The organism is Microvirga sp. Mcv34 (assembly GCF_024519725.1).
GTDB lineage: Bacteria > Pseudomonadota > Alphaproteobacteria > Rhizobiales > Beijerinckiaceae > Microvirga.
The window spans coordinates 1-114,319 of the sequence record NZ_JALJRK010000009.1 but is presented as its reverse complement, the minus strand read 5'-3'; the positions used below and the strand labels follow the sequence as shown (position 1 = coordinate 114,319).

100 protein-coding genes and 1 tRNA gene (1 of these 101 cut by a window edge) are annotated in these 114,319 nt (G+C 65.7%); 63 read left to right on the top strand and 38 right to left on the bottom strand.

Annotation, left to right across the window (positions count from 1 at the left end; translation table 11 throughout):
- Both OC446_RS08005 and zapE read left to right on the top strand, forming a co-directional pair.
- Window positions 1-148, top strand: the 3' end of a protein-coding gene (locus OC446_RS08005) for an AprI/Inh family metalloprotease inhibitor (RefSeq protein WP_315986485.1). The gene continues 449 nt to the left of window position 1, outside the view; only the last 148 of its 597 coding nucleotides appear in the window; its start codon lies off the left edge, out of view; its stop codon occupies window positions 146-148.
- Window positions 149-385: 237 nt separating this feature from the next.
- A complete protein-coding gene (gene zapE, locus OC446_RS08000) occupies window positions 386-1,573 on the top strand; it encodes a cell division protein ZapE (RefSeq protein ID WP_262028511.1) in 1,188 nt (395 codons plus the stop codon).
- Window positions 1,574-1,580: 7 nt separating this feature from the next.
- Here zapE and OC446_RS07995 read toward each other — a convergent pair whose 3' ends face one another.
- The gene (locus OC446_RS07995) at window positions 1,581-2,822 is read right to left on the bottom strand and encodes an NRAMP family divalent metal transporter (protein ID WP_262028510.1); all 1,242 of its coding nucleotides are present in this window, start codon (window positions 2,820-2,822) and stop codon (window positions 1,581-1,583) included.
- Window positions 2,823-3,013: 191 nt separating this feature from the next.
- On the opposite strand from OC446_RS07995, the gene OC446_RS07990 reads away from it, so the two are divergent.
- The 9 genes from OC446_RS07990 (at window position 3,014) to OC446_RS07950 (ending at window position 13,790) form a co-directional block, all read left to right on the top strand.
- Window positions 3,014-3,622, top strand: coding sequence for a TetR/AcrR family transcriptional regulator (locus OC446_RS07990; protein ID WP_262028509.1), 609 nt, complete (start codon window positions 3,014-3,016; stop codon window positions 3,620-3,622).
- A 240-nt stretch (window positions 3,623-3,862) separates the two neighbouring features.
- Window positions 3,863-4,825 (top strand): malate dehydrogenase, encoded by a 963-nt coding sequence (gene mdh / locus OC446_RS07985; protein ID WP_181050668.1) that lies wholly within the window; start codon window positions 3,863-3,865, stop codon window positions 4,823-4,825.
- A 69-nt stretch (window positions 4,826-4,894) separates the two neighbouring features.
- Complete coding sequence (sucC, locus tag OC446_RS07980; RefSeq protein WP_262028508.1) at window positions 4,895-6,091, top strand: ADP-forming succinate--CoA ligase subunit beta; 1,197 nt, start codon at window positions 4,895-4,897, stop codon at window positions 6,089-6,091.
- 21 nt (window positions 6,092-6,112) lie between these two features.
- Complete coding sequence (locus OC446_RS07975) at window positions 6,113-6,439, top strand: hypothetical protein (protein ID WP_262028507.1); 327 nt, start codon at window positions 6,113-6,115, stop codon at window positions 6,437-6,439.
- Complete coding sequence (gene sucD / locus OC446_RS07970; protein WP_262028506.1) at window positions 6,423-7,310, top strand: succinate--CoA ligase subunit alpha; 888 nt, start codon at window positions 6,423-6,425, stop codon at window positions 7,308-7,310. Before OC446_RS07975 ends, sucD begins: the two co-directional genes overlap by 17 nt.
- Window positions 7,311-7,367: 57 nt before the next feature.
- Window positions 7,368-10,328, top strand: a complete 2,961-nt coding sequence (locus OC446_RS07965; RefSeq protein ID WP_262028505.1) for a 2-oxoglutarate dehydrogenase E1 component — start codon at window positions 7,368-7,370, stop codon at window positions 10,326-10,328.
- A 68-nt stretch (window positions 10,329-10,396) separates the two neighbouring features.
- Window positions 10,397-11,635, top strand: a complete 1,239-nt coding sequence (odhB, locus tag OC446_RS07960) for a 2-oxoglutarate dehydrogenase complex dihydrolipoyllysine-residue succinyltransferase (RefSeq protein ID WP_262028504.1) — start codon at window positions 10,397-10,399, stop codon at window positions 11,633-11,635.
- A gap of 121 nt (window positions 11,636-11,756) precedes the next feature.
- The gene (gene lpdA, locus OC446_RS07955) at window positions 11,757-13,157 is read left to right on the top strand and encodes a dihydrolipoyl dehydrogenase (protein WP_262028503.1); all 1,401 of its coding nucleotides are present in this window, start codon (window positions 11,757-11,759) and stop codon (window positions 13,155-13,157) included.
- Window positions 13,158-13,166: 9 nt separating this feature from the next.
- Entirely contained in the window at window positions 13,167-13,790 is a 624-nt protein-coding gene (locus OC446_RS07950) for a thymidine kinase (RefSeq protein ID WP_262028502.1), read from the top strand.
- Window positions 13,791-13,904: 114 nt separating this feature from the next.
- Here the strand turns inward: OC446_RS07950 and OC446_RS07945 are convergent, their stop codons facing one another.
- Complete coding sequence (locus OC446_RS07945) at window positions 13,905-14,891, bottom strand: tyrosine recombinase XerC (protein ID WP_410055032.1); 987 nt, start codon at window positions 14,889-14,891, stop codon at window positions 13,905-13,907.
- Window positions 14,892-14,937: 46 nt separating this feature from the next.
- On the opposite strand from OC446_RS07945, the gene OC446_RS07940 reads away from it, so the two are divergent.
- From OC446_RS07940 to OC446_RS07900, 9 genes are all read left to right on the top strand, one after another.
- Window positions 14,938-17,100 carry a primosomal protein N' gene (locus tag OC446_RS07940; RefSeq protein ID WP_262028501.1) on the top strand — a complete coding sequence of 721 codons (2,163 nt, stop codon included), beginning with the start codon at window positions 14,938-14,940 and terminating at the stop codon, window positions 17,098-17,100.
- A 32-nt stretch (window positions 17,101-17,132) separates the two neighbouring features.
- Entirely contained in the window at window positions 17,133-17,693 is a 561-nt protein-coding gene (locus OC446_RS07935; protein WP_262028500.1) for a histidine phosphatase family protein, read from the top strand.
- Window positions 17,694-17,982: 289 nt separating this feature from the next.
- A complete protein-coding gene (locus OC446_RS07930) occupies window positions 17,983-18,555 on the top strand; it encodes a F0F1 ATP synthase subunit delta (RefSeq protein ID WP_262028499.1) in 573 nt (190 codons plus the stop codon).
- Window positions 18,555-20,084: a F0F1 ATP synthase subunit alpha gene (atpA, locus tag OC446_RS07925; RefSeq protein ID WP_009493464.1), complete on the top strand. Its 1,530-nt coding sequence runs from the start codon at window positions 18,555-18,557 to the stop codon at window positions 20,082-20,084. The genes OC446_RS07930 and atpA overlap by 1 nt, the downstream gene beginning before the upstream one ends.
- A 55-nt stretch (window positions 20,085-20,139) precedes the next feature.
- Window positions 20,140-21,012, top strand: a complete 873-nt coding sequence (locus tag OC446_RS07920) for a F0F1 ATP synthase subunit gamma (protein ID WP_262028498.1) — start codon at window positions 20,140-20,142, stop codon at window positions 21,010-21,012.
- A 21-nt stretch (window positions 21,013-21,033) separates the two neighbouring features.
- Window positions 21,034-22,488 carry a F0F1 ATP synthase subunit beta gene (gene atpD, locus OC446_RS07915; RefSeq protein ID WP_262028497.1) on the top strand — a complete coding sequence of 485 codons (1,455 nt, stop codon included), beginning with the start codon at window positions 21,034-21,036 and terminating at the stop codon, window positions 22,486-22,488.
- 130 nt (window positions 22,489-22,618) lie between these two features.
- Window positions 22,619-23,020, top strand: coding sequence for a F0F1 ATP synthase subunit epsilon (locus OC446_RS07910; RefSeq protein ID WP_262028496.1), 402 nt, complete (start codon window positions 22,619-22,621; stop codon window positions 23,018-23,020).
- A gap of 91 nt (window positions 23,021-23,111) precedes the next feature.
- Complete coding sequence (locus OC446_RS07905) at window positions 23,112-23,663, top strand: 2'-5' RNA ligase family protein (RefSeq protein ID WP_262028523.1); 552 nt, start codon at window positions 23,112-23,114, stop codon at window positions 23,661-23,663.
- Between the two features lie 10 nt (window positions 23,664-23,673).
- Window positions 23,674-24,708 carry a DUF2971 domain-containing protein gene (locus OC446_RS07900; protein WP_262028495.1) on the top strand — a complete coding sequence of 345 codons (1,035 nt, stop codon included), beginning with the start codon at window positions 23,674-23,676 and terminating at the stop codon, window positions 24,706-24,708.
- A gap of 3 nt (window positions 24,709-24,711) precedes the next feature.
- Here OC446_RS07900 and putA read toward each other — a convergent pair whose 3' ends face one another.
- Window positions 24,712-27,810 (bottom strand): bifunctional proline dehydrogenase/L-glutamate gamma-semialdehyde dehydrogenase PutA, encoded by a 3,099-nt coding sequence (putA, locus tag OC446_RS07895; RefSeq protein WP_262028494.1) that lies wholly within the window; start codon window positions 27,808-27,810, stop codon window positions 24,712-24,714.
- Between the two features lie 114 nt (window positions 27,811-27,924).
- On the opposite strand from putA, the gene OC446_RS07890 reads away from it, so the two are divergent.
- Window positions 27,925-28,386, top strand: a complete 462-nt coding sequence (locus OC446_RS07890; protein ID WP_114943421.1) for an Lrp/AsnC ligand binding domain-containing protein — start codon at window positions 27,925-27,927, stop codon at window positions 28,384-28,386.
- A 122-nt stretch (window positions 28,387-28,508) separates the two neighbouring features.
- Here the strand turns inward: OC446_RS07890 and OC446_RS07885 are convergent, their stop codons facing one another.
- Window positions 28,509-29,516 carry a TerC family protein gene (locus OC446_RS07885; RefSeq protein WP_262028493.1) on the bottom strand — a complete coding sequence of 336 codons (1,008 nt, stop codon included), beginning with the start codon at window positions 29,514-29,516 and terminating at the stop codon, window positions 28,509-28,511.
- 301 nt (window positions 29,517-29,817) lie between these two features.
- Between OC446_RS07885 and OC446_RS07880 the strand changes: the two genes are divergently transcribed.
- From OC446_RS07880 to OC446_RS07870, 3 genes are read left to right on the top strand one after another with little or no spacing between them, the layout of a single operon-like run.
- Window positions 29,818-30,855 (top strand): ABC transporter substrate-binding protein, encoded by a 1,038-nt coding sequence (locus OC446_RS07880; RefSeq protein ID WP_262028492.1) that lies wholly within the window; start codon window positions 29,818-29,820, stop codon window positions 30,853-30,855.
- Window positions 30,856-30,914: 59 nt separating this feature from the next.
- On the top strand, window positions 30,915-31,706 hold the full coding sequence (locus OC446_RS07875; RefSeq protein WP_262028491.1) for an ABC transporter ATP-binding protein: 792 nt from the start codon (window positions 30,915-30,917) through the stop codon (window positions 31,704-31,706).
- Window positions 31,707-31,711: 5 nt separating this feature from the next.
- The gene (locus tag OC446_RS07870; RefSeq protein ID WP_262028490.1) at window positions 31,712-32,479 is read left to right on the top strand and encodes an ABC transporter permease; all 768 of its coding nucleotides are present in this window, start codon (window positions 31,712-31,714) and stop codon (window positions 32,477-32,479) included.
- 13 nt (window positions 32,480-32,492) lie between these two features.
- On the opposite strand, the gene OC446_RS07865 is transcribed toward OC446_RS07870, so the two are convergent.
- The 4 genes from OC446_RS07865 to OC446_RS07850 form a co-directional block, all read right to left on the bottom strand.
- Window positions 32,493-33,485, bottom strand: a complete 993-nt coding sequence (locus OC446_RS07865) for a hypothetical protein (protein ID WP_262028489.1) — start codon at window positions 33,483-33,485, stop codon at window positions 32,493-32,495.
- Window positions 33,486-33,560: 75 nt separating this feature from the next.
- Entirely contained in the window at window positions 33,561-34,709 is a 1,149-nt protein-coding gene (locus OC446_RS07860; RefSeq protein ID WP_262028488.1) for a CobW family GTP-binding protein, read from the bottom strand.
- A gap of 52 nt (window positions 34,710-34,761) precedes the next feature.
- Window positions 34,762-35,712, bottom strand: a complete 951-nt coding sequence (locus OC446_RS07855) for a DMT family transporter (protein ID WP_262028487.1) — start codon at window positions 35,710-35,712, stop codon at window positions 34,762-34,764.
- 118 nt (window positions 35,713-35,830) lie between these two features.
- The gene (locus tag OC446_RS07850) at window positions 35,831-37,204 is read right to left on the bottom strand and encodes a D-alanyl-D-alanine carboxypeptidase family protein (protein WP_262028486.1); all 1,374 of its coding nucleotides are present in this window, start codon (window positions 37,202-37,204) and stop codon (window positions 35,831-35,833) included.
- Window positions 37,205-37,395: 191 nt separating this feature from the next.
- Between OC446_RS07850 and OC446_RS07845 the strand changes: the two genes are divergently transcribed.
- A complete protein-coding gene (locus OC446_RS07845) occupies window positions 37,396-38,298 on the top strand; it encodes a DMT family transporter (RefSeq protein ID WP_262028485.1) in 903 nt (300 codons plus the stop codon).
- Window positions 38,299-38,367: 69 nt separating this feature from the next.
- The gene (locus OC446_RS07840; RefSeq protein ID WP_262028484.1) at window positions 38,368-39,528 is read left to right on the top strand and encodes a 2OG-Fe(II) oxygenase; all 1,161 of its coding nucleotides are present in this window, start codon (window positions 38,368-38,370) and stop codon (window positions 39,526-39,528) included.
- On the opposite strand, the gene OC446_RS07835 is transcribed toward OC446_RS07840, so the two are convergent.
- A complete protein-coding gene (locus OC446_RS07835) occupies window positions 39,516-39,926 on the bottom strand; it encodes an NUDIX hydrolase (protein ID WP_262028483.1) in 411 nt (136 codons plus the stop codon). The two genes, OC446_RS07840 and OC446_RS07835, sit on opposite strands and share 13 nt — an antisense overlap.
- The gene (locus tag OC446_RS07830) at window positions 39,923-40,501 is read right to left on the bottom strand and encodes a TIGR00730 family Rossman fold protein (RefSeq protein ID WP_262028482.1); all 579 of its coding nucleotides are present in this window, start codon (window positions 40,499-40,501) and stop codon (window positions 39,923-39,925) included. Before OC446_RS07830 ends, OC446_RS07835 begins: the two co-directional genes overlap by 4 nt.
- Before the next feature lie 159 nt (window positions 40,502-40,660).
- Between OC446_RS07830 and OC446_RS07825 the strand changes: the two genes are divergently transcribed.
- The gene (locus tag OC446_RS07825; protein ID WP_262028481.1) at window positions 40,661-41,827 is read left to right on the top strand and encodes an acetyl-CoA acetyltransferase; all 1,167 of its coding nucleotides are present in this window, start codon (window positions 40,661-40,663) and stop codon (window positions 41,825-41,827) included.
- 186 nt (window positions 41,828-42,013) lie between these two features.
- Here the strand turns inward: OC446_RS07825 and OC446_RS07820 are convergent, their stop codons facing one another.
- Window positions 42,014-42,280 (bottom strand): BolA family protein, encoded by a 267-nt coding sequence (locus OC446_RS07820; protein WP_262028480.1) that lies wholly within the window; start codon window positions 42,278-42,280, stop codon window positions 42,014-42,016.
- 90 nt (window positions 42,281-42,370) lie between these two features.
- On the opposite strand from OC446_RS07820, the gene OC446_RS07815 reads away from it, so the two are divergent.
- The 8 genes from OC446_RS07815 to OC446_RS07780 all read left to right on the top strand — a co-directional run bounded on the left by OC446_RS07815 (window position 42,371) and on the right by OC446_RS07780 (window position 51,330).
- Window positions 42,371-43,000, top strand: coding sequence for a J domain-containing protein (locus tag OC446_RS07815; protein WP_262028479.1), 630 nt, complete (start codon window positions 42,371-42,373; stop codon window positions 42,998-43,000).
- 116 nt (window positions 43,001-43,116) lie between these two features.
- On the top strand, window positions 43,117-44,106 hold the full coding sequence (gene cobS / locus OC446_RS07810) for a cobaltochelatase subunit CobS (RefSeq protein ID WP_262028478.1): 990 nt from the start codon (window positions 43,117-43,119) through the stop codon (window positions 44,104-44,106).
- A 149-nt stretch (window positions 44,107-44,255) separates the two neighbouring features.
- On the top strand, window positions 44,256-46,154 hold the full coding sequence (gene cobT, locus OC446_RS07805; protein WP_262028477.1) for a cobaltochelatase subunit CobT: 1,899 nt from the start codon (window positions 44,256-44,258) through the stop codon (window positions 46,152-46,154).
- Window positions 46,151-47,155, top strand: a complete 1,005-nt coding sequence (locus tag OC446_RS07800; RefSeq protein ID WP_262028476.1) for an esterase-like activity of phytase family protein — start codon at window positions 46,151-46,153, stop codon at window positions 47,153-47,155. Before cobT ends, OC446_RS07800 begins: the two co-directional genes overlap by 4 nt.
- A 192-nt stretch (window positions 47,156-47,347) precedes the next feature.
- Window positions 47,348-48,745, top strand: coding sequence for a circularly permuted type 2 ATP-grasp protein (locus OC446_RS07795; protein ID WP_262028522.1), 1,398 nt, complete (start codon window positions 47,348-47,350; stop codon window positions 48,743-48,745).
- 15 nt (window positions 48,746-48,760) lie between these two features.
- A complete protein-coding gene (locus OC446_RS07790; RefSeq protein WP_262028475.1) occupies window positions 48,761-49,705 on the top strand; it encodes an alpha-E domain-containing protein in 945 nt (314 codons plus the stop codon).
- A 3-nt stretch (window positions 49,706-49,708) separates the two neighbouring features.
- A complete protein-coding gene (locus tag OC446_RS07785; protein ID WP_262028474.1) occupies window positions 49,709-50,527 on the top strand; it encodes a transglutaminase family protein in 819 nt (272 codons plus the stop codon).
- 53 nt (window positions 50,528-50,580) lie between these two features.
- On the top strand, window positions 50,581-51,330 hold the full coding sequence (locus OC446_RS07780; protein ID WP_262028473.1) for a peptidase: 750 nt from the start codon (window positions 50,581-50,583) through the stop codon (window positions 51,328-51,330).
- Between the two features lie 33 nt (window positions 51,331-51,363).
- Here OC446_RS07780 and OC446_RS07775 read toward each other — a convergent pair whose 3' ends face one another.
- Window positions 51,364-51,996, bottom strand: coding sequence for a queuosine precursor transporter (locus OC446_RS07775; protein ID WP_262028472.1), 633 nt, complete (start codon window positions 51,994-51,996; stop codon window positions 51,364-51,366).
- Between the two features lie 109 nt (window positions 51,997-52,105).
- A complete protein-coding gene (rpmB, locus tag OC446_RS07770) occupies window positions 52,106-52,396 on the bottom strand; it encodes a 50S ribosomal protein L28 (RefSeq protein WP_009493402.1) in 291 nt (96 codons plus the stop codon).
- A 236-nt stretch (window positions 52,397-52,632) separates the two neighbouring features.
- Between rpmB and OC446_RS07765 the strand changes: the two genes are divergently transcribed.
- The 6 genes from OC446_RS07765 (at window position 52,633) to OC446_RS07740 (ending at window position 59,597) form a co-directional block, all read left to right on the top strand.
- Entirely contained in the window at window positions 52,633-53,493 is an 861-nt protein-coding gene (locus tag OC446_RS07765) for a DUF3108 domain-containing protein (protein WP_262028471.1), read from the top strand.
- A 194-nt stretch (window positions 53,494-53,687) separates the two neighbouring features.
- A complete protein-coding gene (locus OC446_RS07760; RefSeq protein ID WP_262028470.1) occupies window positions 53,688-56,813 on the top strand; it encodes a helicase-related protein in 3,126 nt (1,041 codons plus the stop codon).
- Between the two features lie 21 nt (window positions 56,814-56,834).
- Entirely contained in the window at window positions 56,835-57,137 is a 303-nt protein-coding gene (locus tag OC446_RS07755) for an RNA-binding S4 domain-containing protein (RefSeq protein ID WP_262028469.1), read from the top strand.
- A gap of 56 nt (window positions 57,138-57,193) precedes the next feature.
- A complete protein-coding gene (fdxA, locus tag OC446_RS07750) occupies window positions 57,194-57,532 on the top strand; it encodes a ferredoxin FdxA (protein WP_181050625.1) in 339 nt (112 codons plus the stop codon).
- Between the two features lie 458 nt (window positions 57,533-57,990).
- Window positions 57,991-58,563 (top strand): CarD family transcriptional regulator, encoded by a 573-nt coding sequence (locus tag OC446_RS07745; protein WP_262028468.1) that lies wholly within the window; start codon window positions 57,991-57,993, stop codon window positions 58,561-58,563.
- 161 nt (window positions 58,564-58,724) lie between these two features.
- Window positions 58,725-59,597, top strand: a complete 873-nt coding sequence (locus tag OC446_RS07740) for an RNA polymerase factor sigma-32 (protein ID WP_262028467.1) — start codon at window positions 58,725-58,727, stop codon at window positions 59,595-59,597.
- Window positions 59,598-59,671: 74 nt separating this feature from the next.
- Here OC446_RS07740 and OC446_RS07735 read toward each other — a convergent pair whose 3' ends face one another.
- The 3 genes from OC446_RS07735 to OC446_RS07725 are packed head-to-tail and all read right to left on the bottom strand — an operon-like array spanning window position 59,672 to window position 62,184.
- Window positions 59,672-61,096 (bottom strand): M48 family metalloprotease, encoded by a 1,425-nt coding sequence (locus tag OC446_RS07735; RefSeq protein WP_262028466.1) that lies wholly within the window; start codon window positions 61,094-61,096, stop codon window positions 59,672-59,674.
- A gap of 6 nt (window positions 61,097-61,102) precedes the next feature.
- Window positions 61,103-61,927 carry a thermonuclease family protein gene (locus OC446_RS07730; RefSeq protein WP_262028465.1) on the bottom strand — a complete coding sequence of 275 codons (825 nt, stop codon included), beginning with the start codon at window positions 61,925-61,927 and terminating at the stop codon, window positions 61,103-61,105.
- 44 nt (window positions 61,928-61,971) lie between these two features.
- Window positions 61,972-62,184, bottom strand: coding sequence for a sugar phosphorylase (locus OC446_RS07725; RefSeq protein WP_262028464.1), 213 nt, complete (start codon window positions 62,182-62,184; stop codon window positions 61,972-61,974).
- Window positions 62,185-62,329: 145 nt separating this feature from the next.
- Here OC446_RS07725 and OC446_RS07720 point away from each other — a divergent pair, with 145 nt between their 5' ends.
- Both OC446_RS07720 and OC446_RS07715 read left to right on the top strand, forming a co-directional pair.
- Complete coding sequence (locus tag OC446_RS07720; RefSeq protein ID WP_262028463.1) at window positions 62,330-62,926, top strand: hypothetical protein; 597 nt, start codon at window positions 62,330-62,332, stop codon at window positions 62,924-62,926.
- Between the two features lie 141 nt (window positions 62,927-63,067).
- Window positions 63,068-63,144: transfer RNA gene (locus OC446_RS07715), tRNA-Arg, on the top strand.
- Window positions 63,145-63,166: 22 nt separating this feature from the next.
- Here the strand turns inward: OC446_RS07715 and OC446_RS07710 are convergent.
- The 4 genes from OC446_RS07710 to OC446_RS07695 all read right to left on the bottom strand — a co-directional run bounded on the left by OC446_RS07710 (window position 63,167) and on the right by OC446_RS07695 (window position 68,345).
- A complete protein-coding gene (locus OC446_RS07710; protein ID WP_262028462.1) occupies window positions 63,167-64,009 on the bottom strand; it encodes a DUF1206 domain-containing protein in 843 nt (280 codons plus the stop codon).
- 54 nt (window positions 64,010-64,063) lie between these two features.
- On the bottom strand, window positions 64,064-65,152 hold the full coding sequence (locus OC446_RS07705; protein WP_262028461.1) for an AI-2E family transporter: 1,089 nt from the start codon (window positions 65,150-65,152) through the stop codon (window positions 64,064-64,066).
- Between the two features lie 56 nt (window positions 65,153-65,208).
- The gene (locus OC446_RS07700) at window positions 65,209-66,000 is read right to left on the bottom strand and encodes a YoaK family protein (RefSeq protein WP_410055031.1); all 792 of its coding nucleotides are present in this window, start codon (window positions 65,998-66,000) and stop codon (window positions 65,209-65,211) included.
- 89 nt (window positions 66,001-66,089) lie between these two features.
- Window positions 66,090-68,345, bottom strand: coding sequence for a glycoside hydrolase family 3 N-terminal domain-containing protein (locus OC446_RS07695; RefSeq protein WP_262028460.1), 2,256 nt, complete (start codon window positions 68,343-68,345; stop codon window positions 66,090-66,092).
- A gap of 133 nt (window positions 68,346-68,478) precedes the next feature.
- Here OC446_RS07695 and OC446_RS07690 point away from each other — a divergent pair, with 133 nt between their 5' ends.
- The gene (locus tag OC446_RS07690) at window positions 68,479-69,996 is read left to right on the top strand and encodes a response regulator (RefSeq protein WP_262028459.1); all 1,518 of its coding nucleotides are present in this window, start codon (window positions 68,479-68,481) and stop codon (window positions 69,994-69,996) included.
- A gap of 105 nt (window positions 69,997-70,101) precedes the next feature.
- Here OC446_RS07690 and OC446_RS07685 read toward each other — a convergent pair whose 3' ends face one another.
- The gene (locus OC446_RS07685; RefSeq protein ID WP_262028458.1) at window positions 70,102-70,803 is read right to left on the bottom strand and encodes a gamma-glutamyl-gamma-aminobutyrate hydrolase family protein; all 702 of its coding nucleotides are present in this window, start codon (window positions 70,801-70,803) and stop codon (window positions 70,102-70,104) included.
- Window positions 70,800-71,777, bottom strand: coding sequence for an amidoligase family protein (locus OC446_RS07680; RefSeq protein ID WP_262028457.1), 978 nt, complete (start codon window positions 71,775-71,777; stop codon window positions 70,800-70,802). The genes OC446_RS07685 and OC446_RS07680 overlap by 4 nt, the downstream gene beginning before the upstream one ends.
- Window positions 71,778-71,920: 143 nt before the next feature.
- Between OC446_RS07680 and OC446_RS07675 the strand changes: the two genes are divergently transcribed.
- The gene (locus OC446_RS07675) at window positions 71,921-73,342 is read left to right on the top strand and encodes an MATE family efflux transporter (RefSeq protein ID WP_262028456.1); all 1,422 of its coding nucleotides are present in this window, start codon (window positions 71,921-71,923) and stop codon (window positions 73,340-73,342) included.
- A gap of 95 nt (window positions 73,343-73,437) precedes the next feature.
- Here the strand turns inward: OC446_RS07675 and ispH are convergent, their stop codons facing one another.
- From ispH to crtI, 9 genes are all read right to left on the bottom strand, one after another.
- The gene (gene ispH, locus OC446_RS07670) at window positions 73,438-74,448 is read right to left on the bottom strand and encodes a 4-hydroxy-3-methylbut-2-enyl diphosphate reductase (protein ID WP_262028455.1); all 1,011 of its coding nucleotides are present in this window, start codon (window positions 74,446-74,448) and stop codon (window positions 73,438-73,440) included.
- Window positions 74,445-75,731 carry an FAD-dependent oxidoreductase gene (locus tag OC446_RS07665; RefSeq protein WP_262028454.1) on the bottom strand — a complete coding sequence of 429 codons (1,287 nt, stop codon included), beginning with the start codon at window positions 75,729-75,731 and terminating at the stop codon, window positions 74,445-74,447. The genes ispH and OC446_RS07665 overlap by 4 nt, the downstream gene beginning before the upstream one ends.
- Complete coding sequence (locus OC446_RS07660) at window positions 75,728-77,386, bottom strand: squalene/phytoene synthase family protein (protein ID WP_262028453.1); 1,659 nt, start codon at window positions 77,384-77,386, stop codon at window positions 75,728-75,730. The genes OC446_RS07665 and OC446_RS07660 overlap by 4 nt, the downstream gene beginning before the upstream one ends.
- Window positions 77,383-78,495, bottom strand: coding sequence for a glycosyltransferase (locus OC446_RS07655; RefSeq protein ID WP_262028452.1), 1,113 nt, complete (start codon window positions 78,493-78,495; stop codon window positions 77,383-77,385). The genes OC446_RS07660 and OC446_RS07655 overlap by 4 nt, the downstream gene beginning before the upstream one ends.
- A complete protein-coding gene (locus OC446_RS07650; RefSeq protein WP_262028521.1) occupies window positions 78,492-79,232 on the bottom strand; it encodes a lysophospholipid acyltransferase family protein in 741 nt (246 codons plus the stop codon). Before OC446_RS07650 ends, OC446_RS07655 begins: the two co-directional genes overlap by 4 nt.
- A 95-nt stretch (window positions 79,233-79,327) precedes the next feature.
- Window positions 79,328-80,863 (bottom strand): phytoene desaturase family protein, encoded by a 1,536-nt coding sequence (locus OC446_RS07645; protein WP_262028451.1) that lies wholly within the window; start codon window positions 80,861-80,863, stop codon window positions 79,328-79,330.
- Window positions 80,864-80,945: 82 nt separating this feature from the next.
- The gene (locus tag OC446_RS07640; RefSeq protein ID WP_262028450.1) at window positions 80,946-82,040 is read right to left on the bottom strand and encodes an SAM-dependent methyltransferase; all 1,095 of its coding nucleotides are present in this window, start codon (window positions 82,038-82,040) and stop codon (window positions 80,946-80,948) included.
- 8 nt (window positions 82,041-82,048) lie between these two features.
- Window positions 82,049-82,453 carry a DUF2141 domain-containing protein gene (locus OC446_RS07635; protein WP_262028449.1) on the bottom strand — a complete coding sequence of 135 codons (405 nt, stop codon included), beginning with the start codon at window positions 82,451-82,453 and terminating at the stop codon, window positions 82,049-82,051.
- A 10-nt stretch (window positions 82,454-82,463) separates the two neighbouring features.
- Complete coding sequence (crtI, locus tag OC446_RS07630; RefSeq protein ID WP_262028448.1) at window positions 82,464-84,044, bottom strand: phytoene desaturase family protein; 1,581 nt, start codon at window positions 84,042-84,044, stop codon at window positions 82,464-82,466.
- Between the two features lie 258 nt (window positions 84,045-84,302).
- On the opposite strand from crtI, the gene OC446_RS07625 reads away from it, so the two are divergent.
- The 7 genes from OC446_RS07625 to OC446_RS07595 all read left to right on the top strand — a co-directional run bounded on the left by OC446_RS07625 (window position 84,303) and on the right by OC446_RS07595 (window position 90,755).
- Window positions 84,303-84,722 (top strand): septal ring lytic transglycosylase RlpA family protein, encoded by a 420-nt coding sequence (locus tag OC446_RS07625; RefSeq protein WP_410055030.1) that lies wholly within the window; start codon window positions 84,303-84,305, stop codon window positions 84,720-84,722.
- 148 nt (window positions 84,723-84,870) lie between these two features.
- Window positions 84,871-85,137, top strand: a complete 267-nt coding sequence (locus OC446_RS07620) for a hypothetical protein (RefSeq protein WP_262028447.1) — start codon at window positions 84,871-84,873, stop codon at window positions 85,135-85,137.
- A 131-nt stretch (window positions 85,138-85,268) separates the two neighbouring features.
- A complete protein-coding gene (locus OC446_RS07615; protein WP_262028446.1) occupies window positions 85,269-85,574 on the top strand; it encodes a hypothetical protein in 306 nt (101 codons plus the stop codon).
- Window positions 85,575-85,628: 54 nt separating this feature from the next.
- Window positions 85,629-85,940: a polyhydroxyalkanoic acid system family protein gene (locus OC446_RS07610; protein ID WP_262028445.1), complete on the top strand. Its 312-nt coding sequence runs from the start codon at window positions 85,629-85,631 to the stop codon at window positions 85,938-85,940.
- A 206-nt stretch (window positions 85,941-86,146) separates the two neighbouring features.
- Window positions 86,147-87,349 carry a glycosyltransferase gene (locus OC446_RS07605; RefSeq protein WP_262028444.1) on the top strand — a complete coding sequence of 401 codons (1,203 nt, stop codon included), beginning with the start codon at window positions 86,147-86,149 and terminating at the stop codon, window positions 87,347-87,349.
- 8 nt (window positions 87,350-87,357) lie between these two features.
- A complete protein-coding gene (gene glf, locus OC446_RS07600) occupies window positions 87,358-88,512 on the top strand; it encodes a UDP-galactopyranose mutase (RefSeq protein ID WP_262028443.1) in 1,155 nt (384 codons plus the stop codon).
- A 71-nt stretch (window positions 88,513-88,583) separates the two neighbouring features.
- Window positions 88,584-90,755, top strand: a complete 2,172-nt coding sequence (locus OC446_RS07595) for a family 1 glycosylhydrolase (protein WP_262028442.1) — start codon at window positions 88,584-88,586, stop codon at window positions 90,753-90,755.
- A 76-nt stretch (window positions 90,756-90,831) separates the two neighbouring features.
- On the opposite strand, the gene OC446_RS07590 is transcribed toward OC446_RS07595, so the two are convergent.
- Window positions 90,832-93,582: a glycoside hydrolase family 2 protein gene (locus OC446_RS07590; RefSeq protein WP_262028441.1), complete on the bottom strand. Its 2,751-nt coding sequence runs from the start codon at window positions 93,580-93,582 to the stop codon at window positions 90,832-90,834.
- Window positions 93,583-93,904: 322 nt separating this feature from the next.
- On the opposite strand from OC446_RS07590, the gene OC446_RS07585 reads away from it, so the two are divergent.
- The 6 genes from OC446_RS07585 (at window position 93,905) to OC446_RS07560 (ending at window position 102,304) form a co-directional block, all read left to right on the top strand.
- Complete coding sequence (locus OC446_RS07585) at window positions 93,905-94,195, top strand: hypothetical protein (protein ID WP_262028440.1); 291 nt, start codon at window positions 93,905-93,907, stop codon at window positions 94,193-94,195.
- 228 nt (window positions 94,196-94,423) lie between these two features.
- Complete coding sequence (locus OC446_RS07580; protein WP_262028439.1) at window positions 94,424-96,973, top strand: DUF3772 domain-containing protein; 2,550 nt, start codon at window positions 94,424-94,426, stop codon at window positions 96,971-96,973.
- Entirely contained in the window at window positions 96,970-97,467 is a 498-nt protein-coding gene (locus OC446_RS07575) for a CAP domain-containing protein (RefSeq protein WP_262028438.1), read from the top strand. Before OC446_RS07580 ends, OC446_RS07575 begins: the two co-directional genes overlap by 4 nt.
- A 102-nt stretch (window positions 97,468-97,569) precedes the next feature.
- Window positions 97,570-99,537, top strand: coding sequence for an ABC transporter ATP-binding protein/permease (locus OC446_RS07570; RefSeq protein WP_262028437.1), 1,968 nt, complete (start codon window positions 97,570-97,572; stop codon window positions 99,535-99,537).
- A 104-nt stretch (window positions 99,538-99,641) separates the two neighbouring features.
- The gene (locus OC446_RS07565; RefSeq protein WP_262028436.1) at window positions 99,642-101,438 is read left to right on the top strand and encodes a glucan ABC transporter ATP-binding protein/ permease; all 1,797 of its coding nucleotides are present in this window, start codon (window positions 99,642-99,644) and stop codon (window positions 101,436-101,438) included.
- Window positions 101,435-102,304, top strand: coding sequence for an alpha/beta fold hydrolase (locus OC446_RS07560; protein ID WP_262028435.1), 870 nt, complete (start codon window positions 101,435-101,437; stop codon window positions 102,302-102,304). The genes OC446_RS07565 and OC446_RS07560 overlap by 4 nt, the downstream gene beginning before the upstream one ends.
- 201 nt (window positions 102,305-102,505) lie before the next feature.
- Here the strand turns inward: OC446_RS07560 and OC446_RS07555 are convergent, their stop codons facing one another.
- Genes OC446_RS07555 through OC446_RS07545 form a run of 3 tightly spaced genes read right to left on the bottom strand, consistent with a single transcriptional unit; the run spans window position 102,506 to window position 105,578 of the window.
- Window positions 102,506-103,804 carry an HlyC/CorC family transporter gene (locus OC446_RS07555; protein ID WP_262028434.1) on the bottom strand — a complete coding sequence of 433 codons (1,299 nt, stop codon included), beginning with the start codon at window positions 103,802-103,804 and terminating at the stop codon, window positions 102,506-102,508.
- Complete coding sequence (gene aroB, locus OC446_RS07550) at window positions 103,801-104,949, bottom strand: 3-dehydroquinate synthase (RefSeq protein WP_262028433.1); 1,149 nt, start codon at window positions 104,947-104,949, stop codon at window positions 103,801-103,803. Before aroB ends, OC446_RS07555 begins: the two co-directional genes overlap by 4 nt.
- The gene (locus OC446_RS07545; protein WP_262028432.1) at window positions 104,946-105,578 is read right to left on the bottom strand and encodes a shikimate kinase; all 633 of its coding nucleotides are present in this window, start codon (window positions 105,576-105,578) and stop codon (window positions 104,946-104,948) included. Before OC446_RS07545 ends, aroB begins: the two co-directional genes overlap by 4 nt.
- Before the next feature lie 333 nt (window positions 105,579-105,911).
- On the opposite strand from OC446_RS07545, the gene OC446_RS07540 reads away from it, so the two are divergent.
- Both OC446_RS07540 and xerD read left to right on the top strand, forming a co-directional pair.
- Entirely contained in the window at window positions 105,912-106,061 is a 150-nt protein-coding gene (locus OC446_RS07540) for a histidine kinase (protein ID WP_262028431.1), read from the top strand.
- Window positions 106,058-106,990 (top strand): site-specific tyrosine recombinase XerD, encoded by a 933-nt coding sequence (gene xerD, locus OC446_RS07535; RefSeq protein WP_262028430.1) that lies wholly within the window; start codon window positions 106,058-106,060, stop codon window positions 106,988-106,990. The genes OC446_RS07540 and xerD overlap by 4 nt, the downstream gene beginning before the upstream one ends.
- 62 nt (window positions 106,991-107,052) lie before the next feature.
- Here xerD and metW read toward each other — a convergent pair whose 3' ends face one another.
- A complete protein-coding gene (metW, locus tag OC446_RS07530; protein WP_262028429.1) occupies window positions 107,053-107,697 on the bottom strand; it encodes a methionine biosynthesis protein MetW in 645 nt (214 codons plus the stop codon).
- Entirely contained in the window at window positions 107,694-108,866 is a 1,173-nt protein-coding gene (locus OC446_RS07525) for a homoserine O-acetyltransferase (RefSeq protein ID WP_410055029.1), read from the bottom strand. Before OC446_RS07525 ends, metW begins: the two co-directional genes overlap by 4 nt.
- A 272-nt stretch (window positions 108,867-109,138) precedes the next feature.
- On the opposite strand from OC446_RS07525, the gene OC446_RS07520 reads away from it, so the two are divergent.
- The 3 genes from OC446_RS07520 to OC446_RS07510 are packed head-to-tail and all read left to right on the top strand — an operon-like array spanning window position 109,139 to window position 112,074.
- Complete coding sequence (locus OC446_RS07520) at window positions 109,139-109,978, top strand: chorismate mutase (RefSeq protein WP_262028428.1); 840 nt, start codon at window positions 109,139-109,141, stop codon at window positions 109,976-109,978.
- A gap of 52 nt (window positions 109,979-110,030) precedes the next feature.
- Window positions 110,031-111,131 (top strand): histidinol-phosphate transaminase, encoded by a 1,101-nt coding sequence (gene hisC / locus OC446_RS07515; protein ID WP_410055028.1) that lies wholly within the window; start codon window positions 110,031-110,033, stop codon window positions 111,129-111,131.
- The gene (locus OC446_RS07510; protein ID WP_262028426.1) at window positions 111,124-112,074 is read left to right on the top strand and encodes a prephenate/arogenate dehydrogenase family protein; all 951 of its coding nucleotides are present in this window, start codon (window positions 111,124-111,126) and stop codon (window positions 112,072-112,074) included. Before hisC ends, OC446_RS07510 begins: the two co-directional genes overlap by 8 nt.
- A 62-nt stretch (window positions 112,075-112,136) precedes the next feature.
- On the opposite strand, the gene clpB is transcribed toward OC446_RS07510, so the two are convergent.
- The coding region (gene clpB, locus OC446_RS07505) for an ATP-dependent chaperone ClpB (RefSeq protein ID WP_262028425.1) at window positions 112,137-114,319 on the bottom strand (2,183 nt) is incomplete at its 5' end.

The window sequence follows — 114,319 nt, the reverse complement described above, 5'->3', positions numbered from 1 at the left end:
GTCCAAGGTCAACGCCTGGGATTACCGCGACGGCGAGGTTTACCTCTACCAGACCGGCGGCTCCGTGACGGCGCGCCTGCGTGGATCCTCCTCGTCCCTCAGCGGCGTTCTTGCCAAGTCCGGGGCACCGCTCAGCCTGACGCGCTGAAGCCAAGGGCGGGACTTTCCTAAATTCAGTCAATGAACCTCCACGTCATGGCCGGCCTTGTGCCGGCCATCTCGATTGGAAGGGCGAGGCGCTTCAAACCATCAGGATCACCGGCACAAGGCCGGTGATGATGTAGTGGGTAAGCGGTCGACCAAGCTTTGAGAGTTGGCCGTTTTTCCAGCGTCACCACTCTCAAGATATTTGCGCTCCAAGGCGGGGAGGGGTATCGGTCTTCCCGTGAACGACACCTCCTTTTCCTCGCCTCAATCCATCACCGCCCGCTATCAAGCCCTGGTCACGTCGGGCGCCATCGAGCGCGATCCGGCGCAGGTGGCCCTGCTCAAGCGGCTGGAAACGCTCGCCGAGAGCCTCGCCAACCATCGTCTCGCCCGCAAGCCCAGCGCGCTCGGCTGGCTGTTCGGCAAGAAAAGCGCGGAGAAGACGCCCAGGGGGCTCTACGTCTGGGGCTCGGTCGGGCGCGGCAAGACCATGCTGATGGACCTGTTCTTCGAGGCGCTGCCCGTTCGGCGCAAGCGCCGGGTCCATTTCCATGCCTTCATGGCCGATGTGCATGGGCGCATCCACGATTACAGGCAGAAGCTGAAAAGCGGCAAGGTCACGGGCGACGACCCCATCGCACCCGTGGCGGAGGCCCTGGCCCAGGAGGCCTGGGTGCTCTGCTTCGACGAGTTCACCGTCACGGACATCGCCGACGCCATGATCCTCGGGCGCCTGTTCACGGCGCTTTTCGCCCATGGGGTCGTGGTGGTCGCTACCTCCAATGTCGAACCGGACCGGCTCTACGAGGGCGGTCTCAACCGCTCGCTCTTCCTGCCCTTCATCGGATTGCTGCAGGAGCGGATGGCGGTGGTGAAGCTCGACTCCCGCACGGATTTCCGGCTCGAGAAGCTCGCGGGCAGCCCGGTCTTCTATGCGCCGGCGGACAACCACGCCCACCTCGCGCTCACCCGCGCCTTCAAGAGCCTGACGGGCCGCGAGAGCGGCAAGCCCGTCACCCTGACCGTCAAGGGGCATCCTGTCGAGGTGCCGCAGGCGGCGGGCGGCGTGGCGCGCTTCTCCTTCGCGGATCTCTGCTCCAAGCCGCTCGGCGCGGCCGACTACCTGGCGGTAGCCGAGGAGTTCCACACGGTCGTTCTCGAAAACATCCCGGTCATGTCCTTCGAGCGGCGCAATGAGGCCAAGCGCTTCATCATGCTCATCGATGCCCTCTACGATGCCCATGTGAAGCTCCTCGCCTCCGCCGAGGCCGAGGTGCTCGCGCTCTATCACGCCGACAGCGGTCGCGAGGCTTTCGAATTCGACCGCACGGTGTCGCGCCTCATCGAGATGCGGTCCGAGGAATACCTGTCCCTGCCGCATGGGCGGGAGGAACTCGGCAGTTCCACGGGACTGGTCGAGACGTAAGCAGACATCAGCCGAGCAACAGGCTGGCGATGAGGGCAAGGACGGTCAGGCCCATGAGGCCCGTCGCGCCCCAGCCGACCCAGGCGAGCCAGGTCTTTACCGTGTAGTCGCCCAACACGCGCTTGCTGGTGACGATGCCCATCATCAGGGCCATGATCGGGGCGGCCGCGATGCCGTTGATGACGGCGCTCCATAGAAGGAGCTTGATGGGATCGATGCGCGTGAGTGCCAGAAGAATGCCGAGGCACGTGGCGCCGCCGAGGATCAAGTAGAAGCCGCGCGCCTTCATCACAGTCAGTTCGAGGCTGCTGCGCCACCCGAAGGCATCGGCCACCGCATAGGCGGCGGACCCTGCGAGAACCGGCACGGCCAGCAATCCCGTTCCGATGATCCCCGCCGCGAAAACGAAGAAGGTGAAGGGGCCCGCGATGGGGCGAAGCGCCTCGGCTGCCTGCGAGGCCGTCTGGATATCGGTGACGCCGCTTTTGTGCAGGGTGGCGGCCGTCGTGACGATAATGAAGAAGGCGACGAGGTTGGAAAACGCCATTCCGATCCAGGTGTCGATGCTGATCCCTTTCAGCCGGGCCTGCGCCCGTTGAGGCGAGTGCCTGAAGCTGTTGCTGTGCTTCAGCCTGTCTTCCTCAACCTCCTCGGCGGCCTGCCAGAAGAAGAGATAGGGGCTGATGGTGGTGCCGAGAATGGCGACGACGAGGAACCAGTAATCCGTCCCGGAAGAGAAATGAGGGACGAACGTCGCCGCGAAAACCTCTCTCCAAGGCACATCGATGCTGAAGGCTGCCGCCACATAGGCGAAGAGCGCGAGGGTCAGACCCTTGAGGTAAGGCGCATAGCGCCGGTAGGAGACGAAGACCTCGAACATGAGGCAGAAGAGCCCGAAGGCGGCGGCATAGACATGGGGAGGGCCGCCGGTCAGCATCTGCATGGCTTCGCCCATGGCGGCCAGGTCCGCCGCGATGTTGATAGCGTTCGCGACGCAGAGCAGGGCGATCAGCCCGAGCACGAGAGGGCGCGGATAGATAACCAGGGCATTGGCCGTGATCCCGCGTCCCGTAACCGCGCCGATGCGAGCGCTGATGATCTGGATGGCGGTCATGAAGGGCGTCGTCAGGAACACCGTCCACAGCAGGCCGAAGCCCGTCTGGGCGCCGGCCTGAGAGTAAGTGGCGATCCCGCTCGGGTCGTCATCCGCCGCACCCGTGATCAGGCCCGGACCCAGAAGGTTGAACAAGGATCGACGATGTCTCGACACGGGTTTCGTCACGACGGGCCCTGGGGTGCGGATGACCGGGAGCCCGACCAGTAGGGGCGATGGGACCCCAGTCCGTCAAGCGGATGCGTTCTGGCCCGTCCTCCTCTCTTCATGTTAACGAGGCTCCTGACCGATCCCGCTTCACCCGAGGGCTCCTCGGACCGGATGCCATGAAGAACGTACGCCATACCATGCCGGTGGAGACGAGGCTCCTCGCCATTGCGGCCGATGAGCTGCGCCGCCACGGCCCCCGGCACATCACCGTGGTGGGCATCGCCGATGCGGCCGGCATGACCCACGCCAATGTCTACCGCTACTTCGCCAACAAGGCGGCCCTCATCGACGCGGTGGCCGGGCAATGGCTGCGGCGGATGGAGGCGACCATCGCGGATATCGCGGATTCCCCCGATCCCGCCGACGACAAGCTGGAGCGCGTGATCCAAGCCTGGGCGCGGATCCATCGGGATCTTCTCAAGGAAGACCGGAACCTCTTCGACGTCTATTGCTCGGCCACCGAGACCTCCCGGCCGCTCATTCGGAAGCACCGGTCCCGGATGCGGCTGCTGATCGACCGGGTGCTGGACGAGGGCATCGCAACCGCCAAGTTCGACCCCCGCGACCGGGAGAAAGCACACGCTTTCGTCACGGATTCCGTCTATCGCTTCATCAATCCCCTGACGGTCCGGCTGGACGCGGAGGTGCCTGAGGACATCCTCGACCAGCGGCTCGCGACCATGATCCGGGTCATCTTGAGGGCGCTGGCCAATGGAAGCGTGTAGCGTCAGTTACAAAATTTGGAATTTGTAACACAAAAATTCCGATGGTCTAAAAGCGTTCAAGTTCCTGTAATAACGAAGTATTTTAGAACTGTTAAGCTTGCCGAGACTTTCCCTGTGGCGGAAAGCCCTGCCTGTTAACCTTTTGGTCGCTTGATGGCGGCCCATCTCTCATGGCAAACAGCGCCACCTCAAAAAGGCGGCGCCTCAAATAAGGCTTTTGCCAAAACCCAAGGACAGACCATGGCCCGGAAAAAGATCGCGCTCATCGGTGCAGGCCAGATCGGCGGAACCCTCGCCCATCTCGTCGGCTTGAAGGAACTCGGCGACGTCGTGCTCTTCGACATCGCGGAAGGCATCCCGCAGGGCAAAGGTCTCGACATCGCCGAATCCGCGCCGGTCGATGGGTTCGATGCCAAGTACAAGGGCGCGAACGATTACGCGGCCATCGAAGGCGCCGACGTGATCATCGTGACCGCCGGCGTGCCGCGCAAGCCGGGCATGAGCCGCGACGATCTGATCGGCATCAACCTGAAGGTCATGGAAGCGGTCGGCAACGGCATCAAGCAATATGCCCCGAACGCCTTCGTCATCTGCATCACCAACCCGCTCGACGCCATGGTGTGGGCGCTCCAGAAGTTCTCCGGCCTGCCGCAGAACAAGATCGTCGGCATGGCCGGCGTGCTGGACTCGGCCCGCTTCCGCCACTTCCTGGCCGAAGAGTTCAACGTGTCGGTGGAGGACGTGACCGCCTTCGTGCTCGGCGGCCACGGCGACGACATGGTGCCGCTGGTGCGCTACTCCACCGTTGCCGGCGTTCCGCTGCCCGACCTCGTGAAGATGGGCTGGACCTCGCAGGAGAAGCTCGACGCTATGGTCGAGCGCACCCGCAAGGGCGGCGGTGAGATCGTCAACCTGCTCAAGACCGGCTCCGCCTTCTACGCTCCGGCCGCCTCCGCCATCGCCATGGCCGAGAGCTACCTCAAGGACAAGAAGCGCGTCCTGCCCTGCGCGGCCTATCTCAACGGCCAGTACGGCGTGAAGGACATGTTCGTGGGCGTTCCGATCGTGATCGGCGAGAACGGCGTCGAGCGCATCGTCGAGGTCGAGTTCTCGGCCGACGAGAAGGCCATGTTCGAGAAGTCCGTCGCCTCCGTGCAGGGCCTCGTCGACGCCTGCAAGCAGATCAACGCGACCCTCGCTTAATCATCGAACGTGTTGGCCGGCTCCGTGCCGGCCATCCACGTCTTCAACCGCTGACGCGGAGAGAAACGAATGAACATCCATGAATATCAAGGCAAAGCGGTCCTGAAGGAATTCGGCCTGCCTGTCTCCCGCGGCAAGGCCATCTTCTCCGCCGACGAGGCGGAAGCCGCGGCACAAGAACTCGGCGGTCCGCTCTGGGTCGTGAAGTCCCAGATCCACGCGGGCGGTCGCGGCAAGGGCAAGTTCAAGGAAGCCGCCGCCGGCGAGAAGGGCGGCGTACGCCTCGCCAAGTCCATCGACGAGGTCAAGGAGTTTGCCAAGCAGATGCTCGGCAACACCCTGGTGACGATCCAGACGGGCGAAGCCGGCAAGCAGGTCAACCGCCTCTACATCGAGGACGGCTCCGACATCGACACCGAACTCTACCTGTCCATGCTGGTCGACCGCGCCACGGGCCAGGTTGCCTTCGTCGTCTCGACGGAAGGCGGTATGGACATCGAGCAGGTCGCCCACGACACCCCTGAGAAGATCCTCACCTTCTCGGTCGATCCGGCCACCGGCGTGATGCCCCACCACGGCCGCACGGTCGCCAAGGCGCTCGGCCTGAAGGGCGCGCTCGCCAAGGAAGCCGAGGACCTGGTGACCAAGCTCTACACGGCCTTCATCGCGAAGGACATGGAGATGCTGGAGATCAACCCGCTGATCATCACCAAGGACCAGCACCTCAAGTGCCTGGACGCCAAGATCTCCTTCGACGGCAACGCCCTCTATCGTCATCCCGACATCGTCGCGCTGCGTGACATCACGGAAGAGGACGAGAAGGAAATCGAGGCCTCCAAGTACGACCTCGCCTATATCGCCCTCGACGGCACCATCGGCTGCATGGTCAACGGCGCCGGCCTCGCCATGGCGACGCTCGACATCATCAAGCTCTACGGCGAAGAGCCGGCGAACTTCCTCGATGTCGGCGGTGGCGCTTCCGAGGAGAAGGTGACGGCGGCGTTCAAGATCATCACGGCCGATCCGAACGTGAAGGGCATTCTGGTCAACATCTTCGGCGGCATCATGAAGTGCGATGTCATTGCCCGCGGCGTGATCGCGGCCGTGAAGGCCGTCGGCCTGCAGGTTCCGCTGGTGGTGCGCCTCGAAGGCACCAACGTGGAAGAGGGCAAGCAGATCATCCGCGAATCCGGCCTCAACGTGATCCCGGCGGACGACCTCGACGACGCCGCCCAGAAGATCGTGAACGCGGTTCGCAAGGCTTAAGGCTCGAAGCGGCATACAGCGATGGCTCTGGATCTGATACTCGAAACAGCGACTTGGCTCCTCAAAGACGATGGCGGCCAACGTAGTGTTTCGCGTGCTGTGAAAAAGATCTGGCTGTATGCCGTGGTTTTGATCGTTGTCGGCGCTGTACTAATTTGCCTGCTGGGTAGCTTAAGCGGCTATCTCGATGCACCAGGCGGCACAAGGCATGTCCTCGCATTGGCGGCGGGCCTGTTCTGCATCGCTACCGTGACGGCCGGCGTTCTACTCCTGATCTCATTACTCATTCAGAAACTTGGATCGACCCTCGGTCGAGTTACAGGAAACACGAATGTCCATCCTGATTGACAAGAATACCAAGGTCATCTGCCAGGGCTTCACCGGCAAGAACGGGACCTTCCATTCCGAGCAGGCCATCGTCTACGGGACCAAGATGGTCGGCGGCACCTCGCCGGGCAAAGGCGGCTCCACGCACCTGAACCTGCCCGTGTTCGACACGGTCATGGAAGCGCGCGAGAAGACCGGCGCCGACGCCTCGGTCGTGTACGTTCCGCCCCCGGGCGCGGCGGACGCCATCTGCGAGGCAATCCAGGCAGAGATCCCGCTCATCGTCTGCATCACGGAAGGCATCCCGGTGCTCGACATGGTGCGCGTGAAGCGCGCCCTCGTCGGCTCCAAGTCGCGCCTCATCGGGCCGAACTGCCCCGGCATCGTGACCGCCGGCGAGTCGAAGATCGGCATCATGCCGGCCAACATCTTCAAGCCCGGCTCGGTCGGCATCGTGTCGCGTTCCGGCACGCTCACCTATGAGGCCGTGTTCCAGACCACCAATGAAGGCCTCGGCCAGACGACGGCGGTCGGCATCGGCGGCGATCCGGTGAAGGGCACCGAATTCATCGAGATGCTCGACATGTTCCTGTCCGACCCCAAGACCGAGTCGATCGTCATGATCGGCGAGATCGGCGGTTCGGCCGAGGAAGAGGCGGCCGAGTTCATCGCCCGCGAGGCCAAGAAGGGCCGCAAGAAGCCGATGGTCGGGTTCATCGCCGGCCGCACGGCTCCTCCCGGACGCCGCATGGGCCATGCCGGCGCCATCATCTCCGGCGGCAAGGGCGGTGCCGAGGACAAGATCGCCGCCATGGAGGCCGCGGGCATCCGCGTCTCCCCGTCGCCGGCCCGCCTCGGCAAGACCCTGGTCGAGGTTCTCAAGGGTCGATAACGAACAGGCCGCCCCGACGATGGGGCGGCCAAACAGCTTTTTGGATTGTAGGTTGCCATGGCACGCCAAGACGCCAACGAAAACTTCCTGAACACCGCTTTCCTCTATGGGGCCAACGCGTCCTATATCGAGGAGCTCCAGGCCCGCTACGAGAAGGATCCCGGCTCGGTCGACGCCGAGTGGCAGGCCTTCTTCGGTGCCTTAAGGGACGACAAGCAGGCTGTCGAGAAGGCGGCCAACGGCCCCTCCTGGGAAAAGCCGAACTGGCCGATCCATGCCAACGGCGAATTGATCTCCGCCCTCGACGGCAACTGGGCCCAGGTCGAGAAGGCGGTGGGCGACAAGATCAAGGCGAAGGCTCAAGACAAGGGCGCCGAGATCAGCGAGATCGACGTGCAGCAGGCGACTCGCGATTCCATTCGCGCCATCATGCTGATCCGCGCCTACCGGGTGCGCGGCCACCTGCATGCGAAGCTAGATCCGCTCGGCATCAATCCGCGTCCGAACGACCAGGAACTGCATCCGTCCCATTACGGCTTCACGGAAGCCGACTGGGACCGCAAGATCTTTCTCGACAACGTGCTCGGCATGGAATTCGGCACGATCCGCGAGATCGTGGCGATCCTGGAGCGCACCTACTGCCAGACGCTCGGCGTCGAATTCATGCACATCTCCGACCCCGTCGAGAAGGCCTGGATTCAGGAGCGCATCGAAGGTCCCGATAAGGAGATCACCTTCACCAAGGAAGGCAAGCGCGCCATCCTCAACAAGCTCGTCGAGGCGGAAGGGTTCGAGAAGTTCCTGGATGTCCGCTACACGGGCACCAAGCGCTTCGGCCTCGACGGCGGCGAGTCGCTGATCCCGGCCCTCGAGCAGATCATCAAGCGCGGCGGCAATCTCGGTGTGCAGGAGATCGTGTTCGGCATGGCCCATCGCGGCCGCCTCAACGTGCTGACACAAGTGATGGGCAAGCCGCACAGGGCCCTGTTCCACGAGTTCAAGGGCGGCTCCTTCGCGCCCGACGACGTGGAAGGCTCGGGCGACGTGAAGTACCACCTCGGCGCTTCCTCGGACCGCACCTTCGACGGCAACAACGTCCACCTGTCGCTGACCGCCAACCCGTCACACCTCGAGATCGTCGATCCCGTCGTGCTCGGCAAGGTCCGCGCCAAGCAGGACCAGCACGGCTGCACGCCCGACAACCGCACGGCCGTGATGCCGCTGCTCATCCACGGTGACGCCGCTTTTGCCGGCCAGGGCGTGGTGGCGGAGTGCCTCGGCTTGTCCGGCCTGCGCGGTCACCGCACCGGTGGCTCGATCCACTTCATCATCAACAACCAGATCGGCTTTACCACCGATCCGCGCTTCTCGCGCTCCTCGCCCTATCCGTCGGACGTGGCCAAGATGGTCGAGGCGCCGATCTTCCACGTGAACGGCGATGATCCGGAAGCCGTCGTGTTCGCCGCCAAGGTGGCGGCTGAATATCGCCAGCGGTTCCAGAAGCCCGTTGTCATCGACATGTTCTGCTACCGCCGCTTCGGCCACAACGAGGGCGACGAGCCGGCCTTCACCCAGCCGCTCATGTACCGCAAGATCCGGTCGCACCCGGCGATCGTCGAGCTCTATTCCAAGAAGCTCGTCGAGGAAGGCGTCGTCACCGAGGCCGAGGTCGAGGAGATGAAGTCGAGCTGGCGCTCGAAGCTCGATGCCGAGTTCGACATCGCGTCCAACTACAAGCCCAACAAGGCCGATTGGCTCGACGGGCGCTGGTCGGGTCTCAAGGCGGTCCGCGAGGACCAGGACGATCCGCGTCGCGGCCAGACCGGATTGTCGTCCGAGACCCTGCAGCAGATCGGCAAGGCGCTCACCACGGTGCCGGAGGGCTTCCACGTCCACCGCACGATCCAGCGCTTCCTCGACAACCGCAAGAAGATGCTGGAGACCGGCGAAGGTCTCGATTGGGCCATGGCCGAGGCGCTCGCCTTCGGCTCGCTCCTGCTCGAAGGCCATCGCGTGCGCCTCTCCGGCCAGGACGTCGAGCGCGGCACCTTCTCGCAGCGCCACTCGGTCCTCACCGACCAGGAGAACGAGGAGCGCTACACCAACCTCAACCACATCAGCGAGAACCAGGCCCGCTACGAGGTCATCAACTCGATGCTGTCGGAAGAGGCGGTGCTCGGCTTCGAATACGGCTACACCCTTTCGGAGCCCAACGCCCTGACCCTGTGGGAGGCGCAGTTCGGCGACTTCGCCAACGGCGCCCAAGTGGTGTTCGACCAGTTCATCTCCTCGGGTGAGCGCAAGTGGCTGCGCATGTCGGGCCTCGTCTGCTTGCTGCCTCACGGCTACGAGGGCCAGGGTCCGGAGCATTCCTCCGCCCGCCTGGAGCGCTTCCTGCAGATGTGCGCCGAGGACAACATGCAGGTTGGCTACTGCTCGACGCCCGCCAACTACTTCCACATCCTGCGCCGCCAGCTGAAGCGCGACTTCCGCAAGCCGCTGATCCTGATGACGCCGAAATCCCTGCTGCGCCACAAGCGCTGCACGTCCGGCCTCGCCGACATCTCGGAGGGAACCTCCTTCCACCGCGTCCTGCGCGACAGCGCCCAGGGTGCGTCCGAGGGCATCAAGCTGGTGAAGGACGACAAGATCCGGCGCGTGGTGATCTGCACGGGCAAGGTCTACTACGACCTGCTCGAGGAGCGCGAGAAGCGGGGCATCGACGATGTCTATCTGCTTCGCGTCGAGCAGCTCTATCCGTTCCCGGCCAAGTCCGTGGCGGCCGAGCTGTCCCGCTTCAAGAAGGCCGACGTGGTGTGGTGCCAGGAAGAGCCCAAGAACATGGGCTCCTGGATGTTCGTCGAGCCCTATCTCGAATGGGTGCTCAAGACGGCCGGCTCCAAGGTGGATCGTCCGCGCTATGTGGGCCGCCCCGCCTCGGCGGCCACCGCGACCGGCCTCATGTCCAAGCATACGGCCCAATTGCAGGCCTTCCTCGACGAGGCTTTCGCGGCTTGATCGCCGCGAAAGTTCTCTCCCCATTCCGAGGGGCCTAACCTCAAGCCCCGCAAGACCCAAAGACGACCATGGCAACCGAAATCCGCGTACCCACCCTTGGCGAATCCGTGTCAGAGGCCACCATCGGCCGCTGGTTCAAGAAGCCCGGCGATCCCGTGAAGGCCGACGAGCCCGTGCTCGAGCTCGAGACCGACAAGGTCACGCTCGAGGTCAACGCTCCCGCGAGCGGCACGCTCGGCGACATCGTGGCCAAGGACGGCGAGACGGTGACCCCCGGCGCGGTGCTCGGCTCCATCGTCGAGGGCGGCGCAGCCGCTGCTCCCGCGGCCGCTCCGAAAGCGGAAGCCCCCAAGGCTGCTCCGGCCCCTGCCGCCGCTCCCGCTCCTGCCCCCGCAGCGGCCGCCCCCGGCGCCGCCAAGGATCACGGCCCGGCGGTCGCCCGTCTCGCGGCCGAGAGCGGCGTGAGCCCGGCGGGCGTCGCCGGCTCCGGTAAGGACGGCCGCGTGACCAAGGGCGACATGCTCGCCGCCATCGCCACGGGCGGCGCTTCGGCGGCAGCGCCCGCGGCTCCGGTCCAGGTCCGCGCTCCCTCGGCTCCCGTCGATGCGGAGCGTGAAGAGCGCGTGAAGATGACGAAGCTTCGTCAGACCATCGCGCGCCGCTTGAAGGATGCGCAGAACAGCGCCGCCATGCTCACCACGTTCAACGACGTGGACATGAGCGCGGTTATGAACCTGCGCAGCCAGTACAAGGACGTGTTCGAGAAGAAGCACGGCACCAAGCTCGGCTTCATGGGCTTCTTCACCAAGGCGGTGATCCAGGCGCTCAAGGACGTTCCGGCGGTGAATGCCGAGATCGACGGCCAGGACCTCGTCTACAAGAACTACTACCACATCGGCATTGCGGTCGGCACTGAGAAGGGCCTCGTGGTTCCCGTGGTGCGCGATGCGGACGATCTCTCGGTCGCCGGCATCGAGAAGAAGATCGCCGATTTCGGCCGCCGCGCCCGCGACGGCAAGCTCTCCATCGACGAGATGCAGGGCGGCACCTTCACGATCACCAATGGCGGCATCTACGGCTCGCTCATGTCGACGCCGATCCTCAACGCGCCGCAATCGGGCATCCTCGGCATGCACCGCATCGAGGAGCGTCCGGTGGTCCGAAACGGCCAGATCGTCGTGCGTCCGATGATGTATCTCGCGCTCTCCTACGATCACCGGATCGTCGACGGCAAGGAAGCCGTGACCTTCCTCGTGCGGGTCAAGGACGCGCTGGAAGATCCGGCCCGTCTGGTTCTGGACCTGTAATCGCAACACTTCGTCATGCCCGGCCTCGTGCCGGGCATCCACGCCTTTCGAGCCGGGCGGCTACCCCAAGACGTGGGTGGCCGCGACAAGCCCGGCCATGACGTTCAAGGGGATCACTCCCATGTCCTACGATGTTATCGTCATCGGCACCGGCCCCGGCGGCTACGTGGCCGCCATCCGGGCCGCGCAGCTCGGTCTGAAGACCGCCGTCGTCGAGAAGCGCAAGACCCATGGCGGCACCTGCCTCAACGTGGGCTGCATTCCCTCCAAGGCCCTGCTGCACGCCTCGCACATGTTCGAGGAAGCGCGGGATCACTTCGCTGGTCTCGGCATCGGCGTGTCGATGCCGACCCTCGATCTCAAGACCATGCAGTCCTTCAAGCAGGAAGGCGTCGACGGCAACACCAAGGGCGTCGAGTTCCTGCTCAAGAAGAACAAGATCGACGCCTTCATCGGCACCGCGCGCATCGCGGCTCCCGGCCAGGTCGAAGTGACCGCCGAGGACGGCTCGAACCAGGTGCTCGAGACGAAGAACATCATCATCGCCACGGGCTCGGACGTGACGCGCCTGCCCGGCATCGAGATTGACGAGAAAATCGTGGTCTCGTCCACGGGCGCGCTCGAACTCGAGAGCGTGCCGAAGCGCCTCGTGGTCATCGGCGCCGGCGTGATCGGCCTGGAGCTCGGTTCCGTGTGGCGTCGCCTCGGCTCCGAGGTGACGGTGGTGGAATATCTCGACCGCATCCTGCCCGGCATGGACGGCGAGGTCGCCAAGAACTTCCAGCGCATCCTCTCCAAGCAGGGCTTCCAGTTCAAGCTCGGCTCCAAGGTCACCAAGGTGGAGAACACCGGCAAGGGCGCGACGCTCACCTTCGAGCCCGCTGCTGGCGGCGCGGCTGAGACCATCGAGGCTGACGTGGTGCTCGTCGCCATCGGTCGCGTGCCCTACACGCAGGGCCTGGGCCTCGACCACGTGGGCGTCCAGCTCGACAGTCGCGGCCGCATCCAGACGGACGCGCATTTCTCCACCAACGTCACCGGCATCTATGCGATCGGCGATGTGATCGCCGGCCCCATGCTCGCCCACAAGGCCGAGGACGAGGGTGTCGCGGTGGCGGAGATCATCGCCGGCAAGGCGGGCCACGTGAACTACGACGTGATCCCGAGCGTGGTCTACACGTTCCCCGAGGTCGCCTCCATCGGCAAGACCGAGGAAGAACTGAAGGCCGCGGGCGTCACCTACAATGTCGGCAAGTTCCCCTTCACGGCCAATGGCCGCGCCAAGGTGAACCGCACCACGGACGGCTTCGTGAAGATCCTGGCCGATGCGACCACCGACAAGGTGCTCGGCGTGCACATCATCGGCCCTGAAGCGGGCAACCTCATCCACGAGGCGGCGATCACCATGGAATTCGGTGGATCCTCCGAGGACATGGCCCGCACCTGCCACGCGCATCCGACGCTCGCGGAAGCTGTGAAGGAAGCGGCTTTGGCGGTGGAGAAGCGCGCCATCCATATGTAACATGGATTCATGGCAAAGCTTCACTTCATCTACTCGGTAATGAATGCAGGCAAGACGACCCATCTCCTGCAGGTCCGATACAACTACATCGAGAACGGCGGCCATGTGCTGCTGTTCACGAGCTTGATCGACGACCGCTTCGGCGTCGGCAAGGTGAAGTCGCGCATCGGCCTCGAGGCCGATGCGATCCCGCTGCGCAAGGACGAGGATATCGCCGCCTACGTGGCGGCGGAGCATGCCCGGAAGAAGGTGACAGTCATCCTCATCGACGAAGTCCAGTTCATGACGGCCGAACAGGTCCGCCAGCTGGCCTGGATCGTCGACGAGCTGAAGATCCCCGTCATGGCCTATGGGCTGAAGAACAACGTCTACGGCACCCTGTTCAGCGACGCCATCGTGACCATGATGGCGCTGGCCGAGGACTTTCAGGAGATCAAGCAGCTCTGCCATTGCGGCCGCAAGGCCACGATGATCTTGAAATACGACCGCAACGGCGAGGCCGTGCGCTCGGGCGAAGTGGTGGAGATCGGCGGCGAGGGCCGCTACGTGTCCGTCTGCCGCCCTCATTGGACGAAGGGCGACATCGGCCCCGCAGCGCGCCAGCTCCTGGCGCATTCCATCGCGGCCGAGTAACCCGCGATCCTCCGCCGTCATGGCCGGCCTTATGCCGGCCATGACGCTTCTGTGAGCCACTGCGCTTGTCCAATCGAGATCACCGACACATGGCCGGGAATGACACGTGGAAAGCTACTTCACCCTGGCCCTCGGATGCGCCGCGTTGAAGGCGTCCATCAATCGTGCCGCATCGACCTTCGTGTAGAGCTGGGTCGTCGAGAGGGAGGCGTGGCCCAGGAGTTCCTGGATGCCGCGCAGGTCGCCGCCCTTGGCGAGAAGATGGGTCGCGAAGGAATGGCGCAGAGCATGAGGCGTGGCGCTGTCCGGCAGACCCAGCGCCCCACGCAGTTCCTCGACGGCGAGCTGAATGATGCGGGGCGAGAGCGGGCCGCCCCGTGCTCCGACGAAGAGTGGGCCTTCTGGCGGAACCGCGTAGGGGCAGAGCTGCAGGTATTCCTCGACCGCGCGCTGGATCGGCGGAATGACCGGCACGCTGCGCATCTTGCCGCCCTTGCCGGTCACCGTGACCGCGTCGATGCCGTTCACCGGGGCATCGCGCCGCTGCAGGCCGAGCGCCTCCGAGATGCGCAGGCCTGCCCCGTAAAGGAGGGAAAGAACCGCGGCGTCGCGGGCGAGGATCCAGGGCTTACGGTCCTCCGACGCCCGCGTGTCGGCGCTGGTCACCGCGACGGCCGAGGCGGCGGAGAGAGGGCGCGGCAGGTTCTTGTCCACCTTCGGGGTGCGAATCGCCGCGAAAGCCGAGGCCGTGCCGTGGCCCTCCCGCTCCAAGTGGCGGGCAAAGGAGCGCAGGGCCGCGAGTTGGCGCATGAGCGAGCGGCTTCCGACCGAATCCATCCGCCGGGCCGCCAGGAACGACCGGATGTCCATCGGCTTCAGGCTCAAGATGCCCTTGACGCTCGGCGGCTCGCCGAGATGGTTCGTGAGAAAGGCCAGGAATTGGCGCAGATCCCGCCCATAGGCCTCGACGGTCTTGGCCGAAAGCCTTCGTTCCTTGGCGAGCGAAGCAAGCCAGGCCATCGCCTCCCGGCGGGTATCGTCCGTGCCGGGAAGGACCAGATCGAGAACATTTTGTGTGGCGCTGCTTGACATGAGTCCCATTTATGCAAGGGCAGGACCCTAACATTCACAGGTTAACTCCTTATCGATGACAAGCCGCATCGCCGATGTCCTCATCCCGCTGGCGCTGGACACGGCCTATTCCTATGCCGTGCCGGAGGGCCTCGCCGTCGAGGAGGGCGATGTCGTGCAGGTGCCCCTCTCCAACCGTGAGGTGGCCGGGGTCGTCTGGGGGATGCGGGACGGGCAGGGGGGCAACCTCAAGAAGGTGACCGGCGTGATCGACGCGCCGAACCTGTCGCCTAGGATGCGCAAGTTCCTGGACTGGATCGCCTGGTACACCCTGGCGCCCAAGGGCTCGGCCCTCGCCATGGGGCTGAAGATCCCGGATCCGGACCGTCAGGAGGTCGTCCGCGTCGGTGTGAAGCTCGCAGGAGCCCTGCCGAAGCGCATGACGCCCGCGCGGCAGAAGGTCATGGAGATCGCCCAGGATGGAGCCGTGCGGCTCAAAAGCGAGCTGGCCCATGCGGCTGGTGTCAGTGCGGGCGTGGTCAATGGCCTCATCGACGAGGGCGTCCTGGAGACCGTGGCGCTCTTGGCCGAGCCGGTGGCCGAGATGCCCGATCCCGCCTTCGGTCATACAGCGCTCTCCGACGGCCAGCAGGTGGCAGCCGAGGAGCTTGTTGCCGCCATGGGCGAGGAGCATGCTCCCGTGATCCTGCTCGAAGGCGTCACGGGCTCCGGCAAGACGGAAGTCTATTTCGAGGCGGTGGCCGAAACCGTGCGGAATGGCCGGCAGGCGCTGATCCTCATGCCGGAAATCGCGCTGACGGCCCAGTTCCTCGACCGCTTCGCTGCCCGATTCGGCGTGAAGCCGGCCACCTGGCACTCCGGCGTCACGGGCCGGAAGCGGGAGCGGCTCTATGCGGCCATCGCGGCGAACGAGGTGAAGGTGGTGGCGGGCGCCCGCTCGGCCCTGTTCCTGCCTTACGCGGATCTCGGCCTCATCATCGTCGATGAGGAGCACGAGACCGCCTACAAGCAGGACGATGGCGTCCATTACCATGCCCGCGACATGGCGGTGGTGCGCGGCAAGATCGAGAACGCCCCCGTGGTGCTGGCCTCCGCCACGCCTTCCATTGAAAGCAGGGTCAATGTGGAGCGCGGGCGCTACCGCCATGTGAAGCTGCCCGAGCGGTTCGGGGGGCGCTCCATGCCGCAGATCCGGGCCGTGGACCTGCGCAAGGAGGCCGTGCCCAAGGGCCGCTGGCTCTCGCCGACCCTGGTGGCGGCCGTGGAGGATACGGTCGCCCGGGGCGAGCAGGCGCTGCTCTTCCTCAACCGGCGAGGTTATGCGCCGCTCACCCTCTGCCGGGCCTGCGCCCATCGGTACGAATGCCCGAACTGCTCGTCCTGGCTGGTGGAGCACCGCTTCCGGCGCTCCCTGGTCTGCCACCATTGCGGCCATGTGGAACGGACCCCGCACGCCTGCGTGGAATGCGGCACCGTCGATTCGCTGGTGCCCTGCGGGCCGGGCGTCGAGCGAATCGCCGAGGAGGCCTCCGAGCTTTTTCCGGACAAGCGCTGCATCGTCCTGTCGAGCGATTTTCCCGGTGGCACGGAGCGACTGCGGGCGGAGCTGGCGGCGATCGCGGCGGGCGAGTTCGACATCGTCATCGGCACCCAGCTCGTGGCCAAGGGGCATAACTTCCCGCTCATGACCCTGGTAGGCGTTCTCGACGCCGATATCGGCCTCACGTCCGGCGATCCGCGCGCCGCCGAGCGCACGTTCCAGATGCTCCAGCAGGTCACCGGCCGGGCCGGGCGTGGCGAGAAGCCGGGCCGGGCGCTCGTCCAGACCTGGCAGCCCGACCATCCGGTGATCGCGGCGCTCATCTCCGGCGACGCCGAACGCTTCTACGAGGAGGAGACCCGCGTCCGCGAGATGGCCGGCCTGCCTCCCTTCGGACGGCTCGCCTCCCTGATCGTTTCGGCGGCCGAGCGCGAGGCGGCGGAGGCCCATGCCCGCGCCATGGCCCTCGTGGCCGAACCGCCGCCCGGCGTCACGGTGCTGGGCCCGGCCGAGGCGCCCCTCGCCCTGATCCGCGGCCGCTATCGCTTCCGACTCCTGGTGAAGACCGAGCGGGAGGTGGATCTCCAGGCCTACCTGAGGGGTTGGATGGCCCGATGCCCGAAGATCCGCGGCAACACCCGCGTGTCCATCGACGTGGATCCGCAGAGCTTTTTGTGATCAAGAGAACACCAACAGCAAGACAAGGCCCCATGACCAAGATCGTCCACTGCATCCGCCACGGCCAATCGACCTTCAACGCCCACTACGCCGAGCATGGCGAGGATCCCGGGCATATCGACGCGCGCCTGACCGAGCTCGGCCTGCGGCAGGTAGCCGAGCGGGCGCCCGAGCTGCGCCCGAACCCTTATGAACTTATCGTGACCTCGCCGCTGACCCGGGCCATCCAGACCACCATGGGCCTGTTCGGCGACCATCCGGCCCGGCCGGCCATTCTGGTGGAATGCCTCCACCGGGAGCACCTGGAGAGCAGCTGCGACGTCGGCAGCGCCGTCTCGCACCTGTCGCGGGAGTTCCCCCACCTGTCCTTCGATCATCTTGACGAGGTCTGGTGGCACAACGAGGGCGAAATCAACGAGAGAGGCTTCGTCTATGAGCCGGCCCACGTCTTCGAGGAGCGGGTCGAGCGGTTCCGCGGCTGGCTCGCGGAGCGGCCGGAGACGATGATCGCCGTGGTGGGACACGGCACCTTCTTCAGCAGGCTCACCGGCCGGTTCCTCGCCAATTGCGAGGTCGCCACCCTGGAGCTTTAGGACCTTTCCGGCGGCATGCGGCCGAAAATGCCGTACGGAGAAGGAGGGCTGCTTCCACCGAGGGGAGGCGGCTCTGGCGCTTTACCTTAATCGGCAACCCGGTTTTTTCCAGGCAAGACAGGGCCTAGCTCGCCTTGCGCCTCAGAAAAACCCATGCTAGTGCACCCTCGCCCGGCAGGTGGATTAGGCTTCCGCCCCGGGCTCATTTCCACACCTGACGGGTTTCCCGAGCGCCTCCTGCAGGCCGTCCCGGTCCGAAGGCCCGTTAAGACACGAGAGAGACGGTTACGTGGCGCAAAGCGGTTCGCAAGAAGGACCCCTCCTGTCGGGCGTAGCATTGCGCTATGCTTCGGCGCTGTTCGAACTCGCCCGCGAAGCGAATGCCGTGGACGCCGTCGCCGGCGACTTGGCCCGCTTCGACCAGCTGATCCGCGGCAGTGACGACCTGCAGCGCCTGATCCAGAACCCCATCTTCACGGCCGAGGAGCAGTCGGCCGCGATCGGAGCCATTCTCGACAAGGCCGGCATTTCGGGCCTCGCGGGCAATTTCATCCGCCTCGTCGCCTCCAAGCGTCGCCTCTTCGCGCTTCCCGACATGATCCGCGCCTTCCAGAACCTGGTGTCCGACGCGAAGGGCATCGTCCGGGCGCAGGTCATCCTGGCGGAAGCGCCGTCCGACACCGTTCTCAACGAAATCAAGGCGGCGCTGCGCGACGTCGCCAAGGCTGACGTCTCCGTCGACGTCAAAATCGACCCGAGCCTCATCGGCGGTCTCATCGTGAAGATGGGGTCCCGCATGGTGGATGCCTCGGTGCGCACCAAACTCAATTCCATTCGTCTAGCGATGAAAGAGGTCCGCTGATGGACATTCGAGCCGCTGAGATCTCCGCGATCCTCAAAGAGCAGATCAAGAACTTCGGCACCGAGGCTGAAGTCACCGAAGTCGGGCAGGTCCTGTCCGTCGGTGACGGCATTGCTCGTTGCTATGGCCTCGACAAGGTCCAGGCCGGCGAGATGGTCGAATTCGAGAGCGGCGTGCGCGGCATGGCCCTCAACCTCGAGACCGACAACGTCGGCGTCGTGGTGTTCGGCTCCGACCGTGAGATCGCCGAAGGCCAGACCGTGAAGCGCACCGGCGCCATCGTGGACGTGCCGGTCGGCAAGGGCCTGCTCGGCCGCGTCGTCGACGCGCTCGGCAACCCCATCGACGGCAAGGGACCGATCCAGGCCACCGAGCGCCGCCGCGTGGACGTGAAGGCTCCCGGCATCATTCCGCGCAAGTCCGTGCACGAGCCGATGGCGACGGGCCTCAAGGCTATCGACGCCCTGATCCCGGTCGGCCGCGGCCAGCGCGAGCTGATCATCGGCGACCGCCAGACCGGCAAGACCGCCGTCGCGCTCGACACGATCCTGAACCAGAAGCCCCTGAACCAGGGCAACGACGAGAGCCAGAAGCTCTACTGCGTCTACGTGGCCGTCGGCCAGAAGCGCTCCACCGTTGCCCAGTTCGTGAAGGTGCTCGAGGAAAACGGCGCGCTGGAATACTCCATCGTCGTCGCCGCGACCGCGTCCGACCCGGCCCCGATGCAGTTCCTGGCGCCCTTCGCCGGCTGCGCCATGGGTGAGTTCTTCCGCGACAACGGCATGCATGCCGTGATCGTGTACGACGACCTGTCCAAGCAGGCCGTCGCCTACCGTCAGATGTCGCTGCTGCTGCGCCGTCCGCCGGGCCGCGAGGCTTACCCGGGCGACGTGTTCTACCTGCACTCCCGTCTTCTGGAGCGCGCCGCGAAGCTCAACGACAGCCAGGGCGCGGGCTCGCTCACCGCTCTGCCGGTCATCGAGACGCAGGCCAACGACGTGTCGGCCTACATCCCGACCAACGTGATCTCGATCACCGACGGCCAGATCTTCCTCGAGACGGACCTGTTCTACCAGGGCATCCGCCCGGCCGTGAACGTCGGCCTCTCGGTGTCGCGCGTGGGCTCCTCGGCCCAGACAAAGGCGATGAAGAAGGTCGCGGGCAAGATCAAGGGCGAGCTGGCTCAGTACCGCGAAATGGCGGCCTTTGCTCAGTTCGGCTCCGACCTCGACGCCACCACGCAGCGCCTGCTGAACCGCGGTTCGCGCCTGACCGAGCTCCTGAAGCAGCCGCAATTCTCGCCGCTGAAGATGGAAGAGCAGGTCGCCGTGATCTATGCCGGCGTGAACGGCTACCTCGACAACCTGCCGCTCAACCGGGTGCGCGCGTTCGAGGACGGTCTGCTCTCGCTCCTGCGCGGCAAGCACGCCGATATCCTGGAAGCCATCCGCGCTTCGAAGGACCTGTCGAGCGACTCGGAAGCGAAGCTCAAGGACGTCGTCCAGAACTACGCCAAGTCTTTCTCGTAAAGGCTTGAGTTCTCTTAAAGATCGAACCGGGATACCGGAGAGGTAGGGCTGCTCGATGCCGAGCTTGAAAGACCTTCGTAACCGCATCGCCTCGGTCAAGGCGACGCAGAAGATCACCAAGGCCATGCAGATGGTGGCCGCCGCGAAGCTGCGCCGCGCGCAGACCGCGGCGGAAGCCGCGCGTCCCTATGCGGAGCGCATGGCGGTGGTGCTCGGCAACATCGCGTCCGGCATCACCGTCGGGCCCGAAACGCCGCGTCTTCTCGCCGGCACCGGCTCCGACCGCGTTCACCTGCTGATCGTCTGTACTGCGGAGCGCGGTCTTTGCGGCGCGTTCAACTCCTCGATCGCCCGTCTCGCCCGCGACCATGCCAACCGGCTGCTCGCCGAGGGCAAGACGGTCAAGATCATCTGCGTCGGCAAGAAGGGCTACGACATCCTTCGTCGCCAGTTCGCCGAGCAGATCATCGAGCTCGTGGACCTGCGCTCCGTGCGCCAGATCGGCTTCGAGCAGGCCGACATGATCGCCCAGAAGGTGCTCGCCCGCTTCGAAGCCGGCGAGTTCGACGTGGCGACCCTGTTCTACTCGCGCTTCCGCTCGGTGATCGCCCAGATCCCGACCGCGCAGCAGATCATCCCGGCCCAGATCGAGGCCAGCGCCGGCTCCAGCGATGCGGTCTACGAGTACGAGCCCGAGGAAGGCGAGATCCTGACGACGCTCCTGCCGCGGAACCTCACCGTGCAGATCTTCCGCGCGCTGCTCGAGAATGCCGCTTCCGAACAGGGCGCCCGCATGAGCGCCATGGACAATGCGACCCGCAACGCGGGCGAGATGATCAAGAAGCAGACGATGACCTACAACCGGTCGCGTCAGGCGATGATCACCAAGGAACTGATCGAAATCATTTCAGGCGCCGAGGCGCTCTGACGAATCCGAGAGGAGCCAATCATGGCCAACACCGCTACCACTGCCGGTAAAGCGACCGGTCGCATCACCCAGGTCATCGGCGCCGTCGTCGACGTGCAGTTCGACGGTCACCTGCCGGAGATCCTCAACGCTCTCGAGACCACGAACGGCGGCACCCGCCTCGTGCTCGAAGTGGCGCAGCAGCTCGGGGAAAGCACCGTGCGCTGCATCGCCATGGACACCTCCGAAGGCCTCGTTCGCGGCCAGCCCGTCGCCGACACCGGCGCGCCGATCTCGGTGCCCGTCGGCACCGCCACCCTCGGCCGCATCATGAACGTCATCGGCGAGCCGGTGGACGAGGCCGGCCCGATCGTCGGCGAAGGCACCCGCGCCATCCACCAGCCCGCTCCGTCCTATGCCGAGCAGTCCACCGAGGGCCAGATCCTCGTGACGGGCATCAAGGTCGTCGACCTGCTCGCTCCCTACGCCAAGGGCGGCAAGATCGGCCTCTTCGGCGGCGCCGGCGTCGGCAAGACCGTGCTGATCATGGAGCTCATCAACAACGTCGCGAAGGCGCACGGCGGCTACTCCGTGTTCGCCGGCGTCGGTGAGCGCACCCGCGAGGGCAACGACCTCTATCACGAGATGATCGAGTCGAAGGTGAACGTCGATCCGCGTGAGAGCGGCTCGGCCGCCGGCTCCAAGTGCGCTCTCGTCTACGGCCAGATGAACGAGCCCCCGGGCGCCCGCGCCCGCGTCGCTCTGACCGGCCTCACCGTCGCCGAGAACTTCCGCGACCAGGGCCAGGACGTGCTGTTCTTCGTCGACAACATCTTCCGCTTCACCCAGGCGGGCTCCGAGGTGTCGGCTCTTCTCGGCCGTATTCCTTCGGCCGTGGGCTACCAGCCGACCCTGTCCACCGACATGGGCGCCCTGCAGGAGCGCATCACCACCACGACCAAGGGTTCGATCACCTCGGTGCAGGCCATCTACGTGCCCGCCGACGACCTGACCGACCCGGCCCCGGCGACCTCCTTCGCCCACCTCGACGCCACGACCGTGCTTTCGCGTTCGATCGCCGAGAAGGGCATCTACCCGGCGGTGGACCCGCTCGATTCGACCTCGCGCATGCTCTCGGCTGCCATCGTCGGCGACGAGCACTACAACGTGGCCCGTCAGGTCCAGCAGGTGCTGCAGCGCTACAAGGCGCTCCAGGACATCATCGCGATCCTGGGCATGGACGAGCTCTCCGAAGAGGACAAGCTCACCGTCGCCCGCGCCCGCAAGATCGAGCGCTTCCTCAGCCAGCCGTTCCACGTGGCGGAAGTGTTCACCGGCTCGCCCGGCAAGCTCGTCGCGCTCGAAGACACCATCAAGGGCTTCAAGGGTCTGGTCGAGGGTCAGTACGACCACCTTCCCGAGGCGGCCTTCTACATGGTCGGCACGATCGACGAAGCCGTCGAGAAGGCCCAGCGCCTCGCGGCCGAAGCCGCCTAATCTCCAACAGGCGACATCCCGGAGCCGTGTCCGCACGCTCCGGGATGTTCTTGTCCGAACGACTTTTCCAAAGCGTATCTCCCAAACGATTCCCGGCCGTCCACCGGCCACGGGATGACGAGGAGCTCAGATGGCTACCTTCACTTTCGAACTCGTCTCTCCCGAGCGCGTGCTGTTCTCCGGCCAGGTCGACGCCGTGGTGCTGCCGGCGACCGAAGGCGACATGACGGTTCTGGCCGGCCATTCGCCCGTGATGACAACCCTCAAGACCGGGTTCCTCGTCGTGACCAGCACGCCCGGCAATGGGAAGCGGATTCTCGTCCGCGGCGGCTTCGCCGACATCAACCAGAACGGCCTCACGGTTCTGGCCGAGCGCGCGCTCCCCGAGGAGGAGATCACCCAGGACATCCTCGACCAGGAGATCCTGACCGCCGAGATGCATTACGATGCCACCAATGAGCCGGCCGCCAAGCACGTGGCCGAAGCGGCCATCGCGCAGCTGCGCGAAGCCAAGGCGGCACTGAACTTCTGAAGCCTCGGACCCGAAGGCGGGACCCGCCTTTGAGACCAGATCCGATTCAACAGACTTGAAACAACCCGGCCCCGAGCCGGGTTTTTCTTTGATGGAAGCCACCGCGCCGCTCATCCTCACGCTCCAGCTCGACGAGCACTCCCATGCCTTTTTCGACGCGCAACGACGGTGCTACTTTCCGCCCGAGCGAAACTTCATCCCGGCCCACCTGACCCTGTTTCACACACTCCCGGGCGAGCACTTGCCGCGCATCGAGCAGGACATCGAGGCTCACGCTTCCAAGCGGCCCCCCTTCACGCTCGCCGTGACAGGTCTGCGTCCTCTCGGCAGCGGCGTCGCCTATGCGCTCGCCTCGCCGGAACTCGCAGGACTGCGGCGCGATCTGGCGCTGCGATGGAATGACTGGCTCAAGCCGCAAGACCGGCAGAACCACCAGCCGCATGTGACCGTGCAGAACAAGGTCCACCCGTCCGCCGCGCGTGCTCTGCTGGAAGAGCTGCGCGACGGCTTCACACCGTTCGAGGTGGAGGCGGTCGGGCTGGAGCTGTGGTGGTATCGCGGCGGGCCGTGGGAGCGGGTGGCAACACTTGGCTTCAAGCGAGAAAACCGATTACAGTCACCACCAATAGTTGATAACGGGTAAGCAGGGGAAGATGAGTAATAGTCCTATAGCGAGCTTGTTTGGTGAGCCTGAAGATAGCTACTACAAATTTATGGGCTTTGGGCCTCACACACGCCTATCCCTATTCATGCTTTTCAAGCACAAAGCTTTGTTCTTCGCTCACAAGAATGTTCTAAATGACCCGACGGACTGCACTCCGTACCTAAATAATGACTTGAATGACGAAGAAGCAGCCGACCATATACGAGCCATGTTAGCAAAAAATCACAATCTCTCGGCCTATATGAAAAGTTCTGCGGAGGCGGCACTCGAAGCGTTCAATAGATCCATTTCCTCATCTACATCAGATCAGAAAGGTCTCTTAGGGAGTGGAATATTAGGCACGCTAAGCTCACCAAAAGATTTTATCACTGCCTACATGAAGGAGCGCTTTGCTGACGCCCGCATCTTCTCCATGTCCAAGACATGGAATGAGCCACGCATGTGGTCTCATTACGCGTCATCACACACGGGATTTTGTCTGGAGTTGACGGGTTTCACAAATCGTCCAACCGGCATGCTACTAGACCGAGTTGATTACACCACTCGGCGACCGACCGTTTTAGCGACAGAGGTATGTGCGCTCGCAGTAAAAGAGGGTCGCGACCTAGAGCATCAAGTGTACAATCGAAGTTATCTGCAAAAAAGCGTAGGCTGGCAATACGAGCAAGAATACCGGCTAATCCTACCCGCCCAAAAGCTCAAAAATGAAATTTCGATATTGTCTCTCCCGGAAGGTGCCTATGTTCATCTTCCAAATTTGCAGATAAAGTCCATCACACTTGGATTGAACTCATCCAAACAGGATCAAAGATTAATCCAAGATTCATACTTCCAATTCCTTGAAGATGAGCCGCATCCGGTCATCTGGAAGATCGTTCAACCAGCCGACTCATTTGATATCGAACGCGTATCTTGGGAAGATCCTCGAAATTCAGATCGGCTATACATAGCGTGGACGGAAGCGCTCACCGACTTCACAAAGTCAGGAGCGCCAAAGAAATCTGCAAAGAACTCCCGAAAGTAGCTCTCACTCCCCCATGGCGATCAGGTTGGCGTTGCCGCCGGCGGCGGCGGTGTTGATCGTGACCGTCTGTTCGGTGGCGAAGCGCAGGAGGTAATGCGGGCCGCCTGCCTTCGGGCCTGTGCCGGAGAGGCCGTGTCCGCCGAAGGGCTGCACGCCCACCACCGCGCCGATCATGTTGCGGTTGACGTAGACGTTGCCGACGGACAGGGCCTGCACGACCCGCGCGACCGTCGCGTCGATGCGGGAATGGACGCCGAGCGTCAGCCCGTAGCCGGTGCTCTCGACGGCGCGCAGCACGTCCTCCAGACGGTCGGCCTTGTAGCGCACCACGTGCAGAACGGGGCCGAACACCTCCTGGGCGAGATCGTGCGGCTTGTTGAGTTCGAAGATATGCGGCGCCACATAGGTGCCGGTCGCGGGCGCTTCTCCGGCATAATGCACTTTCGCCGAGCGCTTCATGGCCCCGATATGCGCGTCGAGCTTGTCTTTCGCTTCGCGGTCGATCACGGGACCCACATGGGTCGAGACCTCGCGCGGATCGGCGATCTTCAGCTCGCGGGCATTGCCGGCGATCATCTCGATCATCCGGTCGGCCACGTCTTCCTGCACGCAGAGCAGGCGCAGGGCCGAGCAGCGCTGCCCGGCGGAGCGGAACGCCGACATCACCACATCGTCGGCCACCTGCTCGGGCAGGGCGGTGGCATCCACGATCATCGCGTTGATGCCACCAGTCTCGGCGATCAGCGGCACGATGGCCGCGTCCTTGTTGGCAAGCGTGCGGTTGATGATGCGGGCGACCTCGGTCGAGCCGGTGAAGACCACGCCCGCCACGTCCTTGTGCTCCACGAGACGCGCGCCGACACGACCGTCGCCCGGCATGAGATGAAGGGCGGTCTTGGGCACGCCTGCTTCATGCAGGATGCGCACGGCGAGATCCGCGATCAGCGGCGTCTGCTCGGCGGGCTTCGCCACCACGGCATTGCCCGCCATCAGGGCGGCGCTGACCTGGCCGAGGAAGATCGCGAGCGGGAAGTTCCAGGGCGAGATCGCCACGAACACGCCGCGACCGCGAAGGCGCAGCACGTTGCTCTCGCCGGTCGGTCCCGGCATCGTGTCTCCCGCGCCGAACAGGGTGCTGCCCTGCACCGCGTAATAGCGCAGGAAATCGACGGCCTCGCGCACCTCGGAGAGCGCATCGTCGAGTGTCTTGCCAGCTTCAACCTGCAACAGGTGAAGCAATGCGCCGCGCCGCTCCTCCAGCAGGTCGGCCGCGCGCTGAAGCGCTTGGGCCCGGGTCTTCGCATCCGTGCGGCTCCACGCTTTGAACCCTGCCTGCGCGGCCGTCATGGCCCGGTCGGCCACCTCCGGCGAGGCTTCCGTCACCTGTCCGACCACGGTCGAGCCGTCGATGGGGCTGACGACCGGACGCGCCGTGCCCGCCGCCGCCTTGCCGTCGATCAGCGGTTCGGCCTTGAAGGTCTGCTGCCGCCCCTTCTCGATCTCGGCCAGGAGCCCGTCGAGGGAGGCGCGATGTCCGAACTCGACACCCCTCGAATTCGCGCGCTCGGGGCCATAGAGATCGCGCGGCAGGGGGAGCTTGGGATGGCGCGCCTTGTCGGCCGACACGATGATGTCGGCAGGACGCTTTAGCAGCACCTGGACCGGCACGGTCGGATCGGCCGCCACCGACACGAAGGAGGAATTCGCGCCGTTCTCCAGGAGACGGCGCACGAGATAGGCCAGCAGGTCGCGATGGCCGCCCACCGGCGCATAGGCGCGGCACGCCAAGCCCGGATTATCCTCGAGCAGGCGCGCATAGAGCGCCTCGCCCATGCCGTGCAGGCGCTGGAACTCGTAGCCTTCCGTGCCGCCGGCGCGCTCGATGATGGACGCGACGGTGAGCGCGTTGTGCGTGGCAAATTGCGGGTAGATGCGCGGGCGCAGAGCCAGCATCTTCTCGGCGCAGGCGATGTAGTGCAGGTCCGTCATCGCCTTGCGGGTGAAGACCGGATAATCGTCGAGCCCGCGCTCCTGGGCCCGCTTCACTTCCGTGTCCCAATAGGCGCCCTTGACCAGGCGCACCATGAGCTGGCGGTCGTATTTCTCGGCCATGGCCGCGATGGCATCGACGACCGAACCGGCGCGCTTCTGGTAGGCCTGGATGGCGAGCCCGAAGCCCTTCCAGTCCGCAAGTGACGGATCGGCCAGCACGGCCTCGATCACCTCGAGGGACAATTCGAGCCGGTCGGCCTCTTCCGCATCGACCGTGAAGTTGAGATCGTAGGATTTCGCCTTCTGCGCCAGCGCGATCACGAGCGGTACCAGCTCGCGCATCACGCGCTCACGGCTCGTGGCCTCGTAGCGCGGATGGAGCGCCGAGAGCTTCACCGAAATGCCGGGGCGGTTCGGCAGCGGCTCGTTGCCGGCGGAGCGGCCGATCGCGTCGATGGCGGACGCGTAAGATTCGAAATAGCGGCGTGCATCCTCGGCCGTGCGGGCGCCTTCGCCCAGCATGTCGAAGGAATAGCGGTAGATCCGGCCCTTGGACGAGGTGGCGCGCTTCAGCGCCTCCTCGATGGTCTGTCCGAGCACGAAGTGGTTTCCCATGACCCGCATGGCCTGGCGGGTGGCGGTGCGCACGGCCGGCAGGCCGAGGCGCTTGGTGAGCTGGCCCAGGATACTCTCCGGCGTCTCGCCGGGCTGGATGATCCGCGCCGTGATGCCGAGCGCCCAGGCCGAGGCCGAAACCAGGAAGGCGTCGGACTTGGCTTCGTGGCCGGCGAAATCGGCCTGGCCCAGCTTGTCCTCGATCAGCCGGTCGGAGGTGGCGGCATCGGGCACCCGCAGCAGGGCCTCGGCGAGGACCATGAGGGCGAGGCCTTCCTTGGTGGACAGCGCATATTCCCGGAGCATCTCCTCGACGCCGCCGAGCCCGCCGCCCTTGGCGCGGATCGCCTCGATCAGGCGGGTGGCCTGCTCGTCCACGCGCCTCTCGCGCTCCGGCGAAAGACGGGCGCTCGCGAGAAGGCGGGCCGCCAAGGCCTTGTCGTCCTCCGCGAAGGGCGGGTTGAAGGGCAGGGGGGCAACGGGGGCAGGGCTCATCGACAATCCTCTGGATATTATCCGGAAATATAGGAGGCCTCCGGCCGTGTTTCGATGGCGAAATTGACGATTTAGCCTTATGAACGGAGGAAGAATTGCAGAAAGACCGTGAAAATGACGGATTTGGACCGGATCGATCGCAAGATCCTCAAGGCTCTCCAGGCGGATGGCCGGATCGCCACCGTGGAACTGGCCGAAAAGGTGGGGTTGTCGCCCACCTCCACGGGGGAGCGCGTCAAGCGCCTGCAGCGCGAAGGGGTCATCGCCGGCTATGGGGCGCGACTCGATCCGCACCGACTCGGGCTCGAACTGCTCGTCTTCGTGGAGGTCTCCCTCGACAAGACGACGCCCGACGTGTTCGAGAAATTCGCCGCTGCGGTGAAGCGGGCGCCTGAGGTTCTCGAATGCCACATGGTGGCGGGCGGCTTCGATTATCTCGTCAAGACCCGGGTGGCCGATATGGCCGCCTATCGCCACTTCCTCGGCGAGATCCTCCTGGCGCTTCCGGGCGTGAAGGAGACCCGCACCTATGCGGTCATGGAGGAGGTGAAGAGCGACGGGATGCTGCCGGTGTGAGGGTCGGGCGCCCTCTTACGTCATCACCGGCCTCGTGCCGGTGATCTCGATTGATTGAGGCGGGGCGCTTTTCCGTATCGAGATGGCCGGCACAAGGCCGGCCATGACAGGGCAGAGATGCCTTACCCGGAGATCGTCTCCGGCTCGTTCTTCGTCTTCCAGAGGGAGAAGACGACGCCGCCGGCGATCAGCGCGAAGGTGACGCCGAGCGAGATCGTGGGGTCGAGCTTGCCGACGAGCTGGTTCCAGAAGATCTTGCCGCCGATGAACACGAGCACCAGGGCGAGCGCGTATTTCAGGTAGTGGAATCGGTGCACCATGGCGGCGAGCGCGAAGTAGAGCGCGCGCAGACCGAGGATCGCCATGATGTTCGCCGTGTAGACCACGAAGGTGTCTGTCGTGATGGCGAAGATCGCCGGCACCGAATCGACCGCGAAGATCAGATCGGCCACGTTGATCACCACCAGGGCGAGGAAGAGCGGTGTCGCCCAGGTGACGATCCGGCCCGTCTTCGGGTCTGGCTCCCGCACGAAGAATTGCTGCTCGTGCAGGCGGTCCGAGACCCGCATGTGACGGCGGAGGAAACGCACCATGGCGTTGTTGTCGATATTCGGCTCGCTCTCGGGCACGAGCAGCATCTTGATGCCCGTGATGATGAGGAACGCGCCGAAGAGATAGAGCATCCAGGCGTATTCCTGCACGAGGGCCGCGCCCACGGCGATCATGATGCCGCGCAGGACGATGACGCCGATGATGCCCCACACGAGGGCCCGGTACTGGTATTTCCGGGGGATCGCGAAATAGCTGAAGATCAGCGAGATCACGAAGACGTTGTCGATGGACAGGGACTTCTCGATAAAGAAGCCCGTGAAATAGGCGATGCCCGCATGGCTGCCGTCCTGGGTCACCAGGAGGCCGGTCTCGAAGGACCACCAGATATAGGCGCCGAAGAGCGCCGCGATACCGATATAGAAGGCGGACATGAGAAGGCTCTCCTTCACGCCCAATTCCCGGTCCTTCCTGTTCAGGACACCGAGATCGAAGGCGAGAAGAAACACGACAAGGCTCAAGAAAGCCGTCCACATCCAGACGGGCTTCCCCAGCCATTCCACGAGCAGGAATTCTGGCATAACCGGACCTATGATTGCTTTGCGTACAAGCATCGGCTCCGACATCACAGTCGTGTGCTCACGTCCTGCCAGAGGGGCCCGGTCGCCGATGGATGTCACGTGGGAAGTCCCTTCGCGACCGTCAAGGGGCGCCGGTGTCCATCGATCTGCTCAATTTTCCGTCAGATGCCTGCCCCTGGGGCAGTGATGCCCGGGCAAGAGACTTGACCCCGGAGGCCGATCTGGTTGCATGGTCAGGAACCGGGCAGGCGTCCAGGAAGAGCGCCACAAGGCTCCCGACATAAAAACAGAGGTGACGGTGATGTTTGCGGATCGTGCGACGAAGGCTGCGTGGATCAGGGGAATGCTGGCCGGGGCGGCCGTGCTTCTCGGGTCCGCGACGGCCCAGGCTCAGACCCCGGTGCGGTTCTCCCTGGACTGGCGCTGGGAGGGGCCGGCGGCCCCCTTCGCCGTGGCGCTCGACAAGGGCTACTTCAAGGCCGAGGGGCTCGACGTGACCATCGATCCGGCGGCGGGCTCCCGCGAGCCGATCTCCCGTGTGGCGTCGGGCACCTACGACGTAGGCTTCGGCGACGTGAACTCCCTTGTGCGCTTCCGCGACGAGAATCCCGGCACGGACATCAAGGCCGTGATGGTGATCTACGACCGTCCCCCCTTCGCCATCATCGGGCGCAAGAGCCGCGGCATCAGCAAGGAGGTGTCGAGCCTCGCGGGCAAGAAGTTCGGCGCTCCGGCGGCCGACGGCGCCTATGCACAATGGCCGATCTTCAAGGCGGTGAACAAGATCGACGATACCACCATGAAGTTCGAGAATGTGGGCTTCCCGGTCCGCGAGCCCATGCTGGCTCAAGGAGAAGTCGATGCGGTGTTCGGCTTTTCCATGTCGTCCTACATCAACCTGAAATCCCGCGGCGTGCCGGCTGACGACATCGTCGTGCTGCTCATGAGCGATTACGGCGTCGATCTCTACGGCAACACCATCATCGTGTCGCAGAAATTCGCCCAGGAGAAGCCGGAGGCCGTGAAGGGCCTTCTGCGCGCGATCATGAAGGGCGTGCAGGACACGGTGAAGGATCCGTCGAGCGCGGTGGACTCGGTGATCAAGCGCAATGACGTCGCCAAAAAGGACGTGGAGCTCGAGCGCCTCAAGATGGTGCTGGAGCAGAACATGATCACCCCCTGGGTCAAGGAGAACGGCTTCGGCGGCATCGACAAGGACCGCTTCGCCAAGGCTCTCGACGAGATCGGCCTGACCTTCACCTACAAGGCGAAGCCCACGGTCGAGGGCGTGTTCACGGAGGAGTTCCTCCCCGCGGCCGACCAGCGCAAGGTGAACTGATCCCGCAAGCCCGGCCGTCCAGCGGCCGGGCTCTTCTTCTGGCTCGCCGGCTTCGTGTCATGAAACCCTTTGTCGACATTCACGACGTCACCCATGTCTATGCGCGGGCCGAGGATGGCCTGCCCGCGGTCAGGAACCTCACCCTCAAGGTGAACGAGGGCGAGTTCGCCGCCATCGTGGGGCCTTCCGGCTGCGGCAAGTCCACCCTCATGAAGCTCGCCACCGGTCTGCAGTTTCCCCGCGAGGGAACGGTCATCGTCGATGGCAGGCAGGTGGGAGCTCCTGTCAAGCTCGCCGGCATGGCCTTCCAGAACCCGACCATGCTGCCTTGGCGGACCACCCTCGACAACATTCTCCTGCCGCTCGAGATCGTGGAACCGCACCGCGCGCGGCTGCGCCGCCACAAGGCGGAATACGTGGCCAAGGCCGAGAGCCTGCTGGAGCAGGTCGGCCTGAAAGGTCAGGGGCGTAAGTATCCCTGGCAGCTCTCCGGCGGCATGCAGCAGCGCGCCTCCCTCTGCCGGGCGCTGATCCACGAGCCGAAGCTCCTGATGCTCGACGAGCCCTTCGGCGCGCTCGACAGCTTCACCCGCGAGGAATTGTGGTGCGTGATGCGCGACCTCCATGCGGCCCAGAAGGTCACGATCATTCTCGTCACCCACGATCTGCGCGAGGCCGCGTTCCTGTCGGACCGGATCTTCTGCATGAGCGCGCGGCCGGGCCGGATCGTCGCCGAGCGGGAGGTGGAGTTCCCGCGGCCGCGCGATCTCGAGATCACCTACACGCCGGAATTCTCCGCTCTCGTCCATGAGCTGCGCGGGCATATCGCGCAGGCGCGCAAGGCGGCCTGAAAACCATGAAAACCAAGAACCAGCTCGCCCTCGCCCCCTGGGTCTTCACCATCGGGTTCTTCCTGCTGTGGGAGATCGTCTGCCGCGTCCTGAAGGTATCGAGCTTCATCCTTCCGGCACCCTCTACGATCCTTCTCGCCGTGTGGGAATACCGGACCCAGCTTGCCTACCATGCCATGCACACCCTGTGGATGACGCTGGCGGGCTTCGGCCTCGCGGTCGGGTTCGGCCTGCTGCTCGGCATGGTGCTCGGCTCCTCGCGGCTCATCAATGCGGGGTCCTATCCGCTGCTCGTGGGCTTCAATTCGATCCCGAAGGTGGCCGTGGTGCCGATCCTCGTGTTCTGGTTCGGCGTCGGCTGGGTGCCGCCGGTGCTGACGGCCTTCCTGATCTCGTTCTTCCCCATCGTGGTGAACGTGGCCACCGGCATCTCCACGGTGGAGCCTGAAATGGAGGACGTGCTGCGGGCGCTCGGCGCCTCGAAGCGGGATATCGTGCTCAAGGTCGGCGTGCCCCGCGCCATGCCGTATTTCTTCGGCTCGCTGAAGGTTGCAATCACGCTCGCCTATGTAGGCTCGGTCATTGGCGAGCAGAACGCGTCCAATGTGGGCATCGGCAACCTGCTCACCCGCGCCTCGGCGGCGTTCGAGGTGCCGCTGGTCTGGGCGGCCCTCGTGGTGCTCGCGGTGCTCGGCGTCGTCATGTACGTGATCACGGCCTATGTGGAGCGCTCCATGACCGGCTGGGCGCAGCGCTCGCAGATGGCCGCGTGAGGGAACGCCGGGCTCACATGTCGGGCAGGGCTGTCCCCGCCTTGTAGGTCTCGGTCAGGCTCCAGGTCACGGTGACCTTGGCCTTGCCGCTGTAGGCGGCGTTCGCCAGCGGCAGAACGACGATCGGCTGTTGCAGGCTGATCGTTTCGGCTTTCGTGCCGGAGAGCGGCGCGCCCTTCAAGGTCCTGCTCACCCATGCGGCGATCTCGCCGGGAACGGTCGCCTTGACGTTTCCGGCATTCGCCTGCAGGGCGGCCGCCTCGGGAAAGAGGAAGCCCGGCAGGAAAAGCCGGCCCGCTTCCTCGTCCACCACCGACATCGGATAAGACAGGCACAGGGACGGCTTGTCCTGCGCGATATCGAACCTGACCTCGTGGTTCCACGGCTTCGACGCGCCCACATCCGACACGGAACCCCGGCCGATGTCGTTGCGGGTCGCCCTGAACTTGCCGGGACACCCTTCGAGGCCGAACCATTGCCGGTAGACAGCCTTGTCCTCCTGGGTTGTTGCGGTATCCGGGATGCCGGGCCGCATGGTGGCCCCGGGAGGCGGGGTCATCAGGCCGGGATTCGATTGCATCACGGCGGCCTTGATGCAGGCTTCGTCACCTTTGCACCGGGCATAGGCCTGCATGATCGCCTGGTTGACCTGCTGCTGCATGGCGGGATTCGGCGGGGCGGCGGGCGCGAGCGCCCTGTTGCGCTCCTGGATCTTCTGGACGTTGGCGATCTGCCGGGCGCTGGTTTCCTGCGCCTTGCGCATGGAATCCGGATCGAGAGGATTCATGGCATCGAGGCTGTCGCTCGGCTCCAGGACCGTCGCTAGGTAGAAGTGCTCCGAGATCGTTCCCTTCTCGGAGCTGACCTTGGTCTGCCAGCCTTCCGTGCCCTCGACCCGCACGTCGATCTTGAGGATGCGCTTTCCCGGAGGCTGCTTGGCTTGAACCGGAACGGCGAGGGCCGTTCCGCACAGAAGAACGGCAAGGAGGAATTTCGACACCTGCATCGCAATCAGCCTTACAGAATCAGCGTTATAGAATTGCTATAACCTATCCGAGGACCAGCTTTTGCGAAAGTGTCCTTACCGTCGAAGAGACAGCGGGTTGTCTGAGAGCGCCGCCGCGTCCGGCGCATCGATGGCGGGGCGCCCGAGAAAGGCGTCCCAGAGCTTTTCCACGGTCTCGCGCTCCAGGTCGTCCACGATGAACACGATACGGCTGCGCCGGTCATCGCTGGGCCAGCGCGGCAGTACGGCGGGAACATGGATCACATGCTGCACGCCGTGGATCACCACCGGATGCTCGGGATCCTCGGCCAGCGCCACGAGGCCCTTCACCCGCAGCAGTTTCGCGCCCTGCGACGAGCGCAGGAGGTCCAGGAACATGTCGAGCGTGCCCTGGCGGATCGGCTCGTCGCTGGTGAGGCAGAAGGAATGAATCCTGTCGTCGTGCCGGTTCACGTCGTGATGATGGTGGTGATGATGATCGTGCCCATGACCATGATGGTGGTGATGACCATGCTGATGGGCGTGGCTCTCGCGCTCCGCCTCCTCCACGGCCTCCGTCTTCAGCCACTGGGCCACGTCGGCGATCTTGCCGTCGAGGCCGAAGAGACCGCCTGCGATGACCGCTTCGGCCGGCGCATCCGCCTCCAGGAGAGCGGCGCCGGGATTGAGCTGGTGCAGCCGCTCGCGCAGCCGGTCGAGGCCCTGCCGGTCATCCATGAGATCGGTCTTGGTGATGACGATCCGCTCGGCGACGGCCGCCTGTTTCACGGCCTCCCGATGGGTGTCCAGGGTGGTTGTCCCGTTGACAACGTCGACCGTCGTCACCACGCCTTCCACCGCGTAGCGCATCGACAGATAGGGGTGATACAGCACCGCATGGAGGATCGGCGCCGGGTCGGCGAGGCCCGTGGTCTCGATGATCACGCGCTTGAAGGGCAGGATTCGGCCGTTGTCGCGCTTGCGCAGGAGGTCTTCCAGGGTCGCGATGAGGTCACCGCGCACCGTGCAGCAGAGGCATCCGGCGGAGAGCAGCACCATGCCCTCGTCGACGGTCTCTACCAGCAGGTGGTCGAGGCCGATCTCGCCGAACTCGTTCATGATCACCACCGTGTCCCGCAGGGCCGGATCCTTCAGGAGCCGGTTGAGAAGCGTCGTTTTCCCGGAACCCAGGAATCCTGTGAGAATGGTGAGCGGGATCGGCGGGGGAGGTGTCGTGGTCGTCATCGTATCAATCCGCAATCGTCGCCAAGGCAACGGATATTGAGATCCAAGGCTCTCAGTTTTTGGTTTCCGGCATCGTCTCACGCAAAACCGGCTTCCAGTTTCGCGGTCGACGCTCAGGCGCATCCTTCGGACGCCGCTGGTCCAGAAGAACGTTGGCCATGATCGCGGCCAGCACAAGAGCCCCGCCGGCGATCTGCATCGGCGCCAGGCTCTCGTTCAGGATGAGGGCCGAGGACAGGGCCGCCACCACCGGCTCGAAGCAATAGACGATCCCGGCCGCCACCGCCGAGATGCGCCCGAGCGCCAGGAACTGCAGGACGAACCCGCCGACATAGCCGGCGATCGTCATCGTCACGGCGAAGGGCGCCAGGGCCAGGACGGATGGGGGCGCCAGCTGCCCCGCGGTGAGGCCGATGAGGATCGCCGTCGGAAGAATGATCAGCTGAAGCCAGAACACCTTCGCCACCACGCCCGTCTTCGTGCAGCGCGCTGCGGTGAAGAACTGGACCGCCGTGGCGATGCTGGCACCGAAGGCGAGGGCCAGACCGCGCCAATCGAGATCGGAGAAGGCAGGCCCCACCACCAGGCCGACGCCGAGGGTTGCGACGGCGACGATCGCCACCAGGGTCCGCGTCAGGGGCGTCCTCTCCACGAACGGGCTCGCGAGGACGATGATGATGGGATAGGTGTAGAAGACGACCGCCGCAACCGCCACCGGGATGAACGCGACGGACGACAGATAGCCGATGCCCTGTAGGGCGCTGGAGATCCCGAGGAGGACGAGCTTGCCCCTCTCCTCCCGTGCCATGGCGAGCGAGCGTCTCGCGACGGCCGCCACGATGCCGATCAGCGCCAGCATCAGGAAGACCCGGTAGACCACGATGGCCGACCCGCTGGCCCCGGCAAAGGACGCCATGCGCGCGTAGACAATGTTGAGCCCGTAGAGGCTGGCCGAGGCGAGGGCGAAGAGGAGGCCGTCGGTGGGGGAGGAGGAGCGGGTCATGACGACGTGTTATACTCTGGACCCTGAACCGTTCGCGCGGATCGGCCGCGAAAGCAAGGGAGCAAGCAAAACGCCCGGTCGATGACCGGGCGTTGCGGAGGATCTCTCGTGTCGCGGATCAGTTCGCGATGGATTTGGGCTTCCCGTTGGCGTCGGCTTTCTGGGGAGCCTTCGCGGCCGGCTTGGACGCGGGCTTGGCGTTGCCGGTCACCGGCTTCACGGCGACGCTGGCGCGCCCATGGTCCTTGCCCTTCGCCGTGGACTTCACGGGCTCCTTGTCGGCCGTCTCGCTCTCCTCGGAAGCCTTGGCGTCGCTCTTCTTGGCCGGCGCCTTCTTGGAAGCGGTGGCCTTTTTGGTCTTCGCCTTGCGGGCCTGCTCGGCGGCGTCTTCCGCGGCCGCCTGGGCGGCGAGCTCGGCCTCGGACGGAGGGTTGAGGCCGATCCAGACGCGCTCCGGCTGAACCGCCGCGCGGGGGCCGAGCACGGTGCGCACCGGCTTCTGGGCCGTGTCCCCGGCAAAAGCCATGACCTCGGAGGAGAACAGGTTCGGGATGTTGCTGTCCGTCTCGGCCACGGCCGGGGCGTCTTCCTCCTGCGGCATCGGTCCACGACGGTCGCAGATGACGGGCCGCATGTCCGGCGGCGTGGAGTTGCTGGAGACCGGCAGGGCCGCGAGTTCCGGGTTGGTGAAGTTCACCTTGCTGCTGAAGCCCCGGTCGAACAGCTCGGCCGCCTTGATCGTGCGCTCGTTGGCCGATGGGGCGCCGAGCACGACCGTGATGAGGTGGCGGCCGTTGCGCGTGGCGCTCGCCACCACGTTGAAGCCCGCCGAGCAGATGAAGCCGGTCTTCATGCCGTCGGCGCCGGGATAGCGGCCGATGAGGCCATTCGTGTTGCGCATGATGCGCCGGCCGTACTGAACCGCCCCGATGTCGAACAGCTCCCTGTCCTCCGGGAATTCGAGCAGCAGAGCCCGGGCCAGAACCGCCATGTCGCGGGCCGTGGTCTGGTTGCGCTCGTCGGGCAGGCCGTGGGGATTGACGAAATGACTGCTCACCATGCCGAGGCGCTGGGCATGGGCGTTCATCAGGTCGGCGAAGCCGTCGATCGAGCCGCCGATATTCTCCGCGATGGTCGCGGCGATGTCGTTCGCCGACTTCACCATCATGATCTTGAGGGCGTTGTCGAGGCGGATCTGCGTGCCGGGCTTGAAGCCCATCTTGGACGGAGGCAGGGCGGCCGCGCCGTCGGTGACGGTGAGCAGCGTCTCCATGCTCATCTGGCCGGAGCGCACCTTGTCGAGGGCCACATAGGCCGTCATCAGCTTGGTGATCGAAGCCGGAAACCAGGGGTCGGTCGCCCGTTCCGCGTGCAGGACGCGGCCGGATTCGAGTTCAACGACAAGAGCAGGGCCGCCGGCCGCCAGCGCCGAACCGCTGAACAAGGCGGCAAGGGCAAAGGCTGTCGCGCGGAGGGCACGGCTAACGTTCATGCGGAACGACTCCTTGGCTTCGTCCAACGATAGGAGAGGATCTCGGTGAGGCCCCGCCTGTCAGCTGGGCCATTTGTAGGGCCAAACCCTAACCTTGGCTAGGTTGGCCGGATTTTTGTCAGTTTATACCGCCCTTCTTAACGAAATTCGTGTCAAGAGAGTGGCAAGAGCCGCGCCGTTTGAAGATCGACATGACAACATCCCTTCTCTGGATCCCGGTGACCCTGGCCGCGGCGGCGGCCCAGACCGGCCGCAACGCCACCCAGCGGCGCCTGACCGAAACCATCGGAACCGTGGGCGCGACCCAGGTCCGCTTTCTCTACGGCTTTCCCTTCGCCCTCCTGGCTTTGGTCGTGATGAACCTTGTGACCGGAGAGGATGTTCCAGGGCCGAATGCCACCTTCCTGACCTATGCCCTCACCGGAGCGGTCACCCAGATCCTCGCCACGGCCCTCATGCTCGCGGCCATGCGGGAGCGCGCCTTCTCGGTGGTCACGGCCTATACCAAGACCGAGCCGGTCCAGGTGGCCGTTTTCGGGCTCTTCCTGCTGGGCGATCACCTCACGCCCGCCATGGCGCTGGCCATCGCGGTGGCGACCTCGGGGGTCGTGCTCATGTCCCTGAAACCGGGCACGAGCCTCACCTCCTCGGGCGTGAAGCCGGTTGTCTTCGGTCTCGCCTCGGGGGCCTTCTTCGCCCTGGCGGCCATCGGCTTCCGCGGCGCCATCCTGTCGCTCGACCACGGCTCCCCGCTGATCCGAGCCTCCACGACCCTCGTCTGGGGCCTAGGCTTGCAGACGGCCATTCTCCTGGTCTGGCTCGGACTCTTCGACCGCAAGGCTCTCATGGCGAGCTTCGCCGCCTGGCGTCCCTCCCTGGGGGCGGGGTTCCTCGGGGCGCTGGCATCCCAGTTCTGGTTCATCGGCTTCGCGCTCACGACCGCCGCCAATGTGCGGACGCTGGCACTCGTCGAAGTCCTGATGGCGCAGGCCGTGTCCCATCGCTTCCTGGCGCAGGCGACGACCCGGCGGGAGCTGGCCGGAATGCTGCTGATCCTAGCGGGCGTCGGGTTCCTGCTCCTGGCGCAACGGTAGCTTGCCGCTGCAGCAAAGGCATTCTAATAAATGAGATAACATATTGCTCAAGCCTGTCTGGACCGCCCGATGACCGATTCCGCCGTTCCTGAAACTGAAACCGCGCAGCCGGCCTACCGCATTCTCCAGGCTGGCGATCCAGTTCCCTGGTTCAAGCAGAGCTCGACCAGCAACCCGCATTTCAGCTTCGACACGGTGGCCGGGCGCTATATCGTCCTGTGCTTCTACGGGACGGGCTCGGACGAGGGCGGGCGTGCAACCCTGGCGTCGTTCCAGGAGACCCACCGCGACCTGTTCGACGACGACAAGGTCGCGATCTTCGGGGTGAGCGTCGATCCCTCGGACGAGTCGGAGGGGCGGGCGAAGCAGGTCATCCCTGGCATCCGTCATTTCTGGGACTTCGACGGCACCGTCGGGCGCCTCTATGGGGCCCTCCCGCGCAACACGTCGCCGGGCCAGTCGCAGCTCCAGATCCGCCGCTTCTGGATGGTGCTCAACCCTACCCTGCGCGTGCGCGCCGTCTTCCCCTTCGAGCCGGATGGCGGCGATCGGGAGAAGGTGATGGCCTACCTGCGCGACCTGCCGCCGGTGGACCGTTTCGCCGGGTTCGAGATCCCGGCTCCCGTACTCGTGATCCCGGACGTGTTCGAGCCGGAATTCTGCCGGCACCTGATCGGTCTCTACGAGCGGCACGGCGGCCAGGAATCGGGCTTCATGCGCGAGGTCGACGGCAAGACCGTGGCGGTCCATGATGCGAGCCACAAGAGCCGCAAGGACTACACGATCGAAGACCCGAACCTGATGCGGCAGGTGCAGCACCGCATCATCCGCCGCATCAATCCGGAAATCGAGCGGGTGCATTTCTTCAAGCCCTCCCGCATGGAGCGCTACATCGTCTCGTGCTACGCGGCGGAGGACGGCGGGCACTTCCGCGCGCATCGCGACAACACGACGAGCGGCACGGCCCATCGCCGCTTCGCGGTCTCCATCAATCTGAACGGTGATTTCGAGGGCGGCGAGGTGAGCTTCCCCGAATACGGATCGCGCAGCTACAAGGCGCCGCCCGGCGGCGCGGTGGTGTTCTCGTGCCCGCTTCTTCACGCGGTGTCGCGCGTGACCGAAGGGCGCCGCTTCGCCTTCCTGCCCTTCCTCTACGACGAGGAGGCCGCCCGGATCCGCGAGGCGAACAACGCCCGGCTCGGCGAGGGCGTGGGCGCCTACAAGGCCTGAGCGGCGCCGTTCAGCGACAGGGCGAGGGGCAGGACCGTGTCGCGCGTGAGCGGGGCCAGCGGTGTGGCTCCCGGCGCGCGCGGGTCGAGCCAGATATGGTCCTCGATCTCGGCGTTGCAGACGAGGTCGCCCTCGAGGCTCGCCGCATAGATGGCAGCCCGTACCCGTTGCCCCGGCTCGTTCGCCGCCGGAGCCTCGAAGACGCCTAGTTTACTCGTGGAGCCCGGAATGAGGCCGCAGCCGAGTTCCTCGGAAAGCTCCCGCGCCAGGGAGTCCAGCTCGCTTTCGCCCGGCTCGCGCTTGCCGCCCGGCTGCATGAAGCTTTCCGTGCCGCGCTTGCGCACGAGCAGAACGCGGCCGTGCCGGTCGCGAACCAGGGCGGTGACGATCTCGATCACCGCTCGCCCGCCTTGATCCACTTGTCGACCTTCGGCGGCTCATAGGCGCGAATGGCCGCGACGAGGGCCGTGGGCTCGTCCTCGACGATCAGCATCGCCCGGTGGATCGGCTTCACGAAACCGCGCTCGACCACGTCGTCCAGGAAATCCGTCAGCTTGTCGTAGAAGCCGCCGGCGTTCAGGAGGGCGCAGGGCTTGCGATGATAGCCGAGCTGCGCCCAGGTCCAGACCTCGAACAGTTCCTCGAAGGTGCCTAGGCCCCCGGGCAGGGCGATGAACCCGTCGGACAGTTCCGCCATCAGGGCCTTGCGCTCGTGCATGGAGCCCACCACCCGCAGGTCGCTTAGGGACCGATGGGCGATCTCCTTGTCCACCAGCGCCTGCGGCATCACGCCGATCACATGGCCGCCCTTTTCGAGAGCCGCATCGGCGACCGCGCCCATGAGCCCGACCGAGGCGCCGCCATAGACCAGCTCGATCCCTTGAGCCGCCAAGGTTTCCCCGAGCGACCGGGCCGCCGCCATGTAGACCGGATCCTGGCCGCTGCTGGAGCCGCAGAAGACACACAGGCGCATGGGATTGTCCTTCGTGATTCGCTTGAGCCACCGATGAACGACAGGAACGGGACGGGCTCAAGACCTCGATGCGGGTCTGAGCGTCGAATGTGCGACTTGCTGAAGGCTCCAAAGAGGGCCACCTTGTCCTCCAACAACACGTTCCGCGAGGAGACATCCATGACTGCCTGCATCGTCGGCTGGGCCCACACCCCCTTCGGCAAGCTCGACGCCGAATCCGTCGAGAGCCTGATCGTCCGCGTCACCCGCGAGGCGCTGGATCATGCGGGTCTTGGCCCGGAGGACGTGGACGAGGTGGTGCTCGGCCATTTCAACGGGGGCTTTTCGGCCCAGGATTTCACCGCCTCCCTGGTCTTCCAGGCCAGCGACAGGTTCCGGTTCAAGCCGGCGACCCGGGTCGAGAACGCCTGCGCGACCGGTTCGGCCGCCGTGCACCAGGCGATCAAGACCATCGAGGCGAGGCGCGCCAGGACGGTGCTGGTGGTTGGTGTCGAGCAGATGACGACGACGCCCGGCCCCGAGATCGGCAATATCCTGCTGAAGGCCTCCTACCTGCCGGAGGATGGCGGCACGCCCGGCGGGTTCGCGGGCGTGTTCGGCAAGATCGCCGGCACCTATTTCCAGCGCTATGGCGACCAATCCGACGCGCTCGCCCTGATTGCGGCCAAGAACCACAAGAACGGCGTCGACAATCCCTATGCGCAGATGCGCAAGGATCTGGGCTTCGATTTCTGCCGCGCCGAGAGCGAGAAGAACCCCTACGTCGCCGGTCCCCTGAAGCGCACCGATTGCTCCCTTGTGTCCGACGGCGCCGCCGCCCTGGTGCTGGCGGATACCGAGACGGCGCTGCGCATGAAGCGCGCGGTGGCGTTCCGGGCCACGGCCCATGCGCAGGACTTCCTGCCCATGTCGAAGCGCGACATCGTCCAGTTCGAGGGCTGCGCGGAAGCCTGGCGGCGCGCCTTGGACCAGGCCGGCATTCAGCTGGAGGATCTCTCCTTCGTCGAGACCCACGACTGCTTCACCATCGCGGAGCTCATCGAGTACGAGGCCATGGGCCTGACGGCTCCCGGACAGGGCGCCATCGCGGTCAAGGAAGGCTGGACGAACAGGGACGGCCGGTTGCCGGTGAACCCCTCCGGCGGGCTCAAGGCCAAGGGCCATCCCATCGGCGCCACAGGCGTCTCCATGCACGCGCTCTCCGCCATGCAGCTCTGCGAGGAGGCCGGCGGCATCCAGGTGAAGAACCCGAAGCTCGGCGGCATCTTCAACATGGGCGGGGCGGCCGTGGCGAACTACGTGAGCGTGCTCGAGCGGATCAAGTGACGAAGCCGTCCGGTTCCGTCCTGTGAGAATATCGGCGACGTCGTCACCGGCCTTATGCCGGTGATCGCGATCGGAAGTGTGCGGCGCTTCACAGCATCGAGATGGCCGGGACTTATCCCCGGATCAAGTCCGGGGACGGCCATGACGCAAGTGGGCGTCGACCCCGGTCCGGACGACGGTCGAGGTCTATTCCCCCGGCGCCTTGGCCTGGATCGCCAGGGCGTGCAGACCCCTGTCGAAGGCGCCCTTCAAAACCTCGTTCACGAGCCGGTGACGCTCGACCCGGCTCTTGCCGGAGAAGGCCTGCGACACGATATAAACCTGGAAATGAGTTTCCCCGCCTTCCCGCCACCCGGCATGGCCGTGATGCTTTTCTGATTCGTCGATGACGGTCAGGTCGGTCGGCTGCAGGTTCTCCTGCAAAGTCAGTGTGATCCAGTGCTGAAGGGTCATGCTGATTTGTAAAACCTTTTTGAACGGGTCTGCGGCGAAAAGCGTTCAGGCCTTGGCTCAAGGCCCCAAGCCACTCATAATCACTGAATCATGGATCTCAACTCGCCTCTTTTCGACCGTATCCGGATCAAGCCTTCCTGCGAAGAGCCGCAGGAGACCAAGGGACCCGTCTGCGAACATCCGACCTGCAAGGCAGCGGGGGAGTTCCGCGCGCCCAAGGGGCGGGATCGCGAGGGCCAGTACTGGCGCTTCTGCCTCCAGCACGTGCGCGAGTACAACGCCTCGTACAATTACTTCGCCGGCATGTCGGATTCGGCCGTGGCGGCCTTCCAGAAGGATTCCATCATCGGCCACCGTCCGACCTGGACCATGGGCATGAACGGGTCCGGCCAGGGCGAGGAGCGCGAGGCCAAGGCCGAGCCGCGGGATTGGGGCTATTTCGACCCCCTCGGGATCCTCAAGGGCGAGGACTTCACCCAGGCCCGCACCAGCCGGGCCCGGCCCGAGCCGAAGCGTCCACGCTACAGCGGTGCGGTGCGCCGGGCGCTCGACATTCTCGGGCTCGACGAGACGGCCGATGGTCCCACCATCAAGGCCCAGTACAAGTCCCTGGTGAAGCGCTTCCATCCGGATGCCAACGGCGGGGACAGATCCTTCGAGGAACGCCTGCGCGACATCATCAAGGCGCACGATGCCCTCAAGAGCGCCGGCCTGTGCTGAAACGGTAGTCTTTTAGGCAAGGCAGCCAAGCGCATTAGGAAATTGCGCCATTCCGCCATGGGGGTTAAGAAGCCCATGACGTTTTCGAGACAAACTTCAAAGACCGAGAGGCCCCTATGACGGCACAAACCGAGACAGCGACCCTTCTGCCTGACATGAAGGTGTCCGTGCGACAGGTCTTCGGGATCGACTCGGATCTGGAAGTTCCCGCCTTCTCCCAGGCCGAGGGGCATGTCCCGGATCTCGACCCCGATTACCTCTTCGACCGGGATACGACCCTTGCCATCCTGGCTGGCTTCGCGCGCAACCGCCGCGTCATGATCACGGGCTATCACGGCACCGGCAAGTCGACCCATATCGAGCAGGTGGCGGCCCGCCTCAACTGGCCCTGCGTGCGCGTCAACCTGGACAGCCACGTGTCGCGGATCGACCTCGTCGGCAAGGACGCGATCGTGCTGCAGGACGGCAAGCAGGTCACCGCCTTCCAGGACGGTATCCTCCCCTGGGCCCTGCAGAACAATGTGGCTCTCGTGTTCGACGAATACGATGCGGGTCGCCCGGACGTGATGTTCGTGATCCAGCGCGTGCTGGAGCAGTCGGGCAAGCTGACCCTGCTCGACCAGAAGCGCGTGATCCGGCCTCACCCGGCCTTCCGCCTCTTCGCCACCGCCAACACGGTGGGACTGGGCGACACCTCGGGCCTCTATCACGGCACGCAACAGATCAACCAGGGCCAGATGGACCGCTGGTCCATCGTCACGACGCTCAACTACCTGCCGCACGACAAGGAGGTGGACATCGTCCTCTCCAAGGCGAAGCACTACCAGGAGGATCCATCCGGCCGTGACATCGTCAACAAGATGGTGCGCGTGGCCGATCTCACCCGCTCGGCCTTCATGAACGGCGATCTGTCGACCGTCATGAGCCCGCGCACGGTGATCACCTGGGCCGAGAACGCCGAGATCTTCGGCGATACGGGCTTCGCGTTCCGCGTGACGTTCCTCAACAAGTGCGATGAGCTCGAGCGCACCCTCGTGGCCGAGTTCTATCAGCGCTCCTTCGGCAAGGAACTGCCGGAGAGCGCCGTGAATATGGTGCTGAGCTAATCAACGATCAGGCATCCTCATCCTGAGGAGCGTAGCGTCTCGAAGGACGTGGATGCCGGGTCCAGAGTTCTCTGGAAACGCCCTCATCCTTCGAGACGGACCTGACGGTCCTCCTCAGGATGAGGGCTTATCGGAAGCGACAGGCAAACATGTCCATCTCGAACCGCAAGCCGGGTGAGAAGAAGGAAGCGCCGGCGGAGCCGCTGAAGCGCTCCATCGCCGGCACCATGAAGGCGATCGCCCGCAAGCCTGATCTCGAGGTCGCCTATGCGTCAGACCGTCCGGTTCTCATGGGGCAGGACAAGGCGCGTCTGCCGGAGCCGCCCCGGCGGCTGACCTCGCAGGACGTGGCGATCTTGCGCGGCAATGCCGATGCCATGGCGCTGCGGCTGGCCTGCCACGACACCGCCCTGCACCGGAAGCTCGCACCCGAGGGCCAAGCCGCCCGCGCGGTGTTCGACGCGGTCGAGCAGGCGCGCGTGGAATCCCTCGGCTCGCGCCGCATGGCTGGCATCTCGTCCAACATCTCGGCCATGCTGGAAGACCGCTACCATCGCGGCGGCAAATACGAGGAGATCACCGACCGGGCCGATGCGCCGCTCGAGGATGCGCTCGCCCTCATGGTGCGCGAGCGCCTGACCGGCGAGAAGCCGCCTGCATCGGCCGCCAAGATCGTCGATCTCTGGCGCGACTACATCGAGGATCGCGCCGGGCACGATCTCGACGGCCTGCTCAAGAACATCGAGAACCAGCGCAGCTTCGCCCGCAACATCCGCGACATGCTCTCCTCCCTCGACATGGCCGACGAGGCCGCCCTCGATTCCGAGGACGAGGAGAACGAGGACGAGAACGAATCCGAGGAGCAGGAACAGCAGGGCGAGGGCGAGTCCGAGCAGGAGAGCCAAGGCGATCGCGCCGAGGTGGAGATGAGCGAGGATTCGAGCGACGAGATGGAGGACGGCGCGACGGAAGAGGCCGATGGCCCTTCCGGCGAGATGCCCGAGGAATCCGAGGAAGCGGATTCGGAGGATGCGGGCGAATCCTGGCGTCCGCCATCGCGCTCCAACGAGGCGCGGGGCCCGGACTATAAGGCCTTCACCCAGAAATTCGACGAGATCATCCACGCGGAGGATCTCTGCGACGCGGACGAGCTCACGCGCCTTCGCGCCTATCTCGACAAGCAGCTCGCCCATCTGCAGGGCGTCGTCGGGCGTCTGGCGAACCGCCTGCAGCGCCGCCTCATGGCGCAGCAGAACCGATCCTGGGAATTCGACCTGGAGGAGGGAACACTCGATCCCGCGCGCCTGCCGCGCATCGTCATGGATCCGTACCAGCCCCTGAGCTTCAAGCAGGAGCAGGACACGAATTTCCGCGACACGGTGGTGACGCTGCTCCTCGACAATTCCGGCTCCATGCGCGGCCGCCCGATCACCGTCGCGGCCACCTGCGCGGACATTCTCGCCCGCACCCTGGAGCGCTGCGGCGTGAAGGTCGAGATCCTCGGCTTCACCACCCGCGCCTGGAAGGGCGGCCAGTCCCGCGAGATGTGGCTGCAGAACGGCAAGCCGGCCAATCCCGGCCGCCTGAACGATCTGCGCCACATCATCTACAAGTCGGCGGATGCGCCCTGGCGCCGGGCGCGCAAGAATCTCGGCCTGATGATGCGCGAGGGTCTGCTCAAGGAGAACATCGACGGCGAGGCGCTCGACTGGGCGCATAAGCGCCTGCTCGGGCGGCCCGAGCAGCGGCGCATCCTGATGGTGATCTCGGACGGCGCGCCGGTGGACGACTCGACCCTGTCGGTCAATCCCGGCAACTACCTCGAACGGCATCTGCGCTTCATCATCGAGGAGATCGAGACCCGGTCGCCCGTGGAGCTTATCGCCATCGGCATCGGCCACGACGTGACGCGCTATTACCGTCGCGCGGTGACCATCGTCGACGCGGAAGAACTCGGCGGCGTCATGACCGAGAAGCTCGCGGAACTCTTCGAGGAGAATGCCGCGCCCCCGTCCCACGGAGCCCCCCGCCGCAGAGCCGTCGCTTGAGGCTGACCCGGCGGAACTTCCTTATCGGCGGCGGCGCGGCCGCCGCGACCCTGGCTTGCACCGGGGTCGCCCTCGCGCAGCGGCCGCAGGCCTTCAGGGGCGCGACCTCCATCGACGTGGAGGCGCGGCCGATCAGCCGCCTGTCCACGGCCGATCCCGACCGCTCCCGCTTCGGCGCCCTGATGTTCCGCTCCGGAATCGATCTGCGCTCGCGGGTCTCGGCTTTCGGCGGCTTTTCCGGTCTCTGGCGCTCGGCCGACGGGCAGGACCTCATCGCGCTCGCCGACAATGCGCAGGTGCTGAAAGCTCGGATCGAGACATCGGACGGACGGCTCTCGGGTCTGTCGAGGCCGATGCTGTCTCCCCTGATCCTCAGCAACGGCGTGCCGATGCGGCGCTCGCGCTATTACGATACGGAAAGCTTCGCGCTCGCAGGCAACGCGGTCTATATCGGCGTCGAGCGCAACCATGCGGTGATCAAATTCGAGCGCACCGATGCGGGCAGCATCATCCGCGGCATGCCCATTCCCGTGCCGCAGGCGGTGAAGGATCTGCCGAGCAACGGCGGCCTGGAGGCTCTCGGCGTCGCGCCCCGGCGCTCACCCCTCAACGGAGCACTCGTGGGAATCGCGGAAGGCGGCAGCGGCTTCATCCTGACGGGTCCACGGCAGGGCGCCTTCGAGACCGTTCTCTCCGGCGGCTATGCGGTAACCGATCTCGCCTTCCTGCCCGAAGGCGATGCGGTGATCCTGGAGCGCCGCTTCTCGCTCGTCGGCTGGTTCGGCTGCCGCCTCCGCCGGATCGCGGCCGATGCGCTGAAGCCGGGGGCTCGGGTCGACGGCGAGGTTCTCTACGAAAGCGAAGCCTCGCATCAGGTCGACAACATGGAGGGATTGGCGATCCATAGGGAAGGTCGCGATACGGTTCTTTCCCTGATCTCCGACGATAATTTCAGCTCCCTGCAGAAGACCGTGCTGCTCGAGTTTTCCCTCGTGGGCTGATCCTGCCTTACGAATGGGCATTCGCCTTTTTTCTCATCATTCTTTGCCGCTTCTATCCCATCGTCGCCCTTGAAGCCTCCGGTTTCAGGCCACTAAGCTCCTTCATGCGGGCCCGCTGCCAATTTTTGCGCCGGGTGTCCGCGTCACGAGGCTTGAGGAGATCCGGTGGCGGCACGGGCGGTCTTCGACGAGATGAGCGGCCATGACGGCCAGAGCAGGGATGCCTACCGGGTCCTCCAGGACTGGCTGAAATCCGCCCCACCGCACTTGCTGGAGCATCGCCGCGAGGAAGCGGAACTCTTCTTCCGCAGGGTCGGCATCACCTTCGCGGTCTACGGCAACACGGAAGCCGAAGAACGGCTGATCCCCTTCGACATCATCCCGCGCATCCTGTCGGGCAAGGAATGGAAGCGGCTCTCGCAGGGTCTCGAACAGCGCGTGAAGGCGCTCAACCTGTTCCTGAAGGACATCTACGGGCCGCGGGAGATCCTGCGCGCCGGGATCATCCCGCCGGAGCTCGTCTATCTCAACCCCTATTACCGCCCGCAGATGCACGGATTGTCCCTGAACAGCGACATCTACGTGCAGGTGGCGGGGATCGACATCGTCCGGGTCGACGACCAGGATTTCTACGTGCTCGAGGACAATCTGCGCACGCCTTCCGGCGTCTCCTACATGCTGGAGAACCGGGAGGTGATGATGCGCCTCTTCCCCGAACTCGTGGGAATGCAGCGCATCCGGCCCATCGAGAATTATATCGATGAGTTGCTGGGCACCCTCAAATCCGTCGCGCCGTCGAGCTCTCCCTGGGACCCGACCGTGGTCCTCCTCACGCCCGGTTCGCTCAACTCCGCCTATTACGAGCACAGCTTCCTTGCCGACCGCATGGGCGTCGAGCTGGTCGAGGGGCGCGATCTCTTCGTGCGCGACGAGATGGTCTACATGCGCACCACCGAGGGGCCGAAACGCGTCGACGTGATCTACAGCCGCATCGATGACGACTTCCTCGACCCGCTGGTCTTCCGTCCGGATTCCGCCTTGGGCGTGCCGGGCCTCATCGCGGCTTATCGTGCCGGCAACGTCGCCATCGCCAATGCGCCCGGAACGGGCGTCGCCGACGACAAGGCCATGTACTCCTACGTGCCCGACATCGTGCGCTTCTACATGGGCGAGGAGCCGATCCTGAAGAACGTGCCGACCTGGCGCTGCCGCGAGCGGGAGGCTTTGTCCTACGTGCTCGACAACCTGCACGAACTCGTCGTGAAGGAGGTCAACGGTTCGGGCGGCTACGGCATGCTCGTGGGGCCCCATGCGACCGTGGAGGCGCGCGAGCATTTCAAGGGCCGCATCCTCGGCAATCCGGACAATTACATCGCCCAGCCGACGCTCGCACTCTCGACGAGCCCGATCTTCACCGAGACGGGGCTCGCGCCCCGCCACGTGGATCTGCGCCCCTTCGTCCTGACTGGCCGCGACGGAGTCAGGCTCGTGCCGGGCGGGCTCACCCGCGTGGCGCTGACGGAAGGCTCGCTGGTGGTCAATTCGAGCCAGGGCGGCGGGACCAAGGATACCTGGGTGCTGAGTGAATGAGCGGGAGCGTTTCGCGTGCTGAGTCGTGATGCCGACAGCCTCTATTGGCTCTCCCGCTACGTGGAGCGGGCCGAGAACACGGCGCGCATTCTCGATGTCGCCTATCGCATGGCCTCGATGCCGATCTCCTATAACGGGGTCGAGACCAATGAATGGGAATCGGCTCTCGTCACGGCCGGCGGTATCGATCAATTCCGCGCCGTCTACGGGGATGCGACGCCGGCGAACGTGATCGAGTTCCTGGCCTTCTCCGAGGCCAATCCGTCGAGCATCCAGAGCAGCTTCGACACGGCGCGGCAGAATGCCCGCTCCGTGCGCTCCGCGCTGACCTCCGAGATGTGGGAGGCGATCAACTCCGCGTGGCTGGACCTGCGCCGCTACCGGTCGAAGAAGATCAACGTCGAGGATCTGCCCCGCTTCCTGAACCTCGTGAAGGAAGCCTCGCTGCGCTACGACGGCTCCGCCATGCGCACCATGCTGCGCAACGACGCCTACTGGTTCTCGCGGCTCGGCGTCTATATCGAGCGCGCCGACAACACCGCACGGGTGCTGGACGTGAAATACCACGTGCTCCTGCCGCAGGACGCGGCGGTGGGCGGGGGCATCGATTATTATCAATGGGCCGCCATCCTGCGCTCGGTCTCGGCGCTGGTGAGCTATCAATGGGTCTATCACCAGAACCTGCGGCCCTGGCTCGTGGCCGATCTCCTGATCCTGCGCGAGGAGATGCCGCGCTCGCTCGCCGCCTGCTACGCGTTCCTCTCCCGCAACCTCGATGACATCTCTCACCGTTATGGAACGTCGGGAGCGGCGCAGCGACAGGCACGTGCGACTCATGCGCGCCTCGCGAACCAGAACATCGAGGAGATCTTCCAGCACGGGCTGCACGAATTCCTGCAGGACTTTCTTGCCGAGAACAACCGGCTCGGACAGGCCATCACGAACCAGTATCTGGGCTGACCCATGCGCATCCGCATCACCCACGAGACGGTCTATCACTACAGCGAGCCCGCCCGGTCGGCGATCCAGCTTCTGCGGCTGACGCCGCGTGGCAGCGACTGCCAGACGGTCCTGTCCTGGAACATCGACATGGACGGCGACGGCCGGCTCATGCGCCGGGAGGACTGGTACGGCAACATCGTCCACAGCCTGTCCGTCTCCGGTCCTGTGAGCCAGATCACCCTGCATGTGGCCGGCGAGATCGAGACCACGGATACGGCCGGAATCGTCCGGGGAGCGGTGGAGCGCTTTCCCGAAATCTTCTACCTGCGGGATACGCCCCTGACCCGGGCCGATGCCGCCATCCGCGAATTCGCCGAGCTCACGGCCGGCCGCTTCACCGATCCGCTGGACCAGGCCCATGCGCTCCTGAACGCCATCCCCGAGCGCCTGCGCTTCGACACGCAAGCCACCAACGCCACGACGACGGGAGCGGACGCTTTCGCGGCGGGCCATGGAGTCTGCCAGGACTTCACGCATGTCTTCGTGAGCGCGGCGCGGTCCTTGAAGATCCCGGCGCGCTACGTTTCAGGCTATCTGCACAAGCCCGGCGAGGTCGAGCAGGAGGCGGGCCATGCCTGGGCGGAAGCCTGGCTTCCGGATCTCGGCTGGGTGAGTTTCGACCCGGCCAATGCTGTTTCCGCTACGGAACACTACGTCCGATTGGCCATCGGGCTCGATTATCTTGATGCGGCCCCGGTTCGAGGGAGCTATTACGGTATTACCCGTGAAGCGCTCGACGTTCGTCTGAGGATCGAAAGCGCCCGTCAATCGCAGGCGTGAGAATGGCCTCGACAACAGAGCAGCTCGACCAGAAGGCCCCAGGAGGAACCCCCATGACGTATTGTGTCGGCATCCTGGTGCGGGACGGCCTCGTCATGATCGCCGATACGCGCACCAATGCGGGCGTCGACAACATCGCGACCTTCCGCAAGCTGCACCTGTTCGAGAAACCCGGCGAGCGCATCCTCACGCTGGCCACGGCGGGCAATCTCTCGGCCAGCCAGTCCGTCATGTCCCTGCTGACAGAGGGGCTCGAGAATCCCGAAACCGGCGCGGTGGAAACGCTGCTGACGGTGCCGAGCATGTTCAAGGCCGCCCAGCTCGTCGGCCGCGCCATCCGCCAGGTTTATGAGGTCGACGGAATCGAGATCGAGAAGCGTCAGATGACCTTCGACGTCACCATGCTGCTCGGGGGGCAGATCGGCCCGGGCCCGATGCGGCTCTATCAGGTCTATTCCGCCGGCAACGCCATCGAGGCCACCGTCGATACGCCCTTCCTGCAGATCGGGGAGCCGAAATACGGCAAGCCGATCCTCGACCGGGCGATCTCCCACGGCACGAGCCTCGTGGAGGCCCTGAAGCTCGGCCTCATCTCCATGGATTCGACCCTGAAATCCAATCTCGGCGTCGGCCTGCCGATCGACATCGTGGTGGCGAGGCGCGATGCCTTAAAGGCCCAAGTGACCTATCGGATCCAGGAGGACGAGCCGTATTTCCGCGACCTGCGCGAGCGCTGGTCCGCCGCACTGCGCGCGGCCCATCAGGCGATTCCGCACCCGCCCTATGCGGAAGAGGTTCTCTGATCTCGGATTATCGGCAGCTCGACCGGCGACGGTTCAAGCGGCCCGATGGTGATGCTTCGCCTCGTAGCGCATGAGCCGCAGGATCGCCCCATAGGGAGCGATCGAGATCGCCGCGAGCGCGAGCTTCACCAGGTAGTCTGCCACCGCCAGATTGGTCCAGGGCAGGGCGATGCACTGATCCACGATACCGGCATGGCCGAGCGCCTCGCTGACGGTGAGGCCGAGGCCGGGCACCACGCCGCAATAGAATGCGAAGGAGAAGAAGATCGCGGTGTCCAGACCAGACGAGATCACCGAGGACACGAAGGGCGGCATCCACCAGGCATGGCCGCGCAGGCGGAAGAAGATCTGGATGTCGAGGAGCTGGGCCACCAGGAAGGCCGCTCCCGAGGCGATCGCGATGCGGGGGGATGCGAGAAGGACCGAGAGCACCACCGCCAGCGCGAAGCCGGCATAGACCACCCGGCGGGCGCCTTTGGGGCCGAACCGCCGGTTCGACAGGTCGGTGACCAGGAACGAGAATGGATAGCTGAAGGCACCCCAGGTCAGGTAATCGCCCAGGCCCAGATGCTGGAAGGGATACTGGACCAGGATATTCGACGAGAGGACGACCAGGGTCATGGCCGCTAGGGCAATGAGGAAGTCGCGGCGGTCGATCTGGGACATGGCGGTCTCTCGTGGATGGTGTCTCTTGAGCCAACAGCTAAGGCTTCATGCAACGCAAAACGGGCGGCACCGAGGCCGCCCGCAAAGCCGATTCACTGGCGATCCGAGATCAGCTCGCGGCAGCGAGCTTCTTCTCGATCTCGCGCTTCACCGCCAGAGCGGTGGTGGAGAGCTCTCCCGCCTTGGCCTTGGCCAGGAAGGCGTCGAGGCCGCCGCGGTGCTCGACCGAGCGGAGCGCATTGGCGGAGACGCGCAGGCGCACGGAGCGCTGCAGGGTGTCAGACTGGAGCGTGACGTTGCAGAGGTTCGGCAGGAACTTCCGCTTCGTCTTGCGGTTCGAGTGGCTCACCAGGTGGCCACTCAGCACGGCCTTGCCGGTCAGTTCGCAACGGCGCGACATGGGTTCAATCCTATTCGTCTATGAAGGGTCGCGACCACAAATTCGCGGGTTTGCCTGATCGCAGATCCCACGCGGCCGGACACCAGAAGTCCTTGGAAGGTGGGAGCCTATAGGCCAAAAAAGGGGAGGACGTCAAGAATAGTGCGACGCCGCATCTCGTTTTTTTGAAGCAGCGCGGTCATGATTTATTCCGAATCTCGTGCGATGCAACGGAATAGACTATCAGGATAGCCTCCATGCGCCTCATCGCCTCAGCTCTCGTGACGTTGGCTTTCGCCGGATCGGCCTCGCTTGCGCACGCCCAGACCCTGAAAGTGAGCTACGACATCACCCTGGCCGGCCTGCCCCTGGGCAAGGCAGACCTGTCGTCGTCCTTCAAGGGGGCGAAATACGAGATGGAAGGACGGGCGAAGCTCACCGGGCTCGCCATGATCCTGACCGGCGGCCGGGGCGAGGCCAATGCCTCCGGCACCCTGGACGGCGACGCACCGCCCCGCTCGAACAACTTCTCCGTGGTGTCGAAGACCTCCGACAACCAGCGCATCGTCCGCATGGGAATTCGCAGCGGCCGGGTGGCCCAGGTCGAGATCGACCCGCCCCTGGAGCCCAAGCCCGACCGAGTTCCCGTCAAGGCGGCCGACAAGAAGGGCGTGGTCGATCCCATGAGCGCGCTGCTCATGCCGGCCGTGGCGTCGAAGAGCCTGACCGATCCGGCCAATTGCGACCGGACTCTCCCGGTCTTCGACGGCGCCTCCCGGATGAACGTGGTGCTCTCCTATGCGGAGACGAAGAAGGTCGAGGTGCCGGGCTATTCCGGGCCCGTCCTCGTGTGCAATGCCCGCTACGTGCCGATCTCCGGCCATCGCAGCGAACGCCCGGGCACCAAGTTCATGCAGGACAACAAGGACATGTCCGTGTGGCTGGCGCCCGTCGAGGGGCCGCGCGTGCTCTTTCCGGTCAAGGTCTCCGTGCGCACCATGATCGGCATGGGCGAGATGCAGGCCTCCCTCTGGTCCCTGGAGGACGGTAAATCGCCTGCGCCGTCCCGCAAGGCCATGAAGGCCGACGAGACCGTCAAGGCCGAGATCGTTCAGTAAGTCCTGAAAACCCCTCGGGATTCATGCCGTTTCAGGTAGCGAAAGCGCGCTGCGGCACCATATAAGGGGTTAACCGCAGCCTGCCGCATGGGCTCGAGGCTGCTTCGTAGGGAAGGCTCCTGGCGCCGGTCTCCGGCTCTAAAGCCTCTCGGCTCTCATTCCGGGACCTTTTCAGCATTACCCGTCATCCAGGCATGTCCCGTCGTTCCCTTCCCCCGCAAGTGCGTGCGCGCGGCGTGACCGCCGTGCTCGGCCCCACCAATACCGGCAAGACCCACCTGGCGATCGAGCGCATGCTCGGTCACGACAGCGGCATGATCGGCCTGCCCCTGCGCCTCTTGGCCCGCGAGGTCTACAACCGCGTGGTGGAGAAGGCGGGGCATCACAACGTCGCCCTGATCACGGGCGAGGAGAAGATCAAGCCGGACCGGCCGCGCTACTGGATCTCCACCGTCGAGGCCATGCCGCGGGATCTCGATCTCGCCTTCGTGGCCGTGGACGAGATCCAGCTCGCCAGCGACCTGGACCGGGGCCACGTGTTCACGGACCGCCTGCTGAACCAGCGCGGGCGCGAGGAGACGCTCCTCATCGGCTCGGCCACCATGCGCCCCCTGATCGAGGCCCTGATCCCCGGCGTGCACGTGGTCACGCGGCCGCGCCTGTCGAAGCTGTCCTTCGCGGGCGAGAAGAAGGTCTCGCGCCTGCCGCGCCGCTCGGCCATCGTGGCCTTCTCGGCCGAGGAGGTCTACGGCATCGCCGAGCTGATCCGGCGCCAGAGCGGCGGCGCCGCGGTGGTGCTGGGGGCCCTGTCGCCTCGGACCCGCAACGCCCAGGTCGAGCTCTATCAGAACGGGGACGTGGACTACCTGATCGCCACCGACGCCATCGGCATGGGGCTCAATCTCGACGTGGACCATGTGGCCTTCGCGTCCGACAAGAAGTTCGACGGGTTCCAGTTCCGCAAGCTCAACAATCCCGAACTCGCCCAGATTGCCGGCCGTGCCGGCCGCTACATGCGCGACGGCACCTTCGGCTCCACGGGGCGCTGCCCGCCTTTCGATGCGGAAACCGTCGAGGCGCTCGAGAATCACACCTTCGACCCGGTGCGAATCCTGCAATGGCGCAACCCGGACCTGGATTTCTCCTCCCTTGCCCGCCTCCGCGATTCCCTCGGCCTGCAGCCGAGGGAACACGGCCTCGTGCGGGCGCCCACGGGCGAGGACGTGACCGCCCTCGAGGTCCTGGCCCGGGAGGACGACATCCGGGCGATGACCCGTACCCAATATGCCGTGGAACGGCTCTGGCAGATCTGTCAGGTGCCGGATTACCGGAAGGTTTCCCCGCAGACTCATGCGGATCTCGTCGGCCAGCTCTATCGTTTCCTCATGAAGGACGGGGCCATCCCGGCCGACTGGTTTTCCCGCCATCTGTCCGCCATGGACCGGACGGACGGGGATATCGATACCCTCTCCAACCGCATCGCCCAGGTCCGGACCTGGTCCTTCGTCGCTAACCGTCCCGACTGGTTGAAGGATCCAGAGCATTGGCAGGATGTTGCGCGTCAGGTAGAGGACAAGCTATCGGATGCGCTCCATGAACGCCTCGCCCAACGATTCATCGATCGGCGGACGAGCGTTCTCATGCGGCGCTTGAGAGAGAAAACGATGCTCGAAGCGGAAATCACGACCACCGGCGACGTCACCGTCGAGGGTCAGCACATCGGTCACCTGCACGGCTTTCATTTCGTGCCCGATCCCCAGGCCGACACTACGGAGGCCAAGACCCTGCGCAATGCGGCCAGCAAGGCGCTTGCCGGGGAGATCGACGCGCGGGCGGACCGGTTCGCCGAGGCTCCCGATGCCATGCTCGTGCTGTCGAACGACGGCACGATCCGCTGGACGGGCGACCCGGTCGCCAAGCTGGAGGCCGGCGACAAGCTGTTCGAGCCCCGCGTGCGCATCCTATCGGACGAGCACCTCACGGGCCCGGCCCGGGAGAAGGTGGACACCCGCCTGCGCGCCTGGCTGAAGGCCTATGTGGTGCGTCTGCTCGGTCCCCTGCTGCAGCTCGAGGACAGCGCCGAGCTGACGGGCCTCGCCCGCGGCATCGGGTTCCAGATCGGCGAGGCCCTGGGCGTCCTTGAACGCGCGAAGGTTCTCAACGACGTGCGCAGCCTCGACCAGGATGCCCGCGGCGCCCTGCGCAAGGCCGGTGTCCGGTTCGGCGCCTACCACCTTTATCTGCCTGCCCTCCTGAAGCCGGCGCCCCGCGTCCTGGCGACCCAGCTCTGGGCCCTGCAGAACGGCGGCCTCGACCAGAAGGGCATCGACGAGATCGCCCATCTCGCCCAGTCCGGCCGGACCTCGATCCCGGTCGATCCCGAGATCGCCCACGGCCTCTATCGCGCGGCCGGCTTCCGCGTGCTCGGCGGCCGCGCCGTGCGCGTCGACATCCTGGAGCGCCTGGCCGACCTGATCCGTCCCGCCATCGCCTATCGTCCCGGCATCACCCCCGGCGAGCCGCCGGCCGGTGCGGCCGATGGGGAGAGCTTCGTCCCGACCGTGTCCATGACCTCGCTCGTGGGCTGCGCGGGCGAGGATTTCGCCACGATCCTCAAATCCCTCGGCTATGTGGTGGAGCGCCGTCCCGGTCCCGCCATCACGGTGCCGCTGGTCGAGGCTCCGAAGGTCGTCGAGGCCCCGGCCGCTGCCGCCGAGGCTGATGCTCCGGCTCCGGTCGACCAGGCTCCGGCGGATGCGTCCGAGGCTGCCGTCGGCACCGAAGAGATCGGCGCCGTGGCCGTCGAGGCCCCCGAGGCCACCGTGTCCCAGCAGGAGGTGGAGGCTAGCGCCGCCGAGGCCGTGGCTTCGCCCGAAGGCGAACTCCTGGCCCCCGCCGAGGCCTCGACCGAGGCTGCGGCGGCTGAAACGCCTGCCGAGCCCGAGCTGATCGAGGTCTGGCGCCAGGGCCGCCGCCACCACGAGGGCGGACAGGCCCGGCATGGCCGCGAGTCCCGTGGCGGTCGTCACCAGGAGCGCGGCGAGCGTCGCCAGCGTCATGGCGGCGAAGCCCAGGGCGAGCCCGGCGAGCGCCGTCCGCGTCCCGAGCGCCGGGAGGCGCAAGGGGAGGGCGGTCGTCCGCAGAACCGTCCGCCGCGCGGTCCCGGCCGCGGGGAGGACCGTCGCGGTCCCCGTCCCGACAAGCGCCCGGACAACCGGCGCGAGGCCGGGCACGAGCGTCGCGAGAAGCAGCCGGACCCGAACTCGCCCTTCGCCAAGCTGATGGCCCTCAAGGCGCAGCTCGAGGACAACAAGAAGTAAGCAAGAAGGGATGCGACGCGCATGCGTGAGGACCGGCAGCGGCTCGACAAGTGGCTGTGGTTCGCACGCTTCGCGAAGACCAGGACGCTGGCGGCCAAGCTGGTCACCGGCGGCTTCGTCCGGCTCAACGGCCAGCGCACCGACAATGCCGCCAAGGCGGTCGCGGTCGGCGACGTGATCACCCTGGCCTTGGCCCGCACCACCCTGGTGATCCGGGTCGAAAGCCTCGGCGACCGGCGCGGCCCTGCGCCGGAAGCAAGGCAGCTCTACATAGACCTCAACCGGGACAACGCGGCGCTTGTCAGCGACCCCGACAAGAGCTAGAGCGGCGGAATATCGCCGTTTCGCTGACGTTCGAACAGACCCTCGAAGGACCGTGCATGACCTACGTCGTCACTGAAAATTGCATCAAGTGCAAATACATGGACTGCGTCGAGGTGTGCCCGGTCGATTGCTTCTACGAGGGCGAGAACATGCTCGTCATCCATCCCGACGAGTGCATCGATTGCGGCGTCTGCGAGCCGGAATGCCCCGCCGAGGCGATCAAGCCCGATGCGGAGCCGGGCCTCGAGCAATGGCTGAAGCTCAATGCCGACATGGCCAAGAGCTGGCCCAACATCACCATCAAGAAGGATGCGCCCGCCGACGCCAAGGAATTCGATGGCGTCGCAGGCAAGTTCGAGGCTTATTTCTCAGCCAACCCGGGTGAAGGCGACTGATAACGGACCGGGGCCCGCCTTACGAGCAGCTCCCATTGCGTTCGCATCTCGGCTGGCTCGAGGCCGAAACCGGAACCAGTTCCCTCACGATGCGTTAGCTTTCTAAGCGCGGCCATAAAGGGCCTGATTTACGCTGCCCGTTGAAATATTTTTGCTTTTTCGGCCGGACTGTGATAGGGTCCGCAAATGCCGTCGCTTGCGCTCAAGCCGTGCACCGTCCCTGCAGACCGGCGGTTCGCATAATTGAAGCAAAGATTCGCGTCCTTTGACTTAAGGGAGCGTCGCTGCCTTGGTCAAGGGTATGAGCGTATTGAGCCGCTGGCTTACATCAGGGAGACGAGCGGAATAGTCAAGTTCCGTGATGCTCAATCTCGATCCTCGTTCCCCTGGGTCCCTGCCCAGTGGAACCACAGCTTCCTCGCTGCCAAGCGAGGACCATGCAAGGAGGCCTCTCTCGCATGACAACCGCCAAGAAGTCCGCCCAGCGCCTTGGGTTCAAGTCCGGTGAAGCGATCGTGTATCCCGCTCACGGTGTCGGCCGCATCACGGCCATCGAAGAGCAGGAAATTGCAGGCTTCAAGCTGGAGCTCTACGTGGTCTCGTTCGACAAGGACAAGATGGTCCTTCGCGTACCGACCGGTAAGGCTTCCACTGTGGGCATGCGCAAGCTTGCCGAACCGGCCCTGGTGCAGAAGGCTCTGGACGTGCTGACGGGTCGTGCCCGCGTGAAGCGCACCATGTGGTCGCGCCGCGCGCAGGAATATGAGGCGAAGATCAATTCCGGCGACCTGATCGCCGTCACGGAGGTCGTGCGCGATCTCTACCGCTCCGAGGCCCAGCCCGAGCAGTCCTACAGCGAGCGCCAGCTCTACGAATCCGCCCTCGATCGGGTGATCCGCGAAATCGCCGCCGTGAACAAGATCACGGATACGGAGGCCCTCAAGCTCATCGAGCAGAGCCTCGCCAAGTCTCCTCGCCGCGCCAAGGGTGCCGAGGCCGAAGGCGACGACCTCCAGGAAGAAGCCGCCTGATCCCGGGCGCCTCCATTCCCGAAAAGCCCGGCGCCAGCCGGGCTTTTTCTTTTTCAGAGCCTTGTTTTTCAAGGCTTGGAATCTATTTTGCAAAACTTGGCTGTGAGAAATGAACTTTTCGCGGCCTCGCTCGTTGTGTCTCTGCCAAGGGAGAGCACACAATGGGAGAAATCTCAGGGGTTCGCCGCCGGTTCGTCCGCGCAGCCATGAATGCACCTTTTCTTGAGCGGGAGGAGGAGCACCTTCTTGCCGTGCGCTGGAAAGAGAACCGCGATGAGGCGGCGCTTCATCAACTGACTGCTGCCCACATGCGCCTCGTGATCGCGCTGGCAGCCCGTTTCCGTCACTACGGCCTTCCGATGGCCGATCTCGTTCAGGAAGGCCATGTGGGGCTTCTCGAAGCCGCCGCTCGGTTCGAGCCTGAGCGTGAAGTCCGTTTCTCGACCTATGCGACCTGGTGGATCCGTGCCTCCGTGCAAGATTACATCCTTCGCAACTGGTCAATCGTCCGCGGCGGAACGAGTTCCGCCCAGAAGGCGCTTTTCTTCAACCTGCGCCGCCTGCGCGCGCGCCTGACCCGCGGTGGCGAGGACCGCATTTCTTCCGAAGTGCATGCGAAGATCGCCGAGGCGATCGGCGTATCGAAGGCCGACGTGGCTCTCATGGATGCCCGGCTCTCGGCACCCGACACGTCCCTTAATGCGCCGGTTCTGGACGCCGACGCGGGGAACTCCGCCGAGCGCGTGGAATTCCTCGTCGACAACAGCCCGCTTCCCGACGAGAGCGTCACCGACGTGATCGACACCGAGCGCCGCGTGCGCTGGCTGCAACAGGCCCTGGAAGTGCTGAACGAGCGCGAATTGCGGATCCTGCGCGCCCGCCGTCTCGATGACGAGCAGGTGACCCTGGAATTCTTGGGCGACCGCCTGGGGATCTCGAAGGAGCGCGTGCGCCAGATCGAGAACCGTGCCCTGGAAAAGCTCAAGCGCGCCCTGGTCGAAAAGTACCCGCAGGCTTCCGGCGCTTTCGTCTGATTCAGCTGCGAAACAAGGATTCTCATCGGCGAAGCGGGTACCCGCTTCGCCGTTTTCGTTTGAGCTTGGCGGCGTTACTCGACGACGATCTTGTAGCGCTCGCCCACCTTGAGCGCGTCGCTCCGGTTCAGGCCGTTGAGCAGCAGGAACTTGTCGAATGCCCTGTCGACGGGCATCCGGGCTGCCAGGTTCTGAGCCGTGTCCCCCCGCTGGGCGGTGACGACCTGCAGCTTCAGGGGCCTGATCCGGCGGGCTTCGTCAGGCTGCACCTGACGGACGCTGTTGAGGGTCTGCTGGAAGATGCCTTCCAGGTCTCCCCTGTTCCCGCGGGTCGCCATGATGAGCCGGAAGGTGGTGTTGCCGATCCGGATCGCCGAGAGACGGAAGGTCCATTCCTTTCCATTGGACAGGGCGGTGACCACCGGAAGCCCGTTCACCGTGCCGATCGTGAGGGTGCCGGGCTCGATCGTATCCGTCCAAGTGGAGCGCAGCACATCCTCGAGGCTCTGTCCGAGCGGCGTATCGGCGGCGTCGAACAGAAGGCGGCGCTCGCTGTCCCCGGATGCGCCGAGAACCGCCTGGGAGGTGTTCTCAAGTGTGAAGCCCTCCGGCGCCTCGAAGGCGACGCCAAGCCGCGAATGGATGAACCGGCGGCCCTTCACGACACCGTCGGCCGGATCATCCCCGTAGGAGAGGCCGTCAAGCGCCGTCAGATAGGCGAGGCGGCCTGTCTCGCCCGTTCCCTGCATGCCCGTGCGCCGTGCCGCCTGGAGCGCCCGCGCCACCCGGTCGTCCGTCCGTGGGTGGGAGGCGTTCCGCTCGGCCGTCGAGGAATCCGAACTGGCGCTTGAGCGCCCGAGCGCCGTGAGGAAACGCGGAGCCCCGTAGGGGTCGAACCCGGCCCGGGCCAGAACCTTCACGCCCGTCTGGTCCGCTTCGAGCTCCTGCGCTCGCGAGAAGCTGGCGAGGGCTGAACGGGCCTGGTTCTGCGCCATGGCAGCTTCTTCGGCATCGTTCAGCACATTCTCGGCCACGCGCTCGATCAGGTCCGACCGGGCCTGCAATTCGCTGCGCTGGGACGCGTGACGGAGGGTGACGTGCGCGATCTCGTGGGAGAGCACAGCCGCGACCTCGGAGGTGTCGTTCGCGAGCGCCAGGAGCCCGCGCGTGACGTAGAGGCGTCCGTTCGGCAGGGCGAAGGCATTGACCACGGGCGAGTTGAGGATCGTCACCTGGAAGGCCTCGTCGGGCCTGTCGGTGGCCATCACGAGCCGGTTCGTCACGTCGGTCAGCATCTGCTGGAGCTGCGGGGCCCGGCCCTCGCCTCCGAACGCCCGTACGAGCCGGAGATGGTCCCGGTCCCGGTCCGGGCCGATCACGCGGGGCGCATTGGCCGGCAGCGAAACATCGCCGCCGAAGCCCGAGCAGCCTGCAACGAGGGCCGCAAGCAGGACGCTGCCGACTAACGAAAAGCTACCTCTCTGACGTATTGTGCTCATGCTCGTTCATCGTGGCAGGCGGCCGCCTTCAAGGCGTTCGATCATGTCCGGAATGACAATGGAGAAGGCTGTCCCTTGCCAAGGCTGCAAAACGCCTCGGGCCCTGATCCGCCGGCCCTTAAGCGCCTCGGCGCCCATGCCGCGGTCGGACATCTGCTTCCAGGTTTTTCGAGGAATGATGATCGTGAAGTCTTCTGCCCAGTGCTCCCCGAAGTTCAAATAGGTCCGCTGATTGCGCTCACCGATGCTTCTGACGCGCCCCTCGACCAGAATGAAGGTGCCGATTCGGGCCCGCAGACGCTCGGAATGATCGACGTCCATGGGCTTATAGCGGTCATCAGCCCAAACACCAAGGCGTCGTTCGCGGGCATTGGCCTCGATGGCGAGCAATTCCGGTTGGCAGAAGGGATTGTCCAAGCCTGCATCCGTCACGGCAAGGCCCACCTCGACGAGGCCGTGGCTCCAATCGACAGGAGGCATCGGGCCGATGGATCGGATGCGGACGGGTCTACGGCCCCAGCGGTCCGATTGGCCCGTGCCCTGAACGAGGCTGGCCTCGCCAGCGTGATTCCGCAGCCAGGCGAGGGCTTGGTCGCGGAAAGGGGGCGCATCCGGAAGCCGGATTCCGGCGAGCCGGGCCGGGCCGAGCTCCGCCAGGATGAGATCGCCGTCCGGGGAGAGATCCTGGAGCCGGTCGGGCCGGGCTTCCGCGGTGCACGCAGCGCCCGCCCGCCCGCCTGCGGCAGGCTGCGCCCATCCGGTGGGAGCGGCCAGCAAGAGGGCCGTCCCGATGCCGATGGTTAATGCTGTCCGCAGGGCCGATCCCGTCATGGGACGGGATCATACCCATTCGGAGCGAAACGGCTACGCTTGTTCTACCACCGGATGACCACGACCCTCTGGCGTCCGTTGCCCAGCTCGACCGCTTCCGTTCCTTCCGCCTTGCGGTTCTGGGCCTTCGCATCCTCGATGATTTCGATTTCGGCCACATGAGCGGCGAAGGCCTCATCCACCTCGGCGACACAGAGAAGGGTGTCAGGGGGAAGATTCTCTATCTGTTTCAGGAAATCGCGAAGCGTCTGCGCCATGATATGCCTCCGGTTCCTTCTCAACCGGGTCGGGCCAAGCTCGGTTCCTTGGGGCCGCGCAAGGGACGGCCGTCAGCCTCTCCCCTGAAGGGCCCGAGAGGCGTAAAATGAGCGGCGCCGGTCGCGCAGTAACAGGAGGTGGGCCATGAATGGGCATCGCACTCTCACCTGGTTCGCGTGCAGCGTCATCTCGTCCCTCGGTTTCATCCCCGCGGCATCCGCCCAGCATCAGGGCATGGCGGGCGCCATGAGCGACGAGGACATCATCAAGAGCGCCATGGCGGCGGCGCCACCCGCTGTCGCCAAGGAGGCGACCATCGTGGATGTTTCATCGGACGGGAAAACCCGGGTCGTCCGCAAGGGGACGAACGGTTTCACCTGCTTGGCGGACAATCCGAACACGCCGGGGCCCGATCCCATGTGCGGCGACCGTAACGCCATGGAATGGGCCCAGGCCTGGCTCGAAAAGAAGGAGCCGCCGCAGAACAAGGTCGGCTTCATGTACATGCTTGCCGGCGGTACGGATGCCAGCAACACCGACCCCTATGCCCAGAAGCCCGAGCCGAACAACAATTGGGTCGAGACCGGGCCTCATGTGATGGTGGTCGGGGCCAAGGGCATGATGGAGGGCTACCCTCGCACCGCGAAGCCCGATACCACGCAGCCTTACGTGATGTGGCCGGACACGCCCTACGAGCACCTGATGCTCCCGGTCCGGTCGCCGGAATCCATGACCCGTTAGCCACTCTGCCCGGGCCGCCGTGCCCCTGGCCGGCGACACGACGACCCGGTCGGCCCAGATCGCGTCGCCACTTGCCGTGCGCCCAGGGCACGAACCCCCTGGAATGCCCCTGCCGACCGTGCTAAGTCCCATCCTCTCAGCGGTCCCGTAGCTCAGCAGGACAGAGCAGCGGTTTCCTAAACCGAAGGTCGGAAGTTCGAGTCTTCCCGGGATCGCCAGTCCTTCAACGCATGTTGTTCCTCACCGCGCCATCCGGGCGACGGCCGCCTTGGCGTCGTCGAGATCAGGCGCGTCGATGTGGCGGTAGCGGGCCTGGACGAGGCCGAAGAGGCCGAAGGCGAAGAGGCCCAGGGCCGTGAGGGCCAGGAGCACCCAGCCATAGGGTTGCCGCTGCAGGGCCTGGAGTGCGCCGCCGAGGCCATGCACGTCCGAGGACGAGGCGTGGAGGGCCGCCAGGATCAGGAAGCTGCCGATCATCAGGAACACGACGCCCCGGGCGGCGAAACCCATGCGGCCGAGCGTAACGAACCAGTCGTGCTTGTCGCTGGGCAGCGAGAGGCGCTCCGTCACGTTTCCGCGCCAGGCTTTCCAGAGGAAAGCGACGCCCGCTCCCGCCACAGCGAGGCCCACGAGGCCGACCAGCCATTGGCCGAAGGGCTGGCTCATGAGCCAGGCCGTCCAGTCCTGGGCCGCCTTGTCTTCGCCGCCTCCCGAGGAGCCGCGGCCGAGGGCGAGGTTCAACGCCGAGAGGGCCAGTCCCGCATAAATGACGCCGCTGATCAGATGGGCTCCCCTGATGCCCCAGCCCTTGGCGTCGGAGCCGCGCTTGTCGGCATCGGTCAACGCTTCGATCACCCGCCAGGCGCAGAAGCCGAAGAGGCCGACGGCGATCAGGGCCAGCCAGACCTTTCCGAAGGGTTGCGAGAGCAGCGATTGCAGGGCGCTGCGGCTGCCTCCCGTCTGCCCGCCCGAGCCGATGGCGGCGAGGAGGGCGAGGCCGCCGACGAGGCCGTAGACCACGCCCCGCGCTCCATAGCCGAAACGGGCCAGGGCCTCGACGGGGTTGGTGCTGATCCGGGGCATGACAGGCGGCTCCTTCGTGTCAGGGGTGAACCGTCCAGCCTTCGCAGATGTTCCTCAAAGAGGATGATCCGGAGCGGCCCGGCTCTGCCGGCGCCAGATCGTCAGGAGGGCGGCCATGAGGACCGGGCCGAGGAAGAGGCCGATCAGGCCGAAGGTTTCGAGCCCGCCGAGGATGCCGAACAGGGTCCACAGGAAGGGAATGTGCGCCGCGCCGCCGATCAGGGCTGGCTGAACGAGATTGTCGCCGATCAGCATGACGGCCGCGCCCCATCCCACGACGCCCGCGGCCGCGAGAACAGAACCGCCGCCGAGAACCAGCACGATGGCGGCGGTCACGAAGGCGAACCAGGCTCCCATGGGCAGCATGGCGAAGGCGGCGGTCAGGAAGGCGAATAGGATGGCATGCGGCACGCCCGCGACCACGAATCCGATGCCGATGAGGACGGCTTCGCCCACGGCCACGAGGATCGTCCCGTTCACCGTTCCGCGTACGGCGGACGCCATGGTTTCCGCCAGGCGCTCGCCCGGTGCGCCGAACCAGCGGTCGATGGCGGCGAGAACGTGCCGGCCGATGTCGCGGCCGTGGCGCAGGAGCATGAACAGGACCAGGAACGTCAGGAAGGTATGGAGAACGCGCGTCGCCAGCGCGCCGCCGAGGGTTCTCGACCACTCGGTCAGGGTCTGGCTGTCGATGCCGCTCAGGAGCTGGCCGGCGGATTCCGGCCGCCCCAGATGGGCCTGCCACCAGGTGTCCAGATGCTGGCCGACGAGCGGCAGTCGATGGACCCATTCCGGCACCGGCATGCCGTTCTGCTGCAGCCGCGTGAGCCATTCCATGACGAACTGGCTTTCCCGGCCGATCTCGGTCAGCACGAGGGCGACCGGGACGAGAAGGAGGACGGCAAGGCCGATCGTCGTCAGCAGGGGAGCGGCGAGGCGCGAGCCTCCCAGGCGAGCCTGGAAGCGGCTATAAAGCGGCCAGACGCTGATGGCGATGATCACCGCCCAGCCAATGGCGGTGAGGTAGGAGCCGATCATCCAGAGTGTCAGCCCGACGAGCGCCAGCGCGCCGATGAGGCGCGTGACCCGCCGGGCGCGGGCATCGGGAGCATCGCCGTCTGACGGCTGGGACAGAGGAGCCACGGCTTTCTCTTGCATGAAAGAGATCTAGGCTTCTTCGGCCCCGGGCCAATGGCGTGTCAGGGCTTCGTCATCCGGCGGGCCAGGGTCGCGGCATCCTCCGCGAGGGGCGGCCCGGCCAGCAGAAGCAGCAGGAGCGCGAAGGGCAGGGCGAAGAGGAAGCCGACATGGCTGAAACCGACCGCTCCGATCACGCCCCCGATGAAGAACGAGGCGAGAAGCAGGAGGAGCAGGCGCAGCTTCTCGCGGTCCGCCATGATCCTATCCGGATTATGCGGATTCCGGTTCCAGTAGAGAAGTTTTCCAAGCTCGATGCCGATATCCGTGACGATCCCCGTCACGTGGGTGGTGCGCATGCGCGCGCCCGAGATCTTGGTCACGGTGGCGTTCTGCAGGCCCATGATGAAGCAGAGCAGGGGGATCGCGATCGCCACGAAACCCGGCGACGGGTGGGCGAGCCAGCCCAGGATCCCGAAGCCGAGAAGCAGGAAGGACTCGAGCATCAGGGGCATGGCGTAGCGACTGCCCAGGTGATGCCGCCGGCCCCAGTTGATCAGCATGGCCGAACAGGCCGCGCCCATGACGAAGGGCAGGAAGCCCAGAAGCCCAAGGCTCGCGAGACCCAGCGAACCCAACGCGAGATTGTCGGCCATGGACGAGAAGATGCCCGACATGTGCGACGTGTACTGGCCGACGGCGAGGAACCCGCCCGCATTGATGGCTCCGGCCACGAAGGTGAGGGACATTCCCAGTAGGGTATCCGTCACGTTCGTCCGCTCGAAAGCCGCGATGGTCTTCACCGCCCGGATGGTGAAGTCGCGCGTTTCCGGTTTCGTCGACTGGGCGCTCATGGCAGCCAGCTTAGCGCATCGTGCGGAAAAGGGGATCCGGCTTTCGTCGCGACGCGCCGAGCTGTCAGGCGATGAGCCGCCTCCGTCCGTTACTGCGCGACCCCGGTCGATACGGAGGCGCGGCGCTCCAGGGGCGGGATACGGAAGGTCTTGAGGATCTCGGCCTCGCCAACCTGATCCGCGAGCGACGAACCGCCGACGAAGACCTGGATGGCGCCGGCCTCGACGAGATAGGTGCCGTCGTCGAGATGGAAGCCGAGCGACTCGATCGGCACCCGCAGGGTCACCTGCTTCGTCTCGCCGGGCTTGAGGGCGATCTTCTCGAAGGCCTTCAGCTCGCGCAGAGGCCGGCTGCGGCTTGCCACCGGATCCCGGGTGTAGAGCTGCACGACCTCCTGGCCGTCCCGCGCGCCCGTGTTCTTCACGGTGACGGAGACCTCCAGAACCTGCCCCTCGTCGATCCGCAGGCTCGCGATCCGAGCATCGGAATAGGCGAAGTGCGTGTAGCTCAGGCCCCAGCCGAAGGGGTAGAGCGGCGTGATCGCTTCGTCGATGTATTTCACCGTGAAGCGGTTGTCCGAGAGGGTGGGACGACCGGTGGGGAGGCGGTTGTAATAGAGCGGCAGCTGCCCCGTGGCGCGCGGCCAGGTGAGCGGAAGCTTGCCGCTCGGGCTTACGTCGCCGAACAGCACGTCGGCCACGGCGGGGCCCGCTTCCGTCCCGGGATACCAGACCATCAGAATCGACGGGATGCGGTCTGCCACCGGGCCGAGAACCTGCGGGCGCCCGCCCATGATGACGAGGGCGATGGGCTTGCCGGTCCTGGCGAGCTCCTCCAGCACCTCGATCTGCCGGCCGGTGAGATCCATGTTGGCCCGGGAAGCGGCCTCACCCGACAGTTCCTGCGGCTCGCCGAAGACGGCGATCACGAAATCCGACTGCCGGGCGGCCTCGATGGCGGCGGGCAGCGCATCCGTGTTGCGGCAGAACAGGTCGCAGGCCGGAGCATGCCGGACCGTGATGCCCGCATCCTGCGCGCGGCGGCGGACGCCTTCGAGGATCGTGACGCTGTCCTCCTTGTGGCCACGGGCCGCGTGAGGGCCCATCTGGTCCTGGGGCGCGTCGGCGAGCGGGCCGACGACCGCGATGGAACGGACCTTCGACGGGATCGGCAGCACGTCGTCCCGATTCTGCAGCAGGACGAAGGTTTCACGGGCAACCTCGCGGGCGGCTTGGCGCGACTCCGGCGACGGAAATTCCGAATCCAGGTGAGAGGAATCCACGTCGGGGTGATCGAACAGACCAAGGCGGAACTTGGTGCGCAGCACGCGCCGCACGGATTCGTCGATCACGCTCTCCGGCACCCGGCCGGCGCGCACCTCGTCGGGCAGATGATTGATGTAGAGCTGCCCCATCATGTCCATGTCGACGCCGGCGAGGATCGCCTTGCGGGCGGCCTCCGCGCCATCGGCCGCGATGCCGTGGTTGACGAGCTCGCCGATGCCGACCCAATCGGATGTCACGAAGCCGTCGAAACCCCATTGGGTGCGCAGCACGTCCGTCAGCAGCCACGGATTGGCCGTCGAAGGCTCGCCGTTCAGGGCGTTGAAGGCCGCCATGAAGCTCGCCGTGCCGGCGTCCACCGCCGCCCGGAACGGCGGCAGATAGGTGTCGTACATCTCCGCGCGGGGAATGTAGGTTGTATCGTAGTCGCGCCCGCCCTGCGGAGCGCCGTAGCCGGCGAAATGCTTGGCGGCAGCGGCGAGACCGCCCTTGCGGAAGCCTTCGACGCGGGCCGCCGTGAGGGTGGCGCCGAGCGTGGGATCCTCGCCGAAGCCTTCGACGATGCGGCCCCAGCGGCTGTCGCGCGACAGGTCGGCCATGGGCGCGAAGGTCCAGTTCACACCCACATAGGATGCTTCCCGGGCAGCCCATTCGGAGGCGAGGCGGGAGACGCGCGGGCTGAAGGCCGCGGCCTCGCCCAGCGGCAAGGGAAACTGTGTGCGGAATCCGTGCAGCACGTCGAGCCCGAAGAGCAATGGAATCTTCAGGCGGCTTTGTCGGACCAGTGCCTGGGCGCGCGCCACATCCTGGGCGCTGTTGAAGTTCAGGACGGCTCCGGCCTTCCCTTCCGAAATGTCCTCCCAGCGCAGCGGCGGCCCGTGGGAGACAAGATTCAGCTGGCCGACCTTTTCTTCCAGGGTCATTCGGCCGAGAAGCTCGTTCACGCGGCGCTCGATGGCCTGTTCTTGGGATTCCTGGGCACTTGCCGTTGGGAGAAACGCGACCGTGAGGGTCAATGCAAGGGCCAGTTGCGCCAAGCCAGGGACATCAGAAAGCCGCACAATTATCTCCTTTATGGAACAATAACACTTAATCGCGAGGTCGCCCGCGCTTGCCGCCCGTTCGTGCTATACAAGATAGGTTGCAAGTGGCGTCTGGGGGGCGTCAGGTCAAATCATATTTTAGAAACGCCTTATGCATCTGCTGCCCGTCTCATTGAAGCTGTCTCTGCTGAGTCTGTCCGGCGCCCTGATCATGTCGGGCTTCGCGCTGGCGACGGCGGCCTATGTCAGAAACTCGGCCCTCGTGGCCGCGTCGGCGGGGCTTTTCCTGCTGATCGTCGCCGGTGCTCCCCTGCTGATCGGGCGGCAGATCAAGCAGGCCTTCCGCCACAAGGACGATGGCGCGTCCGACGAACTGACGGTGTTCGAGGACGTGACGGCCGCTCCCTTCGAGCCGCCCGCCGAGACCCTCCTGTCCTTCGCCGAGTTCTCCGCTTTCGAGGAGACGCCTGCCGCCGAGGAAGACGACGCCCTGCGCCGCATGCAGAAGGCACAGGCAGTCGACCGGCTGCGGGACGGCATCGCTCACGATCTCAACAACCGACTCATGGTGATCAGCGCCAACATCGATGCGGCGGCCCGCCAGTTGAAGGATCAGCCGATCCTGCAGCGCAAGCTGCTCTCCGCTCTCGTCGCTTCCGACCAGGCCGCCAAGCTCATCGCCCAATCGACCGCCTTCGCCCGGCAGGGCGAGACCAAGGTGCAGTATGTGAATCTCGCCGAGCAGGTGAGTACGGTGGCCGATCTCATGAGCCACTCCCTGCTGCGCGACACGGTCGAGCTGCGCGTCTCGCTCGCGGAGGATCTCTGGTCCATCGAGGCCAATCCGGACGACATCCAGACCGCCATCGTGACCTTGAGCGCCCATGTCCGGGATGCCTTGCCCCAGGGAGGCACCATCACGCTGGAAGCCCGGAACGTGCAGGTCGAGAAAGGCTCGCTGCCGGACCTCACCCGCGAGGGCGATTTCGTGCAGCTCGCCATCCGCAGCTCCGGCCCCGAGGAGGTGCGCCATGCTCCGGAAACCGATCTGGAGCAATCCTTCTCCGTGCGGGATCTCGACCTATCCTCCTGGCTGTCCCTGCGCCAAAGCCTGCACTTCCTGCAGGATCTCGGGGGTGCATCGGAGGTGCGGCGGGACGGGGGTGAGACCTCGATCCTCCTCTACATCCCGCGGACCGATGCTGCGACCCTGTTGCCGTCGAGCTCATTGAGCGATGACGAGGCGCCGGACGAGAGCGTGCAGGGCCATACGGAAATCCTCGTCGTGGACGACGAGCTCGAAGTCGCGCTCGCGCTGCAATCGACCCTGGAAGAATTCGGCTATGTCACCAGCATCGCCACCGATGCGGCGCAGGCGGTGAAATCCTTGAGCGTGCGCCGGCCCGCCCTCGTGCTGGCGGATGTCGCCATGCCCGGGAGCATGAACGGCGTCATGCTGGCGCGCGAGGTGCGGCAGGTCTTCCCGAGCCTGCCCGTGCTGCTGATCACCGGCAATCCCGACCTGGCCGGTGGGGACAGCGAGTTTCCGCTGCTCCAGAAGCCCATCGTCAGCCGCGACCTGCATGTGGCGATCCAGCGGCACCTCAACGTGCACAGCGACAACAAGGTCATTCCGTTCTTCCCGCGCACCTCGCGGCGGGCACGCTGAATCTAAAGCATCGAACGCAAAAGGGAGAACCGGTTTTGCGTGAAAAGATGCGTCAAACCAATCAGTGAGAGCCTCGGACGCGAGTTGGATTTCACGTCCGCGGTTCTAGAGAGCGAGCGCCGTCGCTGAGAGCGGAGCCGCAGCCTCGTGCGCCGCGTCCGCGAGAGCCGCGAACAGTCGCTGCTGCGGCTTCTTCCAGACCAGCAGCTCCGGATGCCATTGAACGCCGAGCAGAAACGGCGCGCTGTCGCTCTCGATGGCCTGCACGATGCCGCTCTCGTCGCAGGCGGCGATTCTCAATCCCTGGCCGAGACGGTCGACCGACTGGTGATGCAGCGCGTTCACCTGGCAGGGATTGCATTTCAGGATCCGGTCGAGCCTCGAGCCCCGTTCGATGGTCACGGTCTTGCGCGGCAGTACCGTGCGCATCTTCGGCGCCTGGACATAGACCTCGTAGATGTCAGTGTGCAGAGTGCCGCCGAGCGCCACGTTGATCATCTGCGAGCCGCGGCAGATGCCGAGGATCGGCAGCCCGGCCGGAAGCGCCGCCTTGAGTAGGCCGAGCTCCAGTTTGTCGCGCTCGGGATCGATGCGCACATCCGGCAAAACCTGGCCGCCGTAGATCTCAGCGCCGATATCGTCGCCGCCGCCGATCACCAGCCCCTGCAGAGGCTCTGTCGGTAGCGGGTGGCCGGGCATCAGGCGAACGGCGCGCGCGCCCGCGCGGGAGAGGGCCAACCGATGCATGAGGTAGCTGCGCCATCCGCCACGCCTTGACGTGGTGACGCCGATCAGGGGACGCGTCATGACCTTACGATCTGCTCCACCACGTTGGCCCAGCTCTTGTCCTCGCCCGCGAACGACAGGTAGGCCGCCCCGACCGCATCCAGCTTCTCCCGGTCCGCGGCCAGCCGCTCGACACAGACCCAGCGGTTCCAGTCCGGCGCGATGCTCCAGCCGGGATCGCTCACCCGGGCATCGGGCAGGCGGTAATGGAAGGTGGGGCGGCCGTTGATCTTCTCATTCGGCAGGACGGCCCGAACCCGCGCCGCATCGAAATCGTGCAGCAGCGGCAGGAGATCGAGATCCCGGTTCCGGGTGGCATTGTAGGCGAGAGAGTCGTCGATGAAGGTGGGAATGTCCGGCCAGTAGTTCGGATCGCCGATCCGGCGGACGTATTCGGCCGGGAAGGGATCGGCAAAGCCCAGCAGGTTGCGCGTGGCGTCGGGCGAAGCCTCGCGCCGGAGCCACGGATTGAGCAGGGCGAAACTCTTCATGAAGGCCGTGAGGGTGGCGGCATCCCGGCGCGGAATTTCCGGGTTGAAGTGCAGGCCGAAGGCGTAGAAGGGCCCATCCTGCGTGCCTTTGGCGCCGACCCTGCGCAGGATCGCCAGGATGCGGTTGAGCTCCTGCAGCCGGTCGACCGGGATCGGCGCCGTGACGAGTTCGCACGGCACGAGATAACGGGCCGCGAAGCCGAACAGGGCGGCGATCTTGGGCAGAACGCCTTTCTGCGTCCCGGCCTGCTTGCCGGGATGCAGGATCCGGCTGTCGAGCTCCACGGTCAGGTCGCCGACGGATGATTCCTTCAGGGCGAAGGCATGGGGGTCCACCTCGATGAGCCGGCCGCCGAGCGCTTCCTGCAGGGCCTGAACGGTCCTCTCGGCCGAGGGGCCCACGAACTCGATCTCGATCCCGACCGTGCGCATCTGCCCCTGCTCGTTGAGCAGGACCGGCGGCAGTTCGAAATCGATCTCGGTTGAAAGCGCCGGCTGCGCCATCGAGAACTCCGGAAAAGAACACGCAAACGTGAGCAATGGGATGAACGGGCGCGCTTCCGCTCAGGTTCCGTCTTCCGGGACGACTTCCTCCCGGCTCCGCAGGTGTGGCTTTCCGCCTGCGGGTTGGTTACAAGCGCGCCATCATGATCGCGAGAGAATCGACCCTCGAGCGCGCTGCCTGGATGACGGAGCTGCGTGCGACCCTGGCCCTCGGCTGGCCCCTGGTTCTTGCCACCATTGCGCAGAACGCCCTGATCACGTCCGACGTCATTCTGATGGGCTGGATGGGATCGGACGCTCTGGCGGCGGGCGCGCTCGGCACCAACCTCTACTTCGCCTTCCTGATCTTCGGGATCGGCCTCGTCAACGCGACCTCGCCGATGATCGCCGAGGAGCTCGGCCGCAAGCGCCATTCCGTCCGCGAGGTGCGCCGCACGGTACGCCAGGGCTTCTGGGCCTCGGTCACCGTCGCGGTCCCGATCTGGATCGTGGCCTGGAACGGGGAGACGATCCTGCTCGCCATCGGGCAGGCGCCCACGCTCGCTCACAATGCGGGCCAGTATATCCGCGCCCTGCAATGGAGCCTTCTGCCGTTCCTGCTCTTCCTGGTGCTGCGCTCGTTCCTGGCCGCCCTGGAGCGCCCCGGCTGGGCCCTGTTCATCGGCCTGCTTGCCATTCCGGTCAATTTCGGCGCGGCTTATGCGCTGATGTTCGGCGCCCTCGGCCTGCCGACCCTTGGGCTCGTCGGGGCGGGGCTCGGCACGGTGATCTCGAGCGCCTTCATGTTCGTGGCGCTCGCCGTGGTGATCGCCCTCCATCCGCGCCTCAAGCGCTATCACGTCTTCGGGCGCTTCTGGCGGCCCGACTGGCCGCGCTACCGCACCCTCTGGCAGATCGGTCTGCCCATCGGCCTGACGCTGATGTTCGAGGTGACGATCTTCAATGCGGCCGCCATGCTGATGGGACGGATCGGCGAGAGCGAACTGGCCGCCCATGCGATCGCTCTGCAGATCGCCTCCTTCTGCTTCTCCGTCCCGCTCGGCATCGGACAGGCCGTGACGGTGCGCGTGGGCCGGGCCTACGGCGCTCAGGACGCGGCCGGCGTCACCCGGGCCGGATGGACGTCCTTCGCGCTCGGCACCGGCTTCATGGCTGTCACGGCATCGCTCATGCTGTTCGCCCCGCACCTGCTGCTCGGCGTCTTCCTGGACGTGAACGATCCCAAGAACGCGCTCGTCATCGAGCTGGCACGCACCTTCCTGGTGGTGGCGGCCATCTTCCAGCTGGTGGACGGCGCGCAGGCGGTCGGGGCCGGAATGCTGCGCGGGCTGCAGGATACCCGCGTGCCGATGATCTACGCGGCGCTCGGCTATTGGGGCGTAGGCCTGCCGCTCGGCGCCACCCTGGCCTTCGGCACGTCGCTGCGGGGCGTGGGCATCTGGATCGGGCTGGCCAGCGGGCTCGCCGTGGTGGCCTGCCTGATGCTGTGGCGCTGGCTGCGCCGGGACAGGCTGGGGCTGGTCACGGCGACGCCGCGGGACGTTCAGGAGGCGTTCGCGAGCTAGAGCTGTTTCCACGAACGTGGAATCAGCTCTCTTCTTTGTTTGATCGCGTTTTCGACGGTGAACCGGATCCGGTTTTCCGCCCTAAAACAATGCGCTCATTGAGAAATGAGCATCGAATCGATCCCGAAAGAGGTGTCCACTTTCGGGATCGATGCTTTGCCCTCAAGCCGCGACACATCGACGGGCGCGAACTCCGCGTCCTCATGGGTCACGCGCACCTCCTCCACCGTGAGCCGCCGCCATTGCGCGAGCTGGGCCAAGGCCTCCTGCACCAGGTCTTCCGGCGCGGAGGCGCCTGCCGTCAGGCCGATCACGGCGGCCCCGTCGATGAAGGAGAGCGTCAGGTCTTTCGGGTCCTGCATGAGGAGCGCCTGTCGCCCCTCGTTGACGGCCACCTCGCACAGGCGGTTCGTGTTCGATGAATTGCGCGCGCCGCAGACGATGATCCGTTCCGCGCGCCGGGCGATCACGCGCACCGCCATCTGCCGGTTCTGCGTCGCGTAGCAGATCGTCTTGACGTCGGGGCCCTGAATGGCGGGAAAACGCTTTTTCAGGGCCGCGATGATCTCGCGGGTGTCGTCGACGGAGAGCGTCGTCTGGGTGATGTAGGCGATGCGCTCCGGGTTCAGGACCGGAATGGTCAGCGCTTCAGCGACGCTCTCGATCACATGCACGGTGCCGTCGATCTGCCCGGTGGTTCCCTCGATCTCCACATGGCCGCGATGACCGATCACGATGACCTCGCGGCCCGCCTTGGAATGGCGCTGCCCTTCGAGATGGACGCGGCGCACGAGCGGGCAGGTGGCATCGAGCACGGACAGGCTACGGCCGGCCGCCTCCCGTTCCACCGCGCGCGAAACCCCATGGGCGCTGAAGATGGCCACGGCCCCGTCCGGGATCTCGGCCAGATCCTCGACGAAGATCGCGCCCTTGCGCTTCAGGTCTTCCACCACGCGGCCGTTATGCACGATCTCGTGGCGCACATAGACGGGTCTGCCCGTCCGGTCGAGGGCATCCTCGACGGCCCTGATGGCGCGCTCGACACCGGCACAGAAGCTGCGCGGCGCCGCGAGCAGAACGGTCAGCGGGGGATGGTCCTGGATCATGCCGCATCCTCCGTCTTCAAGGGGCGGTCGCGCGGAACCGATGGGCGGGTGCAGCGGGTGTGCCGCAGCAGGGAGGCTGCGTGCTCGCCGGCCATGACGGCGCTCTCGATGGTGGCGGGAAGGGAGCCGAGCCAATCTCCCGCCAGGGCGAGATTGGACAGGGGGCGCAGGGGAGGCTGCGGGAGCTCCTCGGCGGCCTGGCGGATGGTCGCGCGCTTCTCCTTCAGCACCCGGCTCTCGGGCTGGCGATTGCTGTCCGCATCGAGCCCGAGGCTGTGCAGGGCCGGCGCGACGTCGCGCCAGATCCTTGCCGCCAGATCGGCTGCATTGAGGTCCACCACCGCGTCGGCGGCCGAGACCGTGACGCTCACATGCGAGGGGCGAACCAGCGCCCATTGCGCGAGCGTGCCGGTGAAGCCGATGAAGCGTGGGCTCGCCAGGCCCTTCATGCGATAATGAACGTTGACGATGGGCTCGAAAGTGGTCGGCACGGGAAGCGTCGGGAGCAGCCGCTCCACCTCGTAAGGCGGGAGCGCGAGAATCACGCGGTCGTCGGGGCCGAGCATCACGGTGCGGTCCGTCAGGGCCAGCCCGATGACGCGCTCCTGGCTGGTCAGGAGCCTGCGCAGGCGCTGGCCGGTGTGAACGGCTGCGCCTCTTCTCTCGATAGTGGCGACGGCGGGCTCGATCAGGTCTTCGCTCAAGCCGTTGCGCGCCACCAGGAGACGCCCGGCACCGGGCCGGATGAGGCGTCGCAGGGCGCAGGCGAGGCGCTGCGAGGAAGCCTGCGCGGGCGGCGTGTTGAGCACCGCCACCGTCAGGGGCTCGATCAGGCTGCTCATGATCGGTCGATCCCCGATGATCGACGCGACCGGGCAGTCCTTCGCCGTGAAGACGAGGCGCAGGATCCGCGCCAGATCGGGCAGGGTTAGGCCATGAGGCCGGCGCGAGGGTAGGAGCCATGACCAGGGCGAGAGGCCCACCCGCCGCAGCTCTCCCGTGCGCCCGTCGTAGAGCGGGAGTCCTTTAGGCTCCGGCTCGATCCAGCGGTCGCGGGCGCCGATCGCCTTGAGGAGTTCGAGCGCGCGTCCATTGGCGGAGAACAGCACATGGGTGCCGTTGTCATGGACGAAGCCGTCGGTGGGCTGGATTGTGCGGCAGCGTCCGCCCACCTGCGGCGCGCCCTCATAGACGATGGCCTCGCCACCCTCAGCCGTGACGGCGAGCGCGGCGCTCAGGCCCGCGATTCCCGCTCCGACGATATGGGTGCGCCGTGCGGTCATGCGGGCCTCATGGCGCGGGTGATGAGATGCAATCTGTCGGCGGTGCTCAAGCGCAGCCGGCCCTGGCGCAGGCCCCAGCCGCGCGCTTGCAGCCGGTCGAGCACGCGACGGTAGTTCTCCATCATCAGGATCGCCGGTTTCAGGGCCCGACGGTCGAGACGCAGGAGGGTCTCGTCCGCCGCCGCAAATCCGGCGCGAGCCTCGTCGGCAAGGGCTTCACACACGCGGGCGAAGCGCGGATCGGCCACGAGAGCGGACGCGGGAGCATCGCGCAAGCCGAGTTGCGCCAGCCGCGAGAGGGGCACGTAGACACGCTCGCGGGCCGCATCCTCGTCGACATCGCGCAGGATGTTCACGAGCTGCAGGGTGCGCCCGAGATGAAGGGCGAAATCATGGGCGGACGGAACGCCGAAGATGCGGATCGACAGTGCCCCGACGGAGCCCGCGACACGGCGGCCGTAGAGCCCGAGCTCATAATCGTCGGCAAGACGCACCCGGTCGGCGCTGTCCGTTTCCATGCCGTCGAGAAGCGCGTGGCATTCCTCCAGGGGCAGCTTGAAGAGGGTCGAGGCGCGGGCGAGTTCACGCCCGATCGGCGTTCCCGGCGCACGGTGCAGCCGGTCGAGCTCACGCCGCCACTCCCGCAGGAACGTCCGCTTCTCGGCAGCGGGCGCCGCTCCGTCGGCGACGTCGTCCACCGCACGGCAGAAGGCATAGACCGCATGAATGGCGCGGCGGCGCTCGGGTGAGAGACTCTGCATGCCGAGGCGGAAGGACGAGCCCGAGCGCCGCACCGCCGCCGCCGTCACGCGGTGGTCGCCGGAGGCGGGCCGTCCAAGCGTCCCGCGAAGGCCGCGCAGGAACGCGATGCCCGCATCGGTCTTGCTCACCTGCACGCGCTCCAGCACCGGGTCGGCCTGCCGCAGGCGCCGGCTCAAACGCCGGGCCAGGGCGACGGTCGCGATGCTCTGCGCCCGCAGACGCGCATTCTGCAGGTGCTCGGGCAGGGATTGCGCCTGATCGATCAGTGCATCGACCCGGTCGAGCATGGCGTCTAAGACATCGCGTCGGAGCGCCGTGCGCGACGGATCGAAGAACGCCGTCTCGGAACCGGCCGCCAGCATCCACCGGATCGGGATGTAGATGCGGCCCATCCGTTCACGGTCGCGGCCGCAATCCTGCAGGTGGTTGAGGATCTGCAAAGCCGTGCAAAGGGCGTCCGCCGGCCCGTGGGCCGAACTGCGCTCGCCGTGCAGCATCAGCAGGAAGCGGCCGACTGGGTTGGCGGAGAAGCGGCAATAATCGATCAGCTCCGCCCAATCGTTGTAGCGGGCCTTGACCACGTCCTGACGGAAGGCGCGCAGCAGCTCGCGGGCTTGCGTCAGGCCGACCCTGTGCTCCCGGTCGACGGCATGGAGACGCGCGGCCTGCGGGACGGACGGGTCGCCGGACACGAGTGCCTGTTCGAGTGCATCGAGACGCGCTAGTTTCTCCGCAGCCCCGAGATCGGGTGCGTCGGCGATGTCGTCGGCCATGCGCGCGAAGGCATAGAAGGCCAGGACCGCGTCCCGGTGCTCACGCGAGAGCACGAGAGATGCGACCGGGAAGTTCTCGTCGCGCGGTCGCTTCGTTGCTCGGGAGACGTCCGTGCTCATGGCTTCTCCTCCAGAGGATAAAGCCTGCCTTTCCATCCCGCGCGGCGCGCCTGCCCGATCCGCAGGAGCACGCTCCATTGGATCACGAGGCCGACCAGGACGGTGAAAGGATGGAGCGGGATCGACCAGGGATTCTCCCGCGTCGCGACGGTCACGAGCGTGCGTGCGCCGAGGGGGAGAAGAGCCGCGCAGGCGAGCAGGAAGCCCGGCGCGAACGGCAGGAGCAGGAACGGCATCACATGGCCACCGAGCAGGAGCACGGTCCAGACCGGCAGCGCCACGGGTGTCGCCATGCCCTCGTGAGCATTCTTGGCAAAGCCGGCCCAGGCTTCGTCGAAACGCGTGTACATCCGGCAGGTGGCGAGGCGCTCGCCCGGCACGAGATCCGTCATGAGGCCCTTGCGGCGGAAGAGCCGCGCCAGCTGGATTCCGTCGTGGATGCGCGTGCGGATCGCCGCGTGCCCGCCGCTCGCCCGATAGGCCTCGCGCTCGACGAGCATGAGCTGGCCGCAGGCCGCGCCTAATCCTGGATCGCGGGAGAGGCGCATGAAGCCCATGGGGAGGTAGCCGAGCAGGAGCAGGTTGATCGTCGGCACCGTCAGCATTTCGCCGAGCGTGATCATGACCTGACGCGGCACGGCGCTGACGAGGCTCGCATCGGCCGCCTGCGCATGGCCTGCCAGCGCGGCTGCCGCTTGAGGGCCCAGGCGCACATCCGCATCGACGAACAGGAAATGCGTGCCCCGCGCGGCCTCGGAGAGATGGTGGCAGGCATGGACCTTGCCGGTCCAGCCGTCGTCGAGGGGCGGGGCGGTGAGCAGGCGCACGCGGACGTCGCGGGCCGCGTAGGCGCGGACGATGTCGGCGGTGGCATCCGTCGACCCGTCGTCCATGACCAGGACCTCGACGGGAACGCCCATGCTGCCGAGCGCCGCATCGAGGGCGGGGCCGATATTCGCCGCCTCGTTGCGCGCCGGGATGAGGATGGAGACGAGCACGTCGCCCTGCGGCGCCTGGCGCGGCGTCGCGCGCAGGACGCCCAGGTTCATGAGCGCGAGCACGAACGGGATAGCGGCCAGTGCAAGCACGACGAGAGCAAGCACCGTCATGACGGCCGTCCCTCGTGAGATGGGTCGAAGGCGCGCCCGCGCAGGGCCGCCGCCATTCGACGCCACCCGTCGTAGATCCCGCCGATGCCGGCGCGGCCTTCGAGAACCGCCCGGAAGCGGGCCGGGTCGCGGCTCTGCACGTCGGCGCTCAAGTGATCGAGCGTCGTGGTCAGCGCGCTTTCGAGCCGCTCGAGACGGTCGGCGCGCGAGAGGTTCAAAAGGTCCTGTCCGCGCATCGGCTGGCCGAAGGCTAGGAAGGCTTCCGCGCCGCGTTCCAGCCAGAAGCCATACTCGATGGCGAGCGGCAGGATTGTGCAATCGGGCGCGCGTTCGACGATGTGCGCCACGCCGGGCTTGAGGCCGAGCGGTCTCTCGCGCACGTCGCCGAAGCGTCCCTGCGCGGTGATCCAGAGGGCGCGGTCGGGGGCGGAGAGGATCTCCGCGCCGGTCCTGAGGAAATCCACTGCGCCGCGCGGGCTTTCGAGATCGACTCCGAAAGCGCCGATGCGGCCGAAGATGCCGTATTGCTTCAGCATCGCGGCATCGATGGGCGCGTAGCTCTCATAGGACGGAAAGAAGCGGTCCGCCGTCAGGACATAGATGGCCGCGTCCCACCAGGCCGGGTGATTGGAATAGACGATGACCGGGCCTTGCTGGGGAATGGCCGGGATGCCCCAGGAGGCGATCCGCAGGGCATTCATGTGGCGCGTGAAATAGCGCCGGAAGGTCGAGACCATGAAGCGATGGAGCAGGACGGAGCGACGCGCGACGGGAGAGCCTCCCGCGCGACCGGATGAAGAGTGATCCGTTCCTGCCTTGCCCGTTTCCTGCCTCAAGACACGTTCCGTAGATTCTCGACCTTGCCATCCGCATCGAGGGCGTCGGCGGCGATCCAGCCCGACATCATGACCATCGGCATGCCCGGACCCGGATGAGCCGCGCCGCCCGCGAGATAGAGGCCGCGCACCTGTCGGCTGCGGTTGCCCGGCTTGAACGCGCCCATGAACTTGCCGTGGCTCGCAAGACCGTAGATGGCGCCGTTGAGCACCTTGTAGCGGTCGTGGATGTCCTGCGGCGTCAGGTGGCGTTCGACCACGATGCGCTCCTCGATATCGCTCATGCCAGCCGTGCGTTTCAGCTTGTCGATGATCACCTGCCGATAGGCGGGGAACATCTGCGACCAGTCGTGGTGCGGACGAAGATAAGGCGTATGGACAAGCACGTAGAGCGCCTCGCCGCCTTCCGGCGCAACGCTCGGGTCCGTCGCGGACGGCGCTGCGAGATAGCAGGTGGGATCCGGTGCAGGTTCGCCGCGCCGGTAGATGAAGTCGAACTCTTCTTCCGGATCGCGCGAGAACACAAAGTCATGATGGAGGATGTGGTCGTAGCGCTTGTTCAGGCCGAGATAGAGCACCACGCCCGAGCAGGCGGGCTCGAAGTCTTTGCGTGCGTAATGTTCCCCGACCTCGCCGCCGACGAGTTCGCGATACGTGCGGATCGAATCCATGTTGGAGATGACGTTGTCGTAGGGAACGACCTCACCGCTCGCGAGGACGATGCCCGTGACCGCTCCGTTCTCGATCCTGAGCGAAGCCACGTCGCTGTCGGTCTGGAACGTGGCGCCGAGTTCGCCCGCCAGCTTCGCCAGGGCCTCCGCGACCGCGCGGGTGCCGCCCATGGGATACCACACCCCGTCCGCCGCCTGCATGTGGGCGATGGCGCAGAGCACGGCGGGCGAGCCATAGGGCGACGAGCCGACATATTGCGTGAAGTGATCGAGCATCTGCGCCAGGCGCTCGTCCTTCACCTTGGACCGGATGGTGCCGGCGACGGACGAGCCCATGCGCAGAGACAAAACATCCCGCAGGGTTGCGGGATTCATGTTGGCGCGAATGTTGATGGTGTCGAAGAGATCCTCCACCGGCTTCCAGAAGAAGAACCGGTTCGAGATGTCGTGGAGATGCGCTGAGATTTCCTGGAAGCGCTTGTATCCCTCGCCGGCGTTCTTTCCGGGCGCGAAGCGATCCATGGCCTCGGCCATGGCGTCGATGTTCTCCTGCAGGTCGATCCGGGTGCCGTCGTCGAAGAAGCAGCGCCATTGCGGATCGAGCCGCACGAGATCGAGATAGTCGGAGAGGTTTCGGCCGGCCTCCGCGAAGATGCGCTCCAGGACCCGCGGCACGGTCAGGATCGTCGGACCCATGTCGAAACGGAAGCCGTCCTCATGCAGAACCGCCGCCTTGCCGCCGATCCAGGCGTTCTTGTCGTAGAGGGTGACCTTGTGCTCGCGGGCCGCCGCGACGCAGGCCGCCGCCAATCCGCCCAATCCTCCGCCGATGACCGCAACCGAAGTTCTTTGAGCGTTCACGCATTCCTCCCGAAAGGCACGAGTCTATCCGTTATCTGCCCATGTCCCAATCGTGATGGTTCTAGGAAGCGCATGGGGCAGTTCAAGTCAAATCACGAACGTTTGGGCGGCGGGCGCAGATCATGCGCAGCGCGTGCCGGCCCGGCGCGCGGATTACCGGGTTGAATCCGGCGGCAGCCAGGCGGGGCCTCAGGTGGTCCATGGCGCGCGTGTTGCCGCCCCAGAGCAGGTTTTTCAGCCGGTTGACGGCCGAGACCGTCCCGCCGCCTTCCTGGGACAGGACGGCGACAAGAAGCCAGCCTCCGGGCCGCAGCGAGCGGAAGATCCGCTCGATGGCGTCCTGGATAATCGCCTCCGGCAGGAACATCTGCGGCAGGAAGGCGAGGTCAAAGGCCCGCTCGTCGTCCAGCTCTTCCGCCCGTTGCCGTCGCATGACGATGCGGCCCTCGAGCCCGGCCTCCCGCACGTGGCGCTCCCCGATGTCGGCCGGACGGGGCGCAGGCTCAAGGGCCACGGCTGTCAGATGAGGAAAATGCCGGCAGAGCGCGATCGAAAGGCCTGCGGCCCCCGCGCCCACGTCGAGAAGGGCCGCGCCGGGCTTTTCGAGACGCGGGACGAGGCCCGGCAGGAACTTCAGCTTCGGCAGGGCCCGGGTGGTCCAGAGCCGGGTCAGGGTGCCCTGGGACTCGATGATGGCCTCGTTCGTATGGGTCCAGCCATCGAGGGTCAGGGTGCGGTCGGCAAGCTTGCGCCGGAAGCTCTCGGCCTGCAGGAGAGGGGCCCGCAGGGACGCGCGGAAGGTCGCCACGCCCTCGGGCGTCGTGAAGGGCAGGAGGGCAGGGGCTGCCTGGACCCGGTCCTGGTTCCACACCACGAACCTGTGGCTTGCGAGCACGTCGACCAGCGTCCGGACGAGCGCCGGCGAGAGGGAGATGGCTTGCGCCAACGTGTCGATCGTCGCCGGCTTGTCGAGATGGGCGAGAAGGCCCGTCTCGGCGCAGGCCGAGAGGGCGCTTGCCGACCAGATGGCGGTGTCGGCCTCTTCGAGCACCTTCAGCACGTCGCCCGCCCGCTGGAGCGAGGGCGCGGCCGGGCCGTGCCAGGACGACAGGCCGATGGAGCCGAGGCCTATGCGGTCTCCCCCGTGGGACAGAAGTGCATAGGCGCGCCACAGCATGGGGACCTCTATCGGACCGGGATCACGATCGTCGTCGCAGGCTCCCTGACGACGATGCGGGCGGCGTCGAAATTCGGAGGGCCGCGACGGCCCACGTCGTTCGAGAAGCCGTAGGGCTCGCTGGGCAGGCCGATGAAGTTGCGGTCGAGCTTACCGTTGCCGTTCACGTCATGAAAGGCCGCGATGGCATAGGTGCCGGGCTTCACGTTCCTGATACGCAGTTCCACCGTTCCCGCGGTGGCCTGGCCGCGGTCCTTGTAGGGGCAGGTGGCCTCCTCGAAGCTGGTATCGCAGACCCCGGCATAGACCATCTTGCCGTCCGGCTGAACGCCTTGGGCGCGGATCGTCAGCGTCGCCGCGTGGGCGGACGAGACGGACAGAAGAAGAAAGGCGGTCAGTCCAACGCGTCTCATCCGGCACCCCTTATAGAGCCGCTTCGCCGAGCGGCGCGACGGCTGGCTTCGCTTCGTGGTCGCCCGCGCGCTGGCGCTCGCGATCCTCCAGCAGCAGCCGCGTCGTGATGCGCGCGCCTTCATAGATCACCGGCAATCCGCTGCCGGGATGCGTGCCGCCGCCGACCAGATAGACGTTGCGGCCGAAGCGGTTGTGCGGGCGGAAGTAGAGCATCTGCGTCAGGTTGTGCGCGAGGTTGAAGGTGGCGCCCTCGAACACGGAGAACTCGTTTTCCCAGCCACGTGGCGTCACCACGCGCTCGAAGCGGATGCGGCTCTCGATATCGCCCAGCCCGAGCACCTTCAGGCGTTCGAGCGCAAGCTTGCGATAGCGCGGTGCCTCGCGCGTCCAGTCGATCCCGCAGCGCAGATTCGGCACGGGCACGAGCACATAGAGGCTCGTGTGGCCCTGCGGGGCCAGCGATTCATCGGTCGCGCCGGCGTGCTGCACGTAAACCGATGGTTCTTCGGGCAGGATGCCGTTGGTGATCTCGTGAATGTTGCGTTCGTAGTCGCGCGACAGCAGGATCGTGTGATGGGCGAGATCGCCCACTTCGCCTTCGATGCCGAGATAGAGCATGAAGGTGGAGCAGGAGATCTTCGCGCGAGCGAGCTTCCTGTCCGTCCAGCGCGGACGCATGGATTCCGGCACCAGATGGCGCATGGCATGGCCGAAATCGCCGTTGATCACCACCGAGCCCGCAGCGAACCGCTCGCCGCCCGCCTCGAGCCCGACGGCCTCGTCGTTCTCGTAGACGACGCGCTCGACCGGCGTGTTGAGGCGAATGTCGACGCCCATCTTGCGTGCGACCTTCGCCATGGCTTCCGAGACCGCGCCGCAGCCGCCCATGGGATGGAAAACGCCGTGCTCGTATTCGAGGAACGAGAGAATGGTGAACAGGCTCGGGCACTGGAACGGCGACATGCCGAGATATTTCGTCTGGAACGAAAAGGCGAGGCGCACGCGCGGATCGGCGAAATAGCGCTTGAGATCGCTGTCGACGCTGGAGAAAGGTCTCAGCTTCGGCAAGGCGGCCAGCATCGCCGGCGAGAAGAGATCCGCCGGACTCGAAAAGGCCTGTTCCAGCACGGGCCGGAAGGCTTCGAGCTTGTCGCGGTTGTCGTCGAGAAACCGGCGCACGTTGCGCGCGTCGGCGGGTGCCAGACGGGCGATTTCCTGTTCGAGGCGATCGAGATCGTACGTGGCGCGAATGGAGCCGCCACCCTCGAAGACGACGTGATATTGCGGGTCGAGACGCTTGAGCTCGACATGATCTTCCAGCCGTTCGCCGCAGGCTTCGAAGATGTCTTTCAGAACGCGGGGATACAGGAAGAAGGTCGGGCCGATATCGAACTTGTAGCCGCCGGGCGCATGGATGGTCCGGGTTCGGCCGCCGACGGCCGGCTCCCTTTCGAAAACCGTGACAGGAATACCCTCGCGCGCCAGCAGCATGGCGGAGGCCAGGCCTCCAGGGCCAGCCCCCACGACGGCGACCTGAGATGAACGGGCGGATTCGCGCATGAGCCGGGAGCCCTGAATGGCGTGGAACATCGGCTACCTGAACTAGACCGATTGCGGTTTTAGACCAGAGGCAATGATTCACAATTGCGAGAGGGGTAAATCGCGCCCTGGAATATCGTAACGTTTACTCAGGCTATCTAGGAGGGATGTCGCATTTGTCTAGGCTATTTCTCGGTATAGTTTCACATCTCGGAAGAGTGAGCGAACGTATAAAAATCCGCAGCGCCTTATTCTTGCCTTTTTAAGGCTCAGTTTCACTTCCAACCGAAACGGAAGGGGAGACTGTCCTTGAAGAACATCCTCACCCGGGCATCTGTCATTGTGCCTATTCTTCTCGTAGCAGCCTGCAATACAACCGCCTCGAACGACCCGCTCACCACAGGATCCATCTCACAAGCCGATATCGACGCCGGACCGGCCATTCAGCGCGGCACCGCCTCCTGGTACGGCCCAGGATTTCACGGCCGTAAGACCGCCAGCGGAGAGCGCTTCAATTCCTCCGACATGACCGCCGCGCACCGCTCCCTGCCGTTCGGCACGAAGCTCAGGGTCGTCAATGAAGACAATGGCCGCTCGGTCGTCGTCCGGGTGAACGACCGCGGCCCCTTCGCCCACCGGCGGATCATCGATCTCGCAAAAGGCCCCGCTCAGGCGCTCGGCCTGACCTCCGACGGCACGGCCTACGTGTCGCTGCATATCATCGATTAGGCGCTTCTTAATTCCTTCCGGCGATTCTGGCTCCGATTCGGGACCAAGGGTTGCTTACATGGAATCGAGATCGTCTCAGCCGACGAATGTCATACGCTTTCCGGGCGCACGCTCGTCGGCGAATCCCCACCGCGATCAACGAAGCCTGATGGATGCGGTCTATGCCGCAGGCTCGTTGCCGATTGCGGCAGGCGATCGCGCCACCAAGGTCATGGCCACGCGTCTCACGATCTTCGGCTTCGTCGTCATCGATGAAATCCAGGCTGACGGCAGCGCCCGGCGCCTGCGGCCATCTGAGGCGTTCCACGCATCGACGGAGTGCCCATGGCGCGTGTCGAAGCCGTCGGGCCGCTATCGGATCGCCGAGGAATGGCCCGAATCGGATCGCGAATTGTTCGCGGCCCTGCAGGCCTAACGCATCGACGATGCGTTCCTCGAAAAGGTATCGGATCGATCCGATGCTCTGACGGAGGCCGGAGGTCTCGCCTTTTCCGTCCCCTGAACTATTTTCCTGCGCCATCCGATGGCGTTATTCAGGGGATGCCGATGCATCTGGTTCAGATTCTGCTGCCGCTCGCCGACAACAAGGGCCGCCGTCTCGACGGGGCGGTCTATGCGCGGGTCCGCAAGGAGCTGTCCGAGCGCTTCGGCGGGATCACGAGCTTCACGCGCGCGCCCGCTGAAGGCGTCTGGAAGGAGGGCGGTCATACCTCCCACGACGATATCGTCGTGTTCGAAGTGATGGCCCGCGAACTCGACCATGCCTGGTGGGAGCGCTACCGCGCGGACCTGGAACGGCGGTTCGAGCAGGAGACCATCGTGATGCGTGCGATCAAGGTGGAAATGCTGTAACGAGGGAACCCGAGCCGCACTGCTTCGCTTGTCGTAGAAAAGTGGAGCATTCCCATGGCCAAGCCTCTCGTCGTTTCAATTCCCCATAATCTCGGTCAGGCCGAAGCGATGCGACGGCTTCACGGCGGTATGTCGGGCCTGAAATCCCAGTTCGGCGACAAGGTCGCATCCATCGATGAGACATGGGACGGAAATCGCATGGATTTCCGCGTCGGTGCCATGGGCCAGAACGTGAGCGGCCATCTGGAAGTGATGCAGGATCAGGTGCGTGTCGAAGTGCAGTTGCCTTGGATCCTCGCGATGGTTGCGGAGAAGGCCAAGGGCTTCATTCAGAAGCAAGGCACTCTGCTTCTCGAGAAGAAATGATTACAGCTCGCGTCATGAACAGCTGTTCACAAAGATGAACGCGAGGGAACCAAAAAGCCCCATCTGCGTTGTACAATCGATTGCGACCACGACCCAACGCTGGTGCGCTTCACTAAAGACATCGCTTTTTCACCCTGGGCCGTGTTCTTCCGTCCGATCGCGACAACACACCTGTATTTGAGGATGGCGCTATGCATGAGCGTTTGATGACGCACTCCTATGCCCTTCGTTCGCCTGCCAAGACCGCTTCAGAAAAACCCCTCCTCGTCTGTTTCTCCCATCTGCGTTGGGATTTCGTGTGGCAACGGCCGCAGCATCTGCTCAGCCGAGCCGTCAAGCATTACGACGTTCTGATCATTGAGGAGCCGGTGTTCAAGGCGGGTGCGAAGCCTCACATGGATCTGAGCGATCGGCCCCAGGGCGTCACCATCGCCCTCCCGGTTCTTCCCGAAGGCCTGTCGCATGAAGATATTCTTGCCGAGCAGCACGACCTGATCGAGGAATTGATTGGTCGCGAGGCTTCGAGCCCGCGGGTGTTCTGGTACTACACGCCGATGGCCATGGCCTTCACAAGCGACCTCGAATGCGACCTGTGCGTTTACGACAACATGGACGAGCTTTCGCTGTTCCGCGGTGCGTCGCAGGAAATGCTCGACCTGGAGAACGCTCTCTTCGCCCGCTGCGACCTCGTCTTCACAGGCGGCATGAGCCTCTACGAGGCCAAGCGTCATCGCCATCGCAGCGTTCACGGCTTTCCGTCCTCCATCGACTTCAATCATTTCTCGCAGGCGCGCTCCATTGACAAGGATCCCGACGATCAGGCGCAGATCCCGCATATCCGCCTCGGCTTCTTCGGCGTCGTCGACGAACGCATGGATATCGATCTCCTGGCCGAGGTTGCCGATCTGCGTCCCGACTGGCAGTTCGTGATGATCGGTCCAGTCGTGAAGATCGACCCGTCCACGTTGCCGCAGCGGCCCAACATCCATTGGCTCGGCGGAAAGTCCTACAACGAGCTGCCCCATTATCTGTCTGGCTGGGACGTGGGCTTCATGAACTTCGCCCTGAACGAGGCGACGAAGTTCATCAGTCCGACGAAGACGCCGGAATTCCTGGCGGCCGGCGTGCCGGTTGTGTCGACCCCGATCACCGATGTGGTGCGGCCCTACGGTGAAAAAGGCCTCGTCGAAATCGCCAGGGATGCCAAGGAAGTCGTGGCGAAGGTCGAGACGATTCTCGCGCGACCGAAGGATGCGTGGCTCGCGAAGGTCGACCGGCACCTCGCAGCCGGGTCCTGGGATAAGACCTGGACTTCCATGCACAAGCTGATGCTGGATGTCACCGACGACACCGCGAGCGATCGCCCCGCCTCGTCCCTTCCCGTTTATGCCACCACGCCTGCGGAGTGATCTGAAACATGTATGATTGGTTGATTGTCGGCGCCGGCTTCGCGGGCAGCGTTCTGGCGGAGCGCCTGGCCACGGAGCGCAATGAGCGCGTCCTTCTGATCGATCGTCGCAATCACATCGGCGGCAACGCCTATGACCGATACGACGACAACGGCCTGCTCATCCACCAGTACGGGCCTCATATCTTCCACACCAACTCCAAGCAGATCTTCGATCACCTGTCCCGCTTCACGGAATGGCGCTTCTACGAGCATCGGGTGCTGGCGGAAGTGGACGACATGCTCGTGCCGATTCCGATCAATCTCGACACGGTCAACAAGCTCTATGGGCTGAACCTCACGTCCGAGCAGCTGCAGGATTGGTTCGCGGAGCGGGCGGAAAAGAACGGCGAGATCAGGACATCGGAAGACGTGGTGGTCTCCGCCGTCGGGCGCGAGCTCTACGAGAAGTTCTTCCGCGGCTATACGCGCAAGCAATGGGGTCTCGACCCGTCGGAGCTCGACAAGTCGGTGACCTCGCGTGTGCCGACGCGCACGAACCGGGACGACCGCTACTTCGCGGACGAATTCCAGTTCATGCCCAAGCACGGCTACACGCGGATGTTCGAGAAGATGGTGAGCCATCCGAACATCCACGTGATGACGCAGACCGATTACGACGACATCAAGCACGTCGTTCCTCATCGCCGCGTCATCTATACGGGCCCGATCGACGAGTACTTCAATTTCCAGTTCGGCAAGCTGCCCTATCGCTCGCTGCGCTTCGAGCACGTCACCCTCGACAAGGCTTGGCACCAGCCCGTGGGCGTGGTGAACTACCCGCAGACGCACGACTACACCCGCGTCACGGAGTACAAGCATCTCACCGGTCAGGATCATGCCAAGACGGCGCTCACCTATGAGTATCCGTCCGCCGAAGGAGACCCCTACTACCCGATCCCGAAGGCGGAGAATCAGGAGCTCTTCAAGAAATACGAGCGCCTGGCCCTGGCGACGCCCGACGTGTGGTTCGTCGGCCGTTTGGCGACCTACCGCTACTACAACATGGACCAGATCGTCGGTCAGGCTCTCGCCACCTTCCGACGCATCAACGAGTCCCTGCCGGTCGGAGCCGATACCAGTTCAGTGAAAGTCGTGTCGAATTCAGCCGCGATGGTTTCATAGTCGAAATGCATCGAACAATCCGCGCTAAGCATAGTTGTTGAGTGCCTGTAGTCATAGCTCGGAGCGTATGGATGAATCGACCGCTGGAACTCTGGGGCGGCCTGGAATGCACGGTTGCGAGAGTTGGAGACGACTATCGCGATCAAAGCCTGGAGACCGGTCATCACGATCGTATCGCGGATCTCGACCGCATCGCCGAACTCGGGATCCGCACGTTGCGCTATCCGGTGCTCTGGGAGAGAATTTCTCCCGAGAGCCCGGACCGCACGGACTTCTCATGGCACGATGAGCGCCTGACCCGCCTGCGGAGGCTCGGCATTCGTGCCATCGCCGGCCTGTGCCACCACGGCAGCGGCCCGCACTATACCCACATGCTCGATCCCGCCTGGCCCGAGCTCCTGGCGCGCCATGCCGCCAACGTGGCGCAGCGCTATCCTCATCTCGACCTCTACACGCCCGTCAACGAGCCGCTCACCACGGCGCGGTTCTCGGGCCTTTACGGCCATTGGTATCCGCACGGTACGAGTTACGACTCGTTCCTCAAGATCCTCGTCAACGAGTGCAAGGCCACGGTCCTGTCCATGCGCGCCATCCGCAAGGTCAGGCCGGATGCGCAGCTCGTGCAGACGGACGACATGGGCAAGACCTTCTCGACGCCGACGCTTGCCTATCAGGCCGAGCACGAGAACCAGCGTCGTTTCCTGAGCTTCGACCTTCTCTGCGGCATGGTCGACCGGGACCATCCCTGGTGGGGCATCTTCCTGGAGAACGGCGTCGCGCAGGCCGACCTCGAACTTCTTCTCGAAGCGGATGCCGCGCCCGATATCATCGGCATCAATCACTACCTGACGAGCGAACGCTATCTCGACGAGCGCACGGCCCGCTATCCCGAGCACCATTGGGGCGGCAACGGTCGGCATCGCTATGCGGATGCGGAGGCCGTCCGCATGCCCCTGCCGTCCGCGGAGCTTGGACCGGCCGCCCGCCTGCGGGAGGTGTGGGAGCGCTACAAACGGCCCATCGCCGTCACGGAGGCGCATCACGGCAGCTCTCGCGACGATCAGCTGCGCTGGCTCATGGAAGTCTGGAACGACGTCAATACGCTGCGCAATGAGGGCGCAGACATCCGGGCCGTGACCGTCTGGTCCCTTTACGGCGCCGTCGACTGGAACAGCCTGCTGACGCGCCGCGACGGCTTCTACGAGCCTGGACCCTTCGACGTGCGCGCTCCCGAACCGCGCCGCACGGCGCTCGCCCATGCGGCGGAGGCGCTCGCCAAGACCGGGAGCTTCGATCATCCCGTGCTCGACCGCGCAGGCTGGTGGAAGCGCGACATCCGGTTCTACAAGCTGCCCGCGCGGCAGTCGAAATCCTGCTGGCTCGCCGATGCGCCGCGGCAGCTCCTGATCACGGGCGCCACGGGAACGCTCGGCCGCGCCTATTCCCGCCTGTGCGATTTCCGCGGGCTCAATCACGTGCTGCTCTCGCGCCAGGACATGGACGTCGCAGATCCCAGGAGCGTCGCCGAGGCCCTCGCGTGCTATCGTCCCTGGGCGGTGATCAACACGGCCGGGTATGTGCGCGTGGCGGAGGCCGAGAACGACAGACAGGCCTGCTTCCGGGAGAACGCCGTCGGGGCCGAGGTGCTGGCCAAGGCCTGTGCCGATCTCGACATCCCCCTCGTCACCTTCTCGTCCGATCTCGTGTTCGACGGCACGCTGGGCCGGCCCTACGTGGAGAGCGACGAGGTTAATCCCACGACCGTCTACGGCGAGAGCAAGGCCGAGGCGGAGCGCAGGGTTCTGGCGGCGCATGACAAGGCTCTCGTCCTGCGCACGAGCGCCTTCTTCGGCCCATGGGATCGCTACAACTTCGTCTGGTCGATCCTGAACATCCTCAGCAAGGGCGAAGGCGTGAAGGCCAGCCTCGATGTGGTCTCGCCCACCTATGTGCCCGACCTCGTGAACACGTCGCTCGATCTCCTGATCGACGGCGGCACGGGCATCTGGCACATGGCCAATATCGGTGAGACCTCCTGGCGCGATCTCGCCGCCATGGCGGCCGAGCGCGCAGGGTTCGATCCGGGCCTCGTGACCGATGCGGGCGATCTCCCGGCCCTCAACACGACCCTGTTCACGGAGCGCGGCATCCTCATGCCGCGGCTCGACAGCGCGCTCGACCGGTTCTTCATCGACAGCGAAATGGAATGGTCCGAAGACGCGCTGAAGATGGCGGCCGAGTAGAATCTCCTTATCGACGATAAAAGAAAGGCGGCCGGAGCGATCCGGCCGCCTTTTCACTGTTGTCCGGCGTGATGCTCTACGCGGCAGCCTCCGCGGCCCGGACGGCTTCTTCGAGGCGCGCGGCCCGGGACTCCACGGCCAGCTCCACCAGGGCATCGGTCAGCACCGTGGCGGTCGGGTCGGCGAGGGGCTCGTCCCGGAACAGGCGCAGGGTCGAGGCCACCAGGCGGCCGCGGCCGTAGGAGCGTTCGACGCCGAGCGCGACCGGCTTGTGGATCCAGCCGACCACGAGGCCGGAGAACACGCGGGCCTGGAAGTCGAGCAGGTTGCAATTGGCGATCACGTAATCCGGCAGCACCCGATCCATCGTCTCGTCGAGCAGCGGGCCCGACGGGAAGCGGGCAAAATGGCCCTGGCGCCGCAGCCAGCCGAAGGATGAGGCCCAATCGCCCGACCAGAGGGTGCCGGCGCGGGACTGCACCCGCACGGCCTGCCAGTGCGGGAAGAACGGATAGAGGGTCATGTCCTCTTCCGGCAGGAGCAGGAGCTTGGCGCCCGCGCGCACGTGATCGGCAATGGCTTTGTTGTGCGTGCGCGACACGATCAGGGTCGATTCCTCGAACGCGCGGGCCAGGGTGTAGCCCAACGCCCGGAAGCGCTCGCGGATGTCCTCGTCCGGCGACCACACCAGCTCGCGGGCATGAACCGGCCGCGTGCGCTTGGGATGGATCGCGATGTCGTGGTGGTTATGCGCGATGACGCGTCCATCAGCCGTGCGCAGGTCGAAGGCGATACGACGCAGCGAGGGCTCGTCCATCTCCGGCAGACGGATCTCGATGCGGCCGAGATCGAGCACGTGCGGTGCCTCGAGACGCGGCAGATCGATCACTTGGCTTTCGCCGCAGAGGGAGATCTCCAGCTTGCAGTTCTCCAGAACCGGCCCGGCCCCGTGGGCGAGAGCGAGGCCCAGGGAAGCCGTCTCGCCTGCCCAATAGGATGCGCGCTCCCATTGCGGCACGATCACCGTGTCCGAATTGACAATGTGGAACAGCTCGTGGAACACGCGCGGGTTTCGGCGCATGTCGAGAAGGCCGTTCGATTCCCAATGGCAATCGTGCAGCTCGGTGATGACGTAGCCGGCGAGGTTCGGCTTCCGGCGCATGGCCTCGATCTCGTATTTCAACGCGCGGAACTGCTGCCACTGCGCCGCGATGACGAAGCGGCGCAGGTCGCCGAAGACCCGGTCGAGGCTCCAGTCCGAGAAACGGTTCTCGACGCCGTGAGCATACATGACGCCCTCGCCCCAATCGTGCCCGGTCTCGAACCACCAGGGCTCCTCGCCCTTGGCGTCGCGCAAATCCTTCGGATACGGCAGGCCCCAATTGCCGAACTCGGAGCACATCAGCGGCTCGCGCCCGGTGATGACCGCATCGCCGTGAGGCGAGTAGAGCCACGAGGCCCGACCCGAGAGCTCGTCGACGAACTGATCCCACGCCGCCCGGTGATCGGGATAGGCGGCGTAGAGGTGATAATCCGCGATGTCCGATTCCACGTGGAAGCTCGGCGCGAGCGGCGAATTGTCGACCACGAGGCGCGTCGGGTCATAGGCTTTCAGCCAGGCGAAGGTGCGCTTGAGCCAGTCGCGGTGATCCGCGTCGTTGACGAGATCGACGCCCCAGTTCTCGTTGATGATCGTCCAGATCACGATGGAGGGATGGTTTCCGTCGCGGTCGACGATGCCCTTCAAGAGCTTTTCCTTGCGCCCGCGGGAGCGGTCCGTGGCCATGCCGCCGTTCGGCAGCTCGGTCCAGATGAGCATGCCCATCCGGTCCGCCACTTCGTAATAGCGCGGGTCGGCCGCCTTGATGTGGCAGCGCAGGCAGTTGAGGCCGAGCTCCTTGGCCTTGCGGAACTGATCCTCCAGGAACTCCACGGACGGCACGGTGCAGATCGTATCCGGGTAGTAGTCCTGGTCGAGGGCGGAGCGCAGGTAGAGCGGCTCTCCGTTGAGATAGAATTTGCCGTTGCGCGTCTCGATGGAGCGAAAGCCGAAATTGTCCGCGATCTCGTCCTTTACTTCGCCGTTGCGGATGAATTGGAGGCGGATGCGGTAGAGATTGGGATAATCCGGCGACCAAGCGCGCACGTCGTCGATGGTGAACTCGAACGGCATGGAGGTGACGCCCACCTGCGTCTCGTGCATCTCGTCGAGCACGACATCGCCCGATGGATCCGTGACCTCGATGCGGATCTGCGTCGCGTCGGTGAGCGGACGCGCGAAAAATACGCCGGAGCTCACCCGACCCGTGGTCAGGTTGGGCACGAGGCGGACGCGGTTCATGTGATCGGGGATGCGGCGTTCGAAATAGACCGGCTGCCAGATGCCGGAGAGGGGGCCGTACCAGCTCTGCTTGCCGAACGGGATTTCCGCGAAGGGCGAATCCGGAAACTCGGCCGGGTTGTCGGTCGGGCTGTCGACGCGGACCTTGATCTCGTTCGCACCGGGCTTGAGATAAGGCGTCACGTCGAACGAGAACGGCAGGAATCCGCCCTCGTTGTGGCCGACCACCTCGCCGTTGATGAACACCTTGGTGTTGTGGAAGACGGCGCCGAAGCGGATCCAGATACTGTCGTGCAGCCAAGCTTCGTCGATCTCGATCGTCCTGCGATAGATGCCGATGCCGGCACGCATGCGCAGGTCCGCGAACTGGGCCTGCCACGGACTGGGCACCGTGATCTGGCGAACCTCCGCCGGGCCCGACAGACGGTCGTCGGCCACGTGCAAAAATTCCCAAGTCCCGTCCAGACTGATGCGATTGTCCTGCATGACGTCTCCTTGAATCAGAGATTACCCAAGGGTTCCGAAAACGGCGAAAACATGACTGAAGGCGCGTGGTTGCCGGCAGGTGTCCCGCCTGCGACATCGCGTTTCGTCGAACCCTTTTCGACCCATCGCCCCCTCGTCTCTGATCGTGCTTGGTGGCCCGTCTCGAACAACGGAGAAACGCTTCTTTGGATCCCGGGTCCAGGTCGACGGAACGTTTCGAACCGCCGGGCAGGACAGGAACCGGCTCTTGCATCTCGCGTTGCCCTGATAATGCCGAGCCTCGCTGCTCGCCGACACACCCCGTTTCTCGAAGAGGCTACAGATGGCTCAACAGATTCCCGACGATCGCGCCCGGCAGGGAGGTTCAGGCCGCCCGGTTCTGGGCGTGCTGATTGGTTCGCTCCTGCTCCTCGCCGTGGCCGTTTCCGGCTATCTCATCTGGGCGGGCTCCACGTCCCCGGACGATCCGGGAACCGATGCGGCTCGCGCCAATGTGACGGGCTCGACGACCGGCTCGTCCAACGCCAACCCCACCAACCGGACGTCGCCCGCCAATCCGGCCTATCCGGCGCCGGGCGCGCAGCCTTCGGCCAACGAAGCGCCGAAGCCATAACAAATTTCCCTTGCGGAAGCCCGGAGAGGCGCTCGCCCTCTCCGGGCTTTTTTGTTGCGCTTCGCCGGTGAGGCGGCGACTTTTCGCCTTAATGATTCGCAAAGAACCGGTCCGCTGACGCATCCCGCTGCGAAGATGTGCCGGTCTTTATCGCTCGCGCGCATACAGTTCGCGGGACGATGCACTCATGACAAGGCGATGGGGTTGGACTGAATGACGAGGATTGGCATGAAGGGGCTCCTCCGGGCCGCTGCGATCGTGTTGAGCATGGCAGCGGGCGGCGCGTCCTATGCGCAGCAGGCTCAGACCCCTCCCAATCCCCCGCCACAGGCTGCGACGCCCGCTCCGGCCGCGCCCCAGCCCCAGGCGGCGCCGGCTCCCGCTCCTGCGGCAGCTCCGGCTCCGGTTTCGCCCGAGACCAAGGCCGCCCGCGCCAAGCTCGACGGCTTCAAGGCCGATCTCGAGCAGAAGGAGGCCGCGGTCCAGGGTCGGGTCATGCCCGATGCGGATCTGCAGAACATCCGCCAGCAGCTCGAACCGATCATCGCCGAGATCCGCAAGGTCATCGAGGAGCAGGCCCCGAAGCTCGATGCCAGCAAGCAGCGCCTGAGCCAGCTCGGACCGAAGCCCGAGAAGGGGCAGCCGGAGGAGAGTGCCGACGTGGCCCGGGACCGCGCGGAACGCGAGGCCGCCGTGGCGGAGCTCGATGAGACCCAGCGGCTCGGGCGCGCCCTGCTGGTCCAGGCCGAGCAGCTGAGCACCCAGATCGGCGACCTGCGGCGCGCGGGATTCACCCGCGCCCTGTTCGAGCAGAGTGACGGCCTCGTCAGCCCGAGCCTCTGGATGAACGTGATCCAGGCCGTGCCGCGGGAATTGCGGTCGCTGGGAATTGTCATGGGCGATGCCCTGGAACAGCTCCAGCGCACCACCTCGCTCGGCGTCCTGCTCCTCATGGGATTGGCTATCGGCGCGGCCATTGCCCTTTATGTGGGGCGGCACTCCATTGCGCCGCGCCTGGTCAGGCGTGATCCCGCCATCACCGACCCGGCGCGCCGCAGCCGCCTCCTGGCTGCGCTCGGCGTCCTGATCCTGGGCGCGGTCCCGGCCATCGCGGGCAGCTGGATCGTCTGGGTGGCCTTCGATTCCGTCGATATCGTCCCGTCGCGGATCGAGCAGGTCGGCAAGGCCATCCTGAGCGGCCTCGCCTTCATCGCCTTCGTACGCGCCCTGATCGACGCCATCCTGGCGCCGGATCATACCTCCTGGCGCCTGATTCCGGTCCGGGACGCCTCCGCGGCGCGGATCATGAGCTTCTCCGTCACCCTGGCCACCATCATGGTCGTCGGCAAGGTGATCGAATCGTTCAACGCGGCCATCGCGGCCGCCCTGCCCATCACCGTCATGACCCGGGCGATCTTCGCCCTGGCCTGGGCCGTCGTCTTCGCCGAACTCCTGCGGCGCTTCGCGGCCCGCGAGAGCCAGGACGAGGCCTGCCTCGGGCCTTACGTCGCGCCGGACGTGGATATCGGCGGCCCCCTGCGAAGCCTGGGCTGGTTCCTGACGGCGCTCATCATCGGCAGCGTGCTCGGCGGCTATGTGGCGCTGGCCTCCTTTCTGGTCGATCAGGCGGTCTGGATTACCATCGTGGTCGCGCTGATCGGGCTCTGCGTCGCGCTCGCCGACGAGTTCATCGGCGGCTCCCTGCGCGGCCAGACGCGGCTTGCCACCACGCTCCAGGCCAATACGGGCCTGCGCCGCCGCTCCCTGGAGCAGATCGGCGTTCTCGGCAGCGGATTCGCGCGGATCGCCCTCATCGTCATCGGCTTCCTGCTGGTGCTGGCCCCCTGGGGCATCGAATCCACCGACGTGACCGGCTCCCTCAGGGCCATGTTCTTCGGGTTCAGCGTCGGCGAGGTCACGATCTCCCTGTCGTCGATCCTGATCGCGGCCGCCCTGTTCGCCGGCGGCTTCGCGGTCACGCGCATGGTCCAGCGCTGGCTCAACAACACCTTCCTGCCGGCGACGGACCTGGATGCGGGCCTGCGCAACTCGATCAGCACGGCGGCGGGCTATGTGGGCGTCATCATCGCGGGCGTGCTCGCCTTCACCTATCTGGGCCTCAGCCTGGAGCGGGTGACCATCGTGGCCGGCGCCCTGTCGGTCGGTATCGGTTTCGGCCTGCAATCCATCGTCAACAACTTCATCTCCGGCCTGATCCTGCTCTGGGAGCGCCCGATCCGCGTCGGCGACCTCGTGGTGGTGGGCGACGGCGAGGGCTATGTGCGCCGGATCAACGTGCGCTCGACGGAGATCCAGGCTTTCGACCGCTCGACGATCATCGTGCCGAACTCGAACCTGATCTCCGGCATCGTGCGCAACCGCGTGCGCAACGACCGCGTGGGACGCGTGCTCGTCTCGGTCCCGGTCCCTCGGGCGTCGGATCCGGACCAGGTCGCGGAGATCATGCGCAAGGCGGCGCTCGCCCACCGCGAGATCATGAGCGAGCCGGCCCCGCGGGTGCTGTTCAAGAAGGTGACGGAGAACACCATCGATTTCGATCTCGTCTGCTTCGTGGACGACATCGATTCGGCGGGCCGGGTCTCGAGCGACATCTATTTCGACATCTTCCGCGGCCTGCGGAAGGCCGGAATCGGCGTTCCCGCGCCGATCCCGGCCCCGGCGCCCAAGCCGGACGATGAGCCGCAGGACAAGGTCGCGAAGGCGGACGAGAAAGACGACGAAACCTTAACCCTTCTCAAGGATAAGACGCCCGCATGAAGCGTCTCATCCCGTTGATCCTCCCCGTCCTCGCCCTGGCCGCCTGCCAGAGCGAGAAACCCGCCCAGCGCAGTCAGACCCCGAGCTTCTACGTCTCCATGGCGAGCGCCGATGCCCGGGTGGATGCCGCCATGGCGCGCGACATGATCGGCGCCTATCGCGGCAATAACGGCCTGCGGCCGCTGACCCTCGATCCGGACCTGCAGGCGGCCGCTCAAGCCGAAGCCGACGCCATGGCCCGGGCCGACAAGCCGGGCTCGGCGGAGGCCTTCAAGTCCCGCCTGTCCTCGGGAGGGTTCACGGCCCCGGCCGCCAACATCTCGGCCGGCTACCACACCCTGGCCGAGGCCTTCTCCGGCTGGCGCGAGAGCCCGCAGCACAACCGGGTCCTCCTCGATTCCAAGGCGACCCGCATCGGGATTGCGACGGCCTACACGCCGAATTCCAAGTACAAGGTCTATTGGGTGATGGCGGTCGCGGCTGACAGGCGCTGACGACATGCCGCGCCCTGGAGCGGGGCCGGTCCGGAACCTAACTTATGTGAACGCGCTTTAGCTTGATGAACTCTCAAGCTCAACGAGTACGCGTTTCGTCACATGCCGGATTTTGACCCTAAACTGGGCAAGCAGCTGCCTCCGCCGCCAGCCTTGGGAAGCGAGCAGGAGGTTGGTCCCGGCCAAGGCAATACGCTGGCGAAGGAAGCCGCCACCGCGGCGGCGCACCATCCCGAAACGCCGCATTCCCCAGAGATGGCTCCCAGCATCGTGCGGGAGCTGTTCCAGCTCTTTCGCGACATGCTCCGCAACGGGAAGGGCTGGCCCATGCTCCGGCTCGGAGCGGCCATCCTGGTCATCCTGGTCGGCAACATGTTCGGCCAGGTGCGCCTCAACCAATGGAACGGCGCCTTCTTCGATGCGGTCGAGAAGCGCGACACCACGGCGTTCTTCCACCAGCTCCTCGTTTTCGTCGTCATCGTCGCCGTGCTCCTGGCCCTCGTGGTGGCGCAGACCTGGCTGCAGGAGCGCCTCAAGATCAGGCTCCGGCAGCGCCTGACCCAGGTGCTGCTCGACATCTGGCTCAAACCCAACCGCGCCTATCAGATGGGCTTCATGGGCGAGAACAGCGCCCAGCCGGACCAGCGGATGCAGGAGGATTGCCGCCTCTTCTCCGAACTCTCGACCGAGCTCGGGGTCGGCATGCTGCAGGCCTTCCTGCTCCTCGTGAGCTTCATCGGCGTCCTGTGGGCCCTGTCTGGCCCCGTCAGCTTCACCCTGGGCGGGCGCGAGATCACGATCTCGGGCTACATGGTCTGGGTGGCCGTGGGCTATGCCGGGATCGGCTCCGGCCTCACCTGGCTCGTCGGCCGCCCGATGATCCGGTTGAACACGCTCCGTTATGCCCGTGAGGCCGAGCTGCGCTTCGCGCTCGTGCGCGTCAACGAAAGCGCCGAGAGCGTCGCTCTCTACAATGGCGAGCCGGACGAGCGCCGGAACCTCGATGAGTTCGTCGAGGCCGTCCTCAAGGCCTCCCGACGCCTTTCCGGCGGCCTCGCCCGCCTGACCTGGATCACGTCCGGCTACGGCTGGCTCGCCATCGTGGTGCCGATCCTGGCCGCCGCGCCGGATTACTTCTCAGGACGCCTGTCCTTTGGCGAGATGATGATGGTGGTCGGGGCCTTCAATCAGGTGCAGTCGGCCCTGCGCTACTTCGTTGACAACTTCCCGAAGATTGCCGATTGGCGCTCCGCGGTCCTGCGCGTCGCCACCTTCCGGCAGGCGGCCATCGACCTCGACGAGGTCACGGCCGAGAGCCGCAAGATCGAGATCGGCCCCCATCCCAAGGGTTGGCTCAGCTTCGAGGCCGTCTCCATCGCGCTCAACGACGGCAGCATCCTCATCGAGGACGCGACGGCCGAGGTCCAGCCCGGCGAGCGGGTGCTGATCATGGGCGAATCCGGCGCCGGCAAGAGCACGCTGTTCCGCGCCATCTCCGGCCTCTGGCCCTGGGGATCGGGCAAGATCCGCATTCCCAAGGCGGAGGAGATGATGTTCCTGCCGCAGCGGCCCTACCTTCCCCTGGGGTCGCTCAGGGCCGCGATCAGCTATCCGGCCTCGCCCGACACCTTCGACGATGCCAAGATCCGCGAGGCCCTCGAACGTTGCGGCCTGGGCGAGTTCGTGGACATGCTCGACAAGCACGAGCGCTGGGACCGCAGCTTGTCGCTGGGCCAGCAGCAGCGGGTGGCCTTCGCCCGCGTGTTGCTGCACCGGCCCAAATGGGTGTTCATGGACGAGGCGACCTCCGCCCTCGATGAAGAGAACCAAGCCTCCATGCTGGGCCTGTTCGAGAACGAGCTGAAGGGCGCGAGCGTCCTGTCGATCGGCCACCGGCCCGGCCTGGAGGAGTTCCACACCCGCACCCTCCACATCCGCAAGACCCGGGAGGGGGCCATTCTCCTGGCCCGGCCGAGGTCGCGGCAGAAGGACGGCTCGGCCGCGAAGATCGGGCCGAAATGGATCGGGCGCTTCCGCCGGAGCCTGAGGCCGGCCCGGAGCCGCGCATGACCTGCGGAACCGGCCCGCACCGTCCCGGCTTTTCAAGCAGCGCGAAGTGCGCAACTCTTGGACGGAGACGACGTGCCCGACGTCACGTTCGCAGGTAGATCCCCATGCGGCTGATCAGGTTGTATATCCGCGTTCTGAGCCAGCTCGGGTCCGACATGAGGATCGGCGCCCTGCTGGCCCTAGCCAATATCGCCCTGGCGATTTCGGCCTTCGCGGAGCCCATCCTGTTCGGGCGCATCATCGACGTGCTCACCCGGGCCCAGATCCCGAACGCGCCGCCCGTGACCTTCGGCGTTCTCACGCCGCTCATTCTCGCCTGGGTGGCGTTCGGGCTCTTCTCCATCGGGGCGGGTGCGCTCGTGGCGCTGCATGCGGACCGCCTCGCCCATCGCCGCCGGCTGGCCGTGGTGGCGAATTACTTCGAGCATGTGCTCGAACTGCCGCTCGCCTTCCACACCTCGACTCATTCGGGCCGCGTGCTGAAGGTCATGCTCGAAGGCTCCGGCGCCATGTCGTGGCTCTGGCTCGGCTTCTTCCGCGAGCATCTCTCGGCCCTCATCGCCCTCGTCGTCCTGCTGCCGCTCACCGTATTCCTGAACTGGCGCCTGGGGCTCCTTCTCGTGGCGCTCGTGGCGGTCTTCGCGCTTCTCACCGCCATTGTGCTGCGCAAGACGGAAACCCTGCAGGGCTCCGTGGAGCGCTACCATTCGAGCCTTGCCGAACATGCGTCCGATGCGCTCGGCAATGTGCCGGTGATCCAGTCCTTCACTCGCATTGAGGCCGAAAGCCGCTCGTTGCGTACCATCATCCAGCAACTGCTCCAGGCGCAGAACCCGGTTCTGTCCTGGTGGGCCCTGGCCTCCGTCGCGTCGCGCGCCTCGGCGACGATCACCGTCACGGCGATCTTCCTCATGGGCACCTGGCTGCATCTGAACGGGCTCGCCACCATCGGCGAAGTCGTCATGTTCATGAGCATGGCCACCATGCTGATCGGCCGGCTGGAGCAGGCCGTGAGCTTCATCAACCAGCTCTTCATGCAGGCGCCGAAGCTGCAGGAATTCTTCGAGATCCTGGACACGACACCGGCCGTCCACGACCGCGCCAACGCGAGGAACGTGGAGCGCTTCCGCGGCGACGTGATCTTCGACGATGTCAGCTTTTCCTACGATGGCAAGCGCGCTGCCGTGCAGGATGTGACATTCGCGGTCCAGGCTGGCGAGAACGTAGCGCTCGTCGGCGCCACCGGCTCCGGCAAGTCGACCACCCTGGGCCTCCTTCACCGCGCCTTCGATCCGCAATCGGGCTGCATCCGCATCGATGATCTCGACATCCGCGACGTGACGCTCTCGTCCTTGCGGCGCAATATCGGCGTGGTGTTCCAGGAGCCGATGCTGTTCGCCCGCACCATCCGCGAAAACCTGCAGGTCGGACGGCCCGACGCCACCGACGCGGAGATGATCGAGGCGCTGGAACGGGCCCAGGCCATCGAGTTCATCTCGCGTCAGTCGGAGGGGCTCGACACCGTGATCGGCGAGCGCGGGCGCTCCCTCTCCGGCGGCGAGCGCCAGCGCCTGTCCATCGCCCGCGCGCTCCTGAAGAACCCGCCGATCCTTATTCTCGACGAGGCGACGAGCGCCCTCGACGCCGCGACCGAGCGCAAGCTCCAACTCGCGCTGGACGAGGTGATGAAGGGCCGCACGACCTTCGTCATCGCCCATCGCCTCGCCACCATCCGCAACGCCAACCGCATCCTCGTCTTTGACCAGGGGCGCGTGATCGAGACCGGCACCTTCGACGACCTCGTGGCGAAGGGCGGCCGCTTCGCGGAACTTGCGCGGGCGCAGTTCATGGCCACCGAGGAACCGCCACCGAAGCGCGTGAGAGTGTCGGCGCACGCATGAGTCAAAGCTTCGACCCACGAACCACGGGTGCGCGCCATCAGGTCGACGGCGTGACGCTCCATGCGGTCGAGGCGGGACCGGATAACGGGCCGCTCGTCATCCTGCTCCACGGCTTTCCCGAATTCTGGTGGGGATGGCGTCATCAGATCGGCCCTCTGGCGGAGGCGGGCTTCCGCGTGCTCGTGCCAGACCAGCGCGGCTACAATCTCAGCGACAAGCCCGAGAGCCGGCGCGCCTACGATCTCGACCGCTTGGCGAAGGATGTCGTGGGCTTGGCGGACGCGCTCGGCCGCGAAAAGTTTTCTGTCGTCGGTCATGATTGGGGCGGTCTTGTCGCCTGGTGGACGGCCTCGCGCTATCCGGATCGCGTCGAGAAACTCGTCGTGCTCAATGCGCCCCATCCGGCGGTTGCCGGTTCCTATATGCGATCGCATCCGAGCCAGATGCTGCGCAGCCTCTATGTGGGGTTCTTCCAGATCCCGTTTCTGCCCGAAGCCATGCTCTCCGCCAACGGCCATCGCAGCCTCAAGGACGCGCTCCGGCGCACGAGCCGACCCGGCACGTTCTCGGACGAGGATCTCGCGCAATACGAGAAAGCATGGTCGCAGCCCGGCGCGGTCACGACCATGCTCAACTGGTATCGGGCGCTGCCGTTCAAGCCGGACATAAAGGACCCGATCGTACAGGCACCGACGCTGGTCGTCTGGGGCACGCGCGACCGGTTCCTGGAGCGGGGACTGGCGGAGGCGAGTCTTGCCCTGTGCCGCTCAGGCGACGTTCGCTGGATCGAGACCGCCACCCACTGGGTCCAGCACGAGGAGCCGGAGGCCGTGAACGCGGCCATGGTTGGGTTCCTGAAGGCCTGAGAGCGGATCGGGCCGTCATCTCACACGTCATGACCAGCCTTGTGCCGGCTATCCACATCTCCATTGCCAACTCTCCGACCTCATCCTGAGGAGCCGCGAAGCGGCGTCTCGAAGGAGGATCCAGCGTGCCCGGGAGGCACCCTCGTCCTTCGAGACGCTTCGCTCCTCAGGATGAGGGCTCAGGCTGATGCCACCCCACCCTCACTCGACCCGGAGGCGGACCAGGGCGAGCGGGGTGATCCTTAGCGCCATGATCCGGTTGCGCGACTTGCGCAGGACCTGGAAGCGGAAGCCGTGGAAGGTGAAGATCTGGCCTGTGTCGGGGATGGTCTGCGCCTCGTGGATGACGAGGCCCGCGATGGTGGTCGCCTCCTCGTCCGGCAGGTTCCAGTCCATGGCGCGGTTGAGGTCGCGGATCGGCACGGAGCCATCCACATTCACGGAGCCGTTCGGCTGCGGCCGCACGCCCTGGACCGAGAGGTCGTGCTCGTCCTTGATGTCACCGACGATCTCCTCGAGGATGTCCTCGAGGGTCACCAGCCCCATCACCTCACCGTATTCGTCGACCACGAGGGCGAAGTGGGTTTTCTTGGCGAGGAACGCCTTCAGCTGATCGCGCAGCGACGTGGTGTCGGGCACGAACCAGGTTTCGAGCGCGATCGCTTCGACCCTGAGCTTGCTCGCATCGCCGCCGACCGCGTCGAGGGCGCGCAGGAGGTCCTTGGCGTGGAGCACGCCGACGATGTTCTCCTGGCTCTCGCGCCAGAGCGGCATGCGGGTATAGGGCGAGGAGAGCACCTCGCGGACGATCTCTTCCGACGACAAATCCGCGTTGATGGTGCGCATCTTGGTGCGGTGGACCATGACCTCCGAGACGGTCAGGTCCTCGAGGTCGAGGAGGCCGCCCAGCATGTCGCGTTCCACCTTCGCGACGCCGCCTTCCTTGTGCAGCAGGGCCACCTGTCCGCGGATCTCCTCGCTGGCGGACAGGATCGGCGTGTTCGCCCCGATCCTGATGCCGAAGGGGAGCAGCATGAGCCGCACGATCCGCTCGATGGCGATCGCGAGCGGCCCGATCAGCGCCACGGCCCACGTCATGGGGCGGGAGAGAGCGAGAGACGCGGTCTCGGGTGACGAGATGGCAAGTGTCTTCGGCAGCACCTCGGCGAAGACGATCACCAGGATCGACATGAGCACGGTGGCGTAGATCGCGCCTTCGTGGCCGAAGATCGCCACGAGCACGCTGGTGGCGAAGGACGAGACGCCGATATTGACGATGTTGTTGCCGATCAGCACCGTGCCGATGAAGCGCTCGCGCATTTCGAGCAGGCGGTTCACCAGCTTGGCGCGCTTGTCGCCGCCCCTTTCCAGAACCAGCATGCGGGAGCGCGACGAGCCCGTGAAGGCCGTCTCGCCGGCCGAGAAGAAGGCCGAGAGCAGAAGGCAGAAGATGACCACCAGGGCGGCGAACCAGAGATCGCCGGAGGATTCTTCGATCATGAGCGTGACGGGTCGAGTTCGCTGTCCAGGAAACTGCGGACCTTGTCGGCCTCGATGCCGGGAGCGATGAAGCTCTGCCCGATGCCCCGGGCCAGGATGAAGGTCAGGGCGCCGCCCTTCACCTTCTTGTCCTGGGCCATGGCGTCGAGAAGCTCGTCGACCGTGCCGCAGCCTCCGGGAACATGGGCGAGGCGCGTCGGAAGTCCAGCGGCCGACAGGTGCGCCTCCACGCGCTCGGCATCCGCCGGCGGGCACAGGCCGAGCGCGGCGGAGAAGCGGAAGGCGAGGCACAGTCCGATGGCGACGCCCTCGCCATGGACGAGGCGGGCGGAATCGTAAGCTGTGATCCGCTCGAGGGCATGGCCGAAGGTATGGCCGAGATTGAGCAGGGCCCGGTCGCCGTTCTCGTGCTCGTCACGCACCACCACGGCGGCCTTGGCCCGACAGCTCTGCGCCACGGCCTCGTCACGCTCGGGACCGCCGGCGAAGACGCCCCGCCAGTTGTCCTCGCACCACGCAAAGAAGCGCTCGTCGTCGATGAGCCCGTATTTCGCCACCTCGGCGTATCCGGCGCGCATCTCGCGGACCGGCAGGGTGTCGAGGAGGGCCGTGTCGGCCAGGACCAGGCTCGGCTGGTGGAAAGCGCCGACGAGGTTCTTGCCGTGGCGGGAATTGATGCCGGTCTTGCCGCCGACGGAGGAATCGACCTGGGAGAGCAGGGTGGTCGGCACCTGGACGAAGCGCACGCCCCGGCGCACCACGGCGGCCGCGAAGCCCGCCAGGTCCCCGATCACGCCGCCGCCGAGCGCCACCACGAGGTCCCCGCGCTCGATCCTGGCCGCCAGCACCGCGTCGCAGACCCGTTCCAGGCTGGCATAGGACTTGGTGGCCTCGCCGGGAGGCAGCGTGACCACCGAGGCGCGCAGGCCCTGGGCCTCCAGGGCGCTCGCGAGAGCCCCGGCATAGAGTGGCCCCACGTGCTCGTCCGTCACGATGGCGGCCGCGCGGGCGCCAAGAGCCGCGATCCGCGCCCCGGCCGTCTCGATCAGGCCGCGCCCGACCAGGATTTCGTAGGCCCTGTCGCCGAGCGGAACCGGAACCGTGATGAAGGAGGCGCCCTCCGGATGGGCGGCAAGGCGCGTCATGGTATGGCGTTCCCTTGTTTTTCGCGGGCGAGCCACTCGGCGAGCGCCTTAACGGCATCGGCGACCACCCGGTCGTGCGGCGCCTCGTGGGAATCGATGGTGATGTCCGCCGTGGCATAGACCGGGTAGCGCAGCTCCATCAGGCGGCGCATGGTGCCCTCCGGGTCCGGGTTCTGCAGCAGCGGTCGGGTCGCCCGCTTGCGGACGCGGCGCATGAGGATGTCGAGATCAGCCTTGAGCCAGACCGAGATGCCGTGCTCGGCGATCCGCTGGCGGGTCTCCTCGTTCATGAAGGCCCCGCCCCCGGTGGCGAGCACGATCGGGCCGTCCTGCAGCAGGCGGGCGATCACGCGGCGCTCGCCGTCGCGGAAATGCTCCTCCCCGTGGATGGCGAAGATCTCGGGGATGGTCATGCCGGCCGCGGCCTCGATCTCGTGATCGGCGTCACGGAAAGGCAGCTTGAGCGCCTGCGCGAGCCTGCGGCCCACGGTGCTCTTCCCGGCGCCCATGAGCCCGACGAGCACAATCGATCGCGTGCCGAGCTGGCGGGTCACGGGGTGGCCGCGCTGGCTTGCCTGGTTTTGCCCGCCGACTTCATCGAGCGAATTGAAGCGGCTGATAGTGTTCATGTGAATGTCGTAGAGCATCGGACCAAAAAGTGGAATGCACTTTTGGGAGCTATCCGGAGCTCATTGCCCGACTGGCTCGGGCGCGGCGCGCTGTCACAAGGGCGTTATTCCGTTTTCCCCGGCAAACTTAACCGAAGTCAAGGACTTGCCTTCCCGGTCCTGGCATGGTTGTAGCGCATCGTGCGGACCAGAAGGGCCACGCCCCTTAAACGTGGCCCGGGTTCCCCGTCTGAACGGTGCGCTGTTCAAGGAGTGGAGCATCGGATCCACCCGGGAGTTCGAATTCGCTCCTGGGATCGATGCCCCAGCGACCCAACGATTCAAGAGGCTCACTTGCCCACGCTGTTCCGATTTCTCTTCGTCGTCGCCGTCCTTGCCGGGCTTGGTTTTGCCGCCATGATCGCCCTGGCGACCTTTGTCCAGCCCGATCCGCGCGAGATCTCGGTTCCGGTGCAGACCAGCAAGACGCCCTCGTCCTCATGAGCGGCGCGCGCCACGCCAGCCTGTTCCTCGACATGCTCGCCGCCGAGCGCGGCGCCTCCAAGAACACGCTCGATGCCTATCGGCGCGACCTCGACGATTATCTCTCTTACCTAAAGGAAACAGGTGGCCAGCCCGATCATGCGACATCGGCCGCGATCCGGGGCTTCATGGCGAGCCTCGAGGAGCGGGGCCTGAAGGCCTCCTCGGCGGCCCGTCGCCTCTCGGCGGTGCGCCAGTTCCACAAGTTCCTCTACGTGGAAGGCTATGCCCCGGCCGACCCGACGGCCGCCGTCTCGGCGCCGAAGCGGGGCAGGGTGCTTCCGAAGGTTCTCTCCGTGGCCGAGGTCGACCGCCTGCTGCAGGTGGCCTATGAGGGCGCCCAGCACCCGGAGGCCACGCCCCCGGAGCGCCTGCGGGCCGCCCGCATGGCCTGCCTGCTGGAGCTGCTCTACGCCACGGGCCTGCGCGTCTCCGAGCTCATCGCCCTGCCGAGCAGCGCCGCCAGGACCCGGGATCGCTTCCTCGTGGTGCGCGGCAAGGGCGCGAAGGAGCGGCTCGTCCCCCTCACGGACGCGGCCCGGGACGCGGCGCGCGCCTACCTGGCCCTGCTGGAGGAGCAGAAGAAGCCCGTGGGCCCCTGGCTGTTCCCGGCCGACAGCGAGAGCGGCCATCTCACCCGCCAAGCCTTCGCCCGCGATCTGAAGGCTCTGGCCGGGGCGGCGGGGCTGCGGGCCGACAAGGTCAGTCCCCACGTGCTCCGCCACGCCTTCGCCAGCCACCTGCTCCAGAACGGTGCCGACCTGCGCATCGTGCAGGAGCTGCTGGGCCATTCCGACATCTCGACGACCCAGATCTACACCCACGTGCTCGACGAGCGCCTGAAGAGCATGGTGCGCGACCTGCACCCGCTGGCCGAGGGGGAGGGGTAGGGTTCTCCCACTGTCATTCCGGGGCCGCGTAGCGGAGCCCGGAATGACGTCGATGCGTTGATTTACCGCCGCTTCAGCAGGAACACGCCCTGGTCGCCGAGCAGGTTCCACACCCACCAGGGCAGGGTGACGCGCATAGGCTGGCCGCCGGCATTGAGCGCGACGGCCTTTTCCATCTGGGCGCCGACCTCGCGGCACAACTCCACGAAGTCCCGGATGGTGCAGAAATGGATGTTCGGCGTGTCGTACCAGGAATAGGGCAGGTTCTCGGTCATGGGCATCCGGCCGCGGAAACCGAGGTCGAAGCGCACGCGCCAATGGCCGAAATTGGGAAAGGATACGATGGCCCGGCGTCCGATGCGCAGGAGATGCTCCAGCACGACCTTGGGCTGGCGCGTCGCCTGGATCGTCTGCGAGAGGATCACGTAGTCGAAGGCGTCGTCGGGATAATCGGCCAGGTCCGTGTCCGCGTCGCCCTGGATGACCGGCAGGCCCTTGGCGAGGCACGCGCTCACGCCCTCGCGGGAAATCTCGATGCCGCGCCCATCGACTTGCCTGCGGTCGCGCAGGATAGCCAGGAGCGAGCCGTCGCCGCAGCCGATGTCGAGCACGCGGGCGCCCGGTTCGACCATGTCGGCCACGAGCAGGAAGTCGAGGCGGTGGCCCGTCTCGCTGTCGGTCAGGGGCAGGGTGGCGGGCAGGTTCATGCGATGCCCCGCACCCGGGCGGCCGCGTCGATGAAGCCGCGGGCGGCCGCGAACATTTCGGGCTCCTCGAGCAGGAAGGCGTCGTGCCCCTTGTCGCTCTCCACCTCGACGAAGCCGACGGAGGCCGCCGCCGCGTTGAGCGCGTGAACGATGGCCCGCGAGTCGGAGGTGGGGAAGAGCCAGTCGGACGTGAAGGAGATCACGCAGAAGCGCGTGGCCGAGCCCTTGAAGGCCTTGGCCAGCGAGCCGCCATGCTCGGCCGCGATGTCGAAATAATCCATCGCCCGGGTGACGTAGAGATAGGAATTGGCGTCGAACCGCTCGACGAAGGAGATGCCCTGGTAGCGCAGGTAGCTCTCGATCTGGAAATCCGCGTCGAAGGAAAAGGTCGGCGCGCTCCGGTCCTGGAAGTTGCGCCCGAACTTCCGGTGCAGGGCCATCTCGGACAGGTAGGTGATATGCGCGCCCATGCGGGCGACCGCGAGGCCCTTGGAGGGTCGCGTGCCCTCGGTCAGGTAGCGCCCGCCGCGCCAGTTGGGATCGGCCATCACGGCCTGGCGGCCGACCTCGTGGAAAGCGATGTTCTGGGCGGAATGACGGGCGGCCGCCGCGATGGGCAGGGCGGAAAACACGCGGGTTGGATAGCTCACCGCCCATTGCAGCACCTGCATGCCGCCCATGGAGCCGCCGACGACGCAGAACAGGCTCTCGATGCCGAGCTTGTCGATCAGGGCGGCCTGAGCCCGCACCATGTCGCGGATGGTGACGACCGGGAAGTCGAGCGCATAGGGCTCACCCGTGGCCGGGTTGATCGAGGCCGGGCCCGTGGTGCCCATACAGCCGCCGATCACGTTGGCGCAGATCACGAAGTAGCGGTTCGTGTCCACCGGCCGGCCCGGCCCCACCATGGTCAGCCACCAGCCGGGCTTTCCCGTCACCGGATTGTCGTTCGCCACATGCTGGTCGCCGGTGAGCGCATGGCAGATCAACACTGCGTTGGATTTGTCCGCGTTCAGGGTGCCGTAGGTCTGATAGGCGATCTGCCAGGGGGCGAGCGCCACCCCGGAATCCATCATCAGGGGCTCGTCCGCGCCAAAACGCATCACGAGGCTCGAAGGGTCGTCGACCTGGCTTCGCGGTTCGGAGGACAGGGGCGCAAAGGACATCATTCAGCGGAAACGTTCGTTCTTTCGAACAATCGGTACTGCGGAGCGGCTGCCGCGTCAACGAACATAACGTCTCGACTCAAGCAAGGCGGATGTTCCCTCTCCATCATGGCCGGGCTTACCCCGCCATCACGCTTGCTTGACGCGCTGCGCTTCTCAGATAGGGGTTACCGGCACAAGGCCGGTAACGACAGTGGAGGTCCCTCCCGCGATCCAGGATGACAAAGGGGTCTAAAACCGTCAAAGAAAAGCGCCCGACCGAAGGATCCCGCACCATGTCCGCCGAGAAGCCTGCCCCGTCCCTTGCCGAGCTGCGCCAGGAGATCGACCGGATCGACGAGGCGATGCACCGGCTGCTCATGGAGCGCGGCACCATCATCGACCGGCTGATCGCGTCCAAGAAGGCCTCTCAGACGGGGATAAGCTCCGCCTTCCGGCCCGGCCGCGAGGCCTCGATGATGAAGGCACTGGCCGAGCGACACCAGGGATTGCTGCCCCTCGACACGGTGGAAAGCATCTGGCGGGTGATCATCGGCACCTTCACCTATGTCCAGTCCAACTATTCGGTCCATGCGGACGTGTCGGGCGGGGATGCGCCCATGCGCGACTCGGCCCGGTTCCATTTCGGCTTCACGGTGCCCTACATCACCCATCCGAGCGCCGCCGCCGTGATCGAGGCGGTGGCGGCCTCCCGGGGCGATCTCGGCATCTTCCGGCTCGACCAGGGCGCGACCAGTGGTGCCTGGTGGCGCACGCTGGCCGACAAGCGCCGCCCGAAGATCATCGCGCGGCTACCCTTCATCGAGCGGCCGGACCATCCGGCCGGAACGCCGATTTTCGTCATCTCCAAGCCCCTGACCGACGCGGCCGTGCGGGACGTGGTGCTCTATGCGGCCCAGTTCGAGCGCTGGCACAGGGGTGCCAACGAGGCCCTGATCCAGCTCGGCGGCGAAGTGGTGGCGAGCGCGGCCGACACCAATGGCCTGTCCGAGCTCATCGCCGTGCCCGGCACGGTCGAGCCCGCGCAGCTGCGCCAGGCCCTCACCAAGGCGGGCGCGAGCCTCGCCCAGCTTGCCGAGATCGGCAGCCATGCCGAACGTTTCCACGTGAAATAAGTCAGCAGCTGCGCTAGAGCGTCTCCCATCAGTTGATTGCTAGGAAGTGAAGATGTCCACCCGTCCCCAGCCCCGTCCCGGCGTGATGCAGATCGACGCCTATGTGCCCGGCAAGAGCAAGGCCGCAGGGGTTGCCAAGGTCCATAAGCTCTCCTCGAACGAGACGCCTCTCGGCCCCTCGCCGAAGGCCATGGAGGCGTTCCGGTCCTTCGATCATCTCGAGCTTTATCCGGACGGCGCGGCGACCAAGCTGCGCGAGGCGATCGGGGCGAGATACGGCCTCGATCCGAGCCGGATCATCTGCGGGGCGGGCTCGGACGAGCTGCTCGCGCTGATCACCCATGCCTATGTGGGCCCGGGCGACGAGGGGATCTTCACCGAGCACGGGTTCCTGGTCTACCGCATCGCGATCATGGCGGCGGGCGGCACGCCCGTGGTGGCGCCGGAAAAGGACCTGCGCACGGATGTGGACGCGATCCTGAGCCGGGTGACGGAGAAGACCAAGATCGTCTTCCTGGCCAATCCCAACAACCCGACCGGCACCTACATTCCCTTCGACGAGGTGAAGCGCCTGCATGCGGGGCTGCCGTCCCATGTGGTGCTGGTGCTCGACGCGGCCTATGCGGAATATGTCCGCCGCAACGATTACGAGTCGGGCCTCGAGCTCGTCGCCACGTCGGAGAACGTGGTGATGACCCGCACCTTCTCGAAGATCTACGGCCTCGCCAACCTGCGCCTCGGCTGGATGGTGGCGCCCGCCCACATCGCCGACGCGGTCAACCGCATCCGCGGTCCGTTCAACGTGAGCGGCCCGGCCATGGCGGCCGGCATCGCGGCGATCCAGGACGAGGCCCATCTGGCGAAAGCCATCGAGCACAACGAGCGCTGGCTCGCCTGGCTCACCCGCGAGATCGAGGCCCTGGGCCTGAAAGTCACGCCGAGCGTCGGCAACTTCCTGCTGGTCCATTTCCCGAAGGAAGCCGGCCGGACCGCGCAGGACGCCGATGCGTTCCTGTCCGGTCGTGGCCTGATCCTGCGCCGGATCGACGCCTACGGTCTTCCGGATGCGCTTCGCCTGACCGTGGGCGACGAGGAGGCGAACAGTCTCGTAGTGGCGGCGTTGCGCGATTTCCTTGGGGGGCACCATGCCTGAGCGTCTCGGTCCTCCGCGCGACACGCCGCTCTTCGAGCGCGTCGCCCTCGTCGGCCTCGGGCTGATCGGCTCGTCCATCGCCCGCGCGGCGCGCCATCTCAACCTCGCGCGTACCATCGTGGCCATCGACGCGAGCGAGGCCGTGGTGGAACGGGTGCGGGAGCTCGGGATCGCCGAGGAGGCGACCTCTGACGTGGCCGCGGGCGTCACGGATGCGGACCTCGTGATCCTCTGTGTGCCGGTCGGCGTCTGCGGCACGGTGGCCGAGGCCATGCGGGCGAGCCTCAAGCCAGGCTGCATCGTGTCGGATGTGGGTTCGGTGAAGGCGTCCGTCATCGCGCAGGTGCAGCCGCATCTGCCCGAAGGTGTGTCGTTCGTCCCGGCCCATCCTGTGGCGGGCACGGAGCATTCGGGCCCGGACGCCGGCTTCGCGACGCTCTTCCACAATCGCTGGTGCATCCTCACGCCGCCGGACGGCACAGACGAGGCCGCCGTCGCGCGCGTGCGCGCCTTCTGGGAGGCGATGGGCTCCAATGTCGAGGTGATGAGCGCGCAGCATCATGACTTGGTGCTCGCCATCACCAGCCACGTGCCGCACCTGATCGCCTACAACATCGTCGGCACGGCGGCGGATCTGGAGACCGTCACGCAAGGAGAGGTGATCAAGTTCTCCGCCGGCGGCTTCCGCGACTTCACCCGCATCGCGGCCTCAGACCCGACCATGTGGCGCGACGTGTTCCTGCACAACCGGGAAGCCGTGCTCGAAATGCTGGGCCGCCTCAACGAGGACATCGCGCTTCTCGCCCGCGCGATCCGCTGGGGTGAGGGCGACAAGCTCTTCGACCTCTTCACCCGCACCCGCGCGATCCGCCGCGGCATCATCTCGTCGGGCCAGGAAACCCCGGAGCCCGATTTCGGCCGGCGGCGCGAGGACAAGGCGTAGCACGCGAAAATATGGCCGGGCTTCACGCCCGGCCATTGTCTTTATTAGGATAAGCGATCCGCTCAGTTCAGCCGCGCGCCCTCCGGCGGACGCTCCGTGCCGCCGACGGTGACATCGCCGATCATCAGGCCCATCGGGCCCGCATGCACCGGTACGGTCTCGCCGTCGTGGATCTCGCCGGAGAGGATGAGCTCCGCCAGCGGATCCTGCACGTTCTTCTGGATCACGCGCTTCAAGGGACGCGCCCCGTAGGCTGGATCGTAGCCCTTGTTCGCGAGCCAGTCGCGCGCCTCCTCGTCGAGCTGCAGCGTGATCTTGCGATCCTCCAGCAGCTTCTGCAGGCGCCGCATCTGAATGTCGACGATCGCCCCCATCTCCGAACGCTTCAGCCGGTGGAACAGGATGATCTCGTCCACGCGGTTGAGGAATTCCGGCCGGAAATGCGAGCGCACCACGCTCATGACCTCGTCGCGCACCGCGTCCGTGTCCTGGCCCTCCGGCTGGTTCACCAGATATTCGGCGCCGAGATTCGACGTCATGATGATGAGCGTGTTGCGGAAGTCCACGGTGCGTCCCTGTCCGTCCGTGAGGCGTCCGTCGTCGAGCACCTGCAGCAGGACGTTGAACACGTCCGGATGCGCCTTCTCGATCTCGTCGAACAGCACGACCTGATAGGGCCTGCGGCGCACGGCCTCGGTGAGCGCACCACCCTCCTCGTAGCCCACATAGCCGGGAGGCGCGCCGATGAGCCGGGCGACCGAGTGCTTCTCCATGTATTCCGACATGTCGATGCGCACGAGCGCGGTCTCGTCGTCGAACAGGAAGCTTGCGAGCGCCTTCGTCAGCTCGGTCTTGCCGACGCCTGTGGGGCCGAGGAACATGAACGACCCGATGGGCCGGTTTGGATCCTGCAATCCTGCACGCGCACGGCGCACGGCGGTCGCGACTGCCGTGACGGCCTCGGCCTGACCGACGACGCGCTTCGCCAGATCCTGCTCCATGTGCAAGAGCTTCTCGCGCTCGCCTTCGAGCATCTTGTCGACGGGCACTCCGGTCCAGCGCGAGACGACGCCTGCCACGTGGTCGGGCGTCACGGCCTCTTCCATCAGGCCGCCGCCATCGGCGCGGGACTCGACTTCGGAGAGCTGCTTCTCGAGCCCCGGAATGACCCCGTAGGACAGCTCGCCCGCCTTCGCCCAATCGCCGCCGCGTTGCGCGGCCGCAAGCTGGTTGCGCGCCTCTTCGAGCTTCTTCTTGAGGTCGGCGGCCGTGCCGAGCTTGTCCTTCTCGGCCTTCCAGCGCGCGGTGATCGCGGCCGACTGCTCTTCCAGGTCCGCAAGTTCCTTCGAGAGACGCTCGAGGCGGTCCTTGGACGCGTTGTCCGTTTCCTTCTTCAACGCCTCCTGCTCGATCTTCAGGCGCACGATCTCGCGGTCGATGTTGTCGAGCTCCTCGGGTTTCGAATCCACCTGCATGCGCAGGCGCGAGGACGCCTCGTCGACGAGGTCGATGGCCTTGTCGGGCAGGAAGCGGTCGGTGATGTAGCGGTTCGACAGCGTGGCGGCGGCCACGAGCGCCGAGTCGGTGATGCGCACGCCGTGATGCTGCTCGTACTTCTCCTTCAGGCCGCGCAGGATCGACACGGTGTCCTCCACCGTGGGCTCGCTCACGAAGACCGGCTGGAACCGGCGGGCGAGCGCCGCGTCCTTCTCCACGTGCTTGCGGTACTCGTCGAGCGTGGTCGCGCCGACACAGTGCAGCTCGCCGCGTGCAAGTGCGGGCTTCAGGAGGTTCGACGCATCCATGGCGCCGTCGGCTTTTCCGGCGCCGACAAGCGTGTGCATCTCGTCGATGAACAGGATGATGCCGCCCTCGGCGGACGTCACTTCCTGCAGCACGGCCTTCAGGCGCTCCTCGAACTCGCCGCGATATTTCGCGCCCGCAATGAGCGCGCCCATGTCGAGGGCGAGCAGCTGCTTGTCCTTGAGCGATTCAGGCACGTCGCCGTTGACGATGCGCAGCGCGAGGCCTTCGACGATGGCGGTCTTGCCGACGCCGGGCTCGCCGATGAGCACCGGGTTGTTCTTGGTGCGGCGCGACAGGACCTGGATCGTGCGGCGGATTTCCTCGTCGCGGCCGATCACCGGGTCGAGCTTGCCGTCGCGCGCCGCTTCGGTCAGGTCGCGCGCGTATTTCTTGAGCGCATCATAGGCATTCTCCGCCGTCGCGTTGTCGGCGGTGCGGC

What these genes read in the sequence shown, in the direction of transcription:
- OC446_RS07990 (WP_262028509.1), top strand. Translation starts at nt 3,014, where the DNA reads ATGAAGAACGTACGCCATACCATGCCGGTGGAGACGAGGCTCCTCGCC.
- mdh (WP_181050668.1), top strand. Translation starts at nt 3,863, where the DNA reads ATGGCCCGGAAAAAGATCGCGCTCATCGGTGCAGGCCAGATCGGCGGA.
- sucC (WP_262028508.1), top strand. Translation starts at nt 4,895, where the DNA reads ATGAACATCCATGAATATCAAGGCAAAGCGGTCCTGAAGGAATTCGGC.
- OC446_RS07975 (WP_262028507.1), top strand. Translation starts at nt 6,113, where the DNA reads ATGGCTCTGGATCTGATACTCGAAACAGCGACTTGGCTCCTCAAAGAC.
- sucD (WP_262028506.1), top strand. Translation starts at nt 6,423, where the DNA reads ATGTCCATCCTGATTGACAAGAATACCAAGGTCATCTGCCAGGGCTTC.
- OC446_RS07965 (WP_262028505.1), top strand. Translation starts at nt 7,368, where the DNA reads ATGGCACGCCAAGACGCCAACGAAAACTTCCTGAACACCGCTTTCCTC.
- odhB (WP_262028504.1), top strand. Translation starts at nt 10,397, where the DNA reads ATGGCAACCGAAATCCGCGTACCCACCCTTGGCGAATCCGTGTCAGAG.
- lpdA (WP_262028503.1), top strand. Translation starts at nt 11,757, where the DNA reads ATGTCCTACGATGTTATCGTCATCGGCACCGGCCCCGGCGGCTACGTG.
- OC446_RS07950 (WP_262028502.1), top strand. Translation starts at nt 13,167, where the DNA reads ATGGCAAAGCTTCACTTCATCTACTCGGTAATGAATGCAGGCAAGACG.
- OC446_RS07945 (WP_410055032.1), bottom strand. Translation starts at nt 14,891, where the DNA reads ATGGGACTCATGTCAAGCAGCGCCACACAAAATGTTCTCGATCTGGTC.
- OC446_RS07940 (WP_262028501.1), top strand. Translation starts at nt 14,938, where the DNA reads ATGACAAGCCGCATCGCCGATGTCCTCATCCCGCTGGCGCTGGACACG.
- OC446_RS07935 (WP_262028500.1), top strand. Translation starts at nt 17,133, where the DNA reads ATGACCAAGATCGTCCACTGCATCCGCCACGGCCAATCGACCTTCAAC.
- atpA (WP_009493464.1), top strand. Translation starts at nt 18,555, where the DNA reads ATGGACATTCGAGCCGCTGAGATCTCCGCGATCCTCAAAGAGCAGATC.
- OC446_RS07920 (WP_262028498.1), top strand. Translation starts at nt 20,140, where the DNA reads ATGCCGAGCTTGAAAGACCTTCGTAACCGCATCGCCTCGGTCAAGGCG.
- atpD (WP_262028497.1), top strand. Translation starts at nt 21,034, where the DNA reads ATGGCCAACACCGCTACCACTGCCGGTAAAGCGACCGGTCGCATCACC.
- OC446_RS07910 (WP_262028496.1), top strand. Translation starts at nt 22,619, where the DNA reads ATGGCTACCTTCACTTTCGAACTCGTCTCTCCCGAGCGCGTGCTGTTC.
- OC446_RS07905 (WP_262028523.1), top strand. Translation starts at nt 23,112, where the DNA reads ATGGAAGCCACCGCGCCGCTCATCCTCACGCTCCAGCTCGACGAGCAC.
- OC446_RS07900 (WP_262028495.1), top strand. Translation starts at nt 23,674, where the DNA reads ATGAGTAATAGTCCTATAGCGAGCTTGTTTGGTGAGCCTGAAGATAGC.
- putA (WP_262028494.1), bottom strand. Translation starts at nt 27,810, where the DNA reads ATGAGCCCTGCCCCCGTTGCCCCCCTGCCCTTCAACCCGCCCTTCGCG.
- OC446_RS07890 (WP_114943421.1), top strand. Translation starts at nt 27,925, where the DNA reads ATGACGGATTTGGACCGGATCGATCGCAAGATCCTCAAGGCTCTCCAG.
- OC446_RS07885 (WP_262028493.1), bottom strand. Translation starts at nt 29,516, where the DNA reads ATGCCAGAATTCCTGCTCGTGGAATGGCTGGGGAAGCCCGTCTGGATG.
- OC446_RS07880 (WP_262028492.1), top strand. Translation starts at nt 29,818, where the DNA reads ATGTTTGCGGATCGTGCGACGAAGGCTGCGTGGATCAGGGGAATGCTG.
- OC446_RS07875 (WP_262028491.1), top strand. Translation starts at nt 30,915, where the DNA reads ATGAAACCCTTTGTCGACATTCACGACGTCACCCATGTCTATGCGCGG.
- OC446_RS07870 (WP_262028490.1), top strand. Translation starts at nt 31,712, where the DNA reads ATGAAAACCAAGAACCAGCTCGCCCTCGCCCCCTGGGTCTTCACCATC.
- OC446_RS07865 (WP_262028489.1), bottom strand. Translation starts at nt 33,485, where the DNA reads ATGCAGGTGTCGAAATTCCTCCTTGCCGTTCTTCTGTGCGGAACGGCC.
- OC446_RS07860 (WP_262028488.1), bottom strand. Translation starts at nt 34,709, where the DNA reads ATGACGACCACGACACCTCCCCCGCCGATCCCGCTCACCATTCTCACA.
- OC446_RS07855 (WP_262028487.1), bottom strand. Translation starts at nt 35,712, where the DNA reads ATGACCCGCTCCTCCTCCCCCACCGACGGCCTCCTCTTCGCCCTCGCC.
- OC446_RS07850 (WP_262028486.1), bottom strand. Translation starts at nt 37,204, where the DNA reads ATGAACGTTAGCCGTGCCCTCCGCGCGACAGCCTTTGCCCTTGCCGCC.
- OC446_RS07845 (WP_262028485.1), top strand. Translation starts at nt 37,396, where the DNA reads ATGACAACATCCCTTCTCTGGATCCCGGTGACCCTGGCCGCGGCGGCG.
- OC446_RS07840 (WP_262028484.1), top strand. Translation starts at nt 38,368, where the DNA reads ATGACCGATTCCGCCGTTCCTGAAACTGAAACCGCGCAGCCGGCCTAC.
- OC446_RS07830 (WP_262028482.1), bottom strand. Translation starts at nt 40,501, where the DNA reads ATGCGCCTGTGTGTCTTCTGCGGCTCCAGCAGCGGCCAGGATCCGGTC.
- OC446_RS07825 (WP_262028481.1), top strand. Translation starts at nt 40,661, where the DNA reads ATGACTGCCTGCATCGTCGGCTGGGCCCACACCCCCTTCGGCAAGCTC.
- OC446_RS07820 (WP_262028480.1), bottom strand. Translation starts at nt 42,280, where the DNA reads ATGACCCTTCAGCACTGGATCACACTGACTTTGCAGGAGAACCTGCAG.
- OC446_RS07815 (WP_262028479.1), top strand. Translation starts at nt 42,371, where the DNA reads ATGGATCTCAACTCGCCTCTTTTCGACCGTATCCGGATCAAGCCTTCC.
- cobS (WP_262028478.1), top strand. Translation starts at nt 43,117, where the DNA reads ATGACGGCACAAACCGAGACAGCGACCCTTCTGCCTGACATGAAGGTG.
- cobT (WP_262028477.1), top strand. Translation starts at nt 44,256, where the DNA reads ATGTCCATCTCGAACCGCAAGCCGGGTGAGAAGAAGGAAGCGCCGGCG.
- OC446_RS07795 (WP_262028522.1), top strand. Translation starts at nt 47,348, where the DNA reads ATGAGCGGCCATGACGGCCAGAGCAGGGATGCCTACCGGGTCCTCCAG.
- OC446_RS07785 (WP_262028474.1), top strand. Translation starts at nt 49,709, where the DNA reads ATGCGCATCCGCATCACCCACGAGACGGTCTATCACTACAGCGAGCCC.
- OC446_RS07780 (WP_262028473.1), top strand. Translation starts at nt 50,581, where the DNA reads ATGACGTATTGTGTCGGCATCCTGGTGCGGGACGGCCTCGTCATGATC.
- OC446_RS07775 (WP_262028472.1), bottom strand. Translation starts at nt 51,996, where the DNA reads ATGTCCCAGATCGACCGCCGCGACTTCCTCATTGCCCTAGCGGCCATG.
- rpmB (WP_009493402.1), bottom strand. Translation starts at nt 52,396, where the DNA reads ATGTCGCGCCGTTGCGAACTGACCGGCAAGGCCGTGCTGAGTGGCCAC.
- OC446_RS07765 (WP_262028471.1), top strand. Translation starts at nt 52,633, where the DNA reads ATGCGCCTCATCGCCTCAGCTCTCGTGACGTTGGCTTTCGCCGGATCG.
- OC446_RS07760 (WP_262028470.1), top strand. Translation starts at nt 53,688, where the DNA reads ATGTCCCGTCGTTCCCTTCCCCCGCAAGTGCGTGCGCGCGGCGTGACC.
- OC446_RS07755 (WP_262028469.1), top strand. Translation starts at nt 56,835, where the DNA reads ATGCGTGAGGACCGGCAGCGGCTCGACAAGTGGCTGTGGTTCGCACGC.
- fdxA (WP_181050625.1), top strand. Translation starts at nt 57,194, where the DNA reads ATGACCTACGTCGTCACTGAAAATTGCATCAAGTGCAAATACATGGAC.
- OC446_RS07745 (WP_262028468.1), top strand. Translation starts at nt 57,991, where the DNA reads ATGACAACCGCCAAGAAGTCCGCCCAGCGCCTTGGGTTCAAGTCCGGT.
- OC446_RS07740 (WP_262028467.1), top strand. Translation starts at nt 58,725, where the DNA reads ATGGGAGAAATCTCAGGGGTTCGCCGCCGGTTCGTCCGCGCAGCCATG.
- OC446_RS07735 (WP_262028466.1), bottom strand. Translation starts at nt 61,096, where the DNA reads ATGAGCACAATACGTCAGAGAGGTAGCTTTTCGTTAGTCGGCAGCGTC.
- OC446_RS07730 (WP_262028465.1), bottom strand. Translation starts at nt 61,927, where the DNA reads ATGACGGGATCGGCCCTGCGGACAGCATTAACCATCGGCATCGGGACG.
- OC446_RS07725 (WP_262028464.1), bottom strand. Translation starts at nt 62,184, where the DNA reads ATGGCGCAGACGCTTCGCGATTTCCTGAAACAGATAGAGAATCTTCCC.
- OC446_RS07720 (WP_262028463.1), top strand. Translation starts at nt 62,330, where the DNA reads ATGAATGGGCATCGCACTCTCACCTGGTTCGCGTGCAGCGTCATCTCG.
- OC446_RS07710 (WP_262028462.1), bottom strand. Translation starts at nt 64,009, where the DNA reads ATGCCCCGGATCAGCACCAACCCCGTCGAGGCCCTGGCCCGTTTCGGC.
- OC446_RS07700 (WP_410055031.1), bottom strand. Translation starts at nt 66,000, where the DNA reads ATGAGCGCCCAGTCGACGAAACCGGAAACGCGCGACTTCACCATCCGG.
- OC446_RS07690 (WP_262028459.1), top strand. Translation starts at nt 68,479, where the DNA reads ATGCATCTGCTGCCCGTCTCATTGAAGCTGTCTCTGCTGAGTCTGTCC.
- OC446_RS07685 (WP_262028458.1), bottom strand. Translation starts at nt 70,803, where the DNA reads ATGACGCGTCCCCTGATCGGCGTCACCACGTCAAGGCGTGGCGGATGG.
- OC446_RS07680 (WP_262028457.1), bottom strand. Translation starts at nt 71,777, where the DNA reads ATGGCGCAGCCGGCGCTTTCAACCGAGATCGATTTCGAACTGCCGCCG.
- OC446_RS07675 (WP_262028456.1), top strand. Translation starts at nt 71,921, where the DNA reads ATGATCGCGAGAGAATCGACCCTCGAGCGCGCTGCCTGGATGACGGAG.
- ispH (WP_262028455.1), bottom strand. Translation starts at nt 74,448, where the DNA reads ATGATCCAGGACCATCCCCCGCTGACCGTTCTGCTCGCGGCGCCGCGC.
- OC446_RS07665 (WP_262028454.1), bottom strand. Translation starts at nt 75,731, where the DNA reads ATGACCGCACGGCGCACCCATATCGTCGGAGCGGGAATCGCGGGCCTG.
- OC446_RS07660 (WP_262028453.1), bottom strand. Translation starts at nt 77,386, where the DNA reads ATGAGCACGGACGTCTCCCGAGCAACGAAGCGACCGCGCGACGAGAAC.
- OC446_RS07655 (WP_262028452.1), bottom strand. Translation starts at nt 78,495, where the DNA reads ATGACGGTGCTTGCTCTCGTCGTGCTTGCACTGGCCGCTATCCCGTTC.
- OC446_RS07650 (WP_262028521.1), bottom strand. Translation starts at nt 79,232, where the DNA reads ATGGTCTCGACCTTCCGGCGCTATTTCACGCGCCACATGAATGCCCTG.
- OC446_RS07640 (WP_262028450.1), bottom strand. Translation starts at nt 82,040, where the DNA reads ATGCTGTGGCGCGCCTATGCACTTCTGTCCCACGGGGGAGACCGCATA.
- OC446_RS07635 (WP_262028449.1), bottom strand. Translation starts at nt 82,453, where the DNA reads ATGAGACGCGTTGGACTGACCGCCTTTCTTCTTCTGTCCGTCTCGTCC.
- crtI (WP_262028448.1), bottom strand. Translation starts at nt 84,044, where the DNA reads ATGTTCCACGCCATTCAGGGCTCCCGGCTCATGCGCGAATCCGCCCGT.
- OC446_RS07620 (WP_262028447.1), top strand. Translation starts at nt 84,871, where the DNA reads ATGGATGCGGTCTATGCCGCAGGCTCGTTGCCGATTGCGGCAGGCGAT.
- OC446_RS07615 (WP_262028446.1), top strand. Translation starts at nt 85,269, where the DNA reads ATGCATCTGGTTCAGATTCTGCTGCCGCTCGCCGACAACAAGGGCCGC.
- OC446_RS07610 (WP_262028445.1), top strand. Translation starts at nt 85,629, where the DNA reads ATGGCCAAGCCTCTCGTCGTTTCAATTCCCCATAATCTCGGTCAGGCC.
- OC446_RS07605 (WP_262028444.1), top strand. Translation starts at nt 86,147, where the DNA reads ATGACGCACTCCTATGCCCTTCGTTCGCCTGCCAAGACCGCTTCAGAA.
- glf (WP_262028443.1), top strand. Translation starts at nt 87,358, where the DNA reads ATGTATGATTGGTTGATTGTCGGCGCCGGCTTCGCGGGCAGCGTTCTG.
- OC446_RS07595 (WP_262028442.1), top strand. Translation starts at nt 88,584, where the DNA reads ATGAATCGACCGCTGGAACTCTGGGGCGGCCTGGAATGCACGGTTGCG.
- OC446_RS07590 (WP_262028441.1), bottom strand. Translation starts at nt 93,582, where the DNA reads ATGCAGGACAATCGCATCAGTCTGGACGGGACTTGGGAATTTTTGCAC.
- OC446_RS07585 (WP_262028440.1), top strand. Translation starts at nt 93,905, where the DNA reads ATGGCTCAACAGATTCCCGACGATCGCGCCCGGCAGGGAGGTTCAGGC.
- OC446_RS07580 (WP_262028439.1), top strand. Translation starts at nt 94,424, where the DNA reads ATGAAGGGGCTCCTCCGGGCCGCTGCGATCGTGTTGAGCATGGCAGCG.
- OC446_RS07575 (WP_262028438.1), top strand. Translation starts at nt 96,970, where the DNA reads ATGAAGCGTCTCATCCCGTTGATCCTCCCCGTCCTCGCCCTGGCCGCC.
- OC446_RS07570 (WP_262028437.1), top strand. Translation starts at nt 97,570, where the DNA reads ATGCCGGATTTTGACCCTAAACTGGGCAAGCAGCTGCCTCCGCCGCCA.
- OC446_RS07565 (WP_262028436.1), top strand. Translation starts at nt 99,642, where the DNA reads ATGCGGCTGATCAGGTTGTATATCCGCGTTCTGAGCCAGCTCGGGTCC.
- OC446_RS07560 (WP_262028435.1), top strand. Translation starts at nt 101,435, where the DNA reads ATGAGTCAAAGCTTCGACCCACGAACCACGGGTGCGCGCCATCAGGTC.
- OC446_RS07555 (WP_262028434.1), bottom strand. Translation starts at nt 103,804, where the DNA reads ATGATCGAAGAATCCTCCGGCGATCTCTGGTTCGCCGCCCTGGTGGTC.
- aroB (WP_262028433.1), bottom strand. Translation starts at nt 104,949, where the DNA reads ATGACGCGCCTTGCCGCCCATCCGGAGGGCGCCTCCTTCATCACGGTT.
- OC446_RS07545 (WP_262028432.1), bottom strand. Translation starts at nt 105,578, where the DNA reads ATGAACACTATCAGCCGCTTCAATTCGCTCGATGAAGTCGGCGGGCAA.
- xerD (WP_262028430.1), top strand. Translation starts at nt 106,058, where the DNA reads ATGAGCGGCGCGCGCCACGCCAGCCTGTTCCTCGACATGCTCGCCGCC.
- metW (WP_262028429.1), bottom strand. Translation starts at nt 107,697, where the DNA reads ATGAACCTGCCCGCCACCCTGCCCCTGACCGACAGCGAGACGGGCCAC.
- OC446_RS07525 (WP_410055029.1), bottom strand. Translation starts at nt 108,866, where the DNA reads ATGATGTCCTTTGCGCCCCTGTCCTCCGAACCGCGAAGCCAGGTCGAC.
- OC446_RS07520 (WP_262028428.1), top strand. Translation starts at nt 109,139, where the DNA reads ATGTCCGCCGAGAAGCCTGCCCCGTCCCTTGCCGAGCTGCGCCAGGAG.
- hisC (WP_410055028.1), top strand. Translation starts at nt 110,031, where the DNA reads ATGTCCACCCGTCCCCAGCCCCGTCCCGGCGTGATGCAGATCGACGCC.
- OC446_RS07510 (WP_262028426.1), top strand. Translation starts at nt 111,124, where the DNA reads ATGCCTGAGCGTCTCGGTCCTCCGCGCGACACGCCGCTCTTCGAGCGC.